This window comes from Brevundimonas variabilis, from assembly GCF_014199945.1.
In the GTDB taxonomy this organism is placed as follows: domain Bacteria; phylum Pseudomonadota; class Alphaproteobacteria; order Caulobacterales; family Caulobacteraceae; genus Brevundimonas; species Brevundimonas variabilis.
In genome coordinates this window covers 1-110,517 of sequence record NZ_JACHOR010000002.1, presented here as the reverse complement: position 1 = coordinate 110,517, position 110,517 = coordinate 1, and the positions used below count along the sequence as shown (strand labels likewise).

Here is a 110,517-nt window from a genome sequence, read left to right as displayed (position 1 = left end):
AGGCGGCGCGCAGCGGCTTCCGCATGGCAATCGCCGTCGTCGAGCCCAGCGGCGAACTGGTCGCCTTCGCCCGGATGGACGACACCCAGTACGGCTCGATCTTCGTGGCCCAGCGCAAGGCCGAATATGCCGCCCGCTATCGCCTGCCGACGGCCGTCGCCGAGGAGCGCGTCCAGGCCGGCCGGGTCGTCAGCCTGGCCAATCCCGAAGCCTTCACCATTGGCGGTGGCATCCCCATCGTGAGAGACGGAAAGATCGTCGGGGCGATCGGCGTGTCCGGCGCAACAGCGGCCCAGGACGCGGCTGTCGCCGAGGTTGCCCTGGCAGGCAACTGACAGAGTCCTACTCCGGCCGCTTGCGCGCCCAGCGTGGCCTGGGGTCCTCGCCCTTGGCCTTGGCCGTGATTTCCTTGAGCTTGCGGCCCTGCATGGTCGACAGCGCCTGACCCGGCGCGCCCTTCTCGGGGTCACCGAAGGCGCGACCGTGGGTCTTGATCCGCTCCTCCACCGAGCCGAGAAACTCGCCCTCCCAGTCGGACAGGGAAACGCCCGCCTTCTCGGCCGAGCGGCGGGCGCGTTTCAGGGCGTTCAGCGCAGCGCGCTGGGCGGCCTTGCGCTGCAGTTCGAACGGCGATGCGGGTGGCTTGCGCTTCACCCGCCGCAGGATGTCAGATTTCGCCCAGCGCCGACAGATACAGGTCCAGGATCGCGTCCTCTTCCTGACGCTTGGCCTTGTCCTGCTTGCGGATGCGAATCACCTTGCGCAGGATCTTGACGTCATAGCCCTCGCCCTTGGCCTCGGCGAATACCTCCTTCATGTCCTCCATCACGGCCGCCTTGTCCTCCTCGAGGCGCTCGATCCGCTCGATGATGGTCCGCAGACGGCCCTGGGCCGCCGAGTTGAGGACGTCGGGCGAAGCGTCGAAGGCGGCGTCGTCGGCCATGGGGAAAAACTCCAGCAGTATCGGGGGAAGCCCAGCGCCGTCATTCAGACGACCGGGCAGACATGTGTATCAGCACGCTAACCATGCTGGCGACTGCGGCTCAACGTCGGGCGCGAAAAAGGCTGCGGACAAAATCCGCAGCCTGTTCACAGTTCCACGCTCGGGTTGCGCACGACATCGCCGCGCGCGACAGCGAAGAGCCTTAGCCCTGCTTCGCCTTGAAGCGCGGGTCGGTCTTGTTGATCACGAAGACCACGCCCTTGCGGCGGACGACCTTGCAGTCGCGGTGACGGGTCTTGAGCGACTTGAGCGAGCTACGGACCTTCATGGTCGGACGTCCTGAGGCAAATCAAAATGAAAAAGCCGCAGGCGAACCGGCGGCGGAGCGGGGCGTATAGAGAAGGCTCGCCGATTGGTCAACACAGACACGTCACTCGCGTGTCCGGTCTGACAGTGAAAGAGGATTGGAGGCCTGGCCTCCGGGTCGAACGGAGGGTCTGCGGGCTTGCTAGCCCGCCGCGTCGCCCCTCCGCCACCAGGCCGCTTCAGGGATGTCGTCATGTAGTCCCTGAACCCTGACGCCGTCCTAAGGGAAAGGGTGAACGCTGCATTTACCACGACTGCAGTAGAAAGGACGACCTCGCGGGGATGTGATTGCGCCCGCGCCACAACGGACTCTAACCTGTCATCATGCGTGCTGCTTACCGTCTTCTTTTGCTTGTCTCCGTCGCGGCCTGCGCTCCGATGCTGCCGGATGCGGTCGCGATCGCGCCGCTGCCCACAACGCCAGGCGTCAGGACGATTGAAGACCCCGCACCCCGTCCGGTGCCAGCGCCCTCGAACGTCTCCACACCCAGCGCAGCCGATTTCGAGAGCTGGAAACAGGCTTTCCTTGACCGGCACGGCGGCGCACGTCGGGCCGACTATGCGCGCGAGCTGGCCGGCCTGACCCCGGATCCCCAGGTGATTCGCCTCGACAGGAACCAGCCCGAGTTCTCTCGCCCGGCCGGCGCCTATGTCACCAGCGCCACAGCCCCCGCCCGCATCGCCGAAGGCAAGCAGCGAATCGACCGCGTGCCCTGGGAGGTCGTCCAGAGATACGGGGTTCCCTCCGAGATCCTGCTGGGCATCTGGGCACAGGAATCCAGCTTTGGCCGGATCCAGGGCGAAAGCGACGTGATCCGTTCGCTGGCTACCCTCGCCTTCGACGGCCGCCGCCGCGACTGGGCCGAAGGTCAGCTCAAGAATGCCCTGGACATCGTTGTCGACGGCAAGCGCCCCCGTGCGGGCCTGAAGGGCAGCTGGGCCGGGGCCATGGGCCAGACACAGTTCATGCCCGACAACTACCTGCGGCTGGCTGTGGACCAGTCGGGGGATGGTTCTGTGGATATCTGGGGCTCGGATGCCGATGCCCTTGCCTCCGCTGCCAATCTGCTGGCCCAGGCCGGCTGGAAGCGCGGCCAGGGTTGGGCCCATGAGGTCGTCCTGCCCGACGGGTTCGACTACAGACTGGCCGAAGCGGATCGGCACCCCTGGTCCTTCTGGAGCGAGCGCGGCGTCCGTCTGGCCGATGGAGCCTTTCTGAATGACGGCGAGCAGGCGGAAGGCGCGACCATCCTGCTGCCACAGGGGGCTCGTGGCCCGGCCTTCCTGGCCCTGCCGAACCACTATGTCATTCGGCGCTATAACAACTCGGTCGCCTACGCCCTGGCCATAGGCCTGATCGCCGACCGAATCAGCGGGAAGCCCGACCTGACCCGGAGCTGGCCCGACGATGCGCCCCTGACGCGGGACCAGCGCATTGGGGCCCAGCAGGCACTAGCGCGGCTCGGCTATGACCCTGGCGGCATCGACGGCGTCGTCGGCTCGGGCACCCGCCGGGCCCTTCGCGATTGGCAGGCCGCGACAGGCCGTCTCGCCGACGGCTATCTGACAGCATCCCTCGCCGACGAGCTGAGCCGACTATAGCGAAAGGCGCCCCGATCCCGGGTCGTCCGGTCTCAATCCTCGTCCGGCCAGTCGGCGCCCCAGCCATGGGCTTCGGATTGCGCCATCCGGATGGTCAGTTCCAGCGCCTGGATCAGGTCTTCACCATAGATGGACCGCCAGTCGTCAAAAGGCGTGATCCGGAAGGCAGCAACCGCTGGCTGTATTCCGGCAGCCTGGCTGGCCGGATCGAACCGGATTTCCATCCGGCATTCCCGCGTCTGGTGACCCTGCCGTCCTGCAACGACCAGCCTGCGCGACAGCAGGATTTCAGGATCTGAATGGGCCACGAGTGCGATCTCCAGCGTCTGAACCGATTGCCGTCGGGGGACTGACCTCAGACCTCGATGCCTCTCCCTTGGGTTGAGGCAGCATACGCGCGCGACGAGTCAGTTCAAGGACCGCCGCTATTCCAACGTGGTTACTGCCCCCAGCTTCGTTCGTGTGGCCTCGGCCTCGGCGAGCAGCGCCTGTCGCCGCTCCGGTCCGAAATTGTCGAGGGTTCGATAGGGCATGGCCAGCCGGACATTGTCCCTCAGGAGGCCGCGATTGCGCTCGAGAAAGCCCCAGTACAGGCGATTGAACGGACAGGCCCCCTCTCCTGCCTTGGCCTTCACATCGTAACGACACCCACCACAGTAGTCGCTCATCCGGTCGATATAGGCCCCGGATGCTGCATAGGGCTTGGACCCGACGATCCCGCCGTCCGCAAACGTGGCCATCCCTCGCGTATTGGGCATCTCGACCCACTCATAGGCGTCGGCATAGACCGTCATGTACCAGTCATCGACCGGATCGGGATGAACCCCCAGCAGCATGGCCAGATTGCCGGTCACCATCAGGCGCTGGATGTGGTGGGCATAGGCATTGGCCCGCGTCGTCTCCACGACATCGGCGACACAGGCCATGTCGGTTTCCCCGGACCAGAAGAACCAGGGCAGCGTTCGATCCGCATCGAGGAAGTTGCGCTCCCGGTACTCCGGCACCTTCAGCCAGTAGATGCCGCGGATATACTCGCGCCACCCCAGGATCTGCCGGATGAACCCCTCGACAGCGTTCAGCGGTGCCTTGCCGGCCCGATAGACCGCCTCTGCCCGCCGGCACACGTCCAGCGGATCGACCAGACCCAGATGCATCGAGGTCGCGATCAGCCCGTGCCACATCCACGGCTCGCCCCGCGCCATCGCATCCTGCCAGTCCCCGAACGCGGGCAGCACATGCTCGAGGAAATCGGCCACCACGGTCTCGGCCTGTTCCGCCGTCGTCGGCCAACCAAAGTCGTCCAGGTCGCCGAAATGATCGGGAAACAGCCGCGCCACATCGGCAATCGCTTCCTGTGCCACCAGATCCGGCGGCGTGCGCAGACGACGCGGCGGCCGAAGGCCCTTTGTCAGTTTTTTCCGGTTCTCTGCATCATAGTTCCACTGCCCGCCCTCGGGCTGTTTCCCGTCCATCAGGATATTCGTTTCGCGCCGCATCTCGCGATAGAAGAACTCCATCCGCAACTGCGACTTGCCCGAGGCCCAGCGCCGGAACTGGTCGTGCGTGCAGATGAACCGGCGGTCCTCGCGGATCTCGACCGGCACCTGCGCCACGCCGGCAAATGCAGCCATGGCCTGGGCCAGCCGCCACTCGCCGCATTCGGTCATCACGACGGCATCGAACGCCCCGGCCTCCAGCGCGCGATGCAGCTCCCCCACGATCGAATGGGCATTGTCGGGATCATCGATCCGGACATAGCGGACCGTGACGCCTCGCTCCTCCAGCCGCAGGGCGAAACTGCGCATGGCTGCAAAGGTCAGGGCGATCTTCTGCTTGTGATGCCGGACATAGGTCGCCTCGTCCCGGACCTCGGCCATCAGGACGACGTCACGCGCTGTATCCAGCCCCTCCAGCGCCGACAGCCGGTCCGACATCTGGTCCCCCAGCACCAGCCGCAGCGTCCCCCTGCCCTCGCCCGTGTGCCTCGTGTTAGATTTGGCCATGACCGACAGTCCCCTGATCTCGACCGACGAACTCGCCGCCCTGCTGAACGATCCCGCGCTCAGGATCGTGGATGGCTCCTGGCATCTGGATGGCCGTGATGCCCGGGCCGATTTCAACGAGGCGCGCCTGCCCGGTGCGGTCTTCTTCGACCTCGACGCAGTGTCTGACCACACGACGGACCTGCCGCACATGCTGCCGACTGCCGCAGCCTTCGCCGAAGCCGTCGGAACGCTGGGGATCTCAGAAACAGACACCATCGTGATCTATGACACCGTCGGCCTGTTCTCGGCGGCGCGGGTCTGGTGGACGTTCCAGACCATGGGTGCGTCCCGGGTCCGGGTGCTGGATGGCGGCCTGCCGAAATGGCGCGTAGAGGGGCGGTCGATCGAGACAGGCGCAGCGCAGTCGCCGAAACCGGCCACCTTTGTGGCAAACCCGGTGCCCGATGCCGTTGCCGATGTCCCCACCGTGATGGCGGCCCTCACAGGCGATGCCCAGGTCCTGGACGCCCGGCCAGCAGCCCGCTTCCTTGGACAAAGCCCCGAACCCCGCCCCGGCCTGCGGTCGGGCCATATGCCGGGGGCCCTGAACCTGCCGATGAAGTCGGTGCTCGACGACCGGGGCCACCTGAAGCGGGGCGATACGCTGGCGACCGTCTTCCGCGAGGCGGGGATCGACCTCGACCGGCCGATCGTGACGACCTGCGGCTCGGGCGTCACAGCGGCCGTCCTGTCGCTGGCCCTGGCCGAGCTTGGCACTGGCAGCCGTCTCTACGACGGATCCTGGGCCCAGTGGGGCAGCGGCACCGAGACGCCGGTCGTCCCGGGCGCCTGACTGGAGGGGTTATCCTCTCCGCGCCCGATCCGATTTCCGCAAGTCTTTAAGCTCACCGCCGGGCGCTCGACCCGACGTCCCCGGCCTGGCTGTGACCGGTCGTATCCTGGCTTTCTTCATCCTCAGGACCGGAGGGTTTGCCCGAGGGGATCGAGACCTTCGAGACGATCAAGACGATCGCGACGGTGTTTTTTTCCTCGCCCCTTCCCGATCAACGGCCCCGGATCAGAGACCCGCTGCGCTGCGCAGCCCGTCGAAATCCTCGGGCAAGGGCGCTTCGACGATCCGCTCCCCGCCCTCGGGATGGGGGAACCGCAGCCGCGCCGCGTGCAGCATCAGCCGGGGCGCCGACCGCCCCGCCAGGGTCAGCGCCCCGCCGTAGCGGACGTCACCGACCAGCGGCCGCCCGATCGACGCCATATGGACCCTGAGCTGATGCATCCGGCCCGTCCGGGGCTCCAGTTCGACCAGCGCCCCCTCCGCCGAGGCCGAGAGCGTCTGGTAGCGGCTTTGCGACGCCTGAGCCCCCGGCGTATCCGGCTCCGCAATTCGCATGTAGCTCTCGCGGCCGACCTCCTGCCGGATCAGCGGCGTGTCGATCGTCCCGGACGAAGGCTCGGGGGCCGCCGCGACCAGGGCGAGATAGGTCTTCTCGAACCGCCGGGCCTGGATAGCCTTGCCGAGGAAGCCCGCCGCCGGCTTGGTCTTCGCCGCCAGGATCACACCGGACGTATCGCGGTCCAGCCGGTGCACCAGCTCCGGACGCTTGCCGTTCGATCGCGCAAAGGCCCATAGCAGGTCGTCCAGCGTATGCGCCTGGATGCGCCCGCCCTGACTGGACAGCCCGCTGGGCTTGGCAAAGGCGATCACGTGCGGGTCCTCGTGGATCACCCACGACCGGACGGCGGCGATCTCTTCGGCGGACAGGGCAACGGGGGTACGGCTCACCCCCCATTCTTAGCGCAGGATGCCCCGCTTCGTCGCCATCTGTGCGTACCAGACGAAGAACAGGCAGATGAACAGGATCACCGTCTGCATGATCCAGATGCTCTCGCCCATGCCCGTGGCCCCGTCGGTCAGGACATACTGATAGACCAGGCTCATCACATAGGCCGCAAGGGAGATCACGAAGACCGGAAATGCCCACTGGGACCGCAGCAGCAGCAGCAGGCTGCCCAGCATGGCCCCCCAGACCCCGATGGCCCAGACAGCGGTCATCCAGGCGGGCATGGCTTCGGTAAAGGCAACCGCTGCATCGGTCATCCCCTGGCTCCGGAGCCAGACTTCGCCCTGCAGAGCGGTCATCGTGTAATCCAGGCAGCCGTAGCTGTTCCAGAGCACGCCCACGAGGCCCACGGCCCAAAGGTGCCAGGGCCGCTTGCTGGCGCGCCCGCCGGTCAGTGTCGTCATCATCCCGTCCCCCAGGTTCAATGAAGTCAGAACCGTACGCCGATCATGGATAACGGCAAGATCGGCGGGCGATCACTCGATCTCGACGACCTCGACACGTGCGCCGTTCAGGACCAGCGCGATCTCGCCCCGCTTCAGCTTCAGGGCGTCCTCGCCGAATAGCTGCCGCCGCCATCCTGTCAGCGCGTCGACCTTGGCATTGTCGTCCACCGCGATCTTCTCGAGGTCGGAGACCGTCGCAATCAGCTTGGAGGCTACGCCGGCATTGTCACTTTTGGCCTTGAGCAGGACCTTCAGCAGTTCCACCACCGATGGCGGGGCGGCATTGTTGTGGGACGGACGGTCCATTTTGGGGGCATGGGCCTCAGGGTCGGCGAGAACCCGCTTCAGCTCCTCGATGAGCTCAAGCCCCAGCCGCGAACCGCCGAACCCCTTGGGCACCGACCGCAGCCGATTGAAGCCGTCGACATCGGTCGGGGCCTGGGTCGCGATCTCGTCGATGGCCTCGTCCTTCAGGATGCGGCCCCGCGGCTGGTCCCGGTCCTGCGCAGCCTGCTCGCGCCAGACCGCCGTGGCCTTGAACGCCGCCAGATACTTGGCTGCGAACTTCTTGGGCTTCAGTCGCTTCCAGGCATTGTCCGGCGTGGTGTCGTACAGGGCCGGATCGACCAGCCCCTGCATCTCCGCCGTCACCCAGTCCAGCCGCCCCTCCCGGGCCAGCCGGTCGCGAAGTTTCGGATAGAGGGCCGCCAGATGGGTCACATCGCCGATGGCATAGGTCAGCTGCGCATCCGACAGCGGCCGCCGCGACCAGTCCGTAAAGCGCGATCCCTTGTCCAGATCGATGCGCAGCATCTGCCGCACCAGGCCGTCGTAGGCCACTTGCTCCCCGAACCCGGCCGCCATGGCCGCGACCTGGGTGTCGAACAGAGGCACAGGCATAGCCCCCAGCTTGACGAAGATCTCCGTGTCCTGCCGCGCCGCATGGAACACCTTCACGATGGCCGGGTCGCGGAGCAGATCCAGGAACGGCGTCAGGTCCAGGCCGTCTGCCAGCGGATCAATGATGGCCTCGTCCGTCGGCGTCGCCGCCTGGATCAGGCACAGTTTCGGCCAGTAGGTCGTTTCCCGCATGAACTCGGTATCGACCGCGATGAAGGGGGCCTTGGCGACCCGCGCGCAATACTCGGCCAGCGCGTCTGTGGTGGTGATTGGCGTCATTCGGATGCTATAGCCCCCGCCACGCCGGTTGTGGCAAGAGCCGCGACACATTTCCGCCCTTGTGATTCAGGCCCGTGACCGATGAGCGACACCTCCAAGCCCGTGGATAGTGGCCTGACCTATGCCGATGCGGGCGTCGACATCGACGCTGGCGACATGCTGGTCGAGCACATCAAGCCCCTGGCAAAGGCCACGCGGCGTCCGGGCTCGGAGCCGTCGCTGGGCGGATTCGGCGCCCTGTTCGACCTCAAGGCTGCCGGCTTCACGGACCCGCTGATCGTCGCCACGACCGACGGCGTCGGGACCAAGCTGAAGATTGCCATCGAAACCGGCCGTCACGACGGCGTCGGCATCGACCTGGTGGCGATGTGCGTCAACGACCTGCTGGCCCAGGGTGCCGAGCCCCTGCTGTTCCTCGACTACTATGCGACCGGCAAGCTGGAGATCGACGCCGCCCGCCGCGTCGTCTCGGGCATCGCCGAGGGCTGCAAACTGGCCGGCTGTGCCCTGGTCGGCGGCGAAACGGCCGAAATGCCCGGGATGTACAGCGGCGGCGACTATGATCTGGCCGGTTTCTCGCTGGGTGCCGTCGAGCGCGGCCACGCGTTGCCTTATCTGGATCGTCAGATGAAGGGTGACCTGATCATTGGACTGGCCTCGTCCGGGCCGCACTCCAATGGTTATTCCCTGATCCGCAAGGTCGTCGACAAGTCCGGCCTCGGCTGGGGCGACGATGCCCCCTTCGCCCGCGATCGTTCCCTGGCCCAGGCCCTGATGGAGCCGACCCGCATCTATGTGAAGTCCGTCCTGCCCTTGATGAAGGCCGGCCTGATCAAGGGCGCGGCCCACATCACGGGCGGCGGGCTGATCGAGAACCCGCCCCGCTGCATTGCCGACGGCCTCTCCGCGTCGTTCGACTGGGACGCATGGCCCCTGCCCCATGTCTTCCAGTGGCTGGCCGAGACCGGCGGCATCAGCGACCATGAGATGCGCCGCACCTTCAACTGCGGCATCGGCTTCATCCTGATCGTCAGCCCCGAGAACTGCGAAGCGGTCCTTGAGGCCCTGCTGACGGCGGGCGAAGCCGCTGTCGTCTGCGGCCAGCTTGTCTGACATGGCTGACCGGACGCGGGTCGCGGTCCTGATTTCGGGCGGCGGGTCCAACATGGCGGCCCTTATCGAGGCGGCCGGGGCACCCGATGCGCCCCACCGGATCGTCCTCGTGCTGTCAAACAACCCGGAGGCCGGGGGCCTGGCACTCGCCCGGGCCAGTGGCATCGAGGCCATCGCCATCGACCACCGTCCCTTCGGCAAGGACCGACAAGCCCACGAGCGCCAGATCCATGCCGCGCTTGAGGCCGCAGGCGTTCAGGTTGTTGCCCTGGCGGGCTATATGCGGGTGCTGACACCCTGGCTTGTGGGCTGCTGGTCCGGCCGGATGCTGAACATCCACCCCAGCCTGCTGCCGAAGTATCCCGGTCTTCACACCCACGCCCGGGCCATCGAGGCTGGCGACAGCGAGGCGGGCTGTACCGTCCACCTGGTCACGGACGGCGTCGATGAAGGCCCGATCCTGGGTCAGGCCCGCGTGCCCGTGCTGTCCGACGATACGCCCGAGGCCCTGGCACAGCGCGTCCTCGTCGCCGAGCACGACCTCTATCCCCGGCTGCTGGCAGACTTCTGCGCACAGCAAAACGGCGTCAGCCGAAGCTGACGCCGCAAAGGCCTGACACTGGACAGGCCGGGGACATGCCCCGGACCCACAGCAACAGTTAGCCGACGATCTGGTCGTCGGTGAAGAACTGGGCGATCTCCAGCTTGGCGTTCTCGTCCGAGTCCGAGCCGTGGACCGAATTCTCGCCGATCGACAGGGCGAACTGCTTGCGGATCGTGCCTTCGGCAGCGTCCTTGGGGTTCGTCGCGCCCATGACTTCGCGGTACTTGGCAACAGCGCCTTCGGCTTCCAGAACCTGGACGACGACGGGTTCGGCCGTCATCTGCTCGACCAGTTCGCCATAGAACGGGCGCTCGGCGTGCACTTCGTAGAATTTCTTGGCCTGGGCCTCGGTCAGGTGCACGCGGCGTTGAGCCACAATGCGCAGGCCGGCACCCTCGATCACGGCGTTGATGGCGCCGGTCAGGTTGCGGCGCGTGGCGTCGGGCTTGAGGATCGAAAAGGTACGGTCGGTCATGGGAAGACTTCTTGTTTGGGAGTTTGACGGTGGGGGCTTATAGACGCGCCCTCCCCGGTTTCCAACTGTCTGTGTTTACCCCTGTCGCCCGGCACGCCCGGCTTGACTATTTCAGGGGCGTTCGCGGCCTCTATCGACGTCAGCTTCCGCCATGCTCCAGATCACAGACCTGACCTTCAACGCCTGGGGCCGCAAATTCCTCGTGGACGCGTCCGTCAGCCTGCCGCCCGGTTCCAAGGTCGGCCTCGTCGGCCGCAACGGCATCGGCAAGTCGACCCTGTTCAAGTTGATCCTCGGTGAACTGGCGGCCGGTGGCGACGAGATCAGCCTGCCCAAGACCGCCCGCATCGGCTCGGTAGATCAGGAGCACCCCGCCACCCCGGTCAGTGTCATCGACACCATTCTCGAGGCCGACGTCGAGCGCCACACCCTGCTCGGTCGGCTGGAAACGGCCGAACCGGAAGAGATGGGCGAGATCTGGTCCCGCCTGATCGAGATCGACGCCGACGCGGCCCCGGCCCGCGCCGCCGAAATCCTGGTCGGCCTCGGCTTTGATCAGGAAAACCAGCAACGCCCGATGTCCGAGTTTTCGGGGGGCTGGCGGATGCGGGTGGCGCTGGCCGCCGCCCTGTTCGCTGAGCCGGACATGCTGCTGCTCGACGAGCCGACCAACTACCTCGACCTCGAAGGGGCGCTATGGCTGGAAGCGCGGCTCAAGAAATATCCCCACACGGCCCTGATCATCTCCCACGACCGGGAAATGCTGAACGAGGTCTGCACCCACATCCTGCACCTCGCGAACCATACTCTGACGCTCTACACGGGCAATTACGACGCCTTCGAAAAGGCCCGTGCCGAAAAGGCGCGGCTGCAGATGTCGGCCAAGGCCAAGCAGGACGCCGAGCGCGCCCACCTCCAGGCATTCGTCGACCGGTTCAAGGCCAAGGCCTCCAAGGCCGCCCAGGCCCAGTCCCGCATGAAGCGACTGGCCAAGATGGAGCCGGTCTCGACCACGATCGAGGAGCGGGTCGCCCCCTTTACCCTGCCTTCGCCACCCCGCCCGCTGGCTCCGCCCCTGATCCGGCTGGAGCGGGCCAATGTCGGCTATGACACCGGCAAGCCCATCCTGAGGAACCTCAACCTCCGCATGGATCTGGACGACCGGATCGGCCTGCTGGGTGTTAACGGCGCGGGCAAGTCGACCTTCGCCAAGATGATCGCCGGGGCGCTCAACGTCTCGGAGGGCGAACTGCATCGCGACAAGAAGATGCGCGTGGGCTGGTTCCACCAGCACCAGATCGAGGCCATGGACCCGACGGACACACCGCTGGAGATCATCCGCCGCGCCATGCCCGACTCGCCGGAGAGCGGACGCCGATCGAAACTGGCGCAGTTCGGCCTCAGCTACGAGAAGCAGGAGACCACCGTCGACAGCCTGTCCGGCGGCGAGCGGGCCCGTCTTCTGCTCAATATGGTCGCGATGGACGCACCGCACGTGCTGATCCTCGACGAACCCACCAACCACCTCGACATCGACAGCCGCCGGGCCCTGCTGGACGCGCTGAACGACTACACCGGGGCCGTGATCCTGATTACCCACGACCGATCGCTGATGGAGATGGTCGCGGACCGGCTCTGGCTGGCTGCCGACGGCACGGTCAAACCCTATGACGGCGACATGGACGACTATGCCAGGTTCGTCCTCGACCGCGCCAAACAGGCCGCCGTCAAACCCAGCCAGCTCAAGGCAGAAGCCGCCGCCATCGCTGAGCCTTCGCCAAACAGGAACAAGAAGAACGACAAGAAATCAGGTCCTTCGCCGTCCACCCTGCGCCACGCTGTGAAAAAGGCCGAGGAGCGGGTCGTCGCCCTGACATCGGAGCTTGCCCGGCTGGACGACGACATCGCCAATGCCTCGATCTCCAACCCAAGAGCGCTGGAAGGCCTGACCCGGTCACGCGGCAAGACCCAGCAGGACCTCGACGCCGCCGAAGCCGCCTGGATGGCAGCGGAAGAGGCTCTTGCCGAGGTTTCCTGATTTGGGAGTGACGATGTCGAAGATTGAATTCTCGAAGGAAGAACGCGCCGTTCTTGTCGCGCATATCCAGGGCTGGTTCCTCGATGAGCTGGACCACGAGATCGGTGTCTTGCCTGCCGAGGCACTGATTGACTTCATCGGCAAGGATATTGGGTCGATGTTCTACAATCGCGGCCTCTATGACGCCCAGGCGCTGGTCGCCAAGAAGGCAGAGGACATGGCCGATGCCCTCTATGGACTGGAGAAAAAATCAGGCTTGGTTCGCTAAAGTAATCTGGGTGGCTGTCGAATCCTGTCCCCCTCGCGCGTCTCCAGTTTGTCCCGCATGATCGGATGGTCCGATCAGCGACATATGGAGACCACCCCATGCAGTACGCGCTTCTGATTTATGAACCCGAGGCCGAAGCCTATCCGGCGGGCGAGGCCGATGAGGCCTGGCACGCCATCCTGACCGCCCACACCGCCTTCGGCGGCGAACTGGCCCAGGCCGGTGCAATGCGCAGCGGCGCGGGACTCAAGTCCGCCCGCACAGCCACTACCGTCAAAGTGACCCCGGAGAGTCGCACCGTCCACGACGGTCCCTTCGCCGAGACCCGCGAACAGCTGGGTGGCCTTTATGTCATCGACGTGCCCGACCTGGACGCTGCCATTGCATGGGCGAAGAAGCTGCCGATCGCCGGGACGGGCTCGATCGAGATCCGCCCCACCCTGGGCATGCCCGAGGACGCGTGAGGGCTCTGCTCGATCGCACGTTCCGGGAGGCGGGCGGGCGTGTCATCGCCGCGCTCGCCGCCTCCTTCCGTGATCTGGACCTGGCCGAAGAGGCGTTTGCCGAGGCTTGCGCGCGGGCGATCGAACGCTGGGGCTCCGCCCCGCCCGTCGACCCTGCAGCCTGGCTCTATGCAGTCGGGCGGCGGTGGGCGCTTGACCGGCTGAGGCGACGCATCACGGCGGCTGGCTACCGGCCCGACGTCCCTGCACCGCCCCCGACGCCCGAGGACCAGGCCATGGCGCTGGACGATCCAATTCCCGACGAGCGGCTGCGCTTGATCTTCGTCTGCTGCCACCCGGCGATGAATGCCGAGGCCCGCGTGGCCCTGACCCTTCGGACCGTCTGCGGTCTGACCACACCACAGATCGCGGCCGCCTTCCTGACACCGGAGCCGACCCTGGCGCAGCGACTGGTGCGCGCAAAACGCAAGATTGCCGAGGCCGGCGTGCCCTTCGAGGTTCCCGGACCAGACCACTGGCCCGAACGGATGGATGCGGTCCTGTCGACCCTCGAGATCGCCTATGCCCAGGCCCATGCAGACGCTGCCGGCCTGGGCCCGAACGCCGACCTTGCTGTCGAGGTGCTTGGCCTGACCGCCTTGCTGGCCCGTCTGGTTTCCGAGGATGCCGAGGTCCAGGCGCTGGCCGCCACGGTGCGCTTCACCGAGGCACGTCGCCCGGCTCGGCTGGCCGTCGACGGAACGATGATTCCCCTGACACTTCAGGACACGACCCTTTGGGACACAGGCCTGATCGCCGAAGCTGACCTCTATCTGGCCAGGTCCGCTGCACTGAGCCAGGCGTCCCGCACCCGCCCGGGTCCCCGCGCCCTGCAGGCAGCCATCCACGGAGCCCATGCCGGCCGGCGCAAAACCGGTGTCACGCCCTGGGCTGCGATCCTGGGGATCTACAATGCCCTGCTGGGGCTGCGCGACGATCCCGTCATACGTACCAATCGCGCGGTCGCCCTTGCTGAAGTCGAGGGGCCAGAGTCGGGCCTGGCCGCCCTGGACCTCACGCCCATACCCGGATGGTTGCCCTGGCATGCCGCACGGGGCGATATGCTGGTCAGGATCGGCCATGATGCCGAAGCCCTGCATGAGTTCGAAGCGGCGCTGGCGCTTGGCCCGTCCGCGGCTGAGCAGCGGTATCTTGCCGCCTGTCGTGACACCAGTCGGTCGAGGCTCAGCCCTTTTTCCGCATAGCGACAAGATAGACCTCGGACGAGCCCTTCCGGCTGGCGGCAGGCTTCACATACTTCACCTCTTCGAAGGCCGCCCGGAGGTTGGCGAGAACCTCGCCCGCGTCGCCGCCCTGGAAATTCTTGGTCACGAAATGGCCGCCGGGCTTGAGCGTGCGAATGGCAAATTCGGCCGCGATCTCGATCAGCGCAATGATTTTCAGGTGATCGGTCTGGCGATGGCCGACCGTGTTGTGGGCCATGTCCGACAGCACGAGGTCCGGCGCCCCGCCCAGTTCGCCGATCAGCTGCTGATCGACGCCCGGCTCGGTGAAATCCGCCTGGATCAGGACAGATCCCGGGATCGGCTCGATCATGAGCAGGTCCACACCGACCACGGCCGCCGCGCCCCTGTTCACGCAGACCTGAACCCATCCGCCCGGTGCCGCACCCAGATCGATGACCCGCGATCCCTTCTTCACCAGATGAAACCGGTCGTCGATCTCACTGAATTTGAAGGCTGCGCGACTGCGCCAGCCCTCGGCGCGTGCCTTTTCGGACCAGGGGTCAGCCAGTTGGCGCTTGATCCACTGCACGCTCGACATCGACTTCTTGTCGGCGGTCTTCATCTGGGTGCCCATCCCGCGACCTGCAGCCGTGCCGCCGGTGGGCTGGCGGACCATCTTGCGGCGAGCGGGTTGGGCGGGAACGGACTCGGGAGGCTTTTCGTCTTCACTCATGCTTCCCACATAGCGCCCGTGGCCCTCAACGGCTATGACCCCCGCCATTATCGAAAAACGGAGTGCCACCCATGGCCGACCAGACCCTGACCCTGACCCTCGACACCGGTGACGTTGTCATCAAGCTGCGTCCCGACCTGGCGCCCAACCACGTGGCCCGCATCACGGAACTGGCGTCGGAAGGCTTCTACGACGGCGTCGTGTTCCACCGCGTCATCGCCGGCTTCATGGCCCAGGGCGGCGACCCGACCGGCACCGGCACTTCCGGCTCCAAGAAGCCGAATCTGAAGGCCGAGTTCACCAAAGAGCATCATGCACGCGGCGTCTGCTCGATGGCCCGCACGAACCAGCCGGACACGGCCAACAGCCAGTTCTTCATCTGCCTCGATGACGCCGGCTTCCTCGACGGCCAGTACACGGTCTGGGGCGAAGTGATCGAGGGCATGGACCATGTGGACGCCCTGCCGAAGGGTGAGCCGCCCCGGAACCCGGGCAAGATCGTCAAGGCAACCGTGAACTGATCACGACGCCCGACTGAAAGATCCAGGGGGAGGTGCGCCGCAGGGCCGCCTCCCTTTTTCTTTGGGTCAGTCGCCGCCGTACCAGCGGAACCGGACATTATCGAATGTCCGCCCACCGGCAATCAGGGTCCCGCTCAGAACTGCGCCGTCGTCGCCGAGGTTGCGGCGCGCGGTCGCGAGCGCGTCCGGATCCAGCCTTGCGTTGAGGCTGACCGCGCCGAGTTTCTCGCTTCTTCCTGTGAATCGGACCGTGCTGTCCGTGACGACATAGGCGGTTGGCAGCACCCGCGCCGTCACGCTGTGTGCCTCACCGAGTTCCGTCGCCACCATCGGACTGGAAACATCGTCGAACTGCAGCATGACCGGCGCAAATGTCTGGCTTGTCTCGCCCTCTTCCCAGGTTTCGAACTCGAAAGGCTGGCCAAGGAAGATGTGGTCAAGCCTGTAGGAGCCAATCACGATGTCGGATGCTGGCAGGTAATAGCCAGACAGGTCGTCTTGCGCCGAACTCATAAAGGCATCTGAAGCCCTCGGACCCGAAGTCGACGCCGAGCCAGCCGCCGCTGGCGGCTTATCCGGAGCGCGCGCGTCCTCGCATCCGACCATGGCAAGGGTGATCGCGATCGCGATCAAACGCGCTCCATGTCCTGCGTTCGGGCTCAGGGCAGGACCGCAAGCACCGGCAACCAGCCTGACGCGTGCGCCATCTCTATTCCTCCGAAAATCGGCACGGCTGCAAGGAAGACCATGCCGTCGCGCAAGGTCGTCAGAAAAAACTGCGGCCTGACCACGAGTTCTTTTTCGTCGCGCCATTTCGAAAAGTCAGGACCGCAACGCGGCGTCCGGGCGAGGTAGTCCAGATAGGGCTGGCCAAAGGCTTCAGTCAGCCAGGCCTCTTCCTTCGCAATCGTGAAATGGAACACCAGAACAGCGATCATCACGAAGATCACGGCAATCACGAAACTGCCCGTTTGTGCCCCGACCCCGAACGCCGCTGCATAGCTGAACACATACAGGGGATTACGGCTGATCGAATAGGGACCAGTTGAAACTATCTCTGCCTTCTTGCGGCCGCCGATGTACAGCGAGCACCAGGCGCGTCCGACAATGGCCAGGACGATGGCCCCCAGACCGAACGCCTCGAGGGCTTGGTGAAAGGCTCCATGCCCCCACAGACTACCCGTGACCATGGCGAGGGCAACGGCAGCCACCAGACAGAGCCCGATGGCCAATTTGCGGATCTTCTGGACCCGCTGGAGATCGAAGGTGGCCGTTGTCATCGATGTTTTCCTCTTAGCGCAACGAAAGACCCTCCGGGACCGGGCGTGCAAGGACTATCTTTGCGGTCGAAACGCGTTAGCGATCCAGCGACCGGTCCAGCGTCCGGAACGCGGCAATCGCGAGCTCTGTGGAAGCCGTGAAGACTTCTGGCGTCACCTTCTCGAAGTCGTCCGTCGGCTTGTGGTAGTCGGGATGGTAGTCCACGCCCAGATACAGGAACGGTACCCCGGCCCGATAGAAGGCCCCGTGGTCTGACGCCTCGACCCAGTTGTTCGCGCCGGTGTCCTGGGGCGTGTCCTTGCCGAAGGCCAGCGAGACCGGTCCCTGCGGCTGGACGGTCTCGAGCAATGGCCGGAACGTCGGGTGCTGATAGGTGCCGGTGACCCAGAGCTTGCCGTCCGTCTCGGCCCGGGCGGTCATGTCGAAATTCATGTTCAGGGCTATGGAGGCCAGGGGTACGGGCGGGGCCTCTACGAAATGCTTTGCGCCGATCAGACCGCGTTCCTCGCCATCGAAGGCCACAAGGATCACGCTGTGCTCGGGAGCGTCTGCCTTCAGACGGCGCGCAAGCTCGAGCATGGTCGCGACGCCGGACGCGTTGTCGTCCGCGCCGTTGTAAATCTGGCCGTCGTTCACGCCGACATGGTCATAGTGGGCGCTGATGACGATGTAGCGGTCTCCGACCCGCGTACCGGGGATCACGCCCAGAATATTGGTGCCGTTGAAAGTTCTGGCACCCTCACGGGTCCGGCCCTGGGTCTGGAAGGGCTGAAGGCGTCCCATCGAGGACGGGGCAACGCCCACGGCTTCCAGCCGCGCCACGATATAGGCCCGCGCACGCTCGCCCCCGGGTGCCCCGGTGTCGCGCCCCTCCATGTCGTCCGCCGACAGGGTCCGGAGGTCCGTGATCAGCTGGCTATCGGCCGCCGCCGGAGCCGTCGCCGAGACCGGAGGGGCGTCAACCGCCGGCATCACGCAGGCCGTTGTCAGCAGGAGTACCGCGAGCGGCAGGGCACGAACGATCATCTGGCGGTCTCCAACGACGGGATCATCAGCCGTAACAGGCAAATCAACGGAAGTCAGATTACAGCCATGTAATCAGGATGGGTGCCAATTCATGACAACGGTGCGGTTGCCGCCGGCCTCTGCTTGCGGCAATTCCCGTGGATGCCCCTGACTTCTGTTCAAGACATGTCCTTCGAGGAAGCCGAGGCCGAACTGGCCCGGCTCTCAGCCGAACTCGCGCACCACGATGCCCTTTATCATCAACAGGATGCGCCGCATATTTCCGACGCGGAATACGATGTCCTGAAGCGCCGGGCTCTGGAAATCGAGGCGCTATTCCCCGAGCTCGTCGCTGGGGATACGCCGTCCCAGCTCGTAGGTGCCGCCGTGTCGACCCAGTTCGCCCCAGTGCGACACGGTGTGCCGATGCTGTCGCTGGACAATGCGTTCGATGGACCGGAAGTCACCGATTTCGTCGCCCGCATTCGGCGGTTTCTGAAGCTTGGCGTCGATGAGCCGGTTGCCTTCGTCGCCGAGCCCAAGATCGATGGCCTGTCGGCCAGCCTGCGATACGAGCACGGGATCCTCGTTCGGGGAGCAACTCGCGGTGACGGTCGCACCGGCGAGGACGTCACAGCCAACCTGCTCACGATTGCAGATATCCCGCAGAGGCTGACGGGCAAGGGCTGGCCGGACATCATCGAGGTCCGCGGAGAGGTCTATGCCCCGAACGACGCGTTTGACGCTTTCAATGCGAACGCGGAAGCTTCAGGGCAGCGCACCTATGCCAACCCTCGCAATTTCGCGGCCGGATCGCTGCGCCAGAAGGACCCGGCAGTCACCGCCCAGCGGCCCTTGCGCTTCTTTGCCTATGCCTGGGGCGAAACGTCCGAGCCCTTTGCTGAAACCCAGGCCGAGGCCCTGACAGCCCTCAAGGACTGGGGGTTCAAGGTAAATCCGCGCTCGACCGCCGTCGAGGATGGGAGTGGGCTGATTCCGCTTTACGACGGCCTGCAGGCCGATCGCGCGACCCTTGGCTATGACATCGACGGCGTCGTCTACAAGGTCGACCGACTGGACTGGCAGGCACGGCTCGGCTTTGTCGCCCGCACACCGCGCTGGGCCATCGCTCACAAATTTCCCGCCCAACAGGCACAGACTGTGCTTGAGGGCATCGATATCCAGGTCGGACGGACCGGCTCACACACCCCCGTCGCCCGCCTGCATCCTGTCACCGTGGGCGGCGTGGTGGTCCGCAATGCGACCCTGCACAATGCCGACGAGATTGAGCGGCTGGATGTCCGGATCGGCGACACCGTTACCCTGCAGCGTGCCGGTGACGTGATCCCCCAGATCCTGAATGTCGTCGATCCGGCCCGGCCGGGTCGCCCGGCCGCCTATGCGTTCCAGTCCGTGTGCGCCTGTCCGCTCAAGACGCCTCTGGTCAAGGAAACGAATGCCTCGGGCGTCGAGTCGGTCGTGCGGCGCTGCACGGGCGAACTGGCCTGCCCCTTCCAGCGCATCGAACATCTGAAGCACTTTGTCAGCCGCCGGGCCTTTGACATTGAAGGCCTTGGTGAAAAGCAGCTCATCTTGTTCCACGAGCGCGGCTGGATCAGCGAGCCGGCCGACATCTTCAGCCTTGCCCGCGACGAGGCCCGCCTCGCCGAACTCCGGGCCGAGGATGGCTATGGGGGGACCAGCGTCCGCAACCTGATTGCCGGCATCGATGCCCGTCGCACGATCGGGCTGGATCGCTTCATCTACGGGCTGGGCGTCCGCGATATCGGGGAACAGACCTCAATCGTCCTGTCGCGGGCGTTCGAGACCTGGCCAGCATTCGAATCCGCCTGCATTGCGGCCTCCGGCGGACTGGCATCGGACGCATGGACACGGCTCGCCGAAAGCCACGCCATATCACCGCGCGCCCTTTCGGTTCTGGCCGAAGCAATGCCCGCTGAGACTGATCCCTGGCCTGAGGCACCGATGGAGCAGAAGGTCGCCCTCGCCTTTCCGGCCCTTGCCGCGCCGGCCCGCCGCAGCCTCGCCCTTCTGGCGAACAACTGGTCTGATCTTCTTGAAATCTCACGCGTCGCTCGCGAGGAGGGCCCGTCCGATTCGCTGGGCCAGATTGCGGGCATCTCCGGCGTTGGCCCGGTCGCGGCACGGGCCCTGGCCCTGTTCTTCCGGGAGCCCCACAACCGCGCCATGGTCGATCGGCTCGTGGCCCAGATGACCCGGATCGAGGATGCAGAACGCCCGAAGATGGACACCGCCGTCGCTGGCAAGACCGTCGTCTTCACGGGCGCACTCGAACGCTTCACCCGGGACGAGGCCAAGGCGCGCGCCGAAAGCCTCGGGGCCAAGGTTTCGGGCTCCGTTTCGAAGAAGACCGACTATCTGGTCGCGGGCCCCGGTGCCGGTTCGAAGATGGCCGACGCCCTGAAGCACGGCGTGACCGTCCTGACCGAAGACGAATGGCTCGCCCTGATCGGCTGATGCGCCGAATTCGGCCCTGCGCTCGCGACGTCGGTCAGCGGTTCAGCGAGGACTGTCCAGCCGTCGCATACCGGTGGCCGGTCGCGGCATCCCTGGGGAAGACCGCCTCGATCGCAGCCAGATCGTCGGGGCTCAGCACCAGATCGGCGGCCGCGGCGTTTTCCTCAAGCGTCCTCACCCGGCGCGTGCCAGGAATCGGGACCAGATGCTCGCCCTGGGCCAGGACCCATGCCAGCGCCAGCTGGGCCGCCGTCACGCCCCTGGCCCTTGCGACCTCGGTGACGGCCGTCACCAGGTCGATGTTCTTCTGGAAATTGTCACCCATGAAGCGCGGATTGGTGCGGCGGAAGTCGCTCTCCTCCAGATCATCAATCGACTTAATCTCTCCCGACAGGAAGCCCCGACCCAGCGGACTGTAGGGCACGAAGCCGATGCCCAGTTCATCGCAGGTGGCGAGGATTTCGTCCTTGGGATCCCGCGACCAAAGCGAGTATTCGGTCTGCAGAGCCGTGATTGGATGGGTAGCATGCGCCTTGCGCAGGGTCGCAGGCGAAGCCTCGGACAGGCCGAGGAACCGCACCTTGCCCTCCGCGACCAATTCGGCCATCGCGCCCACCGTTTCCTCGATCGGCGTATCCGGGTCGACGCGGTGCAGGTAGTAGAGATCGACGTGGTCGACATTCAACCGCTGCAGGCTGCCCTCGATCGCACGCCGGACATTGCCAGGAGAACCGTCGACCTTGAGAGCCGTGCGCTCTGCATTGTAGCCGATGCCGAATTTGGTCGCGATGAAGGCCTTATTGCGCCGCCCTGCCAGCGCCTTGCCCAGCTGGACTTCATTGGTGTGCGGGCCATACATCTCGGCGGTGTCAAACAGGGTCACGCCCAGGTCGAGGGCGCGATGGATGACCTCTTCAGCCTGGGCCTGGCTGGAGGCGGGACCATAGAAGGCCGCCATTCCCATACAGCCGAGGCCGATGGCCGAGACCTCGGGACCGTTCCGTCCAAGCTTGCGGGTCTTCATGGCGCGCTCCTTTTCTGTCGCCGCACTGAGGTCGGACCCAGCAGCGCAATGCGCAAGATGCTCAAGGCCGAAACCATCGCCGTTTGTGTCCGATCAATCAGAGCGGCGCGCACTGCGCGGTCAACCACTCCAGAACTTCACCATCCAGCTGCGGCCCGACCTTGGCCAGTGTCTCTGCATGATAGGCATCGACATAGGCGCGCTCGTCAGGCGTCAACAGATCAACATTGATCAACCGTCGATCCAGGGGTGCAAACGTCAATTGCTCAAACGCGTGCATGGGCCGCTCGCCGCCCTCGATGGCCCTGGGCTCGGTGACGACCTGCAGCGTCTCGATCCGGATGCCCCATTGGCCCTCGCGGTAGTAGCCCGGCTCGTTGGACAGGATCATGCCGGTCAGCAGAGGCTGGGTATTCACCAGCTTGGCGATCCTTTGCGGTCCTTCGTGGACGCCCAGATAGCTGCCGACGCCGTGACCCGTGCCATGGTCATAGTCCAGACCCGCCATCCACATCGGCAGACGGGCCAAGGCGTCGATCTGGTGACCCGTCGTGCCGACCGGGAAACGCACCGTCGCCATGGCGATATGGCCCTTGAGCACGAGGGTGAACATCCGCCGCTGATCGGCCGAAGGCTCACCGACCGCCATGGTGCGCGTCACGTCCGTGGTGCCGTCCAGATACTGGCCACCGCCATCCACCAGCAGCAGGGATCCGGTTTCCATACGGCGGATCTTGTCGCCAACGGGCTTGTAATGAGGAAGGGCCCCGTTCGGCCCGGCCCCGGCAATGGTGTCGAACGACAGGTCCATCAGGCACCCCGTCGCCTCCCGGAACCCCTCAAGAGCCTCGACGACCTCACGCTCACTGGGCAGGGTGTGCTGGGCGACCGTATCCACCCAGTGCAGGAAACGCGCGAGCGCTGCGCCATCACGGATATGGGCCTGACGCGCGCCTTCGATCTCGGTCGCGTTCTTGGTGGCCCGCGGCAGGGCGCAGGGATCCGTAGCCCGCACCACATCCGCTCCAGCCGCTGCCAGCCGGTCGAAATACCAGGCCGAGGACTGCGCCGGATCAATCAGCACCTTCCGGCCTGTCAAACCGTCCAGAGCGGCGTCCAGCGCCTCGGGGGCATCGAGCGCAACATCGTCCCCCAGCCAGCCTGGCAAGGAATTAGTCACCTTGGCAGGGTCAAGAAACAGCCGGGCGGTACCGTCAGCGTTCAGGATTGCCTGGCCCAGAGGAAGCGGCGAACGGATCACGTCCCCGCCCCGCACGTTGAAAAGCCATGCGATCGAGGATGGTGCGGTCAGGACTGCAACCTCGGCGCCGACATCGCTCAATGCCTTCCCGATACGGGCCCGTTTTGAAGCATGGCTCTCGCCCGAGTAACGATCCTCGTGCGGGACCACAGGCGCTGCGGGCTGGGCCGGACGCGCCTCGCCCCAGGCCTGGTCCAGAGGGTTCGGTGTCACGGGCTTCAGCTGGGCTCCGGCCTTCGCCGCCGCCGCTTTCAACGTCGTCAGGGCCTGCGGGCTGTGAAGCCGCGCATCATAGCCGATCACCGCTCCCGACGGTGCCGTCGCCAGCCACTCGGCGACGCCGTCACCTTCCAGAGAGCGGATCTCGAACTGGTCTGCGTCCACCTGGGCCCGGACCTGAACGGTGTAGCGCCCGTCGGCAAACACCGCGGCCCGGTCCGCCAGCACAACGGCGGCCCCTGCCGAACCGGTGAAACCGGTCAGCCAGGCCAGCCGGTCGTTGGCGTCGGGCAGATATTCGTTCTGATGCTCGTCCTCGTGCGGGACCAGCAATCCGTCCAGGCCCTGCTCCCGCATCCGGGTTCGCACGAGCGGCAGATGCCGGGCTCCAAAGGACGGATCGGTGGTTTCGTTGAAGGTCTGGCGCATGGCCATGACCTATGCTCTTCGTCAGCCGCGCTCAAGATGTCCCGTCTGGCCTTCATGTGAGCCGGACAATCCGTGTAAGACACGGCAACACTCCGGAGCCCTGCCATGACCTACAGCCTCGGCGAAGAACTGCCCCGCCCCGTCGCCTCTACCGAACTGTTCGACCGGCTGTCATCCAGACGCTCGGCCTCGGCCCAGACCCTGCAAAGTCCAGGCCCTGCGCCTGCCGTTCTGGATTCCATTCTGGCCCTTGGGGCCCGGACGCCCGATCATGGCAAGCTGTTTCCCTGGCGGTTCGTCGTCATGGGACCGGAAAGCCGCCACCAGATCGCCAAGGCCTTGCGGCCCCTGGCAGACCGCCAGCCTGATCCGAAGAAGGCTGCGGCCGTGCTGGGCAAGCTGACCGCGCCTCCGGTCAGTATCCTCGTGCTCTCGGTGCCGGTTGCCGGTCACCCGGTGCCGGTCTGGGAACAGGAACTGTCGGCGGGGGCCGTCTGCATGAACCTCGAGCATGCCGCGGCTGCCTTCGGCTTTTCCACAAGCTGGATCACCGACTGGTACAGCTATGACACCGAGGCCAAGGCCCTGTTTGGCGTCCGGGAGGGTGAGCGGGTCGCCGGCTTCATCCATATCGGCACGGTGGCAGAGGCTCCGCTGGAACGCGTCAGGCCCGACGTTGCGGCCCTCACGACCCATCTGCCCTAGGCTCAGTCTCCGGTGGGTGGACCCAGGAGACCATCACGATCGAGATGATCATCAGCAGGAACCAGCTTCCCAGCTTGGCCAGTGAAACCATCTCCCATCCGGCCTCCTGACCGGGGTAGACCCAGGCCCGACCCAGGGTGCCCAGGTTCTCGGCAAACCAGATGAACAGGGCGACGAGGAAATAGCCCAGCAACAGGGGCATCGACCTGCGTCGGCGGTCCGCTGTGAAGAAGAACCAGCCTCGGGCGAAAAGCAGCGCCGTCGCGATGAAGAGGGCGATCCGCACGTCCGGAAGCCAGTGATGGGCGAAGAAATTCACATAGATCGCTGCCGCCAGAACCCAAGTGGTCCATAACGGTGGATAGGCGCGCACCCGGATGTGAAAGATGCGCTGGACCCGCGTGATATAGCTGCCAACGGCGGCGTACATGAAGCCCGAGAACAGCGGCACGGCGCCGATCCGAAGGATGGAGTCCTCCGGATAGATCCATGATCCATGGGCTGTCTTGAACAATTCCATGATCGTCCCGGCGACATGGAACAGGAAGATGACCCTGGCCTCATCCCAGCTCTCGAGCTTGAAGGCCAGCATCCCGGCCTGGATGACTAGGGCGCCAACGACCAGGAAATCATAACGACTGACCGGTGCCGGCCCATCTGGCCAGAGGATCGGCCAGACGAGGAAAGTCCCAAGGATCAGCGCCAGCATCAGCCCGCCAAAGAGACAGGCCCATCCCTGTTTCAGTCCGAACCAGAGGAACTCGAAGGCATGGCGCCGCCACCGGGACCGGTCGGCCCACGCCTGCGCATCGGCCAGCAGGCGACGCCCCCAGGTCTCCAGCGGCAGGCGGACGGACGTCATGCGGTTCTGCTCCGGCGAGTGTGTTGCCTGTTCAGGCCTTGCCGTCAGCCCCGCCCGCGATAGGTCGGCACACCCTGGTCCGGCAGCCAGAGCCCCTCGGGGGCTGCTCCGGTCTGCCAGAAGACATCAATCGGTATGCCGCCGCGCGGGTACCAGTAGCCGCCGATACGAAGCCATTTCGGCGCAAGGAGATCCACCAGCTTCAGGCCGATGGCCACGGTGCAGTCTTCGTGGAATGCGCCGTGGTTGCGGAAGGCGGTCATGTAGAGCTTCAGCGACTTGGACTCGACCAGCCACTCGGCCGGCGCATAGTCGATGACGATATGGGCAAAGTCGGGCTGGCCAGTGACCGGGCACAGGCTGGTGAACTCCGGCACGGTGAAGCGCGCAAGGTACAGGGCCTCGGGATGCGGATTTGGCACCCGCTCCAGCATGGCGGTTTCGGGGCTGGATGGCTGGGCCGTCTGGGTGCCGAGCTGGCTCAGGCCGGATGTGTCTGTGGTCATGTCCCGCCCATAATGCCTTCGTGCCCGCGGGGGAAGAACGCGCGGGGCATCGGGCGATCCGTCGCAATGGGGATTGAGCCCTCTGGGACGATGGCCTCTGCCCTTCCTTCGTAATGGCGATCTGCTAAACGCCTGCCACCTGCCCGCCACGCTGCGAAGAGCCTGACATGACCGACGTCCGCATTGAGACCGACACCTTTGGCCCGATCGAGGTCGCCGCCGACCGTTACTGGGGGGCCCAGGCGCAGCGCAGCCTCGGCAATTTCGGGATCGGCTGGGAGAAGCAGCCGCTGCCGATCGTTCGTGCCCTGGGCATCGTCAAGCGGGCCGCCGCCGAGACCAATATGGCGCTCGGCCGTCTGGACCCGGCCATCGGCAATACCATCGTCGCCGCCGCCAACGAGGTCATCGAAGGCAAGCTGGACGATCATTTCCCGCTTGTCGTCTGGCAGACGGGCTCGGGCACCCAGTCCAACATGAACGCCAACGAGGTGATCAGTAACCGCGCCATCCAGATGCTGGGCGGCGAGATGGGCTCCAAGAAGCCGGTCCATCCCAACGACCACGTCAACATGAGCCAGTCATCCAACGACACCTATCCCACGGCCATGCATGTCGCCTGCGCCGAAGAGGTCGTGCACCGCCTGCTCCCGGCCCTGCAGCAGTTGCGCAACGCCCTGAACGACAAGGCCGAAGCCTGGAAGGGCATCATCAAGATCGGCCGCACCCACACCCAGGACGCCACCCCCCTGACCCTCGGCCAGGAATTCTCAGGCTATGTCCAACAGGTGACCAAGGGGATCGAGCGGATCGAATCAACCCTGCCCGACCTGATGCAACTCGCCCAGGGCGGCACGGCCGTCGGAACGGGCCTGAACGCGCCTGTGGGCTTTGCGGAAGGCGTCGCCGACCGGATCGCCGCCATCACCGGCCTGAAGTTCACGACCGCCCCGAACAAGTTCGAGGCTCTCGCGGCCCACGACGCCATGGTCTTCAGCCATGGAGCCATCAACACCGTGGCCGGATCCCTGTTCAAGATTGCCAACGACATCCGCTTCCTCGGCTCCGGCCCTCGCTCGGGCCTTGGCGAGTTGGCCCTGCCGGAAAACGAGCCCGGCTCCTCGATCATGCCGGGCAAGGTCAATCCGACCCAGTGCGAAGCCCTGACCCAGGTGTGCGTTCAGGTGTTCGGCAACCACGCTGCCATCACCTTTGCCGGCTCGCAGGGGCATTTCGAGCTGAACGTGTTCAACCCGGTCATGGCCTACAACTTCCTGCAGTCCGTCCGCCTGATGGCCGATGCCGCCGTCAGCTTCACCGAGAACTGCGTCGTCGGGATCGAACCGCGCGAGGACAACATCGCCCGGGGCCTCAACAACTCGCTGATGCTGGTCACGGCCCTGAACAGCAAGCTCGGCTACGACGCCTGCGCGAAGATCGCCAAGACGGCGCACAAGAACGGCACCACCCTGCGCGAGGAGGCCGTCGGCGGTGGCTATCTGACCGACGACGAGTTCGACGAGGCTGTTCGCCCCGAGAAGATGATCTCGCCGGGCTGACCCTAGCGGCGGAACACGCCGACCAGTTCGACATGGGCGGACCAGAGGAACTGGTCGATCGGTGTCACCGTCTCCAGCCGGAACCCGGCATCGATCAGCATCCGGGCGTCCCGGGCGAAGGTGACGGGATTGCAGGACACCCCGACCACCACGGACGCCTTGGTGTCCGCGATCTGCGCCGTCTGGTCCTGGGCTCCGGCCCGGGGCGGATCGAAGACGATCGCGTCGCAGCCCTTCAGATCATAGGGTGACAGCGGGCGGCGGAACAGGTCGCGGGCCTCGGCCGTGATCTGGCGCAGGCCGGACGTCGAGCCAATCCCGGCCTTCAGGGCCGCGATGCCCGCCGCCGAGGCATCGGCTGCCAGCACCGGTGCGACTTTCGCCAACGGGAAGGTGAAGGTTCCGGATCCGCAGAACAGGTCGGCGATCTTCTTTGCGCCCTTGACGGCCGCCACGGCCCGGGCTGTCATGGCAGCCTCGGCCTCCGGTACCGCCTGCAGGAAGCCTCCGGGCGGCACCGGGACGGTCGCCGTCCCGAAATTGACCCGGGGCTGGCGCTGCATCATCAGCGTGTCCCCCGCCAGACTCAGCCGCGCGAGATCCGCATCCCGCGCCGCCCGGATGGCCTGCATCTGACGATCGGCCGACAAGCCGCCGGACTTGCGCTCCACCCCCGTGACATCGACGTCCAGACCATCCAGCGTCAGAGTCACGTGCAGGGTCGGTGCCGACTTGGGATGCTCCAGAAACGCTGCGGCAACCTTGGCCAGCGCCGGAAAGGCTGCCACCAGGCGCGGATCGGCGACCGGGCATTCTGTCACCTCGACCAGCCTCCAGGATTTGCGGGCTTTAAAGCCCAGGATCACTCTTCCCTGCTCGGTCCGGCGCGCATGCAGGGCCACGCGCCGGCGCGACTGCATCGGCACGGCCACGGTCGGTTCGATGTCCGTCTCGATCGCTTCCCGCGCGAGGGCCAGCCGGACCTGTTCGCCCTTCCAGACCAGATAGGGCTCCATGGCCCAGTGCTGCAGTGAACAGCCCCCACAGTCGCCATACTGCGGCGACACCGGCACGATCCGTTGTGCACTGGCTTCGACGATCTCGATGAGATCTCCACGACCGTCCCGCACATCGGCCCGCACGGTCTCACCCGGCAAGGTCAGGGGAACAAAGACAGGGCCGCCGGGGGTCTCGGCCAGACCATCCCCCTGCCCGGCCATGCGGACGATCTTCAGCAATTCGCTCATGCGCCGTCCTTAGCGCCCCGCGAGGCGCAAAGCGAAACCTGAACGAAGATGAACGACGCACTCAAATCCCGTTCAGTTTCGCCGGTCCATAAGCACAGGCAACAGACGCCCCCCGGAATCTTCCGGAGCCGGTCTGAAACAGGAAACAGGACTGCGATCATGACCGCTCGTTCCGCCAAAAAGGCCACGCTGGCCATCGTTGCCGCCGTTGCATCGGCCGGCGCACTCATGGTTCCAGCCTCGGCCTCGGCCCAGAGCTATGGCTATGTCCCCGGATACGGGTCGCAAAGCTATGGCAGCCAATCGTACGGCTATCGCGACAACTATGATCGTTGCGGCCAGCTGGGCCAGGGTCGCACGGCAGCGGGTGCCACGGTTGGCGCAACCCTCGGTGCCGTCGCCGGCTCGCAACTCGCAGCACGCGGTCGCCGCACCGAGGGAAGCATTCTCGGCGGCGTGGTCGGAGCCCTGATCGGCGGCAGCGTTGGTCGCGCCAGCAACGATGACTGCCGCACGTCCGGCTATGATTACCGGTACGACCAGTCCGGCTATCGGGACGCGCCGGTCTATTCGACCGGCTATCAGCAGCCCGTCTATGACGACCGGTATCGGGACGAACGCTATCAGGACGACCGCTACCGTGACGATCGCCGCTACGACGACCGCCAGTATGGATACCCGTCGTCGGGTTACGGCTACTCGCAGGGTTATGAGCAAACCTGCCGCACGGTCCAGACGACCCGCCGCGATCCCTATGGTCGCGTCATCACCCAGACACGCCAGGTCTGCTGATCCGGCTCACGAGATCGCGTCGCTGATTAAGTTTCAGCCCCCCTGTCGATCAGCGGCGTGACGGAAGCCGTCGGTGGAGCAATCCATCGGCGGCTTTCACCTATTGGGGCATCGGTTCAGGCGCGTTTCCTGGCCCAGAGCAGGAACTCGACATTGCCGTCGCCGCCGACGATCGGGCTCGGGGTCATTGCCTGGACGGACCACCCGGCAGATTCCAGCCATTCGCTGACGGACGTCACGGCGGCACGATGCGCGTCCGGGTCCTTGACCACGCCCTTTTTTCCCGCACCGCTCGGGCCATCGGCCTCGAACTGAGGCTTCACGAGGGTGACGAGATCGGCCCCCGCCTCTGCCAGGGCCAGCGGCACCGGCAACGCCTTGGCCAGACCGATGAAGCTGACATCGCAGACGATCAGGGTCGGCGCTTCGGGAATGAGCGTCTCGTCCAGATGCCTCGCATCGGTCTGTTCCAGACTGACGACACGAGGATCGGCCGCCACCCGGGGGTGGAGCTGGCCGGAACCGACATCCACCGCAAACACTTTCGTGACCCCGCGTTCCAGACAGACCTCGGTGAACCCGCCCGTCGACGCCCCGATGTCGAGGACAACGCGCCCCTCCAGCGGGATGGCCCACAGCGTCAGGGCGTGGTCCAGCTTGACCGCACCGCGCCCCACCCAGCGGTGGGCATCGACCGAGGTCAGTTCGGCCCCGTCATCGACCTGTTGCGAGGCGGATTTCGCGGGCTGGCCGTCCACGGTGACGCCACCGGCCTCGATTGCCGCCCGGGCACGGGCCCGGCTTTCACTCAGGCCGCGTGTCACGAGCAACTGGTCCAGGCGGCTCTTCACGCCATGGCATCCAGTCGAGCCAGAGCCGCGACCAGCCGCGCCTTGCCCTCTTCGGCGGTCACCAGCTTGGCGCGGTTCTCCTCGATCACCGCCTCCGCTGCCTTGGCCACAAAATTGGGGTTGCCCAGCTTCTTCATGACGTGAGCCGCGTCACTCTCGAACACCGCGATCTCCTTGTTCAGGCGCGTGCGTTCTGCGGCCAGGTCGATAATCCCCGCCAGTGATAGCGCTGCCGTCGCGCCGCCGGTCACAAAGGTCACAGCGCCCGCCGGCGCGGCATCGGCGGCTTTGGCCTCCGACACCCGTGCCAGTGTCAGGATCAGGCCCCCGTGCCGGTTCAGCCGCTCCGCCGTCGTCGCATCCGGGGTCACGAACGTCAGCGGCGGTTTGGCGGCTGGCGGGACGTTCATCTCGCCCCGCAGCTGGCGAACCTCGGTCACCAGGTCGACCAGCCAGCCGATCTCGGCCTCGGCCGCAGCATCGATGAAGCTGTCGGGCAGCACCGGCCACTCGGCACCGATGAGCATGGGCTCAGCGCGGCTCGCGCCCTCCCTGCCCAGTTCGGCCCACAGTTCCTCGGTGATGAAGGGCATGACCGGGTGAAGCAGCTTCAGCGTCTGGTCCAGCGTCCAGGCGGTCATGGCGCGGGTCTCGGCCTTGGCGGCCTCGTCGGTGCCCTGGAACACGGGTTTGGCCAGTTCGAGATACCAGTCGCAGAAGACGTTCCAGACGAACCGGTACAGGGCCGAGGCGGCGTCGTCGAAACGCCCCCCCTCAATCGCCTCCGAAACCTGTCGTTCGGCCTTCGTCAGTTCGCCCCGGACCCAGCGATTGACGGTCTGGTCCACGGTCGACGGGTCGAAACCTTCGACCCGGGCGCAGTCGTTCATCTGGCTGAAGCGGGCAGCGTTCCACAGCTTGGTGCCGAAATTGCGATAGCCCTCGATCCGCTGGCGGCTCAGCTTGATGTCGCGCGTGCCCGACAGGATCGCCATGGTGAAGCGCAGGGGATCCGCCCCGAGCTCATCGATGATCACCAGAGGATCGATCACGTTCCCCTTGGATTTGCTCATCTTCTGGCCCTTCTCGTCACGGACGAGCCCATTGATGATGACGCGCCGGAACGGCACCTCGTCCATGAAATGCAGTCCCATCATCATCATCCGGGCGACCCAGAAGAAGATGATGTCAGCCGCAGTGACGAGATCCGAGGTCGGATAGAACCGCTTCAGATCGTCTGTGCCCTCCGGCCAGCCCATGGTCGAGAAGGGCCACAGGGCGGACGAGAACCAGGTGTCGAGGACGTCCTCGTCCTGTGTCAGGGCCTTGCCGCCGGCCAGGGCCAGCGCCTCGGCTTCGGTTTCTGCGACATAGATCTGGCCATCGGCGTCATACCAGGCCGGGATCCTGTGCCCCCACCAGAGCTGGCGGCTGATGCACCAGGGCTCGATGTTGCGCAGCCATTCGAAATAGATCTTTTCGTAGGACTTCGGCTCGAACACGGTCGCGCCCGTCTCGACGGCCTTGATTGCGGGCTGGGCCAGGGTGTGGGCATCGACGTACCACTGGTCCGTCAGCCAGGGCTCGATCACGACGCCCGACCGGTCGCCATGGGGCACAACGTGCTTCGTCTTCTCGATCTCGCGCAGCCAGCCTTCGGCCTCGGCGCGGGCGACGATGGCCTTGCGGGCTGCGAAGCGATCCATGCCGTCGTACTCGGCGGGCACGTCCGGCGTATCGGCGGCCGTGATCCGGGCAAAGGCATCGAGAATGTTCAGGGCCTCGAGCCCTGCCCGCTTTCCGACGCCGAAGTCGTTGAAATCATGTGCCGGGGTGATCTTGACCGCGCCGGATCCCTTGGTCGGGTCGGCATAGTCATCAGCCACGATCGGAATGCGACGGCCCGTGATTGGCAGGGTGACGAACTTTCCGACCAGCCCGGCGTAACGCTCGTCCTCCGGGTGAACCGCGACCCCCGTATCGCCCAGCATCGTCTCGGGCCGGGTCGTAGCGACGACGATGAAGTCGCGGGTCTCCCACTCGACGGGATTGCCCTCCTCGTCGCTGGCGACCGGGTGCTCATAGGTGACACCGTCGGCCAGCGGATAGGCGAAATGCCAGTAGTGGCCCTCGACCTCGCGCTGCTCGACCTCAAGGTCGCTGATGGCCGTCTGGAACTGGGGATCCCAGTTCACCAGCCGCTTGTCGCGATAAATGAGCCCGTCCCTGTGCAGCTGGACGAAGACCTTGCGCACAGCCGCGTTCAGTCCCTCGTCGAGCGTGAACCGCTCGCGTGACCAGTCACAGGAAGCCCCGAGGCGGCGCAGCTGCTGGACAATCGTGCCTCCGCTCTCGGCCTTCCAGTCCCAGACCTTCTGTACGAAGGCCTCGCGGCCCATGTCCCGACGTCCGACATTGCCAGCCGCCGCGAGCTGGCGCTCGACGACCATCTGGGTGGCGATGCCGGCATGGTCGGTCCCGGGCAGCCAGAGCACTGCCTTGCCCTTCATCCGGTGATAGCGCGCCAGGATATCCTGCAGGGTGTTGTTCAGCGCATGGCCGATGTGCAGCGACCCCGTCACGTTTGGCGGTGGAATTACGATCGAATAGGCGTCAGCCGCCCCGTCGGTCGCGGCAGCCGCGCGCGGCGCGAACTGGCCGGACGCCTCCCACAGGCCGTAGAGGCGCGGTTCGGCGAGCGAGGGGTCAAAGGACTTGTCGAGCATGTTTGAAATCAATCGAACAGAAATGCGAAAGGGCGGCCCCACCGGAGCCGCCCTGAAATGATCTAGCCTTGATCGGATCGCAGGTGAAGCTAGCCGGCGCTACGGGCGATGCGTTCGACTTCCTTCTGGACCGCCGTCTGCACGATCCCCGGAAGATTGGCGTCCAGCCAATCCTTCAGCATCGGCCGCAACATCTCGGCGACCATGCCTTCCACCGTCGCGCCACTGGCGAAGTTCAGGTCATGATTGCGTGCTGCAGGTGCTGGCTCGGGGGCCTTGAAGCTGGCGGCCAGGCCCGCGAAGGCAGAGGCTGCGCTCGCGGCCGCACTGTCACCCACCAGCGAGTCATATGCGGATGGCACGGGCGGTGCGGGCTCCGGAGAAGCGAAATCCAAATCGCCTATGCTCTCGGGCGAGGCTTCCTCGTAACGATCCGTCAGTTCCAGCACATCGTCATCAGCAGGTTCGGGCTCGGCGACAAACGGTTCGGGGGCCGGTGCCACATCGACCGGCTCCGGCGCCGGCTCCGCTGCCACAGGCTCGGGCGCAGGCGCTGCGGCTGCGACGGGCTCGGGCTCCGGAGCAGCAGCGGGGGCGTCGTCTTCAGAGATGATCCGGCGAATCGACGCCAGGATCTCTTCCATCGTCGGTTCCGGGGCGGTCGGATCAGTCATTGGTAACCTCGGTCGAGCACGAACGGGATGCGGGATCCGCATTAGATCGAGGTCCGGGCGACCGAACCGCCCCTTCCCCACACGCCTGTCGTCGCATCAACGCCACGCGGAATCAACGGGCGTTTTTCGGGGCCGCCTAATCCGCTGACGGAGCGGTCTGGACGACTTCCGACTTCAGTTGCTGATCGATCGGGGCGTCCGGCGCATCAGCAGCGGGAACGATCGGTGGCGCGGCAAGCCGATCAATCGATTCGATAATCCCGTCCCACGGCAGGGCTCCGCGATTGCGGACGACCTTGTAGTTCGCTTCCGGGTCATACTGTTCGATCCCCGGCACCAGGTCGCCCCCCTCGAGCCGTCCCATGGCCGCGAGGAGCTGTGCCTGCGCGACATATTCGTTGCGACGGGCGCTGATGAGGGTCACCTGGGACGCCCGCAGTTCCAGTTCCTGGTTGAGGACGTCGAGCGTCGTGCGCAGTCCGACCTGGGCTTCCTGACGTACGCCCTCGGCGGCGACCGTGGCTGCCCGCACGGCCTCGTTGCCGGCGGCAACGGTTGCGCGGGCAGAGACAACCTGCGCGAAGGCACTGCTGACATCCTGGAGCACATTTCGGCGCTCGCCCTCGACCCCGATCTGGGCGGCATTCGCACGCTCGAGTGCCTGGGCCACCCGCGACTGGTTCAGCCCGCCGGTGAACAGGGGCACGGAGATCGAGGCCCCTGCCTGGAAGCTCGTCCGCGCGCCGGGATTGAAACCTGAAAGCTCGTCGGACCCGCCGTAGGACGCGGTCAAACGGGCCGATGGCAGATATTCCGACCGAGCGGCAGCCACTTGGGCCTCCGCAGCCTGCAACTGGTACTGCGCAGCCCGGACGTTCGGGTTCTCCACCAGGCCGATATCCATTGCGGCTTCAAAATCAGTCGGAACCCCCGGCAAGGGTGGCGGCACTTCCATGTCGGCCGGCGCCTGGCCGACCACAGCAGAATAGGCTGCCCTCGAGACGGAAAGCTGAGCCTGGGCCGAAGCCAGATCGGCTTCCGACTGGGCAAGGCGCGATTCGGACTGGGCGACGTCTGTGCGTGTGATTTCACCCACTTCGAACCGCGCACTGGACTCCTCGAGTTGCCGGCGCAGGACGGCGATGTTTTCCTGGCGAATGCGGAGGATCTCCATGTCGCGCTGAACGTCGACATAGGTCTGGATCACCGACGCCAGCACCTGCTGCTCGATGGAGCGCAGGTTCTCGCGCCCGGCCAGGACGTTGGCCTCGGCGACATTGATCTGGCGACCGACCCGGCCGGCTGTCCAGACGTTCTGCGCCAGGCCGACAGAGACACCGCCATTGTCTGATTCGGTCACGCCACCAGGGATCGTTTCGGGCACGCCGTCGCCGTCCAGATCACGCGTACCCGCCTCGGAGTCCGTTCGGGTGTAGGACGCGCTGGCGGACAGATCGATGGTCGGCCGCAGCCCGGACCGCGCCTGCGGCACGCTCTCGTCCAGAGCCCGTTGCTGGGCCCGCTGGGCGAGCAGGGTCGGGTTCGTGCGATAGGCCAGCGCGATCGCCTCCTGCAGCGTGTCGGCCCAGACAGGAGCGGCCATCCCCGCAGTCAGGGCGACCAGAGCGACTGTGGCGAGCGCGCGCGAGCGATTCAGCATGAGCAGTTCCCGAGACACGCATCGTTGACGCGCGAGAGTATCACTGAGGATGTAGTGACGACGACACTGGCCGAACGCCAGTTAAGTTTTTTTCACGCGACGGCACGCCACGTCCGTCGCGCCTTCAATCCTAAAGCGCAAAAACCGGCGCCGGGGCCAGATCCGCCAACATCGGCGGAGCCGCATCGAAAAGTTCGCGGCGCGACACGCCTTCGCGGCCCCGGACATAGAGTACAGCCTTGCCACCGTGCCCCGCCCGCTCGACCAGAACCATGCGGCCCCCGTCCTTCAGGGCCGCGATCCATGCGTCGGGTCTGTGCGCCACGGCGGCTTCGCAGATCAGGATATCAAACCCGGATCCGGCGGGTGCATCGAACGGAGCGACCGCCGTTTCGACGCTGGCTTCCGCGAGCCCTGCCTCGACCACGGCCATGACTGACGGATCGGCTTCCTGGACTGTGACCTTGAGGCCCATCTGCGCCAGCACCGCACCGGCATAGGGTGCCGCAATCGCCAGCGCGGTCTCGCCTTCACGCGCCGCCAGCGCCTGCAGAAGTTTGCCCACATCACGCGCCTGCATCAGGCGGCGTGAGCCGGCGATCTCGACCTCGACCTCGGCATAGGCAGCATGGGCGCGATCCGGGGCGCAGTAACGCTCGCGCGGCACCACCAGCATGGCCGCCTGCAAGGCGCGGTCGGTCACGTCATTCACGCGGACCTGTGAGTCCACCATGATCTTGCGCGCAGCGGAAACGTTCATGGTAGGCATCCTGAAAGCCGGGAAAGTCAGAAATCGGACGCGCTTATAGGTCCGCGCGTTGCAGGGGACAATCCGATCTGATAGCGAACGCCCCTCGCGATCGAGGGGTTCTCCGACGGACCCCAATGGCCTGATGGCGGAGTGGTTACGCAGAGGACTGCAAATCCTTGCACCCGGGTTCGATTCCCGGTCAGGCCTCCAATCGCGACTGTCGACAGTCGTCCTCGACGACCTGGCGTGCAACACAGCGCTCCGTTCTTGCGGATGACGACGTTTCCATCGACCGATTGCTCGCGTATCGCGAACATCGAGCAACGCCACCTGCTCAGCACAAGCGTCGTCAGCCTGAAACCTCATTTGAGAGGTTGCGCGTCCTTTTGTCCGCCTCGCTTCTCTATCCCCATTTCAGGTACCGACGGTGTGGACAGCACCGGCGAACACAAACAGACAAGGGACGTCTTGCTGTGTCACCAGACCAGCATCGTCAAGCGTATGCGTCCCAGTATCGAGAGTGATTCAAACGCAGGATTGTTCAGTTCAGACCGTGAACTCGTATAGGTTTTCACGGTTATCTTCTGCGGACTCGGTTTCAGAGTATTCGGTGTTGCGTTCGCGTTGGTGCTGATCACCTGATAGATCACTTTTCGTGTTTTCGCGTTTTTCAAAGAAACATCAGGCGCTCTATTGTCTGCGCGTAAGCATTCTGCGTATTAACCAGCCATATTTACTATTAATTTTCACGGACCAGCGATTGTTTTTCAAAAACTGGCTGATCTTTTAGTAGAAAATCTGTTTTTCGTTTTTTAATAACATCGTTCTATTTGCCGGCACGATAACAGGATGCAAACGATGGCAATTCGGATTTCGGGGGCCCTCCGGCTCTTTGCGGCAGCGTTAATGCTGGCCTTCATGCTGGCGACCGGAATGGCCGTCTTTTCTTTGATGGAACTGCGTGTCGGAGGCCCGCTGTCAGAGCAACGCACGCAGGCCGACATTCTGCTGGCAGATATATTGCCGCCACCGCTCTACCTTGTGGAATCCCTGCTGGTGGCACATCGTGGGGCGACGGAGCCCGCAAAGGCGCAACAGCACGCTGAAACACTGGCGAGCCTGCGCGCTGGCTATGATGCCCGTGACACCTACTGGCGGACCGTGGACTTGGCCCCCGACATTCGCGCCAATCTGGATCGCTCTGACGTCGAGGTGAAGAAGTTCTGGCGAATTGTCGACCAGCAATACCTGCCGGCCCTGAGAGCCGGCGACGTGGCAGGCATGAATGCCTCGATTGTGGTCCTGACCGAAGCCTACAGCGCTCATCGGGCCGTCGTCGACGAACTCGCGGTCCAGGCCACAGCATCCGCTGAAGCCATTGTTACGAAGGCCAACAAAACCAGCCAGATGATCTTCATCCTGCTTGCGGCGGCTTCGGCCGTCATGCTGGCCGTGGTGATCGGTGGGTTGCTACTGCTCCGGGCCAAGGTCGTCACGCCGATCCTGAGCATGACGAATTACATGGGCCAGCTGGCGGACGGAAATTACGAGAAACAGGTCCCTCACCAGGGGCGCCGCGACGAAATCGGCGATATGGCCCGATCCGTCGGCATCTTCCGTGAAGCTGTGCTGGAGCGTCGTGCCGCACGCGAACAACAGCAGGAAGACGACGCCCGTAGCGTCGTCGAGGCCGAGCGGCGCACGGCTGAAATCGCCGCCGAGGCCAAAAGCCGTGACCAGGTTGTCGCCGCGCTCGATGCTGGCCTGAAGGGCCTGGCCTCTGGCGACTTGAGACATCGCATCGACATCACCTTCCCGCCGGAGTTCGAGACGCTGCGGGTCAACTTCAATGACTCCCTTCAGGTGCTGGAGGAGACGATCGCTCAGGTGATCGAAGGAGCCGGCGCGGTCGAGGGCGGTGCGCACGAGATATCCTCGGCTGCAGACGACCTGTCGCGCCGCACGGAACGTCAGGCCGCTGGCCTTGAACAGACTGCAGCGGCACTTGACGAAGTCACCGCTACGATGCGCCAGACAGCGCACAACGCATCCGACACCCAGGTTGCCGTGACCCAAGGCCGGCAAACCGTCGAGAACTCCAGTGTCGTGGCCAGCCAGGCCGTCGAAGCCATGAAGCGGATCGACAACTCGTCTCGCGAGATCGGCCTGATCATCGGTGTGATCGACGAGATCGCCTTCCAGACCAATCTGCTGGCTCTGAACGCTGGCGTCGAGGCCGCGCGGGCCGGTGATGCCGGCCGGGGCTTTGCCGTCGTGGCGCAGGAAGTCCGGGCTCTCGCGCAGCGATCCGCCGAAGCCGCCAAGGAGATCAAGACCCTCGTCGCCGAGTCCTCAAGCAGCGTCCAGAGCGGCGTTGGACTGGTTGCAAAGGTCGGCGAGGCCCTGATCGAGGTCGTGTCACAGTTCTCCCACATCGATGGGCTGGTCCAGGCGATGGCACAGGCCTCGAAGGAACAGGCGACCGGTCTGAGCGAGATCAACACTGCGATCAACGAGATGGATCAGGTTACGCAACAGAATGCGGCCATGGTCGAACAGACAACAGCCGCAAGCCACAACCTCACGCGAGAGTCGCTGAACCTTGGAAATCTGGTGAAGCGCTTCCAGATCAATGGCCAGGCCTCCCCTGCCGTGCGTCACGCCAATCCGGTGCACGCCGCTCAGGACAGCATCGAGCGGCGGGTTAGACCTGGAACGCAGGCCCCTGCCCGTCCAGCCCTGCGTTCGATCGGCAATACGGCACTCAAGGCCGACGAATGGGAGGAGTTCTGATCTGACCCGGCGGGCCGGACCTTTGCCTCTGCGACAAGGTCTGCGCGTCTGATCCCAGGATTGCCGCCGCCCGGTCGACGGCATCAAAGCCAAGTGCGCGTCTGCCAGTTGCGGACAGGGCGACAAGGCTTACGAGCTCAGAAGCTCGAACCGACATTGGGTTGAGCGCGCTGTTGAGTGCTGTTCGGGTTCCGAAACAGCCGCGTTAACCTCGTTACTCATTTTTTAAGAGCATCGTTACACGATCGTCTCCCAGAAATGGGGAGGCGCTCGATGGCAATTCGAATTGCATGGGCACTTAGGCTCTTTGCAGCATCCTTGATGCTGGCTTTCATGCTGGCGACGGGGATGGCGGTCTTCTCTCTCATGGAACTGCGGGTCGGGGGTCCCCTATCCCAGCAGCGGACCGAGGCTGACATGCTCCTCGCGGACATACTGCCTCCACCGCTGTATCTCGTGGAATCGCTGCTCGTTGCCCATCGAGGGGCCGACGAGCCCGTCAATGCAGCCCTGCATGCAGAAACGCTCGACGGCCTCCACACGGCTTACGAGGCCCGCGATACCTTCTGGCGGACGGTCGACCTGCCTGCAGACATTCGTTCCAACCTTGATCGCTCTGATGTCGAGGTGAAAAAGTTCTGGACGATTCTTGACCAGCGATACCTGCCCGCGCTGAAGGCAGGCGACACAGTGGCTATCAACGCTGCGATCCGTTCCCTGACCGAGGCCTATAGCGCGCATCGCGCCATCATCGACGAACTCTCGGTACAGGCGACGGCGTCAGCGGCGGGGTATGTCGAAAAGGCCGACAAGACCAGCCAGGTGATCTTCATCCTGCTCGCCGCAGCATCGGCCCTGATGCTGGCCGTCGTGATCGGTGGCTTGCTGATGCTTCGGGCCAAGGTCGTCACGCCAATCCTGAGCATGACGGCCTATATGGGTCTGCTCGCGGACGGCAATTACGAACAGGACGTCCCCCACCAGGGACGCCGCGACGAGATTGGCGACATGGCCCGGTCCGTCGGGATTTTTCGCGAAGCCGTTCTGGAACGCCGCGCCGCGCGCGAGCGACAGCAAGAGGTCCAGAACCAGTCGGAAAGCGAGCGCCGTGCCGCTGAAATCGCCGCCAGTTCCGAGAGCCGCGATCGGGTTGTCGCTGCGCTCGATGCCGGTCTGAAAGGCCTGGCCTCTGGCGACTTGAGGCATCGCATCGACGTCACTTTCCCGCCGGAGTTCGAAACCCTCCGCATCAACTTCAATGACTCCCTTCAGGTGCTGGAGGAGACAATCTCCCATGTGATCGAGGTCGCCACTGCGGTCGAGGGCGGTGCGCACGAGATATCCTCGGCTGCAGACGACCTGTCGCGCCGCACGGAACGTCAGGCCGCTGGTCTCGAACAGACAGCAGCGGCACTCGACGAAGTGACCGCCACGATGCGCCAGACAGCGCACAACGCTGCAGACACTCAGGTCGCGGTTACACAGGGCCGGCAGACGGTTGATACATCGAGTGTGGTGGCCACCCAGGCCGTCGAAGCCATGAAGCGGATCAACAGCTCGTCTCGCGAGATCGGCCTGATCATCGGTGTGATCGACGAGATCGCCTTCCAGACCAATCTGCTGGCTCTGAACGCTGGCGTCGAAGCCGCACGGGCTGGTGATGCCGGACGGGGCTTTGCCGTCGTGGCGCAGGAAGTCCGGGCTCTCGCCCAGCGATCCGCCGAAGCGGCGAAGGAGATCAAGACCCTCGTCGCGGAATCCTCGGACAGCGTCCAGAGCGGCGTTGGACTGGTCGCCAGGGTGGGCGAGGCACTGACCGAGGTCGTTTCACAGTTCTCCCATATCGACGGGCTGGTCCAGGCGATGGCGCAGGCCTCGAAGGAACAGGCGACCGGTCTGAGCGAGATCAACACTGCGATCAACGAGATGGATCAGGTCACGCAACAGAATGCGGCCATGGTCGAACAGACCACGGCCGCCAGTCAGAATCTCACGCGGGAGTCGCTGACTCTCGGCAATCTGGTCAAGCGCTTCCAGATTGGCGGTCACTCCTGCGAGGCGGCGAACGGTGCCAATCCCGTTCACGCAGCCCATCAAGGCATCGACGAAAATGTCCCAGAGGTACCGACTGCGCCTGCTCGTCAGGCCTTGCGATCAATCGGCAACGCAGCGCTCAAGCTCGACCCGCTGGAAGCGTGCTGATCTCAAGCGGCTGGCCTGACCGTGGGGCCAGCAGCACCTCTGGCCTGGGTTCAGGTGAGATTCGCGCCGCGCTGAAGCAGGCGCGCGCTCATTCAGGTCCCTGTCACCGCAAGAGGCTTTCGAAATTCGAAACAGGTTCCGGATTCGTCGGACTGGACGTGAAGCGTTCCTTCATGGGCGTCGGCGATCAGGGCGCAGATGTACAGCCCGAGACCCAGGCCCCCACCACCCTTGTGCTGCACACCGCGCGTGAAAGGCTTGAACAGGGTGGCCATTGCCTCGGGAGGGATAGGATTGCCGCCGTTGCAGACCGACAAGACAAAACTGCCATCCCGCATCTCGGCACGAACTTCCACGTCCTTGTCGACCGCCCCGTGGAAGATGGCGTTGCCGAGGAAGTTGGACAGGAGTTGACCGATTCGCTGAGGATCGCCTTCGACCCGCCCGTCCAGACAGATGGTCGACAGGATTTTGCGATCGGGATTCGCCTGCCGAAGCTCGTCAATGACCTGCTCGATGACGGGTCGCAGATGCTGATCGCCCCGGACCTTCAAGTGAAGGCCGTCGCCAAGGTGCCCCCGGGCAAAATCCAGCACGTCATCTATGAGGCCCACGATACGGTCTGTCGTGGTCTTCATCTGGCTCACGACCAGCCTGTCCCGGGATGAGAGGTCGGAACGGCTGAGAAGATTTATCCCGGCTTCAACGGCAGCCACGGGGTTTCGCAAATCATGTCCGAGGACCGCAATGAACTGGTCGCGAAGAATGGCCGTCTCACGCTCGCGGGCAAGGCTGGCCTCGCTGTGCTCGGCGCGATCAACCGCATCGACGTGATAGGCGATCAGTTCGGCGAAACGCCGGAACATTTCACGGGTCTCGACCGACGAGACAAAGTTGGGGCGAGTATCCAAGGCACACAGGGTTCCGAACACTTCGCCATTTGAGCGGACGATGGGAAAGGACACGTAGCTCCTGAGACCGAATGCCTTGGGAATAGCGTGATCGGCGAAGACCGGGTCGGTCTCAACGTCGTCGATCAGGATAGGATCGCCTGATCGCGCAGCCACACCGCAAAGTGTCGTTTCGATAGGGAGCGCTGTTCCTGGACTCAGCCCGAAGCCAGCATCGTCCCTGACAACACAGGCGATCCATCGATCGTCCCGGATCGTCGAGACGGCAGCATACCCGATGCCTGTCGACCGACAGATGATGTCAAGTATTCCCTTGACAGCCGTGACGCCCCCAAGTCCGGCCGCAAGCTCGGCAGCCACGTCTGGGCCGTCGGAAGACTTCTCAGTCATCGTCAAAGCCCTGCCCTTCCGCCCATGCTGCGCCTTGGTTCGAAGCTTTCGACCCGGCACACGTTGGCAACATCAAAACACAGTTACGTGAGATTACAAACTATAAACTTTTCAGGTACATGGTTGGCCTACGAGGCCGCCCGCCGGAGCCTGCCTCCAATCGGGGGATCGCGCCTTGTGCAGTGTCGAAATTCTTCGCTCAGAGCCGAAAATCCCGCCCAGATCTCTCCGTTCAGCGCGTTTATCCCCCATTTTGGGCAGCGCCCCCATGGACAGCGCAATCGATCTCAAACAGACACAGACGGTCAAAGCCTGAACAAGCGAACAACATAAATGACTGCCCGTATTCGCGCGGCTCAGATAACCTGGCTTAACGTCAAGTTGTCGCTTGAGTTCATCCAGGCAACCAGAACCTGGATCGAACAGGACCTGATATCCGCACTCTTGGTGGCCGGTGTCCTGAGCGCCAATGTCGAGTACACTCAGCAGCAACCCGAAGAGCTTCGGCGCTTCATGGAACCCGGTGGGATCCCGGATGATGCGCGACGGCCTGTCAATGCGATGAGTGTCGCACTTTCGCTGGGTATACCCCGAGAAACAGCACGTATAAAGCTCGCTGCACTGCTCGAACGGGGCCTGCTTGAGAAGCGGGACGGTGGAGTGATTATTCGAAGCGAGATCATCACCTCGGAACCATTCCTGGGTGGCATGCGAACGTTTCTTCAGGCTATTTCGGAGTTCATCAATGGTCTCGCAGCGCTTGAGGCCTGTGGTGTCCTCAAGGGTGACCAAATGGCGACACCGCCCTGGGCGGTCGGTGGCGTCGCGACCCGACTAGCGACGAGCCATGTCCTGCGGGGTATAGACTATGTCCGCGAGCTGAACCCTCAACTCAGCCTGACGAACCACTACATTCTTCTCGCGCTCTTTCACCTATCGGGTGCGGCCCTGAGAGCGTCGCCGGAGACGCCGGACCTCGGCGGGCGAATTCCCGTCATCAACGCGACCGTGGGGCCCGTGACGGTTGCCGAGTTGTCCAGATTTACCCAACTGCCGGACGAGACCGTTCGGCGTCAGGTGGTTCGGCTCGAGACTTCCGGGATCGTCGTTCGCCATCGAGAGGGGCGCGACATCGCGCTGGAAGATCCTGAGTTGCTCGGTCGATGGAACGATTTCCAGAACCGCACCACCGTCAGCACGCGTCAGCTCGTCTGGAAGCTCTTCTACGCGGGCGTCATCGTGCGCGGCAAAGACCACGGGCTGACACTGAACATGCTGGAACGCTGAGGTCAGCGGTTCGCCGGCTCAGGCCGACCGGGTCAGCTGGTGCAGGGCGATGGCAGCTGTCACGGCGACATTCAACGAATCGAAACCGCCAGACATCGGGATAGCAACGGCACGGCATCGCTTCATGAGGGTTTCCGGCAGGCCCGGACCTTCCGACCCCACGAGGATTGCCCGTCGCCCGCCAGGTTTCAGGCCGGACAGCGGCTCGGTCGCCCCGGGCGTCAGCGCGATAACCTCGAACCCGTTCTTCTCCAGTCGGGTAACGATCGCCTCACCCGTCCCTGACACGGCATGCGGCACCCGGAGCACGGCTCCCACCGATACCCGGATGGCCTTGCGATAGAACGGGTCACAGCAGCGGTCATCGAGCAACAGACCCGCCGCTCCGAAAGCTGCAGCGTTGCGAAAAAGGCCGCCCATGTTGTCGTGATTGCCGATCCCGATGGCTGCCAGGATCACGGCGTCATCTCCTGCATCCGCAAGCAGATCCTCGACCGGACGAGCGACTGGCTTCTGACCCACCGCCAGCAGGCCCCGATGCAGATGAAAGCCCGCAATGGCATCGAGCACCTCCTGATCCGCAACGAACACGGGCAAATCTTCCGGGATCACGGCTTCGAAACGCGACAGCCGTTTCTTTGCCATCAAAAGCGACACGGGACGGCAAAGAGAGGCTGGCGAAAGCAGAGTCCGGAGGACGACCTCGCCTTCCGCCACGAACAGACCCTGCCGCCCGGTCAGGTCCCGTTCCCTGATGTCGCGATAGGCGGCGATGCGGGGATCGGCGGGGTTCTGGATTTCGATCGGTATCATGCGCATTTATCGTTGCACGACGTCGAGCGCCGCTGCTATAGGCGCGCCTCCCGAGTGTCTGTTCCGCGGTAGCTCAGTGGTAGAGCAGCCGACTGTTAATCGGCTGGTCGTAGGTTCGAATCCTACCCGCGGAGCCACTCGGGGATTTCAGCGATCCGATGTAACAAAGTGGCCGTACGATACGTACGACGAGCTACCGATCGCATGAAGACGTCTGTTGCCGACATGATCACCCCGACCACCGTCCTGACGGACCCGTTCGGTCGCGTCATCGATTATGTGCGGGTGTCGGTCACGGACCGATGCGACCTGCGCTGCACCTATTGCATGTCCGAGCGGCAGACCTTCCTGCCGCGCGCTGAACTCCTGACCATCGAGGAACTCGACCGGCTCTGCTCCACATTTGTCGACCTCGGCACACGCCGGCTCCGGTTGACGGGTGGAGAGCCGCTCCTGCGAAAGGGCTTCCTTGACCTGGTCTCAGGCCTGTCCCGTCACCTGCGAAGCGGGCAACTGCAGGAGCTGACCCTGACGACCAACGGGACGCAGCTTTACACCCATGCCGACGCCCTGGTCCGATATGGCGTGACCCGGATAAATGTCTCGATCGATAGCCTTGACCCCGACACCTACAGACGAATCACCCGCGGCGGGGATCTCGGCGCAGTGCTGCAGGGACTGGAAGCGGCGCGCGCGGCGGGACTGAAGATCAAGATCAACACCGTGGCGCTGAAGGATGACAATGCCGACGCCCTGCCCGACATGATTGCCTGGGCCCATGCCCGCAACATGGAGATGACCCTGATCGAGACCATGCCGCTGGGCCAGATCGAGGCGGACAGGACAGATCAGTTCCTGCCCCTTTCGATGGTCAGGACGGATCTGGAAGGACGATGGACCCTCACGCCACAGGCAAGACAGACCGGAGGCCCGGCACGGTATGTCACCGTGCAGGAAACGGGCGGGACGCTGGGCTTCATCACGCCCCTGACCCACAGCTTCTGCGAGACCTGCAACCGCGTTCGGGTGACCTGCACCGGGACCCTGTTCCTCTGCCTCGGACAGGATGACCATGCCGATCTACGCGCCCTGCTGCGCGATCACCCCGAGGATGACGCGCCGATCCGGGAGGCCATCCGCAACGCCATCGCCCGCAAGCCGGGGAGCCATGATTTCACCCTGCCCATCCGGGGCGCTTTACCTGCGGTCCAGCGCCCCATGTCGATGACAGGCGGCTAGGATGGCGCGCGTCCTGATGTTCGGAGTCCTTCAGGATCTGGCTGGCTGGCGAACGCGTGAGATCGACACAACCAGCCTGTCAGCGCTGACAGATCTCCTGATGACGGAGGACGCTGTCCTGGGGGAACGGCTATCCCGGCCCGGCGTGTTTGCCGTGGTGAACCAGACCATGGTCCGGACCGACGTCATCCTGGCTCCGGATGACGAGGTGGCCTTCGTTCCCCCTGTCAGTGGCGGCTGAGCTGTGGTCAGGCTGGAAGACACGCCCATCGACCCCGGCGCACTGCTGGCCGAGTTCGTGCGTAATCGCGGTGATGCCGGTGCTGTCGTGAATTTCACCGGCCTGACCCGCGACGCCACGTCGGGCCAGCCGGTATCGCGACTGACGCTGGATGCCTATCCGGGCTGGACGGAAAAGGTCATGGCGGAACTGGAAGCCGAGACCCGTGCCCGGTTTGACGTGATCGACGTCCTGGCCGTCCATCGCTGGGGCGTGGTCGAGGTCGGGCAGCCGATCGTCTTCGTCGCCGTCGCCGCCGTCCATCGCCGGTCGGCCTTCGAGGCGGCCGATTTCCTGATGGACCAGTTGAAGACCCATGCCCCCTTCTGGAAGAAGGAGGATGGCCCGGACGGCAGCCGCTGGATCGAGGCCCGCCCCGAAGATCACGCCGACGCCGCCCGATGGATACAGCCCGAATGACCGACACCCTGCCCGCCCCCGCCGGAAAGCTGCTCGATCAGCCCATCACCCCGATCCGGATCGCGGTGCTGACGGTCTCCGACACCCGCGACGAGGAGAGCGACACCTCGGGCGCAATCCTGGCCGAACGCATCGCCTCGGCTGGTCACGCCTGTGCCGCACGCGCCATCGTCTCCGATGACATCGAGGCCATCCGCCATCAGGTTCGCCAGTGGATTGCTGCGGGCGAGGCCGATGCCATCGTGACGACCGGCGGCACGGGCCTGACCGGCCGCGACGTGACCCCGGAAGCCCTCGAGCCGCTGTTCGACAAGCGCATCGACGGGTTTTCCGTCATCTTCCATACCGTCAGCTACCAGACGGTCGGCCTGTCGACCCTGCAGTCCCGCGCCACGGCCGGGATCATCGACGGCGTGTTCGTCTTCTGCCTGCCGGGGTCCAATGGCGCGGTCAGGGACGGCTGGGACAAGGTCATCCGCTGGCAGCTCGACAGCCGCCATCGCCCCTGCAACATGGTCGAACTGATGCCCCGGCTGGGCGAAGTCTGATGGCCGGCGAGCGCCTCACCCATGTCGACGAACAGGGCCGCGTCCGTATGGTCGATGTCTCTGAAAAGGCCGTGACGACCCGCGAAGCCACAGCCGCGGGGAGGATCGTCATGGCCCCGGAGACCCTAGCCCTCGCCCTGTCCGGCAAGGGGAAGAAGGGCGACGTCCGCGCCGTTGCCGAGATCGCCGGCGTGATGGCCGCCAAGCGAACCAGCGACCTGATCCCGCTGTGTCACGCGCTGATGCTGACATCGGTCAAGGTGGCGGTCGAGGCCTCGCCAGACGGGTCGGGCCTCCAGGTCACGGCCATGGCGCGGGTCAAAGGCCAGACCGGGGTCGAGATGGAGGCCCTGACGGCAGTTACCGTCGCCCTGCTGACGCTCTACGACATGCTCAAGGCCGTTGATCGCGGCATGACGATCGAGGCGGTCGGGCTGGTCGCCAAGTCGGGTGGAGCCTCCGGCGACTGGACCCGGGCGTGAGCCTGCCGACCGTCGAGGACGCGCTGGCGATCATCCTGGATGCCATCCAGCCCTTGCCGTTCGAGATGGTCGCGATCTCCGAAGCTGACGGCCGCTGGCTGACGGCAGACGTGCTGGCGACCCGCGACCAGCCCCCCTTCGATGCCTCGGCCATGGACGGCTGGGCGATGCAGACGGCTGATGTGGCTCCGGGCGCAGTCCTGACCATCGTCGGCGAGAGTGCGGCCGGGCGGGGCTTCGCTGATTCGGTCGGTCGCGGCCAGACCGTGCGCATTTCGACGGGCGCGCCCCTGCCCTCTGGTGCCGATCACGTCGTGATCCAGGAGGACGCCGAACGTCAGGCTGACAGGCTCTTCCTTCGGGGCTCAGCCACCGCCGGGCACATCCGTCGTCAAGGCTGCGACTTTGTCAAACACGACCGGCTGCTGGCTGCGGGCATCCGGCTTAACCCCTGGCAGCTGGCGCTGGCCGCCTCGGCGGGAGCGGCGACGCTGACCTGCGGGCGAAAGCCTGTCGTCGCCATCCTTGCGACCGGTGACGAACTGGTTGAGCCCGGACAGTCCATCGGCCCGGACCAGATCTTCAATGCCGGAGCACCCGCCCTCGCCGCTTTCACCGCGCGTCATGCTGCGACCCCGATCCGGCTGGCCAGCGCTGCCGACACGGATGATGCGATCATCAAGGCGGTCACGGCTGCGACGTTCGACGTCCTCGTCACGATCGGCGGGGCATCGGTCGGAGACCACGACCGGGTCAAGCCGGCCCTGCGCAGCCTCGGAGCCACGATCCGGGTCGAGGGCGTCGCCATGCGCCCTGGCAAGCCGGTGTGGTTCGCCACCCTGCCCGACTGTCGTCTGGTCCTCGGCCTGCCCGGCAATCCGGCATCGGCGCTGGTCTGTGCAGAGCTGTTTCTGGCTCCGATCCTCGCCAGGCTGCAGGGCGCCACGGTCGAAAGCCGGTTCCAGACGGGTTTCCTGACCGCTCCACTAGCCGCCAATGGCCCGCGCGATCACTACCTTCGCGCCCGCGCCACACCGGGACCCGATGGCCGCCTGCAGGTCACGCCCTTCCCCGATCAGGATTCGTCGCTGGTCACGGTCATGGCGGCCGCCAATGCCCTGATCCGTCGACAACCCCATGCTTCGTCTGCAGAAGCGGGCGCCGCTGTCAGCGTGCTGGGTCCGACGCTTTAGCGGCAACAGGCGTTCTCGAAGGCGACGACGCGGTCTATGCTGACGTCATGAGTTCTGACGACTATGTCTTTGCCGAGCCGGTCGAAACCGCGGCCCCCGCCCGGGACAACAATCCGCCGCTGTCGATCACCGAGCTGTCTTTCGCCCTGAAGCGCACGCTCGAGGATCGATTCGGCCACGTCCGGCTGCGCGGCGAGATCTCCAAGGTGAACCGCCACGCCTCGGGCCATGTCTATCTGACACTGAAGGACGACAAGGCGGCGATCGATGGGGTCGTGTGGAAAGGGCAGGTCCGGGCACTGGGCGTCCAGCCCGAATCCGGGCTCGAGGTCATCGTCACCGGCAAGATCACAAGCTATCCGGCCCGGTCCTCCTACCAGATCGTCATCGAGACCATGGAAGCCGCCGGTGCAGGGGCCTTGCTGGCCCAGCTGGAGCGGCTGAAGGTCCGCCTGTCCGGTGAGGGCCTGTTCGACCCGGCACGCAAACGCCCGATCCCGGCCTTTCCTGCAACCATCGGGGTGATCACCAGCCCGACCGGAGCCGTCATTCGCGATATCCTGCACCGGATCGCAGAACGCTGGCCCTGCCGGGTCATCGTCTGGCCCGTGGTCGTCCAGGGTGACGCAGCGAGTGGGCAGGTAGCGACAGCGATTCGAGGCTTCGACGCCATGGCGCGCGACGGGGCGATCCCCCGGCCGGACCTGTTGATCGTTGCGCGCGGCGGCGGCTCCGTCGAGGACCTGTGGTGCTTCAACGACGAGGGACTGGCCCGGACGGTCGCCGCGGCCACGATACCCGTCATATCGGCCGTAGGCCACGAGACCGATACCACCCTGATCGACTTCGTTTCGGACCGCCGCGCCCCGACCCCGACCGGGGCCGCCGAGATCGCGACGCCGGTGCTGGCTGATCTGCGGCTGATGGTCGGAGATCTCGAACGCCGGCTGGAAAGAGCGGGTGCCCGCTTGCTGGATGACCGCCGAACCCGTCTTCGCGCAGTCGCGCGAGGTCTGCCGGCCCGCCCGGAGGAGCTGGTGGCCCTGGCACAGCAGCGTCTGGATCACGCCTCCAGCCGCCTGGCTTCGGGCCTGAACCGAAACACCGCACTGCACGAGCGACGCCTCCTGGCGGGATCCGGGCGTCTGACGCGCGCCCTGCTGGATCGCGCGATCGAGCGTCGCTCTGACCGGCTGGAGGCTGCTTCGCACCGTCTGGCGGCCGGTCTTCAGGCCAATGCTTCTGCCCACGAGCGTCGTCTGGCGAAAGTATCTGCTCGCCTGACCCTCGAACCCGTCCACCGGCGGATCGACCAGCGTCAGGCCCGCCTTGACGCCGTCGCTGCCCGGCTGGCACGCCCCCTGCCTGCATCATTGGAAAAGGCAGAGATCCGTCTGTCAGCCCTGTCGCGGGCTCTATCGACCCTCAATCCGCGAACGCCCAAACCCGGGTTTGCACGCATCGAAGCCATGGATGGCACCATGATCGCCAGCGCGGCAACCCTGTCTCCGGGACTGGCCGTGCAGATCGTCTTTGCGGATGGCCAGAAGGGTGCTGTCGTGGAAGGGGGCACCGCCCGTCCAGCTGCCCGCAAGGCAGGCGGAACCGATCAGGGCAGCCTGTTCTGAGGCTGACCTTCAGCGACTTAGCAGACGATCGCGCGCGGCGTTCAGCCGGGCTGCCAGACCCTCGGTTCCGCCCTGGTCAGGGTGCGCCCTGCCTATCAGCCTGCGCCAGGCGGCATTGATCGCCTCGGGGGTCGCGTCAGGCCCCACGCCCAGGATCGACCGCGCTTCCGCCTCATCGACAGCCTCGCGACGGACCGGGAGTGAACGGATGCGCGAGGCCACCACGAGATAGAGCCCCACGGCGATCATCCCGCCGCCCGGGATATAGGCACCTCGTGACAGGGCCAGCGCACCGCCACCAAGCAGGGCGGTCGCCAGAAGGGTCGCCGCAATGCGCCACTGCCCTCGACGGGGTCCTTCAGTCTGGCGGCCCAGCCGCACCAGGGCCCAGACGGCGAGCGCCGCCAGAGCCGCGGCGATCAGGAACATGTCAGGCTCAAGCCGCAGCGTTCAGGGGAGCGACGACATCATCCAGACCCAGCGCCTGCATCAGGTTCCGCAGCTCCTGCCGCGCCGCGACATGGGCCAGAGACACCGCTACGGGCCGGATCTCGTTGGACAGGTCCGCGACCGTCAGGCCGAAGGGAAACAGCTCGCGATAGATGACCCGGTCGCGCAGACCCGGCCCAACCCGGAAACCCACCCGCTTGGCCAGCTTGCTCAGCTTCTCGTCGAGACGACGGCGGTTCCGGGCCTCGGCCACAGCGAGACGGTTGGTCATGACGATCCAGTCAATCGCGGCGTGTCGGCCTTCGTTGATTGCCCGGTGCTTGCGTGCCTCCCAGACGCTTTCCGAATAGATCGATGGCTTCAACAGATCGAGTGTGACCGGATCGACCTGACCCAGCAGATCGAAATCCACGAAGCTGTCGTTCATCGGGGTAACAATCTGGTCGGCGCGGGCGTGGGCAGCCCGTGACAGGGTCGTGTCGCCGCCCGGGGTGTCGATGACGATCACATCGGCCACGGTCCGGGCCTCTGCGAAGGCGGCATCGAACCGTTCCATCTGCTCGGCAGGATCGGCCTTGGCCAGTTTCGTCCCGTCGCCCATATCCGGCTCGACCGGCTGCGGCAGGGGAAATCCATTGGCCGCCGTCCAGGCAAGACGGTTGGCGAAAAACTTGGCCATCGACCGCTGGCGCAGGTCCAGATCGATGATCGCAACCCGCTTTCCCGCATGCAGCAGGCCGGTGACGATGTGGATGGCCAGGGTGGATTTACCCGCCCCGCCCTTTTCGTTGCCGATCACGATGACCTGCGGCTGCGTCATGGTCTGAACCCGATGGCTGTGACGCCGCGATTCGCGAAGCGTCCTCTTGTTCGGGCAGAATCGGGCCACGCAGAGCGAACGTCAACAAACGGTTAGCAAACACCTGTGCGAAACGCAGTGATGCCCCGCTGGCCCGCCTTCAAGCCACTGGTGCGCACCAGGGCGCGTCGATCCGGGTCGACTGGCAGATATCTCCGACCCGGTCGACGGGGGCCGAAACCTTCAAACGGACTAGAGCGCGCCCGCTGACCTGGGCCTGTTCATAGCGAGGCTGGAGATCCTCCAGCACATGACTTGCCTCGCCGCTGGAGAAGCCACGCCAGGCTGCGCGGGCTGCGCTCTCACTGGAATAGGCTCCGAGCTGGATCGTACGATGCCTGTTTTCAGGGATCAGAGCAGAACGCAGGCCGTCTGTCCGGCCGGCATCGTCGAACAAGGACGCCCCGGCCCGCTCCGTGACGGCCTTCACCACGATCGGCGCAGCCGTCTCCACGACCGCGGGAGCGGCGCGATTGACGGTCTCTTCAATGAAACCGTCACGGGCATCCCAAAGATCATGGGGGTCGAGCAGTTCGACCCGCACCGCAGGCCTGAGACCCGCTTCGGCGGACGAGCGTTGCAAGGACCCTCGCCCGTCCACCGGGATGTCGGCGATTCCCTGTGCCAGCTTCTCGAATCGATGGGGATCGCCTTCCACCATGGTGCATCCCGTCCCCGACAGGGCGAGGAGGCAAACCAGGGCTGGACGAAGCATTCTGCTGGACGTCATAACCCCGACCCTAGCGACCGGGCTTTGAAACCTGGTGCACAAACAGGCTTAAGCTTCAGAGTTAACGTGGAAACCATGACCGCAACGCCTCCCTCCCTACCCATTGCGCGGACGGTCGAGTCGTTGCGTGCGACCGTCCGCGAATGGCGACGTCAGGGGCTTGGCGTGGCATTTGTGCCGACGATGGGGGCGCTGCACGAGGGACATCTGACACTTGTCGCAGAGGCGAAAGAGCGCGCGGATCGCGTTGTCGCCAGCGTATTCGTCAATCCCACGCAGTTCGCGGCGCACGAGGACCTCGGCACATACCCTCGCGACGAGGCGCGCGACGCGACGCTTCTGACGGAAGCCGGATGCCACCTGTTGTTCGCGCCGACCGTGTCGGAAATCTACCCCGAGGGCTCAAGCACCCGGATCGAGGTTGACGGTCCTTCGCAGGGGCTGGAAACCGACTTCCGCCCCCATTTCTTCGGGGGGGTCGCCCTCGTCGTGGCCAAGCTGCTGAACCAGGTCCAGGCCGACGTCGCCGTGTTTGGCGAGAAGGACTACCAGCAGTTGCTGGTGGTCAGGCGCATGGCCGCAGACCTCGATATCCCGACACGGATCGTGGGCAGCCCGACCCTTCGGGACGGACACGGCCTCGCCCTGTCGTCGCGCAACGCCTATCTCAGTGAGGCCGAACTGGCCGTCGCGCGGCAGCTGAACGGCATCCTCGCCGAGGCCGCAGCCGCTGTGTCTGCCGACACGCCGATCGCGCTCGCAGAGGATACTGCAACGAACGCCCTGCTGGCCGCCGGTTTTCGCCAGGTCGACTATGTTGCCGTCCGGCGAGCCGACGATCTGGCAAGGTTCAAGGGCCCGGTCGATGCCCCGGCTCGCATCCTGGCGGCGGCCTGGCTGGGCAAGACCCGGCTGATCGACAACCTGCCGGTCTAGCCAATCGCCCCCACGCAGCCCTCGGCCTCGCCCGGCGTCAGCTGGGCGTCGGTCAGGGCCAGGGTCCAGCCGTGATGGGTGTTGATCCCCCAACGGCGGGCACCGCCACCGTCGCCCGCGTCGCCGCCGGCCGTCACCACGACACGCCGCCCCTGCGGCAAGGCTGCCGGGTCGATCTTGCCGACAGCCAGCGACGTCGGCACCTCGCCACCGAAACCCTCGAACACCGAAAGGCTTGACCATTCGCGCCTCAGGCCCAGCCACCAGGGGTCGTCCGTGTTGACCGCCAGAACCGCGACGCCGAGTCCCTCGGCCGCGAACCGCAGGGCGGCCTGCGGGTCCCGGACCATGCGAATTGCCGCTGCCATGCCGAACCGCTGGCGGGCCCCGTCGAAGTGACGCGTCGGATCGGTCGGAGCCCAGACGTGAACCTGAAGCTGGCCCTGACGGGCCAATCCCCAGCCAACGATCTCGCGCCACAGACCGCGCACGGCATCGACGTTCTCGGGCTCGGCACCGGACAGCATCCGCGTCATCACCCGCTGCTCACGGTCCGGACGAAGCTTGGTGTGGGGGCCGTGCGGGGCGTCCTTGGCGTGGCCGACGCGTGCGGCAATGGAGAGTCGCTTCTGGAACAGACGCAGCAGCTCATCATCGACGGCATCGATTTCGGCACGCAGGGCGGCGAGGGCCATCTGCTCGGGAGACAGGTCTTCGGTCATTTCAGGCCAGACTCGCTGGAGATTCGCTTGGGACATGGGATGGGCTTTCGATCATTCGGTTTCGATGGGGTGCAGGGGCGCGCCGCCGCTCTGGTCCAGAGCGGTCGCCGGCGAGGCTGTCAGGAGCGAGGAGCGCTCGAGGCCTCAGCCGGCGTATCGAAAGCCGTAAAAACGATAGCCAAAATAAAGGGTAGCCGAGCGCGAGCGGAGCGAAAGAACAGAAGCGTCAGCGCGTAGCGGGGACATGGATGGGTCCAATCATCGGATCGCAGCGATCCGGGCAGCCTTAAGACACGCAACAATCGTGCGGCGTCAACCCTTTGGTGCTCCGATCAGCACAAAACGCGTGCGATTTTCGGGCGAATCCTGAAGGTCGTTGCGCAGAATGGACAGGCCATAGACCTCGGCGGCCCCCATCGGGGCAAGGGCTGCGCGGGTCGGGTCACCAGCCTCGGCGACGGCGCGGGCGGCTCCGGCGGTGTCGAAGACCTCGACCGGTTTTACCCCGAGGGCCCTGATCTGATGCTCGCACTGGCGCAGCGCGACGGGGTGGCTTTCGACCGTCTGGACGTGCCCCAGCGAGGTCGTTTCGATCGCCATCAGGGCCAGCCGGATCGGACGCCAGACCTCGGCGAGGACCTCCAGTCCGGACTCGCGGACGAGGGTTGCCGCCGGTTCGACCACGCCGATCGTCGAGTTCTCGACCGGGATCAGGGCGCTGTCGCAGTCGCCAGAGCGAACGGCCTCGATCGCCTCGGCAAAACTCGTGAAGGGCACATGGACGTCCCAGGGCCGCAGGCCAACACAGCCCTCGTGACTGAAGGATCCGGGAGCCCCCTGATAGGCCACGCGTCCGGCGGTATCGTCATTCTCGGGCTGACCGATCTTTTCCATGTCTCATCCCTTAGACAATCGCGGGATTAGTCCGCAAACTGGATCATGCGACGATGTGGCGTCGAGGTCGCGGCCGATCCAGGGTCGGCAGGCGATGGGAGGGGGGAATCGATGCCTGGTGCGATCCTGAACCATCGACGCGCTGTTCTGGCCGGGCTGGGTGGCTTTCTGGGTCAGGGAGCCCTGTCCGCCTGCACCACATCCGCGAGACCGGGTCTGGCGCCGCGCCCGGCGTTCACGGCCCGCCGGATCGCGCCGATCCTGATGGCACCGGAACGGATCATCCGGATTACCGTCTGCACCCGGCCTTTCCGGGCGCCCGGTCCGAGGCTCGACGTCGAGCGCGTCGGCGAGACGCTCGTGGTTCACAACTATGGCCATGGCGGCAGCGGGTGGTCCCTGTCGTGGGGATCCAGCGGCATTGCGGCCAGAAAAGCCATGGCGCTCAGCGGTGAGAACGGATCGCCCGAGATCGCCGTGATCGGTTGCGGGGCACTGGGCCTGACCTCCGCGCTGCAACTGCAAAGGCTGGGCGCGCGGGTCGTGATCTACGCGAGGGAGCGAACGCCCTTCACCCGCTCCATGCGCGCGACCGGCACCTGGACGCCGGACAGCCGCATCGCCGACGCCGACAAGGTCGACCCGGACTTCCCGGCGTTGTGGGAGCGGATGTCGAGAGAGTCCTTCGCCACCCACCAGACCTATCTGGGGACCCAGGGCGACCCCGTCGTGTTCCAGGACCGCTACATCCTGGCAAGGGCGAACCCGGGACCGCAGGCAGCGCAAAAGGCAGAGGACAAACCGGGGCCGCCGGAAATCCGGTTTGCCGAATACGGAGAGCGCCTGCACGACATCGTGCCCCGCAGCGTCGCGATCCCTGTCGAGCAGACGCCCTTTCCCGGCATCGCCTCAGCCCGGTTCGGGTCGGGCCTGCAGTTCAATATCACCGAACTGGCCCACCGGCTGATGACCGAGTTCCAGATGGGGGGTGGCCGCATCGAGACCCGCGAGTTTCATGCACCCACCGAGATCGCAAGCCTGGATGAGAAGGTCGTCATCAACTGCACCGGCTATGGGGCCAGAGCACTCTGGCACGACCGGACTATGACCCCGGTGCGGGGACAGATCGCCTGGCTAGCCCCTCAGCCCGAGGTCGACTACTCGCTCTTCTACGCGGGCGTGGCCGTCATCCCGAGGCCGGACGGGATCGTCGTCCAGAACACCCGAGGCGGCGACATGGTCGGCTATGGCAGCGAGGACGAGACCCCTGACCGGGCCGAGGCAGAGGCAACGATTTCTCGTGTCGCGCCGCTGTTCCCGTCCGTCAGGCCGCCTCTGCCTGCCTGATCCGGCCCGATTTCAGCCGTTCGGCCACAAGGAAGGCCAGTTCCAGGGCCTGGTCGGCATTCAGGCGAGGGTCACAGTGGGTGTGATAGCGGCTGGACAGGTCGTCCTCGGTGACGGCCTGGGCCCCGCCGAGGCATTCGGTGACGTTCTGGCCGGTCATCTCCAGATGAACGCCGCCGGGATGAACCCCTTCGGACTCAGCGACATCGATGAAGGTCTTCACCTCGCCCAGGATTCGATCGAAGGGCCGCGTCTTGTAGCCATTGCCGGCCTTCAGGGTGTTGCCGTGCATCGGATCGATCGACCAGATGACGCGCTTGCCTGCTGCCTTCACGGCCTTCATCAGGCGCGGCAGACGGTCGCCGACCTTGTCGTGACCAAAGCGGCCGATCAGGGTCAGGCGGCCCGGGATGTTGTCCGGATTCAGGGCGTCGATCAGGGGCAGGAGGTCGTCCGGCTCCATGGTCGGTCCGCATTTCACTCCTATGGGGTTCCGGATCCCGCGCATGAACTCGACGTGGGCCCCGTCCAGCTGACGGGTACGTTCGCCGATCCAGAGCATGTGGGCCGAGGTATCGAACCATTCGCCGGAGCCGCCATCCAGGCGAGTCAGGGCGCTCTCGACGTTCAGCAGCAGGGCCTCGTGCGAGGTGAAGACCTCGACGCGGCTGAGATCCGGATGGGTCTCGGGGGTGACGCCGACCGCTTCCATGAAGGCCAGGGCCTCGGTGATCTTCTCGGCCAGTTCGCGGTACTGGGCCCCTGCCCCGTTATCTGCAAAGCCGAGGGTCCAGCGATGGATGTTGTAAAGGTCGGCATAGCCACCGCCGGCAAAGGCCCGCAGCAGGTTCAGGGTCGAGGCCGACTGGTTGTAGGCCCGCAGCAGGCGCTGGGGATCGGGCACCCGCTCTTCGGTCGTGAAGGCCGAGCCGTTGATGTTGTCGCCACGATAGCTGGGCAGGGTGACGCCGTCGATTTCCTCGATGCCGGAGGACCGGGGCTTGGCAAACTGGCCGGCGATCCGTCCGACCTTCACGACCGGCTTGCGGCCCGCAAAGGTCAGCACCACGGCCATCTGGAGGATCAGGCGGAAGGTGTCGCGGATGTTGTCGGTCGAGAACTCCTTGAAGCTCTCGGCGCAGTCGCCGCCCTGGAGCAGGAAGGCATCGCCGGCCTCGACTTGGGCGAGCTTGGCGGTCAGCCGCCGGGCCTCGCCAGCGAAGACGAGGGGCGGCAGGGCCCGCAATTCATCCTCGACGGCCGCTAGGGCAGCAGGATCCGGATAGTCCGTCGGCATCTGCACAACGGGCTTGTTTCTCCAGCTTTCGGGGGTCCAACGCGTGTTCATTTCAACAGAATAGGCCAGACGCCGCCCCGGAACAACGAAACTGCGAGAATTGCGACGTTTGTCACCCGGATCACACAGCCCCGCTCGACGCCGTCTGTTTCTCTTTCAGCGTCACCAGCTCCTCGGCCATTGTGGGGTGAACGGCGCAGGTCGCATCCCACTGGGCCTTGGTGAGGCCGGCCTTCACGGCGATGGCAGCAAGCTGGATCATCTCCGGCGCCTCTGGCCCGACGATGTGGACGCCGACCACCCGCTGGGTGTCCTGATCGACCACCAGCTTCATCAGCATCCGCTCATCCGAACCTGTGAAGGCGTATTTCATCGGCCGGAACCGGGTCACATAGACGTCGATCCCCTTGGAGCAGGTGCGCCGAGCCTCGCCCTCGGACAGGCCGACGATGCCGACCGGCGGCTGGCTGAAGACCGCCGTGGCCACGGCCTCGTAGTCGAAATGCTGGGGATTGTCGCGATAGACGGTTTCGTGAAAAGCAACCGCCTCCCGGATCGCGACCGGCGTCAGGTTCATCCGGTCGGTCACATCGCCGATGGCCCAGATGTTGTCTGCAGTAGTCTTCGACAGGGTGTCGACCTTGATCGCGCCGTTGTCGTTCAATTCGACCCCGGCGGTTTCCAGCCCGAGCGAGCGGACGTGCGGCACGCGGCCGGTGGCGAACATGACGACGTCCGTCTCGATGTCGTGGCCGCTCTCCAGACGGTTCAGCAGACCGGTTTCGGTCTTCTCGATCGACGTGTGCTGGCAGCCCAGGATGACCTTGATGCCGCGTTTCTCGATTTCGCCCGCCAGATGGGCGCGGACGTCGTCATCAAAGCCGCGCAGGATATTGGGCCCGCGATAGATCAGGGTGGTCTCGACCCCCAGACCGGCGAAGATGCCCGCAAACTCGACCGCGATATAGCCGCCGCCGGCAATCAGGATACGTTTGGGAAGCTCCGGCAGATGAAAGGCTTCCTCTGACGTAATGGCGTGCTCGATCCCCGGCAGGTCTTCTGGCAGCCAGGGGCGACCACCGGTCGCGATCAGGATCCGTTCGGCGGTGATCGTCTGGTCCTTGCCCAGGATCTCGACGGTGTGAGCGTCCTTGAGCACCGCGCGGCCATGGATCAGGTCGACCCCGGCCTTGCCGAGGTTGGCGGCATAGATGCCCGACAGGCGGGCGATCTCGACGTCCTTGCTCTCCATGAATTTCGCCCAGTCGAAGGAGGCCTCGACGGACCAGCCATAGCCTTCGGCGGTCTCGAACTGGTGGGTGAAGTCCGACGCCATCACCATGAATTTCTTGGGCACGCAGCCCCGGATCACGCAGGTGCCGCCGACGCGGTGCTCCTCGGCAATGCCGACCCGCTTGCCCCCCAGGGCGGTCAGCCGGGCCGCCCGCACACCGCCGGAGCCTGCGCCGATGACGAACAGGTCGTAGTCGTAGGCCGTCATGCGGAGCTCCGGTCAGGGACTGCAAAAACACAGTCTCAATCGTCGTGATCGTCTCGATCGTCTCGATCGCGGCGAGTGTCTGGATCGTCTGGATTGTCTGGAATCAGGTCCGGACGTCAGGGCGAGGTCTGCGGGACATTCCCGGATACCGCCCCGATGCCAGCAGTTAGGGAGCCGGCCCGGTTCCGGCAAGGTCAGGGCAGGATCGCCCGCACCCCGTCGTCGGTTCCGATGATGGCCTCGTCCGCGAGGTCGAGGAACAGGCCGTGTTCGACGACGCCCGTGATCAGTTTCAGGTCGTCCGCCAGCCGCACCGGGTCGTGGATCGCCTGGCACAGGGCGTCATAGATGACATTGCCGCCGTCGGTCCGGACCACGCCCCGGTCTGCCTGACGCAGGCGCGCGGGCATGCCGATATCATGGTCCATCAGGACGTCGGCGATGCGATTGGCCGTGGTCTTGTGACCAAAGGCCACGACCTCGATCGGCAGGGCGAAGGCCCCCAGGACCGGCACCACCTTGGCCTCGTCGGCGATGACGATGCAGCGGGCGGAGGCCTCCCAGACCAGTTTCTCGCGCAGCAGGGCCGCGCCGCCGCCCTTGATCAGGGCCAGACCGGGGCCGACCTCGTCGGCACCGTCGACCGTCAGGTCGATGCGTGGCGTGTCATCCAGGGTCGAGAGCGGCAGACCCAGCTCGCGCGCCAGATCCGCCGTCTTCTCCGACGTCGGGACGCAGCGCAGGCCCGCAAGCTTGCGCTCGGCCAGGGCCTTGACGAACCAGGCGGCCGTGGAGCCGGTGCCGAGACCGACGACCATCCCGGCCTCGACGCGCAGGGCGGCCGCTTCACCGGCGAGGCGTTTCTGCAGGTCGCTCATGACTTTTTCTTCGCCCTTGCCTTGGCGCGGAAGGCCGCGCCGGCCTCCGGCTTGTTGACCTGACGGCCGCGTCCGAGCGCCATGGCGTCGGCGGGGACGTCCTCGACGATCACCGAGCCCGACCCGACGATGGCCCCTGCCCCGATGCTGACCGGGGCCACGAGCGCCGAGTTCGAGCCGACGAAGGCGCCGGCCCCGATCTCGGTCCGGGCCTTGTTGTAGCCGTCGTAGTTGCAGAAAATCGTTCCGGCGCCGATGTTTGCGCCCTCGCCCACCGAACCGTCGCCCAGATAGCTGAGGTGATTGGCCTTGGCCCCGGCCGCCATGCTGACGTTCTTGACCTCGACGAAATTGCCGACCTTGACCCCCTCGCCCAGGGTCGCGCCGGGACGCAGCCGGGCATAGGGGCCGACCTCGGCCCCGCTGGCGACGGAAGCCCCCTCGAGATGGCTGAAGCTGCGAATGCGTGCCCCCTCGGCCACACGGGCGCCGGGTCCGAAGACGACGAAAGGCTCGATCACGGTTCCGGCGCCGATTTCGGTGTCCCAGGCGAAATGCACCGTCTCGGGCGCACTCATCGTCACGCCGGCGGCGAGGAAAGCATCGCGCTGGACGGACTGGAACAGGGCCTCGGCCTGGGCGAGTTCGGCCTGGGCATTGACGCCCATGACGGCATCCTCTCCCGCCATGACGGCCCGGGTCGGGGCCCCGCGCTTGCGGGCCAGTTCGACCACGTCGGTCAGATAGTATTCGCCCTTGGCATTGGAATTGGTCACTTCGCCCAGCAGCGAGAACAGCAGGCCTGCCGGCGCGGCCATGACGCCCGAGTTGCAGGTCGTGAGGGCCAGGACCTCGGCCGACGCCTCCTTGGCCTCGGTGATGGCCGACAGGGTGTCGCCCTCCATGACCAACCGTCCGTAGGCGCCGGGATCGCGCGCCTCGAAGCCGATGACCGTCACCCCCTGCCCGCCGAAGACCGGCGCGATGTCTGCGGCCTTGAGCAGGGGCACGTCACCATAGGTGACCACCACCTCGCCCTCGAACCCGGCAAGGGCAGCCTCTGCCGCGCGGACCGCATGGCCGGTGCCCAGCGGCGGGTCCTGAACGGCGATGGCCGCCTCGCCCAGCCGCGCGACCACGTGGTCGCGGACCTGCGGCGCATGGGTGCCGACCACGACCACGATTCGCTCGCAGCCCAGGGCCTCGGCCGCGTCGATGGCATGATCCAGCATGGCCCTGTGCCCGACGGGGTGCAGCACCTTGGGCAGGGGCGACTTCATACGTGTGCCCTGGCCGGCAGCGAGAATGATGGCTGCGCGCGGCGCGGCGTCTGGCGTCATGTCGGATCGGTCCCGGGCGGCTTGTCGTCGCCAGCGATCTAGCCCAAAGGGCGGGCCTTCGCGAGCCTTCGGATGATGCCATGAACGACCTGACCGGCGTGACCATCGCCTTTGACCTCGACGGGACCCTGGTCGACTCGGCCCCGGACCTGATCGGGACGCTGAACCGGATGCTGGCGATCGAGGGATTTGCGCCGGTGCCCCTGTCATCGGCCCGGCATCTGGTGGGCCATGGGGCCCGGGCGTTGCTGCGGCACGGCTTCGCCGAGGCGGGTGCGACCTGGGACGAGGCGGCCCGGCCCGAGCTGTTCGATCACTTCATCGCCGACTATGTGGCCCATATCGACCACCTGACCCGGCCGTTCGAGGGCGTGGTCGAGACGCTGGATGCCCTGTCGGCGCGCGGGGCCATTCTCTGCGTCGCCACCAACAAGCGGACCGACCTGTCGGAGACCCTGATCGGCAAGCTGGATCTCGCCCGCCATTTCGCGGTGGTGGCCGGTCCGGACCGGGTGTCGGCACGCAAGCCCGACGGCGCCCATGTGATCGAGGCTGTGCAACTGGCTGGGGGCGACCCGGCGCGGGCTGTCATGGTCGGGGATGCCTCGACGGACACGGGCACCGCGCGGAATGCGGGCATTCCCTGCGTCGTCTGCAGCTTCGGCTATGGCGATGTCCCGCCGGAGCAACTGGGCGGCGATGTCACGATCGACCGGTTCGCAGACCTGCCTGCCGCTGTCGACGCGCTTTTGCTTCGCCGCTAGGACAGGCGCACCGACACTGACGACATGCCGGAACGCCGGGCAGGCCGGCGGCTTCAGCACCGCGAGACCCTGAGGAACGCAAGATGGATACCACCAAGGACACCGTCCTGATCACCGGTGGCGGCTCCGGGATTGGGCGCGCCTTTGCCGAGGCGCTGCATGCCAAGGGGGCCAAGGTGATCATCGCCGGGCGCCGGCGCGAGGCCCTGGCAGAGGTCGCAGCCGCCCATCCGGGAATGGCGTTCGCGGTGCTGGACGTCGGCGACGCGGCAGCCATCACCGCCTTCGCCGCCCAGGTGATCGCCGACCACCCCGACCTGAACGTCGTGGTCAACAATGCGGGGATCATGAAATCCGAGGATCTGTCCCAGGGGGTCATCGACCTGGCACTGGTCGAGGATATCGTCACGACCAACCTGTTGGGGACGATCCGACTGACCGCGGCGCTACTGCCGCATCTGATGACCCGGCCGTCGGCGACCGTGGTCACCGTGTCTTCGGGACTGGCCTTCGTGCCGCTGGCCGTCACCCCCACCTATTGCGCGACCAAGGCCGCCATCCATTCCTGGAGCCAGTCCTTGCGGCATCAGTTGAAGGACACATCGGTCAGGGTGGTCGAGTGGGCTCCGCCTGCCGTGGCGACGGAAGTGATGCCTGGCCATGCCCAGGATCCCCGGTCCATGCCTCTGGCCGACTTCACATCCGAAAGCGTCGCCCTGTTCGAGGCCGGTCATGACGAGGTTCTGGTGGAGCGGGTGAAGTTTCTCAGCGAGGCAGAGGCGCGCGGCGACTATGATGCCGTGTTCGCTCGCATGAACGCCCCGAATGGCGTCCACAGCCCCGGAGGCGCGCCAGCACCGTCGGGGGCTGACCGGCAGGGCTGAACCGAGCGGACGAGATTTTCTAAACCCCGGGTGCTGAAACCGTCGTCCCCGGAGGCGTTGCGGATTTCTGCCGTCGGTGCGCAAAGACCGGACGCGCCGCCGCCGAAAGCTGCCCCATGCTCCAACGTTTCTTCGCCATTCCCCTGTGGCAGCGCACCGCTGCAGGGTTTGCCCTCGGTATCCTTGCCGGGCTGATCCTGCGCGAGCAGGCCGAGGTCTGGCTGCAGCCGATCGGCGACGTCTATCTGAACCTCATCCGGATGGTGGTTGCGCCCTTGGTGCTGTTCACCATCGCCTCGTCGATCGCCAAACTGGGCGAAGGGGCCGGGGCGGTGCGTCTGGGAGCGCGAACGATCCTGTGGTTCGCGATCACCTCGCTGCTGGCGGTGCTGGTCGGGTTCGCTTTCGGGCATCTGATCAATCCAGGACTGGGCTTGACGAACCTGCCCCTCGGCGAGGTCCGGGAGCGGGAAATTCCCACGCCGCTGGACGTTCTGATCGGCATCGTTCCAACCAATCCCTTCACGGCGTTGAGCGAGGGCAAGGTGCTGCAGATCATCTTCTTCTCGGCCCTGATCGGGGCCGCGCTGGTGGCGCTGGGCGATCGGGCGGCGAATGCGCGGCGGCTCGTCGACGAGGGAGCGGCGATCATCTTCCGCATTACCCGCTGGGTGATCCAGCTGACCCCCATCGGCGTGTTTGGCCTGATCGGATCGGTGGTCGGGGGTTATGGCTGGGAGGCCCTGCTGCCCCTGGGCAGATTCATCATCGCCATCTATGCGGCCTGCCTGTTCCAAATCCTGATCGTCTATTCGGGGCTGCTGAAGCTGCACGGGCTGAAGGCGGCGAGCTTCTTTCGTGGCGCGTTCGCGGCCCAGCAAACGGCATTCGCGACATCGTCATCGCTGGGCACATTGCCGATCACCCTGCGCCAGACGGTAGAGCGCCTCGGCGTGCCCCAGGCCTATGCCGCCTTCGCCGTGCCGCTCGGTGCCAACGTCAAGATGGATGGGTGCGGGGCCATCTATCCCGCCATCGCGGCGATCTTCATCGCCCAGTATTTCGGGATCGAGCTGAGCCTGACGCAGTACGTCCTCATCGGCCTGACAGCCGTTCTGGGGTCGCTGGGAACGGCGGGCGTGCCGGGAACCAGCATCGTGATGCTGACCCTGACCCTGTCGACGGCCGGACTGCCGCTGGAGGGGATCGGCTATATCGTTGCCATAGACCGGATCATCGACATGATGCGCACGGCCACCAATGTCACGGGCCAGATGCTGGTGCCCGTGCTGGTCGCCAGGGAAGAGGGCCTGCTGGACCAGGGCATCTATGACGGTCAGGTCGCCTGGCTGCCGGGCGATCCCGAGCTGGATACGCCCGAGACCGCCCGCGCCGCCGGAATCTGATCAGGAACAGCCCTCGACCAGCTGGATCGAAGGTCCACCGGCGTGGACGGCCTTGACCTTGCCGTCGGTGCCGATCTCGTAGCGGATGCCGCGGGCGTCGGGATCCTGAACATAGGCCGTTGACCCGCCGTTGGACCAGACGAACAGGTCCTCGGCCGGTGCAGCCTCATACTTGTGCGGCTGGGACACGACGGCACCGCCATAGGCGGCCTTGATCTCCGCCGCGGTCGATCCGACGCCGAAGCCGCGCTCGGTCTTCAGGGTCGAGCCCTCGACCAGCGAGATACGGCTCAGGCGTCCGTTCTCGATCATCACCAGAGTGCCGGCCGGCGCGCGTTGTGGCCGGAATTGTTCGCACAAACCCGGTTCGGCACCCCCGACGGTCGCGGGTGTGGCGTCCGGGCCCAAGGCTTCGATGACAAGGGTCTTCGTCATGCCGATGCCCAGCGGCCCCCAGCCCTGGGCAGTGAGGATGAGCGGGGTCGCAGGCGTGGCAGGTGTCCCAGCTGCAGGCGCGGCGGCTGGAGCCGGAGCGGCCGGTTCGCTCGTCTTTTGCGGCTGAAGCTGATCACAGCCAACAAGGGCCGTCGCGAGCATCAGGGTCACCAGACCCGCCGGGCGGACAATACGAACCATCATGAATCTCCTGGAGCCGTAGAACAGACCCCCATAACGCACGAAAACGCCGCGCGAGGCTATCGCGCGGCGTCAACGAATCACGGGTTCAGATTTCGACCGGCGCGCGAAGCGCCGCATCGAACAGAGACCTAGTCTTCCTTGGGCGTCAGAACCTGACGGCCGCGATAGGTGCCCGTCTTCAGGTCGATGTGGTGCGAACGGCGCAGCTCGCCCGTGTCCTTGTCCTCGGTGTACGCATTGGTGCCGAGGGCGTCGTGGGCGCGGCGCATGTTGCGACGCGAGGGTGATACTTTGCGCTTCGGAACAGCCATGTCCGTCTCAATCTCAAAGGTCAGCGCCGAGGGACAGCGCGAAAAACGAATGCGGCGGCCCTTCAAGAGCCGCCAGCGAGCGGCGGCTTATGCATGAAGGCGGCGGCTATTTCAACCCCGTTGCCGCAAGGCCCATTCTGCGCGTGGCAGGGCGTAGTAAAAGCTGTCCTTCCACTCGCCGCCGATGTGCCAGGTCCGCTCCGCAAAGCCGGTGCGGTGGAAGCCGAGCCGCTCCAGCAGCCGAATCGAGGCCGCGTTTTCGGGGTCGACGTCGGCGGTCAGGGTCTCGACCTCGGTGTGAGCGAACACCGCATCGATCGTGGCCCTAACAGCCTCGGTCGCCAGCCCCTGCCCCCAGTGGTCGGGATGCAGGATGTAGCCAATATCCGGCACCCGCCAGCAGCCGGCCTTGCCGATCACGACACCGTCCCGCTCGATGACGAAATCGACGGACCCGCCCGCATTGCCGGCGATCATGCGGTCGAGCCAGCCTTCAGTCTCCGCGCGGGTCTCGTGCGGAAGGGTGGCCCACCATCGCATGGCCAGCGGGTTCGATAGGACGGCATGGAGGTCGTCGAGATCATCCGGCCGGGCGTGCCGGAGCACCAGACGCTCTGTCCGCACGATCATGCAGCATCCACCAGCAGGGCGTCCGCGACCGCCTCGCCGATCGCCATCGAACTGGTCAGGCCGGGGCTCTCGATCCCGAAAAGGGCCATCAGACCGTCGATCTGATGGACGGAGGGGCCGTCCAGCCGGAAGTCGGGCTGGGGCTTGCCCGGTCCGTGCAGCTTGGGCCGGATGCCCGCATAGTCGGGGGTCAGGGCCCCGTCGGGCAGGCCCGGCCAGAAGCGACGGATATAGGCCGCGAATTCGTCTGCCTTGGCCGGGTCGACCGAATAGTCCTCGGTGTCGACGAACGTCAGGTCGGGTCCGAAGACCGCCTGCCCGCCCAGATCGCGTCGGTAGTGAGTCCCCAGCGCGCCCGGGATCGGCGGCGGATAGATCAGCCGCCTGAACGGGGCCCTGCCCGCCAGCCTGAAATAGACGCCCTTGCCGAAATGGCCGGCGGGGATGCCGTCAGCCGGGAAGCCGTCGATGCGGCCCGCCACGGCCTGGGCTCCCAGACCCGGGGCGGTGACGAGCAGCCGGGTCGTCAGGGTCGTGGGCGTTGTGCCATCCGCACTGCCTGCGGTGATCCTGAAGCCGCCGTCCGGCAGGGGCTCGGCACGTTCAAACGGGGTGGAGACGACCACGGCCCCGCCGCCGTCCTCGATCTCGCCCTGCAGCGCCAGCATGTAGCCGTGGCTGTCGAACACCCCGCTCTGTGGCGACAGGATCGCCCCTTCGACTTTCAGTTCGGGCTCGAGCGCCAAGACCTCGTCGCGGGTCAGGCGCTGCATCTCCTCGACATCGTTGGCACGGGCTTGGTCGAGGATGGCATCCAGCCGGTCGAGGTCTTCGGGTACGGAGGCCACCACCAGCTTGCCGCAGCGGTCGAAGTCGATCTTGCGGGTCTCGAGATAGGCATAGAGGGCGCGCCGGCCCTGGACGCAGAACCGGGCCTTCAGCGAGCCGGTCGGATAGTAGAGGCCGCCGTGGATGACCTCGGAATTGCGCGAGGACACCCCCTGCCCGATCGCCGGCTCCTTTTCGAGAACCAGAACCGTCAGGCCCCGCTTCGTCAGCGCCCGCCCGCAGGCAAGCCCGACTGCCCCTGCCCCCACGACCGTCGCATCGAAGTCGAAGGGCGCGGCCATCTCAGGGTTTTCCGTAGCGCCGCGCCGCTTCGGTCTCGAAGCAGCGGATCAGGGATCCGACGGCGCGGTCGAAATTGGCATGCAGCATGCCGTCCAGCAGGCGGGACCGGAAGGCGAAGTCGATCATGAACTCGAGGCGGGTCCCCGCCGGATCGGGAAAGAATTCCCATCGGTTCTTGAGATGCTTGAACGGCCCGCGGATCAGGCCGACCTCGACCATCGGCCGGGTCCGATCGTGCCGGACCCAGGTCGAGAACCGCTCCTTGAGGAACGAGAAGCCCACCTGGGCCTCGGCATCGACCAGATCGACACCCTCGGCCTCTGGCCGCGCGTTCCAGACGCGCATCGACGTGACCCATGGCACGAACCGGGGGTAGGATTCGATGTCCGCGACCAGCGCTGCAAGCTGGTCCGGCGCATAGGGCAGGACGCGGGTGACGCGGTGGACGGCCAAGTCGGGATCAGCGTCCGGTCTGGGCCAGACGGGCCGCCTTCAGCCGCGCGAAATCATCCCCGGCATGGTGCGAACTGCGCGTCAGGGGCGAGGACGATACCATCAGGAAGCCCTTGGCCCGGGCGATGGCCTCATAGGCCTTGAACTCCTCGGGCGTCACGAAGCGATCGATGGCCGCGTGCTTGCGCGTGGGCTGGAGGTACTGGCCGATGGTGATGAAATCGACGCCGGCCGAGCGCATGTCGTCCATCACCTGCATGACCTCTTCCTTGGTCTCGCCAAGGCCGACCATGATACCGGACTTGGTGAACTGGTTGGGGTCGCGCTCCTTGACCTGCTGCAGCAGGCGCAGGGAGTGGAAGTAGCGGGCTCCGGGCCGGATCTTCAGGTACAGCCGCGGCACGGTCTCGAGGTTGTGGTTGAAGACGTCGGGGCGAGCATCGATCATGACCTCGGCAGCACCATCCTTGCGCAGGAAGTCCGGTGTCAGGATTTCGATCGTGGTCCGGGGAGCCTGAAGCCGGATCTGGCGCACGACTTCGGCGAAATGGGCGGCTCCGCCATCAGCGACATCGTCGCGGTCGACCGAGGTGATCACCACATGGTTCAGACCCAGTTGCGACACCGCCAGGCCGACCTTGGCGGGCTCCTCAGGGTCCAGCGGCTGAGGCAGTCCGGTCTTGACGTTACAGAAGGCGCAGGCCCGCGTGCAGGTGTCGCCCATGATCATCAGTGTCGCGTGCTTCTGGCTCCAGCACTCGCCGATGTTCGGGCAGGCCGCCTCCTCGCAGACCGTCACCAGCCCCTTGGACCGCACGATCTCCTTGGTGGCATTGTACTGACCCGATCCAGGAGCCTTGACCCTGAGCCAGTCCGGTTTGCGCAGAACGGCCGTCTCGGGCCGGTTCTGTTTTTCCGGGTGACGCAGCTCGGCTGGCGTCCGGGTGAGGGTGTCGATCAGGGTGACCATTGTGGAAGGCTATGTCGTCTTTCCGCGTGCGGAAGGCAAGGCGGCGGCGGATGACATCCCGTCGCCCCCAGTCGCATCGGGACTTCACGCATCGTAACGCATCTTTTCAATCACCCCCACGGGCACTAGGTTGCCCTTCGCTAAAAACAGGGGGCGCGTGCAATGCCCCGGAGGAGACGACAGTTGCGGCCTGCTCTCGACCCCAAGGCCGGCGAGGAATCTCTCTTCGACGCCCTCGTCAATGCCCGTGACCGCTTCGGTGACAAGGAAATCCTGGAGGACCAGGATCGCAAACCCCTCACCTACACCGGGCTGATCCGGGCTGCGCTGGTGCTGGGCCGCAAGATCGCGGCCATGACCCAGCCCGGCGAACGGGTCGGGATCCTGCTGCCGTCGTCCATGGGCGTCGTGGTCGTCTTCTTCGCCCTGCATGCCTTCGGTCGCGTGCCTGTGATGCTGAATTTCACCTCGGGACAGCTGAACCTGAAGGCCGCGGTCAAGGCGTCAGGCCTCAAGCGCATCCTGTCGGCGAAACGATTCATCGACCAGGCCAAGCTCGACGACCTGATGGATGACCTGGGCACGGTGGCCGAGGTCACCTGGCTGGACGACGTGCGCAAGACGATCGGCGTGTCCGACAAATTGTTCGGCCTGATGGGCGGACTGATGCCGAAACGGTTCCGGACAGCGACGAAGTCCAGCGAGCCCGGCGTCATTCTGTTCACCTCGGGCAGTTTCGGCGCACCGAAGGGTGTGGTCCTAACGCAGAAGAATCTGATCACCAACTGCCGCCAGATCTCGACCCATGTTCCGCTGGACCCGGACTGGGTCATGTTCAATCCCCTGCCGACCTTCCACTGCTTCGGCCTGACGGGAGGAGCCCTGCTGCCCATCCTCTCAGGGCTGAAATCGTTCCAGTATCCCTCGCCGCTCCATGCCAAGCAGATCACGGCCCTGCTGGGAGAGGTGAACACCTCCGTGCTCTTCGCCACTGACACCTTCCTGAACCAGTGGGCCCGCGTAGCCGGTCCTGACGACTTTTCGACGGTCAAATTCGTCGTGGCGGGGGCCGAACGCGTGCGCGACGAGACGCATCACCTGTTCAACACCAAGTTCGGAGGGGTGAAGCTGCTCGAAGGCTATGGTGCGACAGAGGCCGCACCGGTGGTTGCCGTGAACCATCCGGACCGTAACCGTCCCGGCAGCGTGGGGCAGCTGATGCCCGGCATGGAGGCCCGCCTGGATCCCGTGGAAGGCATCGACCGTGGTGGGCGCCTGTTCCTGCGCGGGCCCAATGTCATGGCGGGCTATGTGTCCGCCGATAACCCGCTTGAGGTTCAACCTCTGGAGGGGGGCTGGCATGATACCGGCGACATCGTGGAGATCGACGACGAGGACTACATCACCATCCTGGGCCGCGTGAAACGCTTCGCCAAGATCGGCGGCGAGATGGTCTCCCTGAGCGCGGTCGAGGGTCTGGTGTCCACGGTCTGGCCCGAGCATCGCCATGCCGTCGTGGCTATTGCCGATACCCGCAAGGGAGAAAAGCTGGTTCTCATGACGGACCGGCCCAATGCCGAAAGCAGCGCGCTCAGCGCCTGGGCAAGAGACCATGGCGCACCCGAGCTGGCGGTGCCCAAGAAGATCATGGTGGTCGCCGAACTGCCTGTGCTCGGCACCGGCAAGACAGACTATGTCACGATCCAGACCCTGGCCGAGTCCGACGCCAGGGCTGGCTGACTCAGGGACCAGACGATGGATTTCCTCGCTCCCCATGCGTCCAGGGTGTTGTCGCTGCTGCGGGTCATCGCGGGTCTGATGTTCGTCCAGCATGGCACTCAGAAGATCTTCGGCTTTCCGCAGGCGGCGAATGGCCTCTTCGAGCTGATGAGTCAGATGGGTGTGGGCGGTGTGCTGGAACTGGTCGGCGGCATGCTGATTGTGGTCGGCCTGTTCACTCGCCCTGTGGCCTTCGTGCTGTCCGGGATGATGGCCGTCGCCTATTTCCAGTTCCATGCGGGGTCCAGCCTGTACCCACTGGTCAACGGCGGAGAGCTGGCGGCGCTTTACTGTTTTGTTTTCCTGTACCTGAGCTTTGCGGGCCCCGGTGCCTGGGCGCTGGACACCATGCCCAAAGGCCGGCGTCGGCGCTCGCGCTGATCAGCCGATGCGGACACCGGTCATGGAGATCGAACCGCCGTCTATCACGTCGTTGAAGAAGCTCACGGGCTCGCCTGAATCCGCCTGGGCCGCGACGTAGAGCAGCGGAAGAAAATGTTCGTCCGTCGGCACGCTCATCTGTGCGTCTTCGGCCAGTCCGACCCAGTCAATCAGGGCGTCATGATCGCCCCGGACCAGCGCCGACTTGACGGCCTCGTTGAAGGAATGGGCCCAACCATAGGGGTCGGCACCCCCGTCCCGTTTCCAGGTGCGCAGATTGTGGACGAAGTCGCCACTGCCCGCGATGACATAGCCTTCGTCGCGCAGGGGTCTTAGTCTCCTGGCGCGCTCGTAATGGCCGCGGGCATCAAGGGTACGGTCCAGCGAAAGCTGGACCACTGGCACATCGGCGTCCGGCCAGACATGGGTCAGTACCGACCATGTGCCGTGATCCAGACCCCATTCGCTGGTCGGATGGGCGATATCGGGCGTCATGACCTCGACGGTGCGTGCCGTCAGCGCGGGCGATCCCGGGGCGGGGTAGTCATAGGCATGAAGTTCGGCAGGGAAATTGCCGAAGTCATGGATGGTCGGGGGCCAGGCCTGATCCGTCACGCCCAGCCCCCGGGTCTCCCAGTGCGCCGACACCATCAGAACGCCCCGCGGCTTCCCCAGGCGCTCGCCGACATCGCGCCAGACGACCCCGTAGGGACCTCCCAGGGCGTTCATCGGCGAACCATGCCCGAAGAAGATGGCGGGCTGGCGCATCAGCCGTGCAGTTTCCGGGCAATCTCTGCGATGTGGCGTCCCTGGAAGCGTGCGCCTTCCAGCTCGTTGGCGCTGGGCTGACGCGAGCCGTCACCCTTGGTCAGGGTCGTGGCACCATAGGGGCTGCCGCCCGTGATCTCGTCCATGTTCATCTGGCCCTGGAACGCATAGGGCAGCCCCACGACGATCAGGCCGTGATGCAGCAGGGTCTTGTGGAAGCCGGTCAGGGTCGTTTCCTGCCCACCATGCTGGCTCGCGGACGAGGTGAAGGCCCCGCCCACCTTGCCGATCAGCTTGCCCTGGAACCAGAGACCGCCAGTCGTGTCCCAGAACGCCTGCATCTGGGACGCAAAGGTCCCGAACCGCGTGCCCGCACCGACGATGATGGCGTCATAGTTCGGCAGGTCATCTGCCGTGGCGATCGGGGCGGCCTGATCCAGCTTGTAGCCCGAGGATTTCGCAAGCGCTTCCGGAACGGTTTCGGCAACCCGCTTGATATCGACGGTGACGCCCTCGACGCTGGCAGCCCCCTCTGCGACCGCACCGGCCATTGTCTCGATGTGTCCGTAGGTCGAATGATAAAGCACCAGAACTCTGGCCATGAACGTCTCCTTGTCTGAACCCGAAGCTGAGACCGGCGGCAAAATCCGCAACAGTCCTAGTGCCAGATGGGGAGCAGGCGGTCAGACGTCAAGGGCGAAACGGGAGCCGATCCGCATAGAAACGCGGCCCGGCCGGAACGGCTCCGCCGCGCGACAGGCGAAAGCGATGTTCCACCATCATGGCCTGCTGTTCGATGTTCAGGCAGCTCCAGTCGCAGCCATGATCGATCGGGTAGCGATAGGATGCCGCACTGTCCCCGGCCCTCAGTTTTGCTGCCAGAAGATTGACCCCGGTCTGGGCCTGCCAGACGTGGACCAGTTCGTGAATGAACACCGCCTGGACCGCCAGGGGTGCCACGGCGAAGTCGTCGGGGAGCCCCCTGCCCGGCCAGACGATCCAGTCGCGCCCGAACCACCGCCCCGCCACAAACGCCCGGTCGAAGGGCCACGGACTTTTCACGAACCGCACTGTCTCCAGCCGGACCGCCCGGCCGAACACGCTCACGGCCAGGCCCTGCTCACCAGACGTCAGGCCCCGGATCGCGGCCCACAGACTCATGGCCCGACCCATTCCCAGTGCCACGGCTCGAACACATAGGGCACGAAGCCGAACCGCCCGGCATTGGCCACCAGCCAGCGGTAGGTCGGTCCCTGGGTCATATGGCGTCGGCTGGCGAAGCTTGTGTTGTCAACGCCAAGGCCGGGGGCCTGTCCGACATAGAGGTCGACGGCCGTACCCGTGCGGTGCGGCGAGCACACGGCACGACGCAGGCCATCGCAATTGCCTTGGGCCGCACAGCGGGCTGCATCGGCCTCGGGGCCTCGGAAGCCGGAAAAGATCTGCAGAAGTTCCGGATCGGCGGCCACCGCAGGCACCTCGGCCCGGGCAGCGGCGACCATGCGGCGATAGGCCTCCAGCACATCGCGCCTGAGCAGCCGCGTCAGCCGGTCGGCATGTTCTTCCGGCGCCTCCAGATAGCCCAGATCTCGCAGGGGCGGCGGGTCCGGGCATTCGTCCCTGAGCCGCGCCATCACGAAGGGGCGCCGCTCCTGCCACAGACCGCGAAAAACCTGGAAGGTCGCCTGATCGAACTGTCCCGTCGGAACGAGGGCATGGCGACCCTGAAAAGCAGCAAGGGCCGCGGCGAACTCTACGGTCGTGGGGGAGCAGTCGGTGCCGATCTCCTTCTGGATCAGCGGCAGATAGGTCTCCCAGCCAGCTTCGTTCGCCCCGAACGGTGCCCACTCCAGCGAATAGACCGAAATCGCATTGGCAAAGGCGGGACCGGCCCAGGGGCCGTCCGACGACTGGCAGGCCTGCGCACGGGCTGTGCCGGCTACCAGCGTCAGCGTCAGGCCCAGCATGCCGAGAAGAAGCTTCATCATCCGAGCAAGCCCCATCCGCGCGCCGGGAGCAAGGGTTCAGGTCGCCGCCGGTGCCAGCCGGGAGTCCAGCTGCTCACGCACGTTCGGCCAGTCGGTGTGGAGGATCGAGAACATCACGGTGTCGCGCACCCGGCCGGTATGGGTGATCTTGTGCGCCCGCAGGATGCCCTCTTCCACCGCGCCAAGCCTGGCGATGGCAGCCCGGCTGCGCAGGTTCAGGGCGTCGGTCAGGATTTCGACCCGCACAGCGCCGGCCGCGAAGGCATGGCCCAGCAGCAGACGTTTGCAGGCGGGATTGACCCGGTGACCGCGCGCCTCGGGCCGGTAGAAGGTCGCGCCCAGTTCCAGTCGGCGATGCTTCGGTTGCACCTCGAACAGGGCCGTGGTGCCCACAAGCCGGCCTGTCGCCTGGTCGCGGACCGCATAGCAGACCGCCTGCCCCGCAGCCTGCTGGCCGGTCCAGTTGGTCCACCAGACATCGAAGGCCGGGCCAAAGGCCGAACCGGCCAGCAGGTTCCAGCTGTCGGGATCGACGTTCAGGGCCTCGCGTAGCTCGTTCCGAATAGCATCGGCATAGGGCTCAAGCCGGACGACGTCGTTCTCGAGCGGCGTCGGCTCGATCTTCACGCCGCGCCCTCGGACCTCAGAAAGTCAGTGACCAAAGCCGAATCAACATTGCGGGACACGAAGGCATCGCCGATCCGTCGGGCCAGGATCAGGGTAAGCGCCCCACCCTCGGCCTTCTTGTCACCCGCCATCCGCGCCAGCAGGGCCCCGGCGTCGAAACGACCGGCCTGGTCCAGACGGGTTGGCAGGCCAGCGGCCGCGATCACCCCCTCGACCCGGGCCACATCGGCGGGCGGGCACAGGCCTTGGGATGCCGAGTATCGGAACGCCATGGCACAGCCCAGCGCCACCGCCTCGCCATGGGCCAGGGCGGCCTCCTCGAAGCCGAGCTCCGCCTCGATCGCATGGCCAAAAGTGTGGCCGAGGTTGAGCAGGGCCCGACGCCCGGCCTCCTTTTCGTCCTCCGAGACGATGGCGGACTTGATCTCGACCGAGCGGATGACCGCCCGTTCCAGCGCCGCCGGATCGCCCGACGCACCGGCAGCACCCTCGCCCGCCAGCCAGTCGAAGAAGTCCGGATCGCAGATCAGTCCGTGCTTGAGCACCTCGGCCCAGCCGGATCGCAGCTGGCGCGCTGGCAGGGTCGCCAGCACGTCGATGTCCGCCAGGACGAGGCGCGGCTGGTGAAAGGCGCCGACCAGGTTCTTGCCGCGCGGCGTGTCGATGGCGGTCTTGCCGCCGACCGAGGAGTCGACCTGGGCCAGCAGGGTCGTGGGCACCTGGACGAAGTCGATGCCGCGCATGTAGAGCGCCGCCGCCAGCCCGGCGAGGTCGCCGACGACACCGCCGCCCAAGGCCACGATCACGTCCTTACGGTCCAGTCCCTTGGCCAGCAGCTGGTCCATCAGCCGCTCCAGCTCGGGGAACGACTTGGAGGCCTCGCCGGCCGGCACCGTGGCCATGGCGGTGCGGATGCCGTTCGCCTCCAGCGAAGCGGTCAGCGCGGGGCCGTGGATCGCGGCGACGGTCTCGTCGCTGACGATGACCGTACGACCGCGGGCGAAGGGCGCGATCCGTGAACCCGCCTGCCCCAGCAGACCGCGCCCGACCACCACATCATAGGCCGCGAAACCTTCACCACCGACCGGGACCGTCGTCATGGCGTTTCCTCTGCCTGCCGTGCCCAGAAGGCGCTGAGCCCCGTCATAATGGCCTCGACCGACTGGGCGTGGGCACCGGCACCGACCTCGACCGTCACATCGGCGGTGGCGTAGACGGGGTAGCGCACCTCGGCCATTGCACTGAGCGCCTGAAGCGGGTCCTTGCCGCGCAACAGGGGGCGGGTGTCGCGCCGCTGCACACGGCTGGCCACCACCGCCAGATCGGCCTTGAGCCAGACGGTTGTGGCGCGCGTCCTCAGCAAGGCGCGGGTCTCGGCATTCAGGACGGCCCCGCCGCCCGTGGCCAGCACCATACGCGGGGCTTCGAGCAGGCGACGCATGACCCGGGCCTCTCCGGCCCGGAACTCGGCCTCGCCCAGTTGAGCAAAGATGTCGGACACGCTCATGCCCGCCGCCTCCTCGATCACCTCGTCTCCGTCATGGAAAGGCAGGCCCAGGCGCGCGGCCAGCCGACGGCCCACGGTCGATTTGCCCACACCCATCAGGCCGACCAGCGCTATGGTGCGCTCCGGATAGGGAATCGGCCCGTTGTCGGGTGTCGTGACGGGCAAGGAGTCGAGCGTAGCAGGCATGATCGTCGCAACCTCTACACCAAGCCCTCCGCATGGCCAGAGGCCGATCGCCCGATGAGCCCGCAGGTCGAGGCCTTTCTGGAGATGATGGCGGTCGAGCGCGACGCCTCGCCCCACACGCTCAGTGCCTATGCCCGCGATCTGGCCGATGCCGAGGGGACGCTGGGGCATGGCGGTCTGATGCAGGCTGACGAGGCCGGGATCGAGGCCTGGTATGCCTCCCTGTCCACACGGGGCCTGTCCGCCGCCACCGCTGCGCGACGCCGCTCGGCCGTACGCCAGTTCTACCGGTTCGCCCTGGGCGAGGGCTGGCGGACCGATGATCCGTCGCGCCGGCTGGATGCCCCGAAACAGGGACGGACCCTGCCCCGGACCCTGTCACGCGACGAGGTCGAGCGGCTGCTGACGGCGACGGCGGCGCTGGACGGTCAGGCCGGTGTCCGGCTGATCGCCCTGACCGAACTGGCCTATGCATCGGGCCTGCGGGTGTCGGAACTGCTGGCGCTGAAGGTCGAGGCCGTGCGGCGCGATCCGGCCTGGCTGATCGTGCGCGGCAAGGGCGGCAAGGAGCGTCTGGCCCCGCTGAACACTTCGGCGCGCGATGCCGTCAAGGCCTGGCTGACCGCCCGCGACGCCGCCCGCAAGCCCAGGGCTCCCGACAGTGTCTGGCTGTTTCCGTCCTCTGGCACCACCGGCCATCTGACGCCGCGCCGGTTTGCCCAGCTGCTGGACCAGGCGGCGATCACGGCCGGGATCGACCCGGCACGCGTCAGCCCCCACGTCCTGCGCCACGCCTTTGCCACTCATCTGCTGGAAGGCGGGGCCGACCTGCGCGTCGTCCAGACCCTGCTGGGACATGCCGACATCGCCACCACCCAGATCTACACCCACGTCGCCACCGAGCGCCTGACGGAGGTCGTCCACCGCCACCACCCGCTGGCGCGGGAGGAATAGGACCGGGAGTCGAGATCGGGTCGTTCTGGTTGCCGAGAACAGATGTTCCCAACGACCGACATGGGTGGGAAGCGGACGTTCCCGCCCGTGCTTCCGTTCCCCTTTTTGCGCCTAAGCGCCAATCAACGACACTGCACCGTCTGGTCGAGGGCCGCTCGCTACCTAAGGACCCGTTCCCCCATCACGGACCGTGGTGAGCTCCAGGGAATAGGTGCCGGTTGCCGCGGGTTCCAGGCTGTTGGCCCTCACGAACCAGACCTGACCATCTCCGTTGAACGACAGCGAAGCGTTCGTACCGCCTCCACCATCATCGTCGTTGACGCTGGCCTCGCCGCCGCACTGGAGCGAACCTGCGCTGAGATAGGTGTCGAAGTCTGACGAACGCATCGTGACCTGGTAACTAGATCCGGCCGTGGTCTGGACCCGGTGGCAGTCGTAGAAAATGAAACCGCGTGGCCTCGGCGGCACCGCGCGCTTCGGCCTCGGTCAGGCGCGTCTGCAGCGCCGCGATTTCCTGCTGCCGGACCCGGTCACGGGCATTCGCCTGGCGCTCGACGGCCTCCAGTGTCGCGCTCGATCCCGCCACGGCCGCCGAGATCTCGACCCGGGCGTTCACCTCGGGAGGCGCGTAAGCCATCACGACCGGTGCCAGCACCATCGCGGCAACGAACCCCGCCGGACCCACCCCTGAACGCCAATCCATCCAAAGCCCCTGCCTTTGTGGGAGCAGTTACCGTCAACGAACAACGGGGTGCAACCGACGGAAACCGGCGGTCTTCGTTCGCACTCGGCCGTCAGGATGAACGACCTGAAGTCGGATATGGGTCGGACCACAATATTTGCATCTCGCCCGAAAGCAGACTTTGGCAAGACGCGTGAGGGCAGACCGCCTGCACTGACGCCATGGGAATCGAGAGCAGGTCGCCGATGTCGTGGGTCCAGTTGAGGTGATCTGAACCTCGGCGCGTCGGGGGCAGGTCCGTCAAACGCTGCGGTCTTGCTTGCCACGCTTCGTCAAAGGCCAACCGACGCAGGGTGCCAGGCGACGCTGGCTCTATTCACCCGACTGGGCGGGACGCAGCCAAAGACCCGGCGCGCGCCTCGCCAGCAGTGTCACCGCATGGCTGGGTAGGCCTCAGCCACACGGCTCAACACTGGCCCATGTGATGGCTGGCATCAGCGGGTCCCCGCCATGCGTTGCGCGGTTCCACACGGCCCAGCGATCCGGACCAGGCCCTGAGTCCTCCCAGGATGGAGCGATGAGCGCAAGGATCGCGTCAAAGGCCTTGTCGTCTTTGGGCGCGATGTCGAGCCAGAGGCCGAAATGGTCCGCGAACTTCCAATACGGATAGACCCGGCACTCTCGAACAGGCGCGATGACCATGAGTCGGGCGGTCAGGTCTGAAGCAAGGGCGAACGCCGTCGCGAAGTCCGACGCTTCAATATAGACGCGCAACGCCAGCCTGGACGTCGTTAGCTGAACTGTGGCCATCCGTCGCTCCTGCACCAAAGCCAATCGTTCCCGAGGGGCGGTTCGAACCTCGATTGAAACCAGAAATCTCGCTTCTTTTCAGGCCATTACTTTACCAGCTTTAATGTCATGTCCTGCATCCCGGGCCTATCCATACCTGACCATCCCCATTGTGATAACAGCGGTAGCTGTTAACGCTCTTCGACAGGCTGGATGGGGGGAAGCGACAATGACATCGATCATGAACCGACGCGCCTTGATGTTGGCAGGCAGCGCTGTTGCTCTGGCGGGCCAGGCATCGGCGCAGGTCGTGAATACCCGCCGGTTTCGGGCAGGACGACAGGTGGTGGCTGCCGATGCGGGTCAATTGGCTGGCCTGCCAGATCTGCTGCAGGGCAGCCTGAATACGCCAAGGCTGAGCAGCATGACGGTCCACGTGCCTGCGTTCAGGGTGGAGGTGGCCAAACAGATGCGCAAGAACGCGCGCACACGCGGATTTGGAGCGAGCCAGACCACGACGTTCCTGTTCGAAAATGTCGACGACGCTGCGATGCAGTCGATGACGCAACGCCTGTACGACCAGTTCATGGCCGGTCTTGTGGCGCACGGATACACGGTCGCGACCATCGATCAGACGAGTGCCGATGCCAATCTGGCGCGGCTCTTCAATGATCGCCCCGGCCCGCTGGACGGAAACGTCGATGGAGGCCGGTCGACCTTCTATGCGCCCGAAGGCATGTCCGTGAACATTGTCACCGGCGACACGCGCGTCCCGAGCGGTCTCGCCACCTTCAGTGTCGCCAGCGACATGGGCGCGACGGGGATGGCGGTTGTTCGCTCAGCCATGGCAGGATCGATGGTCGTGATGCCGCGCTTCGCCATCGGCTTCGCCGAGGTCGAGGCGAGCTCCGACCGGTTTCTCGGCGATCTTGGCAACACGGCCTCTGTATCAGGACGCGGCGGCGTGCGCTTGCTTCCGGAAGCCACGCGCGTCGAGGTGTTCGTGCCGAAAGGTGGCAATAGCCAGTTCGGTCAGGACTGGATGGCCTTGTCGTCATCGCTGTTGCTCGCAGGCGCGGATGCCGGACCGATCCATGACGCAACGACGGACGCGCAAAAGCGTGATGCTGCTGTCGGGCAGGTTATCGGAGCTCTTGGCGCGCTGGCGGGCCTGGGGACAGGTGCCGTATCGCAATACAATACGAGTGCTGTCACCGCGGGCCCAAGGCTGACCGAGACCACGGAGCCCTATCTTGCGGCCGTACAGGAGCATTTCCTGGCGGCCCTGAAACCAATGGCGTGATCCTCCTCCTTCGTTGATCGCCGATGACGTCCCAAGGCCTCAAATGTCGCCCGCATGCGTGCTCCGCGACGGCGATCACCTCTGCATGAGCGTCAGCTGTCGGGCGTAAGAGCGGTCAGGCATGGATCGTGCGGGCCTGAAACGCCCCATCCATTCCGTCGGCCTTGCTGCGCTCCCGCTTGCCCCGGCTCGCGAGCGGCACTAGGTTCCGCCGCCTTTGCAGTGCGGTCTTCCCGCCGCCGACACGGACGCCTCATGGCCACGCACTATCTCGATTTCGAAAAGCCGATCGCCGAGCTGGAGGAGAAGATCGAGGAGCTGTCGCTGCTCGCTGCGACTTCCGGCTCGTTCGAGACCGAGATCAACGGCCTGAAGAAGAAGGCCGACCAGCTTCGCAAGAAGACCTATGCCGCCCTCGACCCGTGGCAGAAGACACAGGTCGCCCGTCACCCCCAGCGTCCGCATTTCATCGATTATTTGGGCGGACTCTTCACCGACTACGTCGAGCTGCGGGGCGACCGCCAGTTCGGAGACGACCAGGCAATCCTCGGCGGCCTCGCCCGCTTTCGCGGTCAGTCGGTCGTCGTCATGGGCCATGAAAAGGGCCATGACACTGCAACCCGCCTCACGCACAATTTCGGCATGGCCCGGCCGGAGGGCTACCGCAAGGCCGTGCGCCTGATGGACATGGCCGAGCAGTTCGGCATCCCGGTCCTGTCGTTCGTCGATACCGCCGGAGCCTATCCGGGTCTGGGTGCCGAGGAGCGCGGACAGGCCGAGGCCATTGCACGCTCGACCGAACGCGGCCTGACACTGGGTGTTCCTTTCATCACGACCGTCACCGGCGAAGGGGGCTCGGGCGGAGCGATCGCCATCGCCGCTGCGAACCGCGTGCTGATCCTCGAACACTCCATCTATTCGGTCATTTCGCCTGAAGGGGCCGCCGGCATACTGTGGCGTGACGGGGCCCGGGCCCGCGATGCCGCAATGGCGATGAAGATCACGGGCCCGGACCTGATGGAACTCAAGATCGTCGACCGGGTGATCCCCGAACCGCAGGGCGGCGGGCATTCGGACCGCGAGGCCACAATCGCAGCCGTTGGAGACGCGGTCTGGGAAGAATTGCAGGCCCTGATTCCGCTCTCGCCGGACGCTCTGCGGTCCCAGCGTGCCGAGCGGTTTTATGCGATCGGCCGAGCCGGCTGACATTTACACCCGGCAGGAAGCCTGCCACGCTCTTGAAGATCGACCATGTACAGCGCGCGTAGCTCCTGCGCAGACCCATAGCTGCCGACATGCAAGAGAGCCCGACGGGCGCCCCATGACCAAGCTTTTCTCAATCAGAAGCGTCCGTTGACCTCAGCAGGCGGCGAAACGCTTCGAGCCAGCGCCGTGTTCAATCTGAGCCGGGCCAACACCCTGGTGATAGACGACTCGGCGATATCGCTCAGCCTGACCACAGAGGCTCTTCGCGGTTTCGGTATCGAAGCCCGATACATCTGCAGAAGCGCAGCCGAAGCAATCGCGGTCCTGATGGACCATCCCGTCGACCTGTTGATCGTGGCCTGTGAGATGCCAGGGATGAATGGTCACGAGCTGGTCCGGTGGCTCAGAAACTCGAGACTGGAGCCGAATGCCTATGTGCCGGTCATCATGACGGCCGGGCATGCGCGCGCCTCGACAGTCGAAGAGGTGCGTGCCTGTGGGGCGAACGTCCTGATCCAGAAGCCGTTCAAGGCTGAGGTTCTTCTCCACCACGTGATCCGGGTCGCCCGCGACAATCGGCCGTTCATCGAGACGTCCGACTACTCGGGGCCGGATCGCCGGTTCAATGTGTCCGAGCCTCGTGATCGGGACGAGCGGCGCAGGGACATGATTCGCCTCGCGGCGCTCAGGTCGAGGCGCCTAGACGGTGTACCCCTGCCCCCGAAGAAAGACCCGGAACCCGATACAGTCGTCTGGCAGTCCCGAAGGTCCCGTCTATCGACCCTGATCAACGACCCTGGCGGGCTGAGCGTGGGCACGGCCCTGCTCCAGGCCCGATCAAACCTGCAGGCCCTTCAGTCACAGAGCCAGGAGATCGTCAGTACACGGATTGCCGATCTCGTCCGGCTCCAGGAACCTTCATCTGACCATCCCGATCCGCAGCGGGTCCTGGCCGAGGCCTACCGTCTGTCGAGCGCCGTGATCGATGCTGCCAGTCCTTTCGAGCGTGTCGATCTCTGCACCGCAGCGTCCGGCCTCTGCGATCTGATCGATGCCGCAATGCCGGACACGCCGTTCGACTGGCGTATCGTCACCGTCCATGCCCAGGCCTTGCAACTGATCCAGGGCCTTCCGCCGGAGGCCGACGCGGAGCGCGCGGAGGTCCTCGCCAATCTGCGTCTGGTGCTCGAAAGGCGACGCCCGCTCAATCTGGACGATCTCTAGCCGGACCTGACCTTCAGGCTCCGACCGGCGTCGACCGGGCACCGCGGGTCTGCTTGCGCCACAGGGCAGCATACTCCCCTCCGACACGCGCGACCAGTTCGTGATGGCTGCCCCGCTCCACGATCCGGCCGGCCTTCACCACCAGGATCTGATCGGCATCGGCGATGGTCGACAGGCGGTGAGCGACGACCAGCGTTGTCCGCCCTGCCTGGGCGCGCCGCAGCGTTTTCTGGATCGCGGCTTCGGTCCGGCTGTCCAGAGCGCTGGTCGCCTCGTCGAGGATCAGCAGGCAGGGATCGGCCAGAAGGGCGCGGGCAATCCCGACCCTCTGGCGTTCACCGCCGGACAGCTTGAGTCCCCGTTCGCCGACCTTGGTCTGCATGCCATCGGGAAGCCCGCGGATGAAGTCGCCCAGTTCCGCCGCCTCGACTGCGGCCCAGATGGCCGCTTCGGTCGCTTCGGGGCGGGCGAAGGCGATGTTGACGCGCAGGGTGTCGTTGAACAGCGCCACGTCCTGGGGCACCAGGGCTACCGCACGTCGGAGCGAGGCCTGGGTCACGTCGCGCATGTCGACGCCATCGATCAGGACACGACCGGACTGGGGATCCAGCAGCCGGAGTGCCAGCTTGACCATGGTGGACTTGCCGGCGCCGGACGGACCGACCAGGGCGGTCGTCGTGCCCGGTTCGGCGACAAACGACACGTCCTCCAGCCCGCCCGTGCGGGCATCGTGCCGGAAGGATACGCTTTCGAAGGCAATCGAACCTCCCCGCGAGTCGCTGCAGGGCTGCAGGTCGGGCGCACCATGGGCATCGGCGACCTGGGGCTGCTCGCGCGTGACCTTGAGCATCTCCTCCATGTCGATGAAGGCCTGCCGAATCTCGCGATAGGCAAAGCCCAGAATATTCAGCGGGGCATACAGGGCGATCAGGATCAGGACCGCCGCCGTGACATCGCCCGGGCCCATCCGGCCTGCTGCAGCCTCGAAGCCGGCCAGCACGGCCATGACGCCGAGCCCGATGTTCATGATGAGGACCTGGACCCCGTTCAGCAGGGCCAGGGAGGTGTTCGCCTTCAGCGCCGCCGCATTGTAGACGGCGAGCGCTTCGTCATAGCCGGCGGCAGCCCGCTGCTCGGCCCCGAACGACTTGACGGTTTCGTAGTTGAGCAGGGAATCGACGACCAGACCCGCTGCCGCCGTGTCGGCCGTATTCATCGTGCGGCGGTGCTCGATCCGCCAGTTGCTGATCGAGAAGGTCACGATCGTGTAGATCACGACGACAACAAGGGCGATCGCCCCGAAACGCCAGTCATAGGCACCTGCAAGCACCCCAGCGGCGAGGATCAGTTCCAGGCCTGTCGGGATAAGGTTGAACGCAAGGATACGCAGCAGGAAATCCACGGCCCGCGACCCACGCTCGACCGTGCGCGACAGCGAACCGGAACGTTTGGTCTGGTGGAAGTCCAGCGACAGGTTCAGGGCGTGGGCGAAGGTCTCCGTCGCCGTCGTCCGCTGGGCGGCCTGCCGGATCGGCGCAAACACGACGTCCGATACCTGAGGTGCGATCGACGAGAGGAATCGGATCAGGGCCCAGGCTACGGCGAAACCTGCGAAACCCAGGGCGATGCCAACGCCTGCGGGCTGATCTTCTGCAAGCCGGTTGACGGCTGCACCAAGGGCCAGTGGTGCGGCGACCCCCAGGGCCTTGCCCGCAAGTGTCAGCGCCATCGCCAGGATAAGCCTGGGCCACAGCTGCGGTGCCCGGGATCGCGCAACCAGGCGCGTCAGATCCGCCAACGCGTCCCAGGTCTTGGGTCCGTCGACCTTGACTTCAGGTTCACTTCCCAACGCTCTCACGTCCGGCACCGCGCTTCGTCGTACCGATCGTTCACCGCGTCCTGCCATGAGACGTCATATGGCCCGCCCGGCTCCGGAGCGAAAGACGTCAAGCCAGCCCCGCGATCGCATCAAGAATTTCTTCGACGGCGGCATGGGTCGTGGCCCACGAGCAGACGAAGCGGACGGAGCCGTCATCAAATCGATAGCAGGCCCATCCGGCCGCGTTCAGGCGTTCATGGGCCTCAACCGGCATCCGGACGAACACCGCATTCGCCTCGACCGGATGCGCCAGCGTGAAGGGCGAGCGGGTGACGATGCCCCTGGCCAGTTTCTGGGCCATCTGGTTTGCGTGGGCGGCACCGGTTTCCCACTCGCCACTCTCCAGCAGGCCCAGCAGGGGCGCGGCGACAAATCGGGCCTTCGAGGCCGTCTGTCCGGCCTGTTTCAGGCGGTTGTCCAGCCGACGGCCCAGGGCCTTGTCGAACAGCACAATCGCCTCCACGCAGTTTGCGCCGGCCTTGGCTCCGCCGAAGACCAGGGCGTCGACGCCCAGTCGTGCGATCTGCTTGAGGTCGAACCCGTGCGCCGCAGCATTGGCCAGGCGCGCTCCGTCCATATGGACGCCGTATCCGCAGGCCTTCACCGGCTCGATCAGGTGACGCAGTTCCTCTTCGAGGTAGACCGTGCCGTATTCGGTGGATTGGGTGAGGGACAGCGCCGCTGGTGGCTGCCTGTGACCCACGACAGGCTCCTCGAGCCAGGCCTGCAGAGCCCTGGATTCGATCTTGCCCGAGAAGCCCGGCAAGCCGATCAGGCCGACCCCCTGCCCGAAGAAGCCCGGAGCCCCGGTCTCGTCGGTGCAGATGTGGGCCGCGTGGTGTGCAAGCACCGCCTCGTGCGGATTTGCCAGCATCGACAGAACGATGGAGTTGGCTGCCGTGCCGCTGAAGACGAAGCGAACGTCGGCGTCAGCGTCCAGTCGCTGGCGGATCTGGTCTGCAGCCCGCGCCGTGACGTCGTCTGACCCATAGGCCCGCGCGTAATCCGTATTGGCCTGGATCAGAGCATCCAGAGCGGACGGGGCCATGCCGGCCGTATTGTCGGACCCGAAGTCGTATCGCATGGCTCAGCCCTCGCTGGATTCGGTGTGGGCGTCACCCGGCGAAGGGTTGCTGCTTGGACTGGTCTGGCTCGCGCGCCTCGTGACCACAGGCATCATGTCCTCTGTGCCATAGGGAACAGCGACCTGATGCGGGAACGGAATCTCGATGTTCGCGGCATCGAGGGCCTCCTTTGCCGCCTGGAACACATCGGCCTTGGTCTGCCAGTAGTCCTCGGATTTCGTCCACGCCTGCAGGGTGACCTCGACCGCGCTGTCCAGCAGGTTGGTCACCCCGGCCCACGGCGCAGGGTCCTGAAGCACCTTCTCGTGCGCACTCGCGGCCGTGATCAGGGCATGACGCGCCTCGGTCAGGTCGCTGCTGTAGCCAACGCTCATCTTCAGCTCCATGCGCCGGGTCTGCTGACCCGACAGGTTCAGCATGGTGTCTGAGAAGACCTTGGCATTGGGAATGACGATCTTGACGTTGTTGGCATCCGACATCTGGGTGAAAAACAGGTCCAATCGGGTGACCTTGCCCACGTTGTTGTTGATGTCGACCAGATCCCCGACCCTGTACGGACGCAACACCAGAAGCATGACTCCGGCCGCGACGTTCGACAGCGTGCCCTGCAGCGCCAGGCCGACCGCCAGGGAAGCAGCCCCCAGAACGGCGAGAATCGATGTGGTCTGAACGCCGAGGCGCTGAAGCACGGCAATGAAGCCGATGATGTAGACGACGACACGCACCACCTGGATGGCGAAGCTGAGGACCGTCGGGTCGTGGCGGAAGCCGCGTACGCGGGACAGACCACGCCGGGTAGCCCTCGCCGCCCATTTGGCCGCAAAGACCGTCGCCACCAGGATGATCAGGGCGATCGCAGTGTTGATCGCGAAGTCGCCGGCGAGGTCAGTCAGACGGGCCAGCATGGCGACATCGAAGGCGGCAGCCTTTTCGCCGGCGGTAACCGCTGCGAGTACGGGAGCAATCGGGGTGGACATGGCGGGGGTTTACCGCACCCCGCGCCGATTTGAACCCTTCTGGTGCCTATTCGATGGTCGTCGCGACCCGCCCGCCTCCGGATTCCATACGTTCAAGCAGCCCCAGGACCGACAACAGCGTGTCGGCTTCACGCGCCGGCTTGTCCCAGCGAATGCGGCTGATCCGCGGAAACCGCATGGCAACGCCCGACTTGTGCCGGGGCGAACGCTGCAGGCCCTCGAAGGCGATCTCCAGAACCATGCCAAAGTCGGGCTCGGCCCGGACCGACCGGACCGGCCCGAACCGGTCGATCGTGTTGTCACGGACGAACTTGTCCAGCAGCTTCAGTTCGTCGTCGGTGAAGCCAAAATAGGCCTTGCCCACAGGCGTCAAAGCGCCTTCCTCAGTCCAGACACCGAAGGTGAAGTCCGAATAGAAGCTGGACCGTTTCCCATGCCCACGCTGGGCATACATCATCACTGCGTCGATGGTGTGGGGATCGCGTTTCCACTTGAACCAGGGTCCCTTGGGGCGCCCTCCCACATAGGTCGAGTCCCGGCGCTTCAGCATCAGGCCTTCAGCGGCACCGCCGACGGGAGGATCGGCACGCAGTCGGCCAAGCGTCTCCCAGTCCGGATAGTCGACGATGGGCGACAGATGCAGCCGCTCATTTCCGTGAGACGCGACAACGGCCTCGAGCCGGGCCCTGCGCTGTTCGAATGTCAGATGGCGCAGGTCTTCGCCCCGCTCCGCCAGCAAGTCATACGCCAGGATGGCCGCCGGATAGGCCGCCATGGTCTTCGCATCGACCGTCTTGCGGTTCAGTCGTTGCTGCAGGTCTCCGAACGGGGCGACCACGCCCCCTCCCCCCGGCTCGGCCCGCCAGATCAGCAGCTCGCCATCGATCGCACCCTCGAATGACAGCCCCGCCATCAGGTCGGGGAAGGCCCCGGATATCTCGTCGCCGGTTCGGGAATACAGCCGGGCCACGCCAGCCTCGCGCACGGCCTGGACGCGGATGCCGTCCCATTTCCATTCGGCGGCATAGTCAGCCGGGTCCAGACGGCTGAAGTCCACGGCCTCGTCGATCGCAACCGACAGCATGACCGGGCGGAAACGGCCTGGTGCATCCCCGCTGGGGCGGTTGGCGCGACCTTCGAGCCAGGCGAACAGTTCGGCATAGGGGGGTTCCAGCGCATGCCAGACCTCCTCGATCTCGGACACGTCAACAGGAGCCAGGCGTGGCAGCCCCTCGCCGCCGTCCGAACCCGGCGTGCCGCCTGTGTTTTCCGGACAGATCAGGGCCGTGGCGGTCTTTGCCAGCCGCGCCGACAGGCCGACCCGGAGGCCTCCTGTGACAAGCTTGAGCAGGGCCCAGCGTCCCTTTGGGGCAAGAGCATCCAGCCAGCCCTCGATCAGCCCCTGCACCTCGCCCCGTTTAGCGGAATTCAGCGCATCGACGACCTCGCCCAGTTCAGGCTCGCGGTTGGCCCGACGGTTCGGATCCCCCGGCCAGATCAAGGCCACCGTCTCGGCCAGGTCGCCGACGTAGTCATAGGACCAGCCAAACAGGACCGGATCGACCCGCGCCTCGACGGCCTTGCGGATCATTGCGGGCTTGGCCGCCGTGAAGCTGAGCTCTCCGGTCAGGGCCGCCAGGGCCCAGCCCCGGTCGGGGTCGGGTGCCGCCCGCAGATAGTCCCGCAGAAGGACAAGTTTGGCATTGCGTGAACTGGTCAGCGATAACCGGTCGAGAAGTTCGGCGAAGGCCCGCACTCTAGTCGGCCTTCCGTCCGTCTCCGATGAAGGCTCCAGCGATCCAGCTGACGAGGCCGGTCACGATCGCCGCCCCCATCCCGGGCCAGAGCCCATCGACAACGAAGCCGTCCAGCAGGACGGCGACCAGGCCGATCGTGGCCGCGTTGACGACCAGCAGGAACAGACCGAGCGTCAGCACGGTGATCGGGAAGGTCAGGATCACGAGGATCGGTCGCACCACGGCGTTGACGACGCCCAGCAGGACCGCCGCGATCACGAGCGTGGTCGTATCCGAAAAGCCGACCCCATCAATCACCTGTGACGCCAGCCACAGGCCGAGCGCCGTCACGACGGCCTGGACGATGAAGCGCAGCATGAAGACCCCTCGATTATTGTCAGTGCCATCCCAATGTAGGGCATGGCAGCGTGTTGTGCTCACAAAGCCATCCAGGAACCGCAGGGTTCCTCACGCGCTATGACGGCACGCCTCCCCGGCCAACACATTCTGAAAGGGATATCCCATGACTGATCAACGCATCCAGGGCAAAGCCGAAGTCCTCGGCGGTCGCCTACAAGACGGTATCGGTGGCCTGACCGGTAACGACCGCCTTCAAGCCGAAGGCAAGCTGAACGAAATCAAGGGCAAGGCCCGCGACGCCTACGGCCGTGTCATCGACGGCCTTGACGGCCTCGTGGAAAAGGCCCCGGCCCAGTACCAGGAAACGGCCCGCAAGGGTCTGGACTTCGCCCGCGCCAAGCCACTGCTCACCACAGGTATTGTTGCCGGTCTGGCTTTGATCCTGTCACGCGCCGGTCGCCGCTAGGCTTCGACGCTCTTACGCAAAAGAAAGGCCCGGGCATCACTGCCCGGGCCTTTTTCGTTTCCGGAAAAGGACGCCCTAGACGGCGGCATCCTCGTCGGCGGCTTCCTTCACCGCCTGGCCACTGGCCGGCTTGATGTCGAAGGCGATCTTGCCGTCCTTCAGCTCGACCTTCACGTGACCGCCACGCGTCAGACGCCCGAACAGGATGTCGTCGGCGAGCGGCTTCTTGATGCTCTCCTGGATGACCCGACCCAGCGGGCGCGCGCCATACAGTTCGTCGAAGCCGTTCTTGGCCAGCCAGTCGGCGGCATCGTCCGTCAGCTCGATCGTGATGTTCCGGTCCGCAAGCTGGGCTTCCAGCTGCAGCACGAACTTGGTCACGACCATACGGATGGTCTCGGCCGCCAGAGGCCTGAACGATACGATGGCGTCCAGACGGTTCCGGAACTCCGGAGCGAACAGGCGCTGGATGGCCTTCTCGTCCTCGCCCTCGACCTTGCCACGACCGAAGCCGATGGAGGCGCGGGCATTGTCGGCCGCTCCGGCATTGGTGGTCATGATCAGGACGACGTTCCGGAAATCGACCTTCTTGCCGACGGCGTCGGTCAGTTGGCCGTTGTCCATGACCTGCAGCAGGATGTTGTAGACATCCGGGTGTGCCTTCTCGATCTCGTCAAGCAGCACCACTGCATGCGGGTGCTGGTCGACGGCGTCGGTCAGCAGGCCGCCCTGGTCATGGCCGACATATCCGGGAGGCGCTCCGATCAGCCGGCTCACGGTGTGACGCTCCATATACTCCGACATGTCGAAGCGGAGCATCTCGATACCCAAAGTCGAGGCCAGTTGCTTGGCGACCTCGGTCTTGCCGACGCCGGTCGGGCCGGCAAACAGGAACGAGCCGATCGGCTTCTGCGGATCGCGCAGACCCGCCCGGGCCAGTTTCATGGCCGAGGAGACCTGCTCGATCGCTGCGTCCTGACCGAAGACGGCCCGGTTCAGATCTTTCTGCAGTTCGCGCAGACCTTCGGTGTCGGTCTTGGAGACCGATTTCGGCGGAATGCGCGCCATCTTGGCGATGACGGCCTCCACTTCCTTCTGGCCAATGACCTTCTTCCGCTTCGATTCCGGCAGCAGCATCTGTGATGCCCCTGCCTCGTCGATCACGTCGATCGCCTTGTCCGGCAGTTTGCGGTCGGTCATGTAGCGGGCCGAAAGTTCCACCGCCGAACGGATCGCGGCGTCGGTGTAGCGCAGCTTGTGGTGACCTTCGTAGGCGGTCTTCAGCCCCTTCAGGATTTTCACCGTATCCTCGACCGTCGGCTCGTTGACATCGATCTTCTGGAACCGCCGGACCAGGGCGCGGTCCTTCTCGAAATGCTGGCGATACTCCTTGTAGGTCGTCGACCCCATGCAGCGAAGCGTGCCCGACGCGAGGGCCGGCTTGAGCAGGTTGGACGCATCCATGGCCCCGCCCGAGGTCGCGCCGGCACCGATGACCGTGTGAATCTCGTCGATGAACAGGATGGCGTTCTCGTGGTTCTCGAGTTCCTTGACGACCTGCTTCAGCCGCTCCTCGAAGTCACCGCGATAGCGTGTGCCAGCCAGCAGCGCGCCCATGTCGAGGCTGTAGATGGTCGCGCCTTCCAGCACGGCCGGGACCTCGTGATTGACGATCTTGCGGGCCAGCCCTTCGGCGATTGCGGTCTTGCCGACGCCCGGCTCGCCCACCAGCAGCGGGTTGTTCTTGGTGCGGCGGCACAGGATCTGGATCGAGCGGTCAACTTCGGCCTGACGACCGATGAGCGGGTCGATCTTGCCCTTGCGCGACTTCTCGTTGAGGTCAACGCAATAGGCTTCCAGCGCCTCACCGCCCTGTTTGACGGCGGCGGCGTCATCGGCCTCCTCGGGCGAAGTGCCCTTGGCAGGCCGCGATTCACCGGCACCGGCCTTCTTAGCGATGCCATGGGCGATGAAATTCACGGCGTCGTAGCGCGTCATGTCCTGCTCCTGCAGGAAATAGGCGGCGTGGCTTTCGCGCTCGCTGAAGATGGCGACCAGCACGTTGGCCCCGGTCACTTCCTCGCGACCGGACGACTGAACGTGGATCACGGCGCGCTGGATGACGCGCTGGAAGCCGGCGGTCGGCTTGGCGTCCTCGCCATCGCTGGTCGCCAGGGCGGCCAGATCAGTGTCGACATAGAGCGTCAGCGCGGTCTTCAGCGCGACCAGTTCGACATTGCAGGCCGTCATCACCCCGGTCGCATCCGGGTCATCGATCAGGGCCAGCAGCAGGTGTTCGAGGGTGGCGTACTCGTGGCGGCGCTCATTGGCGTAGGCCACGGCGCGGTGAAGGGTCTCTTCCAGGGGGCGTGAGAACGAGGGCATTGGGGAGATCCTCTCAGTCTTTTTCCATAGTGCATTGCAGCGGATGCTGGTGACGGCGCGCCGTCTCGACCACCTGGGCGACCTTGGTTTCGGCCACCTCATAGGTAAAGACGCCGCACACCCCGACGCCATGCTGGTGCACATGCAGCATGATGCGGGTCGCGTCTTCGCGGCTCTTCTGGAAGAACCGCTCCAGCACATAGATGACGAACTCCATCGGCGTGTAGTCGTCATTCAGGATCAGCACCCGATACAGCGAGGGCTTCTGAAGCTTGGGTTTTGTTTCGGTGATGGTGGCAGAGCCTGAGCCCTGTCCCTGTCGTTCACCTGGCCGGTTGGATGGCATTCTTGTTCCGTATCGGGGGAGTCGAAACCCTAGATAGGAAAGAATGGACGGTTTTGAAGCCGCGTCCAGTCCCGGCTTCGTGACCGGAGCTCAAAGGTCGCAGGCAAATGCCTAGATCCCGCAGATCAGGGCGTCAGGCCGCGCGGGCGATGACCCGGTTTCGACCCGTTGCCTTGGCCTCGTAAACGCCCTCGTCAGCCCGTTTGAGCAGCGCCTCAGGCGTATCGCCCTGTCCAAGCGAGACCGCAACGCCGACCGAGATGGTGATGTTGAGCGTTTCCTTGCCGCCCATCACACGGAAGGGGACGGAACTGACATCGCGCCGGATGCGATCGGCGATCCGGTGGGCATCCTCGATCCGGGTATCCGGCATTACGACGACGAACTCCTCGCCTCCGAATCGACAGGGCAGGTCCACGGCCCGGACATTGGTCGCCAGCCGGACGGCGAACTCCTGAAGCACCTCATCACCGGCATCGTGACCAAAGCCATCGTTGACAGCCTTGAAGTGATCGATGTCCATCACCAGGACGGCAACCGGATCACCGCCATGATTGGCCCGCTGGACGAGAGCCTGAAGCTGGCCGGTCATGTAGCGACGATTGTGCAGTCCCGTGAGCGCGTCGGTGACCGCCATCTCGAGGGAATAGTCCAGCTTTTCGCGCAGGAAGTCGGTGTAGCGCTTGCGCCTTATCTGCGTCCGTGCCCGCGCAGCCAGTTCTTCCGGATCCACAGGGGACATCAGGATGTCGTTCACGCCGAGTTCCAGCGCCTTGATCAATCGGGGCCTGTCGGTCGGCTCGACAACCGCGAGAATGGGCATGTGGCGGGAGGTTTCGGCCGATCGCGCCTGGGCGACCAGCCTGAGACCGTCAAAGCTCTCAGCGGCGACATTGACAATCATCAGGTCGATCAGACCGCGCGAAGCCAGCAGGGCTGCCTTGGGATCGGTCTCGATGACAGGACGATGCTCGCGGGTCAGTTCATCCGCAATCCGTTGGGCCTGGCGCAGATTGTCGTCGACGATCAGGACCCGTCCACCGGAGCCTCGCAGCCGCCCTGCCCCGTCCGCGTTTACGCCGAGCCTGCGCCCGCTTTCCTCACGCTCGCGCAGTTCGTCCATTACGAGCTTGAGGCGGGTCAGCGAACGCACACGCGCAAACAGGACGACATCGTCCAGAGGCTTGGTCAGGAAATCATCGGCTCCGGCATCGAGACCGCGAATCTTGTCATCGCGTCCATCCAGAGCCGTGACCAGGACAACCGGAATATGCCGTGTATTCGTATCCGCCTTGATCTGCCGACAGGTCTCGAACCCGTCCATTCCCGGCATCATGACATCCAGAAGGATGATGTCAGGCTGTTCCTGGGCCGCCAGACGAACCGCCGTTGCCCCGTCCTGACAGGTCATGACGTCATAGTATTCGATCGTCAGCTTGGCTTCGAGAAGCCGGACGTTCGCCTCGACATCGTCGACAACAAGGATACGCGCTGTCATCCGACCCCCACGGGGACGGAAAGGCCCAGATGTTTCTTCACGGTCTCGAGGAAATGCATCACCGAGATGGGCTTGGAAATGTAGGCCTCACAGCCGCCCTGCCGTATCCGCTCCTCGTCACCCTTCATGGCAAAGGCCGTGACGGCGATGATGGGAATATGCGCCAGTTCCTCATCGTCCTTGAGCCATTTGGTGACTTCCAGACCGCTGATCTCGGGCAGCTGGATATCCATCAGGATGAGGTCCGGCATATGCTCACGCGCCATTCCAAGGGCCGACAGACCCTCGCGGGTCTGCAGAACCTGGTAGCCCTGGGAGTCGAGCAGATCATGAAAAAGCTTCATGTTCAGCTCGTTATCCTCGACGATGAGGACTTTCTTGGACATCATTCCCCTTGCGGCCTGAAATCGCGCTGATACGCGAAGGCACTCGTAGTCAGGCGGGTATCTTTCACCCGCAGTCTTAAATTGACGTGAAGCTCCGGCGCGCGGCTGCAAAAGCTCGTTCGGCTGAACGGCTGTGTTGTGGCACAAGAAAGGAACAGTTCGGGATCAGGAGAGTCTTCCGCTTGGCCATCAGCGCCATCTGCCGCCAATGCACCTGGACAGGCACCGACGCGGTAAAACGCTGTCCGACCTGCGGGTCTCCTCGTGTCATTTGCGATGCCGAACTGGAGCAGCTGACAATCGCGCACCTCGACTGCGACGCCTTCTATGCCTCGGTCGAAAAACGCGACCGGCCGGATTTGCGCGACCGTCCGGTGATTATCGGCGGCGGCGTTCGCGGGGTCGTCTCGACCGCCTGCTACATCGCGCGGCAGTCTGGCGTGGGCTCGGCCATGCCCATGTTCAAGGCCCTGAAGGCCTGCCCGGACGCCGTGGTCATCCGCCCCGACTTCCCTCGCTATGTGGCAGAGTCGAAAAGGATTTTCGCCCTGGTGGGTGCCCTGACACCGCTGGTTCAGACGCTGTCGCTGGATGAGGCCTGGATCGATCTGGCTGGCACGGAGCGCCTGAACGGCGGCCCCCCGGCCTTGCAGCTGATCCGGCTGCAGAACAGGATCGAGGCAGAAACCGGCCTGACGGTCTCCATTGGCCTCGCCCCCAACCGCTTCCTGGCCAAGGTCGCTTCGGAAATGGACAAGCCACGCGGCTTCTCGGTGATCGGCAAGGCCGGGGCGAAGGCCCTGCTCGCCCCACGGCCCGTATCGATCCTGCCCGGGGTGGGGCCGGTCTTCACACGGACCCTGAGGAGCGACGGGTTTGCCACGGTCGGCGATCTGGCCGCGGCCGATCCCCGCGACCTGATGAAGCGGTACGGTGAATGGGGCCTGCGGCTGCACGACCTCTCTCACGCCCGTGATGGCCGAACCGTCAATCCCGACCATGACCGCAAGGGGATGAGCGCAGAGGCCACGTTCAACAGCGACCTGGTCACAGCGGAAGCCCTGGAGGCCGAGCTCTGGCCGCTGTGCGAGAAACTGGCGTCCAAGGCCCGGCGCGACGGCGTTGCGTCACGGGTCGTGGTGCTGAAGCTGCGTCGCGACGACTTCCGCATCGTCACCCGCCGGCACAGCCTTCCCGAACCCGTCCAGACGGCCCGGGCCCTGTTCGCCGTCGGCCGCGCCTTGCTGAAGCCCGAACTGGGCCGGCCCTATCGCCTGATCGGCATCGGCATGGCCGAGGTTGTGGATGCCATCGATACCCCGGCCGGCCTTTTTGCCTCGACCGAGTCGCGCGCCCTCAAGACCGAGACCACCATCGACGACCTTCGCGCCCGGTTCGGTGCCGGAGCTGTGGTCGCTGGACGTGCGCTGAAGCCGCCCGCCGCCTGACGCATTCAGCGAGACTTAAGGCCCGTGTGTCAGGGTGCCGCCATGAAGTCTCGTTTCGATCAAATGCGCCGTCGCGCGGCCCGCTACCTCGGCGTTCGGTCCGTCACCCTTGCACCCCCGCGCGGCGTGTTCAGCCTCAGCTTCGACGACATCCCGGTGACCGCATGGACCGAGGCCGGTCCCATCCTTGCCGAGCACGGCATCAAGGCGACCTACTATGTCTGCGGTGGACTGGCGGGCGGCACGAATCTGGGCCTTCCCCAGTTCGAGACCGAGCACCTGCAGGCCCTGCACGTCGCCGGTCATGAGGTGGGGTGCCATACCTATGAGCACGCCAGTGTCATGGACCTGACGGCTGCGGAGCTGGCGGCAAGTCTTGACCGGAATGCCCGATGGGTCGGCGAGAGACTCGACGGCCACGTCATGACCAGCTTTGCCTATCCATTCGGAGACTGCGGGCTGGGGGCCAAGGCCGTCGTGGCCGGGCGGTTCGAGTTTGCGCGCGGCGTCATCAACGGCATCAACCAGGCTCGCAGCGACCGGCCGTTGTTGAAGGCGATCGGCCTGGAGTCCCGACGGCTGCCGGGTTACGACCTCGAGGCTCTGATGCAGCAGACTGCCGCTTCGCGCGGATGGCTGATCGCCTACGGTCATGACGTCATGGACAGCCCGACAGCCTATGGGTGTACCCCCGACGATCTGGACCGGGTGATCCGGTTGGCGAAGGCCGCCGGTCTGGACATTCTGCCGGTCGAGGCCGGCTGGCGGGCCTGCCGCGTCTGACCGACTGCACCGCATTGTTTGGCGCGGTTGGGTAACCTTTCATCCGAATCAGCCATAGGTTCTTCATGGCCCTTGCCCGAACCGACACGCTGGAAGCCGCCCTCGCCCAGCTCTTCGAGGATCGCGACACCGCGGCCAGCTGGTTCGCCCTGACCGGCGGAGAGCGGCTGTTTCAGGCCGGGGACGCCGCCGACACCCTGTATCTCGTCCGCTCGGGCCGTCTGGGTGTGTTCCGCCATGAGGAGGGCCTCCCGCCGCAGTTCCTTGGCGTCGTGAAGCCGGGCGAACCGGTCGGCGAGATGGCCATGATCGCTGGCCTCGCGCATTCCGCCAATGTCGTTGCCCTGCGGGACTCCGAGATCCTGGCCTTGCCGCGCGAGGCCTTCCTCGATGCCGTGCGGACCCGACCCGACGTGATGATCGAGCTGTCGCGACTGATGCTGCGTCGCGCCCGCGAGACCACGACCGGTGCGGCAGAGCCCAGCGTGTTCGGCTTCACTTCAGCGCGGACCCGGCCTATCCGCCCCTTCGTCGACCGGATCGCCGCCGCTGTCCGCGCGCTCGGGTTCACCTGTCAGGTGGTGGATCACACGGCGCTGACCTCGTTGTCGGAGTGGTTCTCGCGCGTCGAGGACTCGCACGATTTCGTTCTCTACATCGCCGAGCAGGACCAGCCCTCGTGGGCTGCACTCTGCGCTCGACAGGTGGACCGGCTGTTCATTGTCGGCGACAGCCTGACAGTCCCGCCCCCGGTCGCGCCGGGCCGCAGGGGCCTGCCCGATGTCCACCAGTTCACGGATCTGATCCTCCTGCGCGATGCGCGGATGACGCGGCCCGCAAATACGTCCATCTGGCTGGACACGCTGGATCCCGGACGCTGGTTCCATGCCATCGATGGCAATGCAGACGATGCCGCACGGATCGCGCGGGTGCTGACAGGGACGGCGGTCGGCCTGGTTTTGTCAGGCGGTGGAGCCAGGGCCTATGCCCACATCGGGGCCATCCGCGCGCTGCGTGAGGCGGGCGTGACCTTCGATTTTCTCGGCGGCGCCTCGATGGGTGCCGTGATCGCCGCTGGCCCGGCTCTTGGCTGGAGCGATGAGGACCTCGAGGCCCGTATTCGCAAGGCCTTTGTGACGTCGGATCCGCTGTCCGACATCGCCGTCCCGATCATCGCCATGACCCGGGCCGGCAAGGTCGCTCGACTGCTCGAGCAGGCCTATGGCGACGTGGATATCGCCGACCTGCCCCTGCCCTTCTTTGCCGTGTCATCGAACCTGACGACCGGGCGGATAGAAATCCACCGCCGGGGCCTGCTGCGACGTGCCATCCGGGCCTCGATCTCCATTCCCGGCGTGATGCCGCCGGTCGTCATGGACGGTGCCGTGCTGGTGGATGGTGCGGTGATCAAGAATTTCCCGACCGATGTCATGCGGATGCAGAATGCGGGTCCCACGATCGGGGTCGACATGTCGCAGTCGCGCGGCGTCGATGCTCGTGCGCTGGAAAATCCACCGTCATGGTGGCGCTGGATCCTGTCCGGAGCCTGGAGAGGCGGCCCTCCCATCGTCTCGATCCTGATGCGGTCGGCCACGATCACCTCGGACGCGGAACTGACACGGTCGCGAGCGGACACCGACCTGCTGATCCGTCCGGAGCCCACTGGGGCCGATATCCGGGACTGGAAGATCTACGACCCCGTCGTCGCGGCGGGTTACAAGGCGACCGTCCAGATGTTGGCGAAGCTGGAAGGACCGATCGGCATGCTGAGGAAACGACGTGCGGCGGCGATGGCCGCGGGTGGCACAATGGCCGTCGCGGAAGATGGTACCGCCTCTCAGGCTTGAACTGAGGACCTCCGGTTCCACAAACCGGCGCTCTAACCAACTGAGCTAAGGCGGCGCGCTCTTCGCGAGGGGCGGTCTTTAGCGGGCCTGTTCGTCGCGATCAAGCAGACACTGCGCAAGACGCAAAAGGAAACGCCCCGAGGTTTCCCTCGGGGCGCTGGTCTTCGTCTAGGAGCTTCTCAAGTTACTCAGGCACCGGGAAGCGGATCGTCACGTTGAACGACGCATCTCGGGCTGCACCATCCACCGTTGCCGGGGAGAGCTGGCCACGCTGCGCGACCCGTACGGCTGCTCGACCGAACCCTTGACCAGCAGGCTCTTCAGCCGTGACCTGACAGTTTGCCGGACGCCCGTTGGCCTGGGCTGTACAGCGCACGGTAGCCGAACCCCCAATGCCGCGCTCAAGAGCTCGGGCCGGGAAGTCGTCGCCGGTAACGGACGGGCGGCGTGACCACTGGACGTTCGTGATCACCGACGGCCGGACCGGTGCCGGAGGAGCTGGCGGCGGAGGCGGACCGGGAACGATCACGGGGGGGCCCGTGTATTCGACGCGGTCTTCCTTCTTCGTCGGCTCGATCGGAAGGGTCACCGGTGGCGGAGGTGCCAGGGTATTGATGACCGGCGGGCGCACCTGCAGCTTGGGCGGCGGGGGCGTGTCCGGCGGAGGCGGCGGCGGAGGCGGAGGCGGCGGAGGCGGCGGTGCCGGCTCGATCAGCTCCACATCGACCGATTCATCAACGTAGTTGAACTCGTTCAGTTTAAACTTGGTCTGCTGCACGTAGAAGATCAGGATCCCGAACAGGATCGTGACGACCAGGAGCGCGCCAGCCCAGATGGCCGGGGAGACCCCCATGAAGCCCTTCTTGCGAGGGGCATCATAGCGACTGCGATGGTACTCAACAGGTGTGTCTGTCATGGATTACCCGTCTCTACTGCTTTGACGTGTCTTCGCCGACGAGAGCAACGCTGTAGAAGCCGTTGTCCTGCAGGGCGTTCATGACTTGCATGAAGGTGCCGTAGCGGGTGGTCTGGTCGGCCCGGATGAAGATACGCTCTTCATCCGGATTGCGACCGCCAATCAGGCGTCTCAGGTCGTCTCCCAGCATGTCGACACTGGACCGGCCGTCCCCGATGAACACGTCACCATCGTTCTGGATGGAGATGAACACCGGCTTGGGCGGGTTGGTCTGGGGCGGGGCCACGGCGCGGGGCAGTTTGATCACAACCGACACGGTGGCCAGAGGCGCGGCCACCATGAAGATGATGAGCAGGACAAGCATGATGTCCACGAACGGCGTGACGTTGATCTCGCTGTTCTGCTCGACGTGGTACTTGCCGCCCCCGCCACCACCGAGTTTGGCTGCCATCGCGCTTAAGCTCCCTTGTCGAGCTGACGCGAGATGGCGTTCATCAGTTCAGCGTTGAAGCCGTCCGAGCGGGTGCCATAGGCGGCGATACGGGTGTTGAAGTAGTTGTAGAAGATAACGGCCGGGATAGCGGCGAACAGGCCGATACCGGTGGCGAGCAGGGCCTCGGCGATACCCGGAGCAACGACGGCCAGGTTGGTCGTGTTGGACTCGGCGATCCCGATGAAGGAGTTCATGATCCCGTAAACGGTACCGAACAGACCCACGAACGGGCCGATCGAACCGGTCGAGGCCAGGAACATCTGACCAGCCGACAGGCGACCTGCAAGACCCGACTGCACCGCGGACACGGCAGTCTGGGCGCGGAAGAGCGCCGAGTCACGGTGCTCGCCGACAACGTTCAGGCCGGCCTGACGCGACAGTTCGACTTCCTCAGTTGCCGCGGCGGCCATGTCGGCCAGCGGGTTACCGTCGAACTCGTCCGACGCCGCCACCTTGCGCATGTCTGCGATGGTGCGGGCCTGACGGAAGTTCTCGAGGAAGGTGTCGGTCTTCTTGTTCAGCGAACCGAACTCGATCAGCTTGATGATCAGCAGGGTCCACGAGAAAATGGAGGCCAGGATCAGGCCGATCATCACGACCTTAACGATCAGGCCTGAGTCCATGAACATCGAGATCGGGGTGATGCCGCCCGAATGGCCGCCGGCGTCTTCGCCAGCGACGTCTTCGACGGGGGCAGCTTCGGCAGCGACCGGTGCGGTCGTCGTCGGAGCCGCTGTCTCTGCGGCCGGAGCTGTGGCTGCGGCCGGAGCGGCAGCGTCCTGTGCCAGGGCAGGAGCGCCGGCCATCAGCACGGCGGCACCAGCGAGGGCCAGAATGAAGTTCTTGTTACGGTCGAGCATTGTGCGCCAGTTCCTGCTTTTCTTGGGCTGACTATGGAACCCTAGAGACTGGCCGCAACATGCGACCGCCCCTCCATGAAAATCGGTTTGTCCCGTCGTCCGAGCCATCTGGCTCAAACTCCGGAACGTCTCAGTATCGCATCCGGTTGCCCGAAGGTCACCCTGACGATCGACGTGTCGAAGAACAGAGTTCCGCGACACGCCAGACGCTAACTAAAGATGAAAGCGGTCAAGCTCCTTTGGCGAAGCGATCCCGGAGCGTCAAGTCAGAAGGGCGTCTTTTCGCAGCTTCTGCGGTCACAGATCGAAAAAGCCCGCTGCAACACGCTAAAGCGACATTTTCATGATGCCTTGACGGCGGATTATGCCGAGATTGCCTGGCAAGGCGATGGGCCGCCGAAGGCAAACGACCAGGGATTTATCGGGAATGGTGCCTGGGGGCGGATTCGAACCACCGACACGCGGATTTTCAATCCGCTGCTCTACCAACTGAGCTACCCAGGCGCAGGCGTCGTAACGCGAGAGCGGGGTCTATAAGCGAGCCAATCCGGGGTGTCCATCCCGGATTGTGTGACTTTGTTACTCGTCCATCGGCTCATCGTCCGTCGGCTCATCCGCCCGCACCGGGATGGCATAGCTCCCCGTGAACCAGCGGTTCAGGTCGACATCCGCACACCGCCGGGAACAGAAGGGACGATAGGCTTCGACAGCCGGCTTGCGCTCGCAGATGGGACAGAGTGCCATGGATCAGCCTTCCTGGATGGAGCCTTCACCGGCCCTCAGAGCGGGATCGACCACAACGCCAACGCGCGGCCCGAGCTGATCGAGCCAGGCTTTTGCAAAAGCAGCCTCAGCCGTTCCACAGGTTACCCGGTACCGAGGCACGGTTGTGTTCGATAGGAGCGTCGCCCTCGCCTCGCGCACCAGGGCGATGGCCGAGGTCTCTGCTCCGCTGGCAGTATCGTCTGGCAAAAGCGACGAAGATACCGGACGTTCACGCCAGGGCATCGCCAGTTGCATGACGCCAAACCGGTTCAGGGGCCCGTAGACGATCTGCGGATCGGCGCCAAACGCCCCGCGTGCCGCTGCACCGATCGTCTTTGCATCATGGACCGATCCGACCAGATCGATCGCCACCAGACCTCCCCAGCTTTTCAGCCGGATGAGCCGCGCGGCTTGCCGGAGACCTTCGAGATTTGCTCGGTCCCGGCCTTTTCGACCTGCAGTGCCGTCATGATCAATGTCGACTGTGATCATGGCCCGAGTGCGCTCAACCGAAAGATCCAGCCCCAGGTCGCTCAGCAGGAACCGGCTGGACAGGGCCTCTTCCGCTGCTTCCATACCGGCACGGATCGCAGCGAGGCCGGTTTGCAGGCCGGCATCAGGTGCGAGCGCTGCAAGCTGGGTCGCGACGTCAGGGCCGGGCTGCAAAAGTCGCGGCTCTCCCTGCCCCTCGCCCAGCAAGCGCAACGTCGCCCCCTTGGTGCCCCGCGGTTCGGACACGACGATGACGTCAAGCTTCTGGCCGACGGCCAGTTGCTGGCCTTTTGGCAGCGGGAGGAATGCAGGCGACCCCGCCCCAAGGTCAAGGAAGGCCGCCCCTAGTCCGGGATTGATTTCGACGACCCGCCCCACAGACCGGCTGCCGAGCCGAACCGCGATCGGCTCGCGGTCACGCTGAATCAGCAATCGCTCGAACCGGCCGTTTCGTACCATCACGCCCCGCGTCTCACCGGGCGTGTCGTCCAGAAAGACCTCGAGGTCGCTCACGGGTTTCGCCAGCCGACCCCGGCGAGGAGGTTCGTCGTCTCGAACAGAGGCAGGCCCATCACCGCCGGATGGCTGCCCACGATCCTGACGACGAAAGCACCCGCCGGTCCCTGGATTCCATATCCGCCTGCCTTGCCGCGCCAGTCTTGCGTCGCGACGTAGTCTCGTATCTCGGCGGGAGACAGGACCTTGAAGGAGACACGCGTATCGACCACCCGGCTGAGCACATGTCCATGGGCGGCCACCGCTACCGCCGTGAAGACACGGTGATTGCGACCTGACAGGAGGTTCAGGAAGGCTGTGGCCTCAGCCGCATCACGCGGTTTCTCCAGCAGCCGGCGACCGACCGCGACCACGGTGTCTGCGGCGAGGATCACGCAACCCGAAGATCGCCCGGCCACCACTGCGGCCTTGGTTCGGGCCAGCCGGACCGCCAGACGCGATGGCGTCTCGTCCCTGAGCGGGGTCTCGTCAATGTCGGCGGGGTCGATACGATCGGGCACGATGCCCAGTTGCGCCAGCAATTCGATGCGGCGCGGGCTGGCCGAAGCCAGCACCAGATCAGGACGGCTCATGACGAGCCCGTCCTTACTTGAAGCGATAGGTGATGCGACCCTTGGTCAGGTCATAGGGCGTCATTTCGACCAGCACCTTGTCCCCGGCCAGCACGCGAATGCGGTTCTTGCGCATCTTGCCGGCCGTGTGGGCGATGATCTCGTGGTCGTTCCCCTCGAGCAGCACGCGGAACGTGGCATTGGGCAGCAATTCGCTGACCACGCCGGGAAACTCGAGCAGTTCTTCCTTAGCCATGCGGCCTCTCACGCCCCGTGAAGACAAGTCCGGGCGCACGCCGGGCACAGCGTGCGCTTTTCAAGAAGGCGGGCTCATGCACCAAATTGAGCCGCTAGTCGAGTTCTCGTCCCTCTGGCGACACGATGGGGACGAAACGCACATCACCCCCGCCGGTACAGCGCGCAGACCAGGGTGAACAGGCGCCGGGCGGTCTCGTGATCAATGGCGACCTTGCCCTCGAGCCGGGCCGTGAGCAGTTCGGCCCCCTCGTTGTGCAGCCCACGCCGGCCCATGTCGACTGCCTCGATCTGGGTCGCCGAAGAGCCGCGCAGCGCCTCGTAGTAGCTATCGCAGATCAGCAGATAGTCCTTCAGCACCGTCTTCATCGGCGTCAGGGACAGGGCATAGGTCCGGGCGTAGTCTGCGCCGGTCACATCGAACGCCAGACGATTGTCCTGCAGCGACAGCTTCAGCCGGTAAGGGCCCGTGATCGCCTCTGCGGGCTGGAAGCTGTTCTTTTCGACAAGGTCAAAAATGGCGACCCGGCGTTCGTGCTCGATCTCGGCGGTCGCCGACGGCAGTGTCGCCGCATCCAGATCGACGGCTTCAAGCCTGTGCTCGGTCATCGGATGCCTTCTTCGGGAGTGGGCTCGTGAAGATGGGTAGGCGCAACGCGCGCTTCCCAGCGTTCCGAAAGGTCAGCGACCACGACATCCAGGCATTCGACGTCGACCCGCAGGTCTCCCCCGCCCGCGAACATCAGGATCGCCTTGCCGCCCGGCGCTTCCTCGTCGATGAAATGGATGGCCAGCAACTCCAGCGCCGCATCGGGAAGGCGAGGCAAACCCCGGCTCTTGACGGCTGACACGTCACCAAACTGCAGCGCGGCCCGCACCCTTGTCCCGCCGCACTCCCAGCAGAACCGGCTCAGCTGGATTGTCAGGGTCCGAGCCCGTCGTTCCCAGACGATATCGGCAGGACGCAGGATCGAGTCCTGCAGGGCTGCTGAAATGATCGCCAGGTCCTCGCCGTCCTCGGCCAGGAGGCGAAGAGGTGTATTCCCCGCCTTCACAGCCTCGTCGACGGCAGACGCCACATCGGCGTCGGACAGGACGTCAGTGCTCGTCATGATACCCGTGCTGCCTTTCGATCTGCGCGCCGCAGGCCGAGAGCTTTTCCTCCAGCCGTTCGAACCCGCGATCCAGGTGATACACGCGTCCGACCGAGGTTTCACCCTCGGCGACGAGTCCGGCAATCACGAGGCTGACCGAAGCCCTGAGGTCGGTGGCCATGACCGGGGCCCCGTGCAGGAACTCTACGCCATTCACCCGCGCCTCGCCCGCATGAACGGCGATGTCGGCCCCCAGCCGTGCCAGTTCGGGAGCATGCATGAAGCGGTTCTCGAAAATGTTCTCGTGAATGATGCTGGTGCCGTCGGCCGTGGTCATCAGGGCCATGAACTGGGCCTGCAGATCGGTCGCAAAGCCGGGATAGATCTCGGTCGCGATATCGGTCGCCTTCAACCGAACCCCGGGATCGCGTCTGACAATGACGCCGTCATCGGTCGGGGTCACTTCGACGCCGGCTTCGACCATACGGTCGGTCAGCGCTGCAATCAGATCGGCCCTCCCCCGGGTCAGGCGCACCTCGCCGCCCGCCATGGCAGCGGCAACGGCATAGGATCCCATCTCGATCCGGTCGGGGATCACGGACCACTCACCGCCGGTCAGCGAGGTGACACCTTCGATCACGAGCGTGTCGGTATCGATACCCTCGATCCGGGCTCCCATCATGACCAGACAACGGGCAAGGTCGCCGATCTCGGGCTCGCGCGCGGCACGTTTCAGCACCGTGGTGCCCTGGGCAAGGGTCGCCGCCATCAGGGTATGCTCGGTCGCACCGACCGAAACGAAAGGAAACTCGATCTCCGCGCCGCGCAGGCCCTTGGGTGCTGTCGCGGAGACATAGCCCTCGTCCAGCTCGATCAGGGCTCCCAGCCGGGTCAAGGCATCCAGATGCAGGTCAACCGGTCGCGCGCCGATCGTGCAGCCGCCGGGCAGCGAAACCTTGGCATGCCCTGTTCGCGCCAGGAGCGGCCCCAGCACATTGAACGACGCCCGCATCTGCCGCACGAGGTCATAGGGAGCGAAGGTCGAGGTGATCTCCCGCGCATCGAACAGGGTCTCCTGATCGACGCCCTGCCCGGTCTCGGTCACCGTCACGCCGAACTGGCGGAGCAACTGTCCAAGAAACTTCGTGTCGGCGAGACGCGGCATGTTCGTCAGCCGCAAGGGCTGGTCGGTCAGAATCGAGGCAGCCATCAGCTTGATGGCCGAATTCTTGGCCCCGCTGACCGGGATTTCCCCATGCAGCTTATGGCCACCGGTGACGACGATTCTGTCCATGATATCCTTCAGGCACCGGGCGGAGGCCCGGCGGTCGGCTATCTAGCGCGGCACAGGGTCCCCGCGAAAGTCCCCGCCCGCTTCCGGGCCCATGACATTCAGTTGCGCGGCTTGACCCGGACGGGTGCTGCCACCTTGCGCCGTCGCAGATTGTCCCGAAGCGCCGTGGCCAGCCGCAACGCCCGGTCCGCCTTGGCCACCTGCTCCGGCGTCCGGGCCGGAATGGCGGGGATATCGGGCGGGATATCGGGGGTCTGGGTCATGAATACACTCAGCCCCGAGAAAGTTTTCGGATCAAGCCGCTGTTTTGGCTTTCCCCCAGCAATCGCTTTGGCTATACGCCCGGTTCCTCAGATTTCGCCGCCGTAGCTCAGTGGTAGAGCGCATCCTTGGTAAGGCTGAGGTCGTGGGTTCGATTCCCCCCGGCGGCACCATCTGACGAGAAGGCCCGGTCGCGAGACCGGGCCTTTTTCGTTTCCGCATCGAGATCGAGAAAAGCGTTGCTTCAGTCAGCGACGATCAGGGGTGCGCGATCGGCATCACCGTCACGGCGGCTGGACGGCTGCTCCGTCCGGGTCAGGGGTGGAGATCCCAGCGGCCGGCCGGGATAAACGACGCCTGGTGCAAACACCGGAGCGCCATAGCCAAGGCCAAAACCCCGCCCCGTCGATCCGAACCCACCCGGGCCGAACCCACCCGGGCCATAGCCGTAGCCATAACCATAGGGACCGCCATAGCCGTAGCCATAATCGTTCTTCGACTGGCTGTAGCTGAGGTTCAGCCGGCCGGTTTCCCCGATCGGCAGAGACACCGATGCGGAATAGGCACTGAAGTCGCCGGTCCCAATGGCGGCACTGACCTCGCCATGAACCTTGCGGTCGTCGCGTTCCAGCCACGAGCCCTCCCCATCTTCCCCATAGGCTTCGCTGGCCTCGCTCCGCTGGGCGATCCACCGATCGATCTGTTCTGCGGTGGAAAGACCGTGCGGCGTGATTTCCTGGCCACTGACAGCCGGGACTTCCGGGGCAACCGGAGCCTCGGCGCCGACAAGAACGGCTCCTGTACTGCCGACGGGGGCCGTCGTGACGATGCCTTCGGGATCGGACACCGCCAGCGCCGCCATGGCGACGAGAAGACTGTTCAGCATACGCCCTACTCCCTGATTGCCGTCAGCTTTAGCGCATATTGCGTCAAAGATCAGGCCGTTCCGTCGCCTCGCAAAAGTGGATCGGGGAGACGCTCCCCTTCCGGCACAAACGTCAGGGCAATGGAATTGATGCAGTAACGCAAGCGCGTGGGAGCGGGCCCGTCCGGAAAGACATGCCCCTGATGGCTGTCGCAGCGGGCACAGCGGGTTTCGACACGCACCATTCCATAGGCGCGATCTTCGACCGCCCGGACGTGAGCTTCGTCGACGGGCTGGGTGAAGCTGGGCCAGCCGGTGCCGCTTTCGAACTTCGTCGCTGTCCGGAACAACGGCAGCCCGCACTCACGGCAGCAGAACACTCCGGCCCGCTTTTCGTCCAGCAGTGTCCCGCAGAACGGAGCTTCAGTCCCGTGAGCCAGAAGCACGCGCTTCTCCTCAGGGGAAAGGTCCGCCTCGAGTGCCACCCGCTGCGATTCGCTGGGCGGCGTGAGATCAAAGCCTGAAGCGGAGCGAAGGGGTTCAGGATAGGTCGTGGTTGTCATGCAGGAGACATAGGAAGACGACGCGCAGGTGCCAACCCGGCCACTCGCCAAAGGGGCGCGTGACCGGGTCGCAGGCTAACGTCGCGGCCTACTGGAACAGGCCACCGACCCAGGCCCGCACGGCCGCCTCGTCCGTCGGGTTGCCGGTGTAGGCAAGGCCCTGGCCCGGGACATAGGGCTGGTTGGCCCGCGCACGGGTCGTCCAGGCCTTGTGACCATAGCTGAGGTCCGCATAGTTCGATGGCAGGCGCAGTACGGTCGGCTCGATGTAGATCGAGTCCGTCGCTGTGGTCGACCCCGCGATGCGGACGTTCGGCAAGCGGCTCAGCAGGTCCAGAGTGTCTAGGCATCCACCGGCACAGCCCGCATCGACCAGTACGACGATCGGTCCGGCCACTGGATTGGCCGCACCGGTGTCGGCGACAGCCGGTCGGCCCGGCATGGTGAAGGACGTCTGGCCGGCTGCGATCGCCGTGTCGAAGGCTGCGACGATGGCAGCCGTCTGTTCGATCACCGGGCCGCTCTCCTGAACGAAGCGGGGATCCGCCTGCATCCGGCCCAAGGTATCAGCAAACCATTGGCGGTTGGCGGGCGTCGCGCGATAGGTCAGCGTTCCGGCGTCCGGCTGGCGGCTGACCGTGAACTCGGGCGTCCAAATGCGATTGGCGAGGCCGTAACCACGCGCCGTCGCGTTGACCGAAGCGCCATTAGCCCCGCGAAGGTCAATAACGGCTCCCTGAGGACCGCGAATGGCGGCAATCTGACCCTCGACCTGACCGAAGAACGCATCCCAGCCGGCATCATCGGCCAGCGAATGCATGTGGATCCACGGGCGTCCGTTGACCTGCTCGACAGCGAGATCGGTCGTCGGAACATAGATCGTTGCGCGATAGGCCGCCTCCATGCCCGCAGCATCGCCGACCTGATTGGTCAGGCGGAAATCGCGGTCCCTCCGGTTGACCGTGAACTTGCAGCTGGCGGGCGTGCCGCCGCCGAACGGATTGTTGCGGTTCCAGGTGAGATATGGGGCCGACAGAACGCGACCGGCCTCGGTTGTGAGGTCTCCCTCCCAGCCCGCCAGACGCCGGGTGACCATGTCTGCAACGGGAATGGTATCGCACTCCTTCAGCACCGCTCCCAGCGGGGGCAGACCGCGCACGCCAGGCTCGACGTAGGAAACGACGTACTGGCCGTCCTTCCAGGCGGTCGTAAACCCGGCCCAGCCGATGCCGAACCAGGCGGGCTGTGGCTGATAGGTCGGCCGGATGGTGATGTTGGCGTCACGGAAACCCCGTGCATAGTAACGCATCAGATAGGCATGGCTGTCGCCGCTGTTGACGCGGGCTGCCTTCTCGCGGGCGTCCGCCAGTCCGGCATCCAGCCAGGCCCGGAATGCCTCGCTGGCCGGCCCGGGCACCACGGCAGCCGGGTGATTGTCGCGCAGGGCCGCATGGGCAGCGGTCAGATCCTGCTCGGCCAGTTGCCGGAAATTCTGGGCCGAAGCCGTCCCTGAAAGACCCAGAAGCAGGGCGGCGGCGGAAACAGCGGTCAGAAGGCGCGTCATCTGGGGAGCTCCGGACGTCAAAAGGGGAGAGGCCGGTGTTAAAGCCGATCCGCACCCTGATTGCCAACCCAGAACGACAGGATCGTGAACCCGGTTTACTCCACTGTCTGCCTTCCCTAATCCGGAGCGAAACTAGGACCCGGGTTCGCATGTTCTCCAAGATTCTGATCGCCAACCGTGGCGAGATCGCCGTCCGCATCATCAAGACGGCCCGGCGCATGGGAATTCGGACCGCACTGGTCCATTCCGATGCCGACACGGGATCGCTGGCTTACGAGATGGCCGACGAGACCATCCACATCGGCCCCGCACCCGCAGCCCAGTCCTATCTGATCCAGGACAGGATCGTGGACGCGGTCCGCCGGTCGGGCGCGGAGGCCGTGCACCCCGGCTTCGGCTTCCTGTCGGAGAACCCTGTCTTCGCACGCCGCCTCGAAGCCGAAGGCATCACCTTCATCGGACCCAATCCACACGCCATCGAGGCCATGGGCGACAAGATCACGTCCAAGAAGTTTGCCGCGGAAGCCGGGGTCTCCACAGTGCCGGGCCACATGGGGCTGATCGAATCCAATGCCCATGCCATCCAGATCGCCAACGAAATCGGTTATCCCGTGATGATCAAGGCCTCCGCCGGCGGCGGCGGCAAAGGCATTCGCGTTGCCCATTCGGACGCCGACATGGCGGAAGGCTTCGACGCGGTGAAGGCTGAGGCCCTGACAGCCTTTGGCGATGACCGCGTCTTCCTCGAGAAATTCATCATCGACCCGCGCCACATCGAAATTCAGGTGCTGGGTGACAAGCATGGCAACATCGTCAGCCTGTTCGACCGTGAGTGCTCGATCCAGCGCCGTAACCAGAAGGTCATCGAGGAGGCCCCCTCCCCCCTGCTGGACGACGTTACGCGCAAGGCGATGTCGGATCAGGCCATCGCCCTGGCGCGCGCCGTGAACTACGACTCTGCGGGCACCGTGGAATTTGTTGCCGGTCAGGACCGCAGCTTCTTCTTTCTGGAGATGAACACGCGCCTGCAGGTCGAACATCCGGTTACGGAATTGATCACCGGCGTCGATCTCGTCGAACAGATGATCCGCTCTGCCGCAGGCGAGTCCCTGCCTTTCACCCAGGACCAGCTGGCCATCAATGGCTGGGCGATCGAGAGCCGCATCTATGCCGAGGATCCCTATCGCGGCTTCCTGCCGTCCATCGGCCGCCTCGTCCGCTACGATCAGCCCGAGGAAGGTCAGCAGGACGGCTATGTGGTCCGCAACGACTCCGGTGTCCGCGAGGGCGACGAGATCTCGATGTTCTACGATCCCATGATCGCCAAGCTGAACACCTGGGCTCCAACCCGCATTGCCGCCATCGACGGCATGAAACGGGCGCTGGAAGATACCCATCTGCAGGGGGTTGGCCACAATGTGCCGTTCCTCGCTGCCGTGATGGACCAGGACCGGTTCCGGTCGGGACACCTGTCCACCAGCTATATCAAGGATGAATTCCCTGACGGCTTCCAGGGTGCAGAGCCGAATCGTCGTCAGCTCGACATCCTGATTGCTACGGCCGCGGCGATGAACGAGATCCTGACCGAGCAGTCCGGCGACCCTTCCGACCGCACGGACTGGATCGTTCTGGTCGATCGCCAGGCACACGGCGTGTCCCTGGGATATGATGACGACGAGGCCCTGACGCTGGATCTCGCGGGCGAGGACCGGGCGCTGCGGCTATCCGAGATCGACTGGCGGCCGGGTCTGGCCCAGTTTCGCGGCATGCTCGACGACTCCCCCTTCACCGCCGAGGTCGCCCGCATCGCCGATGGGTTCGCCATCCGCACGGGAGCCGCAAAGGCCCGTGTGCGCGTCCTGACGCCCCGCATGGCCGAGCTTTTCGCCCGCCTGCCCGAAAAGGCGGCCGCCGATACATCCAAACTGATCCAGTCGCCCATGCCGGGCCTCGTCGTATCGATCGCGGTCGAAGTGGGCCAGGAGGTCAAGGCCGGGGAAACAGTCGCCGTCATCGAGGCCATGAAGATGCAGAACATTCTCCGCGCCGACCGTGACGGAGTGGTCAAGACCGTTGGTGCCAAGGCTGGCGACCCGGTCGCGGCTGACGACGTTCTGGTCGAGTTCGCCTGATTGCGAGGGCATCGCGGATCACATGGAACGAGGCCTAGAGCGTTCGGGATCTAGACCACGGTCCCGAACACCCGTCCAATGCCAGCGGTCAAGGCCATGGCCAGAGCACCCCAGAAGGTGACGCGCAGCACCGCCCGGACGACGCCCGCTCCGCCCGCCTTCGCACCCAGTCCGCCCAGCAGGGCGAGGCCGACGAGAGCGGAGCCTGACACGAGCCAGACCAGAATCGATGCTGGCGCAAGGGCTACGACGACCAGCGGGATCACCGCTCCCAGGGCAAAGGTCACTGCCGAGGTCAGGGCCGCCTGCACCGGACGCGCCGTCGTGTGCTCCGAGATTCCAAGTTCATCGCGCGCATGGGCCCCGAGAGCGTCGTGGACCATCAACTGCCGCGCGACCTCGAGAGATGTCTCCGGGCTGACACCCCGGCTGCGATAAATGCTCGCCAGCTCGCGTGTCTCCGCCTCCGGATCATCCAGCAGTTCGGCACGCTCGCGGTCCAGATCCGCTGTCTCGGTGTCTGACTGCGAGCTGACAGAGACATACTCCCCCGCCGCCATGGACATCGCACCCGCAACCAGACCGGCGACACCGGCCACCAGGATACCGGTCTTGCCCGTTCCGGCCGCGGCAACACCGACGACCAGGCTGGCTGTCGACACAAGTCCGTCATTCGCCCCCAGAACGGCAGCCCTCAGCCACCCGATCCTCGCTACCAGATGCCGCTCCGGATGACGCTCTAGTCGGCTCATGGTCGATCCTTCCTGCCGCAACGGGCAACCCGTCATGGTCCTCTCCCACGGCAGCACAGCGACCGCCACCTCAAGCGGGATTCAGGGCGAACTACAGAGCATTAAGACCGGTGTCGGGGCCGTGTCCCGAAATGCCGCGCCATCGGGCCCAAACAAAAAGGCCCCCCGGTCTGCACCGGGGGGCCTTCCTTGTTTCGGTCGATCGCTGGAGGTTAGGCCAGGATCTTGGCCACGACGCCGGCGCCGACGGTGCGGCCGCCTTCACGGATGGCGAAGCGCAGCTTCTCTTCCATGGCGATCGGGGTGATCAGCTCGACGTTCAGCTCGGCATTGTCGCCGGGCATGATCATCTC

General features: G+C 65.3%; 115 protein-coding genes and 6 tRNA genes (1 of these 121 only partly in view). 43 read left to right on the top strand and 78 right to left on the bottom strand.

What is annotated here, in order from left to right; translation table 11 throughout:
* Positions 1-335 carry the 3' portion of a GlcG/HbpS family heme-binding protein gene (locus GGR13_RS05185; RefSeq protein WP_343060298.1) on the top strand. The gene continues 175 nt to the left of window position 1, outside the view, so only the last 335 of its 510 coding nucleotides appear in the window; its start codon lies off the left edge, out of view; its stop codon occupies positions 333-335.
* A 7-nt stretch (positions 336-342) separates the two neighbouring features.
* Here the strand turns inward: GGR13_RS05185 and GGR13_RS05180 are convergent, their stop codons facing one another.
* The 4 genes from GGR13_RS05180 to GGR13_RS05165 all read right to left on the bottom strand — a co-directional run bounded on the left by GGR13_RS05180 (position 343) and on the right by GGR13_RS05165 (position 1,485).
* A complete protein-coding gene (locus tag GGR13_RS05180; protein WP_183212449.1) occupies positions 343-654 on the bottom strand; it encodes a hypothetical protein in 312 nt (103 codons plus the stop codon).
* A gap of 13 nt (positions 655-667) precedes the next feature.
* On the bottom strand, positions 668-943 hold the full coding sequence (gene gapR / locus GGR13_RS05175; protein WP_183212448.1) for a nucleoid-associated protein GapR: 276 nt from the start codon (positions 941-943) through the stop codon (positions 668-670).
* A gap of 202 nt (positions 944-1,145) precedes the next feature.
* Positions 1,146-1,271, bottom strand: coding sequence for a type B 50S ribosomal protein L36 (gene ykgO, locus GGR13_RS05170; RefSeq protein WP_008263184.1), 126 nt, complete (start codon positions 1,269-1,271; stop codon positions 1,146-1,148).
* 137 nt (positions 1,272-1,408) lie between these two features.
* Positions 1,409-1,485: transfer RNA gene (locus tag GGR13_RS05165), tRNA-Ala, on the bottom strand.
* A 148-nt stretch (positions 1,486-1,633) separates the two neighbouring features.
* Between GGR13_RS05165 and GGR13_RS05160 the strand changes: the two genes are divergently transcribed.
* Complete coding sequence (locus GGR13_RS05160; protein WP_183212447.1) at positions 1,634-2,911, top strand: lytic murein transglycosylase; 1,278 nt, start codon at positions 1,634-1,636, stop codon at positions 2,909-2,911.
* Positions 2,912-2,943: 32 nt separating this feature from the next.
* Here the strand turns inward: GGR13_RS05160 and GGR13_RS05155 are convergent, their stop codons facing one another.
* Positions 2,944-3,219 (bottom strand): hypothetical protein, encoded by a 276-nt coding sequence (locus tag GGR13_RS05155; RefSeq protein ID WP_183212446.1) that lies wholly within the window; start codon positions 3,217-3,219, stop codon positions 2,944-2,946.
* Between the two features lie 117 nt (positions 3,220-3,336).
* The gene (locus GGR13_RS05150) at positions 3,337-4,914 is read right to left on the bottom strand and encodes a cryptochrome/photolyase family protein (protein WP_183212445.1); all 1,578 of its coding nucleotides are present in this window, start codon (positions 4,912-4,914) and stop codon (positions 3,337-3,339) included.
* On the opposite strand from GGR13_RS05150, the gene sseA reads away from it, so the two are divergent.
* On the top strand, positions 4,913-5,749 hold the full coding sequence (gene sseA, locus GGR13_RS05145; protein ID WP_183212444.1) for a 3-mercaptopyruvate sulfurtransferase: 837 nt from the start codon (positions 4,913-4,915) through the stop codon (positions 5,747-5,749). The two genes, GGR13_RS05150 and sseA, sit on opposite strands and share 2 nt — an antisense overlap.
* A gap of 225 nt (positions 5,750-5,974) precedes the next feature.
* Here sseA and GGR13_RS05140 read toward each other — a convergent pair whose 3' ends face one another.
* From GGR13_RS05140 to rnd, 3 genes are all read right to left on the bottom strand, one after another.
* The gene (locus tag GGR13_RS05140; RefSeq protein ID WP_183212443.1) at positions 5,975-6,697 is read right to left on the bottom strand and encodes a pseudouridine synthase; all 723 of its coding nucleotides are present in this window, start codon (positions 6,695-6,697) and stop codon (positions 5,975-5,977) included.
* A gap of 9 nt (positions 6,698-6,706) precedes the next feature.
* Positions 6,707-7,162 (bottom strand): hypothetical protein, encoded by a 456-nt coding sequence (locus GGR13_RS05135; protein ID WP_246347707.1) that lies wholly within the window; start codon positions 7,160-7,162, stop codon positions 6,707-6,709.
* Between the two features lie 69 nt (positions 7,163-7,231).
* The gene (gene rnd / locus GGR13_RS05130) at positions 7,232-8,380 is read right to left on the bottom strand and encodes a ribonuclease D (RefSeq protein WP_183212442.1); all 1,149 of its coding nucleotides are present in this window, start codon (positions 8,378-8,380) and stop codon (positions 7,232-7,234) included.
* A gap of 81 nt (positions 8,381-8,461) precedes the next feature.
* Between rnd and purM the strand changes: the two genes are divergently transcribed.
* Positions 8,462-9,493, top strand: a complete 1,032-nt coding sequence (purM, locus tag GGR13_RS05125) for a phosphoribosylformylglycinamidine cyclo-ligase (protein WP_183212441.1) — start codon at positions 8,462-8,464, stop codon at positions 9,491-9,493.
* Position 9,494: 1 nt separating this feature from the next.
* Positions 9,495-10,094: a phosphoribosylglycinamide formyltransferase gene (gene purN / locus GGR13_RS05120; RefSeq protein ID WP_183212440.1), complete on the top strand. Its 600-nt coding sequence runs from the start codon at positions 9,495-9,497 to the stop codon at positions 10,092-10,094.
* Between the two features lie 58 nt (positions 10,095-10,152).
* Here the strand turns inward: purN and ndk are convergent, their stop codons facing one another.
* Positions 10,153-10,572: a nucleoside-diphosphate kinase gene (ndk, locus tag GGR13_RS05115; RefSeq protein ID WP_183212439.1), complete on the bottom strand. Its 420-nt coding sequence runs from the start codon at positions 10,570-10,572 to the stop codon at positions 10,153-10,155.
* 151 nt (positions 10,573-10,723) lie between these two features.
* Between ndk and GGR13_RS05110 the strand changes: the two genes are divergently transcribed.
* From GGR13_RS05110 to GGR13_RS05095, 4 genes are all read left to right on the top strand, one after another.
* Positions 10,724-12,610, top strand: a complete 1,887-nt coding sequence (locus tag GGR13_RS05110; protein WP_183212438.1) for an ABC-F family ATP-binding cassette domain-containing protein — start codon at positions 10,724-10,726, stop codon at positions 12,608-12,610.
* Positions 12,611-12,623: 13 nt separating this feature from the next.
* Positions 12,624-12,878, top strand: a complete 255-nt coding sequence (locus GGR13_RS05105) for a DUF2164 domain-containing protein (RefSeq protein ID WP_183212437.1) — start codon at positions 12,624-12,626, stop codon at positions 12,876-12,878.
* A gap of 98 nt (positions 12,879-12,976) precedes the next feature.
* Positions 12,977-13,342, top strand: coding sequence for a YciI family protein (locus GGR13_RS05100; protein ID WP_183212436.1), 366 nt, complete (start codon positions 12,977-12,979; stop codon positions 13,340-13,342).
* Entirely contained in the window at positions 13,339-14,586 is a 1,248-nt protein-coding gene (locus GGR13_RS05095) for an RNA polymerase sigma factor (protein ID WP_343060297.1), read from the top strand. The genes GGR13_RS05100 and GGR13_RS05095 overlap by 4 nt, the downstream gene beginning before the upstream one ends.
* On the opposite strand, the gene GGR13_RS05090 is transcribed toward GGR13_RS05095, so the two are convergent.
* Positions 14,567-15,301: an RlmE family RNA methyltransferase gene (locus GGR13_RS05090; RefSeq protein WP_183212434.1), complete on the bottom strand. Its 735-nt coding sequence runs from the start codon at positions 15,299-15,301 to the stop codon at positions 14,567-14,569. The two genes, GGR13_RS05095 and GGR13_RS05090, sit on opposite strands and share 20 nt — an antisense overlap.
* A 71-nt stretch (positions 15,302-15,372) precedes the next feature.
* Between GGR13_RS05090 and GGR13_RS05085 the strand changes: the two genes are divergently transcribed.
* Positions 15,373-15,822: a peptidylprolyl isomerase gene (locus GGR13_RS05085; protein WP_183212433.1), complete on the top strand. Its 450-nt coding sequence runs from the start codon at positions 15,373-15,375 to the stop codon at positions 15,820-15,822.
* Positions 15,823-15,888: 66 nt separating this feature from the next.
* Here the strand turns inward: GGR13_RS05085 and GGR13_RS05080 are convergent, their stop codons facing one another.
* The 3 genes from GGR13_RS05080 to GGR13_RS05070 all read right to left on the bottom strand — a co-directional run bounded on the left by GGR13_RS05080 (position 15,889) and on the right by GGR13_RS05070 (position 18,129).
* Positions 15,889-16,335, bottom strand: coding sequence for a hypothetical protein (locus GGR13_RS05080; protein ID WP_246347706.1), 447 nt, complete (start codon positions 16,333-16,335; stop codon positions 15,889-15,891).
* A gap of 146 nt (positions 16,336-16,481) precedes the next feature.
* Positions 16,482-17,102, bottom strand: coding sequence for a methyltransferase family protein (locus tag GGR13_RS05075; RefSeq protein ID WP_183212432.1), 621 nt, complete (start codon positions 17,100-17,102; stop codon positions 16,482-16,484).
* A gap of 76 nt (positions 17,103-17,178) precedes the next feature.
* Positions 17,179-18,129 (bottom strand): M20/M25/M40 family metallo-hydrolase, encoded by a 951-nt coding sequence (locus tag GGR13_RS05070; RefSeq protein ID WP_183212431.1) that lies wholly within the window; start codon positions 18,127-18,129, stop codon positions 17,179-17,181.
* 141 nt (positions 18,130-18,270) lie between these two features.
* Here GGR13_RS05070 and ligA point away from each other — a divergent pair, with 141 nt between their 5' ends.
* The gene (gene ligA, locus GGR13_RS05065; protein ID WP_183212430.1) at positions 18,271-20,607 is read left to right on the top strand and encodes an NAD-dependent DNA ligase LigA; all 2,337 of its coding nucleotides are present in this window, start codon (positions 18,271-18,273) and stop codon (positions 20,605-20,607) included.
* Between the two features lie 34 nt (positions 20,608-20,641).
* Here ligA and GGR13_RS05060 read toward each other — a convergent pair whose 3' ends face one another.
* Both GGR13_RS05060 and GGR13_RS05055 read right to left on the bottom strand, forming a co-directional pair.
* A complete protein-coding gene (locus GGR13_RS05060) occupies positions 20,642-21,631 on the bottom strand; it encodes an aldo/keto reductase (RefSeq protein ID WP_183212429.1) in 990 nt (329 codons plus the stop codon).
* A 97-nt stretch (positions 21,632-21,728) separates the two neighbouring features.
* A complete protein-coding gene (locus GGR13_RS05055; RefSeq protein WP_183212428.1) occupies positions 21,729-23,540 on the bottom strand; it encodes an aminopeptidase P family protein in 1,812 nt (603 codons plus the stop codon).
* Positions 23,541-23,645: 105 nt separating this feature from the next.
* On the opposite strand from GGR13_RS05055, the gene GGR13_RS05050 reads away from it, so the two are divergent.
* Positions 23,646-24,245 (top strand): nitroreductase family protein, encoded by a 600-nt coding sequence (locus tag GGR13_RS05050; protein WP_183212427.1) that lies wholly within the window; start codon positions 23,646-23,648, stop codon positions 24,243-24,245.
* Here the strand turns inward: GGR13_RS05050 and GGR13_RS05045 are convergent.
* Positions 24,226-25,107, bottom strand: a complete 882-nt coding sequence (locus GGR13_RS05045; protein ID WP_183212426.1) for a DUF817 domain-containing protein — start codon at positions 25,105-25,107, stop codon at positions 24,226-24,228. The two genes, GGR13_RS05050 and GGR13_RS05045, sit on opposite strands and share 20 nt — an antisense overlap.
* 44 nt (positions 25,108-25,151) lie before the next feature.
* The gene (gene queF, locus GGR13_RS05040) at positions 25,152-25,613 is read right to left on the bottom strand and encodes a preQ(1) synthase (protein ID WP_183212425.1); all 462 of its coding nucleotides are present in this window, start codon (positions 25,611-25,613) and stop codon (positions 25,152-25,154) included.
* A 167-nt stretch (positions 25,614-25,780) separates the two neighbouring features.
* Here queF and fumC point away from each other — a divergent pair, with 167 nt between their 5' ends.
* A complete protein-coding gene (fumC, locus tag GGR13_RS05035) occupies positions 25,781-27,172 on the top strand; it encodes a class II fumarate hydratase (protein WP_183212424.1) in 1,392 nt (463 codons plus the stop codon).
* Between the two features lie 2 nt (positions 27,173-27,174).
* On the opposite strand, the gene GGR13_RS05030 is transcribed toward fumC, so the two are convergent.
* A complete protein-coding gene (locus GGR13_RS05030; protein WP_183212423.1) occupies positions 27,175-28,419 on the bottom strand; it encodes a class I SAM-dependent RNA methyltransferase in 1,245 nt (414 codons plus the stop codon).
* A gap of 159 nt (positions 28,420-28,578) precedes the next feature.
* Here GGR13_RS05030 and GGR13_RS05025 point away from each other — a divergent pair, with 159 nt between their 5' ends.
* Entirely contained in the window at positions 28,579-29,211 is a 633-nt protein-coding gene (locus GGR13_RS05025; RefSeq protein ID WP_183212422.1) for a glycine zipper 2TM domain-containing protein, read from the top strand.
* Between the two features lie 116 nt (positions 29,212-29,327).
* On the opposite strand, the gene GGR13_RS05020 is transcribed toward GGR13_RS05025, so the two are convergent.
* From GGR13_RS05020 to GGR13_RS05000, 5 genes are all read right to left on the bottom strand, one after another.
* Positions 29,328-30,062: a TlyA family rRNA (cytidine-2'-O)-methyltransferase gene (locus tag GGR13_RS05020; RefSeq protein WP_183212421.1), complete on the bottom strand. Its 735-nt coding sequence runs from the start codon at positions 30,060-30,062 to the stop codon at positions 29,328-29,330.
* Positions 30,059-32,788, bottom strand: coding sequence for a valine--tRNA ligase (locus GGR13_RS05015; protein ID WP_183212420.1), 2,730 nt, complete (start codon positions 32,786-32,788; stop codon positions 30,059-30,061). The genes GGR13_RS05020 and GGR13_RS05015 overlap by 4 nt, the downstream gene beginning before the upstream one ends.
* An 89-nt stretch (positions 32,789-32,877) precedes the next feature.
* Positions 32,878-33,462, bottom strand: coding sequence for a DUF2497 domain-containing protein (locus GGR13_RS05010; RefSeq protein ID WP_183212419.1), 585 nt, complete (start codon positions 33,460-33,462; stop codon positions 32,878-32,880).
* Between the two features lie 136 nt (positions 33,463-33,598).
* Complete coding sequence (locus tag GGR13_RS05005) at positions 33,599-35,122, bottom strand: TolC family outer membrane protein (protein WP_183212418.1); 1,524 nt, start codon at positions 35,120-35,122, stop codon at positions 33,599-33,601.
* A gap of 130 nt (positions 35,123-35,252) precedes the next feature.
* A complete protein-coding gene (locus GGR13_RS05000) occupies positions 35,253-35,882 on the bottom strand; it encodes a protein-L-isoaspartate O-methyltransferase family protein (protein ID WP_183212417.1) in 630 nt (209 codons plus the stop codon).
* A gap of 127 nt (positions 35,883-36,009) precedes the next feature.
* Between GGR13_RS05000 and GGR13_RS04995 the strand changes: the two genes are divergently transcribed.
* The 3 genes from GGR13_RS04995 (at position 36,010) to GGR13_RS04985 (ending at position 40,868) form a co-directional block, all read left to right on the top strand.
* A tRNA-Cys gene (locus GGR13_RS04995) sits at positions 36,010-36,083 on the top strand.
* Between the two features lie 648 nt (positions 36,084-36,731).
* Entirely contained in the window at positions 36,732-38,666 is a 1,935-nt protein-coding gene (locus GGR13_RS04990) for a methyl-accepting chemotaxis protein (RefSeq protein WP_183212416.1), read from the top strand.
* 321 nt (positions 38,667-38,987) lie between these two features.
* Positions 38,988-40,868 (top strand): methyl-accepting chemotaxis protein, encoded by a 1,881-nt coding sequence (locus tag GGR13_RS04985; protein WP_246347705.1) that lies wholly within the window; start codon positions 38,988-38,990, stop codon positions 40,866-40,868.
* Between the two features lie 92 nt (positions 40,869-40,960).
* On the opposite strand, the gene GGR13_RS04980 is transcribed toward GGR13_RS04985, so the two are convergent.
* The gene (locus GGR13_RS04980) at positions 40,961-42,169 is read right to left on the bottom strand and encodes a GAF domain-containing sensor histidine kinase (protein ID WP_183212415.1); all 1,209 of its coding nucleotides are present in this window, start codon (positions 42,167-42,169) and stop codon (positions 40,961-40,963) included.
* Positions 42,170-42,502: 333 nt separating this feature from the next.
* Between GGR13_RS04980 and GGR13_RS04975 the strand changes: the two genes are divergently transcribed.
* A complete protein-coding gene (locus GGR13_RS04975) occupies positions 42,503-43,456 on the top strand; it encodes a hypothetical protein (protein WP_183212414.1) in 954 nt (317 codons plus the stop codon).
* An 18-nt stretch (positions 43,457-43,474) separates the two neighbouring features.
* Here the strand turns inward: GGR13_RS04975 and GGR13_RS04970 are convergent, their stop codons facing one another.
* Positions 43,475-44,269 carry a TrmH family RNA methyltransferase gene (locus GGR13_RS04970; protein WP_183212413.1) on the bottom strand — a complete coding sequence of 265 codons (795 nt, stop codon included), beginning with the start codon at positions 44,267-44,269 and terminating at the stop codon, positions 43,475-43,477.
* A gap of 62 nt (positions 44,270-44,331) precedes the next feature.
* On the opposite strand from GGR13_RS04970, the gene GGR13_RS04965 reads away from it, so the two are divergent.
* The 8 genes from GGR13_RS04965 to xseA all read left to right on the top strand — a co-directional run bounded on the left by GGR13_RS04965 (position 44,332) and on the right by xseA (position 50,059).
* Positions 44,332-44,406 (top strand) — tRNA-Asn (locus tag GGR13_RS04965).
* A gap of 67 nt (positions 44,407-44,473) precedes the next feature.
* The gene (gene moaA, locus GGR13_RS04960) at positions 44,474-45,508 is read left to right on the top strand and encodes a GTP 3',8-cyclase MoaA (protein WP_183212412.1); all 1,035 of its coding nucleotides are present in this window, start codon (positions 44,474-44,476) and stop codon (positions 45,506-45,508) included.
* A gap of 1 nt (position 45,509) precedes the next feature.
* Positions 45,510-45,749, top strand: a complete 240-nt coding sequence (locus tag GGR13_RS04955; RefSeq protein WP_183212411.1) for a MoaD/ThiS family protein — start codon at positions 45,510-45,512, stop codon at positions 45,747-45,749.
* Positions 45,750-45,752: 3 nt separating this feature from the next.
* The gene (locus GGR13_RS04950; RefSeq protein ID WP_183212410.1) at positions 45,753-46,208 is read left to right on the top strand and encodes a molybdenum cofactor biosynthesis protein MoaE; all 456 of its coding nucleotides are present in this window, start codon (positions 45,753-45,755) and stop codon (positions 46,206-46,208) included.
* A complete protein-coding gene (gene moaB / locus GGR13_RS04945) occupies positions 46,205-46,756 on the top strand; it encodes a molybdenum cofactor biosynthesis protein B (protein WP_183212409.1) in 552 nt (183 codons plus the stop codon). Before GGR13_RS04950 ends, moaB begins: the two co-directional genes overlap by 4 nt.
* On the top strand, positions 46,756-47,238 hold the full coding sequence (moaC, locus tag GGR13_RS04940) for a cyclic pyranopterin monophosphate synthase MoaC (protein WP_183212408.1): 483 nt from the start codon (positions 46,756-46,758) through the stop codon (positions 47,236-47,238). Before moaB ends, moaC begins: the two co-directional genes overlap by 1 nt.
* Entirely contained in the window at positions 47,235-48,431 is a 1,197-nt protein-coding gene (locus tag GGR13_RS04935) for a molybdopterin-binding protein (protein WP_183212407.1), read from the top strand. The genes moaC and GGR13_RS04935 overlap by 4 nt, the downstream gene beginning before the upstream one ends.
* A gap of 47 nt (positions 48,432-48,478) precedes the next feature.
* Entirely contained in the window at positions 48,479-50,059 is a 1,581-nt protein-coding gene (gene xseA, locus GGR13_RS04930) for an exodeoxyribonuclease VII large subunit (RefSeq protein WP_183212406.1), read from the top strand.
* A gap of 9 nt (positions 50,060-50,068) precedes the next feature.
* On the opposite strand, the gene GGR13_RS04925 is transcribed toward xseA, so the two are convergent.
* From GGR13_RS04925 to GGR13_RS04915, 3 genes are all read right to left on the bottom strand, one after another.
* Positions 50,069-50,488, bottom strand: coding sequence for a J domain-containing protein (locus tag GGR13_RS04925; RefSeq protein WP_183212405.1), 420 nt, complete (start codon positions 50,486-50,488; stop codon positions 50,069-50,071).
* A gap of 7 nt (positions 50,489-50,495) precedes the next feature.
* Positions 50,496-51,329: a division plane positioning ATPase MipZ gene (locus GGR13_RS04920; protein ID WP_183212404.1), complete on the bottom strand. Its 834-nt coding sequence runs from the start codon at positions 51,327-51,329 to the stop codon at positions 50,496-50,498.
* A gap of 139 nt (positions 51,330-51,468) precedes the next feature.
* Positions 51,469-52,083 (bottom strand): hypothetical protein, encoded by a 615-nt coding sequence (locus GGR13_RS04915; protein ID WP_183212403.1) that lies wholly within the window; start codon positions 52,081-52,083, stop codon positions 51,469-51,471.
* A 90-nt stretch (positions 52,084-52,173) separates the two neighbouring features.
* Here GGR13_RS04915 and panC point away from each other — a divergent pair, with 90 nt between their 5' ends.
* Positions 52,174-53,034, top strand: a complete 861-nt coding sequence (gene panC, locus GGR13_RS04910) for a pantoate--beta-alanine ligase (protein ID WP_183212402.1) — start codon at positions 52,174-52,176, stop codon at positions 53,032-53,034.
* Here panC and GGR13_RS04905 read toward each other — a convergent pair.
* Positions 53,031-53,792, bottom strand: coding sequence for a chorismate mutase (locus GGR13_RS04905; protein WP_183212401.1), 762 nt, complete (start codon positions 53,790-53,792; stop codon positions 53,031-53,033). The two genes, panC and GGR13_RS04905, sit on opposite strands and share 4 nt — an antisense overlap.
* Before the next feature lie 276 nt (positions 53,793-54,068).
* Complete coding sequence (locus tag GGR13_RS04900) at positions 54,069-54,650, bottom strand: prephenate dehydratase domain-containing protein (protein ID WP_183212400.1); 582 nt, start codon at positions 54,648-54,650, stop codon at positions 54,069-54,071.
* Positions 54,651-54,761: 111 nt separating this feature from the next.
* Here GGR13_RS04900 and GGR13_RS04895 point away from each other — a divergent pair, with 111 nt between their 5' ends.
* Positions 54,762-55,997 (top strand): FAD-dependent oxidoreductase, encoded by a 1,236-nt coding sequence (locus tag GGR13_RS04895; protein ID WP_183212399.1) that lies wholly within the window; start codon positions 54,762-54,764, stop codon positions 55,995-55,997.
* On the opposite strand, the gene GGR13_RS04890 is transcribed toward GGR13_RS04895, so the two are convergent.
* From GGR13_RS04890 to glmU, 4 genes are all read right to left on the bottom strand, one after another.
* Positions 55,975-57,345: a class II 3-deoxy-7-phosphoheptulonate synthase gene (locus GGR13_RS04890; protein ID WP_183212398.1), complete on the bottom strand. Its 1,371-nt coding sequence runs from the start codon at positions 57,343-57,345 to the stop codon at positions 55,975-55,977. The genes GGR13_RS04895 and GGR13_RS04890 overlap by 23 nt on opposite strands.
* Positions 57,346-57,415: 70 nt before the next feature.
* Positions 57,416-58,795: a glutathione-disulfide reductase gene (gene gor / locus GGR13_RS04885; RefSeq protein ID WP_183212397.1), complete on the bottom strand. Its 1,380-nt coding sequence runs from the start codon at positions 58,793-58,795 to the stop codon at positions 57,416-57,418.
* 194 nt (positions 58,796-58,989) lie between these two features.
* Positions 58,990-59,673 (bottom strand): ribose-5-phosphate isomerase RpiA, encoded by a 684-nt coding sequence (gene rpiA, locus GGR13_RS04880; protein ID WP_183212396.1) that lies wholly within the window; start codon positions 59,671-59,673, stop codon positions 58,990-58,992.
* Positions 59,670-61,013, bottom strand: a complete 1,344-nt coding sequence (gene glmU / locus GGR13_RS04875) for a bifunctional UDP-N-acetylglucosamine diphosphorylase/glucosamine-1-phosphate N-acetyltransferase GlmU (protein ID WP_183212395.1) — start codon at positions 61,011-61,013, stop codon at positions 59,670-59,672. Before glmU ends, rpiA begins: the two co-directional genes overlap by 4 nt.
* Positions 61,014-61,093: 80 nt before the next feature.
* On the opposite strand from glmU, the gene GGR13_RS04870 reads away from it, so the two are divergent.
* The 3 genes from GGR13_RS04870 to GGR13_RS04860 all read left to right on the top strand — a co-directional run bounded on the left by GGR13_RS04870 (position 61,094) and on the right by GGR13_RS04860 (position 64,067).
* A complete protein-coding gene (locus GGR13_RS04870) occupies positions 61,094-61,777 on the top strand; it encodes an HAD-IA family hydrolase (protein ID WP_183212394.1) in 684 nt (227 codons plus the stop codon).
* 83 nt (positions 61,778-61,860) lie between these two features.
* Entirely contained in the window at positions 61,861-62,661 is an 801-nt protein-coding gene (locus GGR13_RS04865) for an SDR family oxidoreductase (RefSeq protein WP_183212393.1), read from the top strand.
* Positions 62,662-62,777: 116 nt separating this feature from the next.
* Positions 62,778-64,067, top strand: a complete 1,290-nt coding sequence (locus GGR13_RS04860; protein WP_183212392.1) for a dicarboxylate/amino acid:cation symporter — start codon at positions 62,778-62,780, stop codon at positions 64,065-64,067.
* Here GGR13_RS04860 and GGR13_RS04855 read toward each other — a convergent pair whose 3' ends face one another.
* The 6 genes from GGR13_RS04855 to lipA form a co-directional block, all read right to left on the bottom strand.
* The gene (locus GGR13_RS04855) at positions 64,068-64,706 is read right to left on the bottom strand and encodes a hypothetical protein (protein ID WP_183212391.1); all 639 of its coding nucleotides are present in this window, start codon (positions 64,704-64,706) and stop codon (positions 64,068-64,070) included. It abuts the gene before it with no gap.
* A gap of 128 nt (positions 64,707-64,834) precedes the next feature.
* Positions 64,835-65,017, bottom strand: coding sequence for a 50S ribosomal protein L32 (gene rpmF, locus GGR13_RS04850; RefSeq protein ID WP_168048533.1), 183 nt, complete (start codon positions 65,015-65,017; stop codon positions 64,835-64,837).
* A 111-nt stretch (positions 65,018-65,128) separates the two neighbouring features.
* Positions 65,129-65,647, bottom strand: coding sequence for a GNAT family N-acetyltransferase (locus tag GGR13_RS04845; RefSeq protein ID WP_183212390.1), 519 nt, complete (start codon positions 65,645-65,647; stop codon positions 65,129-65,131).
* Positions 65,644-66,777, bottom strand: a complete 1,134-nt coding sequence (locus tag GGR13_RS04840; protein WP_183212389.1) for an NAD(P)/FAD-dependent oxidoreductase — start codon at positions 66,775-66,777, stop codon at positions 65,644-65,646. Before GGR13_RS04840 ends, GGR13_RS04845 begins: the two co-directional genes overlap by 4 nt.
* A 1-nt stretch (position 66,778) precedes the next feature.
* A complete protein-coding gene (locus tag GGR13_RS04835) occupies positions 66,779-67,231 on the bottom strand; it encodes a type II toxin-antitoxin system RatA family toxin (RefSeq protein WP_183212388.1) in 453 nt (150 codons plus the stop codon).
* A 7-nt stretch (positions 67,232-67,238) separates the two neighbouring features.
* The gene (lipA, locus tag GGR13_RS04830) at positions 67,239-68,201 is read right to left on the bottom strand and encodes a lipoyl synthase (protein WP_183212387.1); all 963 of its coding nucleotides are present in this window, start codon (positions 68,199-68,201) and stop codon (positions 67,239-67,241) included.
* Positions 68,202-68,384: 183 nt separating this feature from the next.
* On the opposite strand from lipA, the gene GGR13_RS04825 reads away from it, so the two are divergent.
* Entirely contained in the window at positions 68,385-69,941 is a 1,557-nt protein-coding gene (locus GGR13_RS04825; RefSeq protein WP_246347704.1) for an AMP-binding protein, read from the top strand.
* Between the two features lie 15 nt (positions 69,942-69,956).
* Positions 69,957-70,361, top strand: coding sequence for a DoxX family protein (locus GGR13_RS04820; RefSeq protein WP_183212385.1), 405 nt, complete (start codon positions 69,957-69,959; stop codon positions 70,359-70,361).
* Here GGR13_RS04820 and ygiD read toward each other — a convergent pair whose 3' ends face one another.
* From ygiD to GGR13_RS04785, 7 genes are all read right to left on the bottom strand, one after another.
* Positions 70,362-71,129: a 4,5-DOPA-extradiol-dioxygenase gene (gene ygiD / locus GGR13_RS04815; protein WP_183212384.1), complete on the bottom strand. Its 768-nt coding sequence runs from the start codon at positions 71,127-71,129 to the stop codon at positions 70,362-70,364.
* Positions 71,129-71,731, bottom strand: coding sequence for an NAD(P)H:quinone oxidoreductase (wrbA, locus tag GGR13_RS04810; RefSeq protein WP_183212383.1), 603 nt, complete (start codon positions 71,729-71,731; stop codon positions 71,129-71,131). The genes ygiD and wrbA overlap by 1 nt, the downstream gene beginning before the upstream one ends.
* An 88-nt stretch (positions 71,732-71,819) precedes the next feature.
* On the bottom strand, positions 71,820-72,290 hold the full coding sequence (locus GGR13_RS04805) for a hypothetical protein (protein WP_183212382.1): 471 nt from the start codon (positions 72,288-72,290) through the stop codon (positions 71,820-71,822).
* The gene (locus tag GGR13_RS04800) at positions 72,287-73,117 is read right to left on the bottom strand and encodes a D-alanyl-D-alanine carboxypeptidase family protein (protein ID WP_183212381.1); all 831 of its coding nucleotides are present in this window, start codon (positions 73,115-73,117) and stop codon (positions 72,287-72,289) included. Before GGR13_RS04800 ends, GGR13_RS04805 begins: the two co-directional genes overlap by 4 nt.
* 36 nt (positions 73,118-73,153) lie before the next feature.
* Positions 73,154-73,744: a GNAT family N-acetyltransferase gene (locus tag GGR13_RS04795; RefSeq protein WP_183212380.1), complete on the bottom strand. Its 591-nt coding sequence runs from the start codon at positions 73,742-73,744 to the stop codon at positions 73,154-73,156.
* Entirely contained in the window at positions 73,741-74,844 is a 1,104-nt protein-coding gene (gene aroB / locus GGR13_RS04790; protein WP_183212379.1) for a 3-dehydroquinate synthase, read from the bottom strand. Before aroB ends, GGR13_RS04795 begins: the two co-directional genes overlap by 4 nt.
* Positions 74,841-75,437 (bottom strand): shikimate kinase, encoded by a 597-nt coding sequence (locus GGR13_RS04785; protein WP_183212378.1) that lies wholly within the window; start codon positions 75,435-75,437, stop codon positions 74,841-74,843. Before GGR13_RS04785 ends, aroB begins: the two co-directional genes overlap by 4 nt.
* A gap of 54 nt (positions 75,438-75,491) precedes the next feature.
* Between GGR13_RS04785 and GGR13_RS04780 the strand changes: the two genes are divergently transcribed.
* Positions 75,492-76,391 carry a tyrosine recombinase gene (locus GGR13_RS04780; protein ID WP_183212377.1) on the top strand — a complete coding sequence of 300 codons (900 nt, stop codon included), beginning with the start codon at positions 75,492-75,494 and terminating at the stop codon, positions 76,389-76,391.
* Positions 76,392-76,553: 162 nt separating this feature from the next.
* On the opposite strand, the gene GGR13_RS04775 is transcribed toward GGR13_RS04780, so the two are convergent.
* The 3 genes from GGR13_RS04775 to GGR13_RS04765 form a co-directional block, all read right to left on the bottom strand.
* A complete protein-coding gene (locus tag GGR13_RS04775; protein ID WP_183212376.1) occupies positions 76,554-76,778 on the bottom strand; it encodes a hypothetical protein in 225 nt (74 codons plus the stop codon).
* A gap of 13 nt (positions 76,779-76,791) precedes the next feature.
* On the bottom strand, positions 76,792-77,094 hold the full coding sequence (locus GGR13_RS04770; RefSeq protein WP_183212375.1) for a hypothetical protein: 303 nt from the start codon (positions 77,092-77,094) through the stop codon (positions 76,792-76,794).
* A gap of 432 nt (positions 77,095-77,526) precedes the next feature.
* The gene (locus GGR13_RS04765) at positions 77,527-77,883 is read right to left on the bottom strand and encodes a hypothetical protein (protein ID WP_183212374.1); all 357 of its coding nucleotides are present in this window, start codon (positions 77,881-77,883) and stop codon (positions 77,527-77,529) included.
* On the opposite strand from GGR13_RS04765, the gene GGR13_RS04760 reads away from it, so the two are divergent.
* The 3 genes from GGR13_RS04760 (at position 77,876) to GGR13_RS16580 (ending at position 81,595) form a co-directional block, all read left to right on the top strand.
* Entirely contained in the window at positions 77,876-79,165 is a 1,290-nt protein-coding gene (locus GGR13_RS04760) for a hypothetical protein (RefSeq protein ID WP_183212373.1), read from the top strand. The two genes, GGR13_RS04765 and GGR13_RS04760, sit on opposite strands and share 8 nt — an antisense overlap.
* A 255-nt stretch (positions 79,166-79,420) precedes the next feature.
* The gene (locus GGR13_RS04755) at positions 79,421-80,371 is read left to right on the top strand and encodes an acetyl-CoA carboxylase carboxyltransferase subunit alpha (RefSeq protein WP_183212372.1); all 951 of its coding nucleotides are present in this window, start codon (positions 79,421-79,423) and stop codon (positions 80,369-80,371) included.
* A 147-nt stretch (positions 80,372-80,518) separates the two neighbouring features.
* On the top strand, positions 80,519-81,595 hold the full coding sequence (locus GGR13_RS16580) for a response regulator (RefSeq protein ID WP_246347703.1): 1,077 nt from the start codon (positions 80,519-80,521) through the stop codon (positions 81,593-81,595).
* A 13-nt stretch (positions 81,596-81,608) separates the two neighbouring features.
* Here the strand turns inward: GGR13_RS16580 and GGR13_RS04740 are convergent, their stop codons facing one another.
* The 5 genes from GGR13_RS04740 to GGR13_RS04720 are packed head-to-tail and all read right to left on the bottom strand — an operon-like array spanning position 81,609 to position 87,650.
* Entirely contained in the window at positions 81,609-83,501 is a 1,893-nt protein-coding gene (locus tag GGR13_RS04740) for an ABCB family ABC transporter ATP-binding protein/permease (RefSeq protein WP_183212371.1), read from the bottom strand.
* A gap of 40 nt (positions 83,502-83,541) precedes the next feature.
* A complete protein-coding gene (locus GGR13_RS04735) occupies positions 83,542-84,558 on the bottom strand; it encodes a threonine aldolase family protein (protein ID WP_183212369.1) in 1,017 nt (338 codons plus the stop codon).
* A gap of 3 nt (positions 84,559-84,561) precedes the next feature.
* Complete coding sequence (locus tag GGR13_RS04730) at positions 84,562-85,536, bottom strand: mechanosensitive ion channel family protein (RefSeq protein ID WP_183212367.1); 975 nt, start codon at positions 85,534-85,536, stop codon at positions 84,562-84,564.
* 46 nt (positions 85,537-85,582) lie between these two features.
* The gene (locus GGR13_RS04725) at positions 85,583-87,292 is read right to left on the bottom strand and encodes a cisplatin damage response ATP-dependent DNA ligase (RefSeq protein ID WP_183212365.1); all 1,710 of its coding nucleotides are present in this window, start codon (positions 87,290-87,292) and stop codon (positions 85,583-85,585) included.
* Position 87,293: 1 nt separating this feature from the next.
* On the bottom strand, positions 87,294-87,650 hold the full coding sequence (locus GGR13_RS04720; RefSeq protein ID WP_183212364.1) for a phage holin family protein: 357 nt from the start codon (positions 87,648-87,650) through the stop codon (positions 87,294-87,296).
* A gap of 145 nt (positions 87,651-87,795) precedes the next feature.
* Between GGR13_RS04720 and GGR13_RS04715 the strand changes: the two genes are divergently transcribed.
* Positions 87,796-88,098 carry a CsbD family protein gene (locus GGR13_RS04715; RefSeq protein WP_183212362.1) on the top strand — a complete coding sequence of 101 codons (303 nt, stop codon included), beginning with the start codon at positions 87,796-87,798 and terminating at the stop codon, positions 88,096-88,098.
* A gap of 75 nt (positions 88,099-88,173) precedes the next feature.
* Here GGR13_RS04715 and clpA read toward each other — a convergent pair whose 3' ends face one another.
* The 4 genes from clpA to GGR13_RS04695 form a co-directional block, all read right to left on the bottom strand.
* Positions 88,174-90,483 (bottom strand): ATP-dependent Clp protease ATP-binding subunit ClpA, encoded by a 2,310-nt coding sequence (gene clpA / locus GGR13_RS04710; protein ID WP_183212361.1) that lies wholly within the window; start codon positions 90,481-90,483, stop codon positions 88,174-88,176.
* Positions 90,484-90,496: 13 nt separating this feature from the next.
* Positions 90,497-90,829, bottom strand: coding sequence for an ATP-dependent Clp protease adapter ClpS (gene clpS, locus GGR13_RS04705; protein ID WP_183212359.1), 333 nt, complete (start codon positions 90,827-90,829; stop codon positions 90,497-90,499).
* A gap of 133 nt (positions 90,830-90,962) precedes the next feature.
* Positions 90,963-92,327, bottom strand: coding sequence for a PleD family two-component system response regulator (locus tag GGR13_RS04700; protein WP_183212358.1), 1,365 nt, complete (start codon positions 92,325-92,327; stop codon positions 90,963-90,965).
* On the bottom strand, positions 92,324-92,713 hold the full coding sequence (locus GGR13_RS04695) for a response regulator (RefSeq protein ID WP_183213085.1): 390 nt from the start codon (positions 92,711-92,713) through the stop codon (positions 92,324-92,326). Before GGR13_RS04695 ends, GGR13_RS04700 begins: the two co-directional genes overlap by 4 nt.
* A gap of 182 nt (positions 92,714-92,895) precedes the next feature.
* Here GGR13_RS04695 and GGR13_RS04690 point away from each other — a divergent pair, with 182 nt between their 5' ends.
* The 3 genes from GGR13_RS04690 to GGR13_RS04680 all read left to right on the top strand — a co-directional run bounded on the left by GGR13_RS04690 (position 92,896) and on the right by GGR13_RS04680 (position 96,791).
* The gene (locus GGR13_RS04690) at positions 92,896-94,161 is read left to right on the top strand and encodes a DNA polymerase IV (RefSeq protein ID WP_183212356.1); all 1,266 of its coding nucleotides are present in this window, start codon (positions 92,896-92,898) and stop codon (positions 94,159-94,161) included.
* A 42-nt stretch (positions 94,162-94,203) separates the two neighbouring features.
* Complete coding sequence (locus GGR13_RS04685) at positions 94,204-94,944, top strand: polysaccharide deacetylase family protein (RefSeq protein ID WP_183212355.1); 741 nt, start codon at positions 94,204-94,206, stop codon at positions 94,942-94,944.
* A gap of 65 nt (positions 94,945-95,009) precedes the next feature.
* A complete protein-coding gene (locus GGR13_RS04680; protein ID WP_183212353.1) occupies positions 95,010-96,791 on the top strand; it encodes a patatin-like phospholipase family protein in 1,782 nt (593 codons plus the stop codon).
* Here GGR13_RS04680 and GGR13_RS04675 read toward each other — a convergent pair.
* The 13 genes from GGR13_RS04675 to GGR13_RS04615 form a co-directional block, all read right to left on the bottom strand.
* Positions 96,770-96,846: transfer RNA gene (locus GGR13_RS04675), tRNA-His, on the bottom strand. The genes GGR13_RS04680 and GGR13_RS04675 overlap by 22 nt on opposite strands.
* 129 nt (positions 96,847-96,975) lie before the next feature.
* The gene (locus tag GGR13_RS04670; protein ID WP_183212352.1) at positions 96,976-97,707 is read right to left on the bottom strand and encodes an energy transducer TonB; all 732 of its coding nucleotides are present in this window, start codon (positions 97,705-97,707) and stop codon (positions 96,976-96,978) included.
* A 13-nt stretch (positions 97,708-97,720) separates the two neighbouring features.
* On the bottom strand, positions 97,721-98,158 hold the full coding sequence (locus GGR13_RS04665) for a biopolymer transporter ExbD (RefSeq protein ID WP_183212350.1): 438 nt from the start codon (positions 98,156-98,158) through the stop codon (positions 97,721-97,723).
* Between the two features lie 5 nt (positions 98,159-98,163).
* Positions 98,164-99,060, bottom strand: coding sequence for a MotA/TolQ/ExbB proton channel family protein (locus tag GGR13_RS04660; protein WP_183212348.1), 897 nt, complete (start codon positions 99,058-99,060; stop codon positions 98,164-98,166).
* Positions 99,061-99,488: 428 nt separating this feature from the next.
* Positions 99,489-99,564, bottom strand: a tRNA-Phe gene (locus GGR13_RS04655).
* 75 nt (positions 99,565-99,639) lie between these two features.
* On the bottom strand, positions 99,640-99,804 hold the full coding sequence (gene yacG, locus GGR13_RS04650) for a DNA gyrase inhibitor YacG (RefSeq protein WP_183212346.1): 165 nt from the start codon (positions 99,802-99,804) through the stop codon (positions 99,640-99,642).
* Positions 99,805-99,807: 3 nt separating this feature from the next.
* A complete protein-coding gene (locus tag GGR13_RS04645; RefSeq protein WP_183212345.1) occupies positions 99,808-100,830 on the bottom strand; it encodes a ribonuclease E/G in 1,023 nt (340 codons plus the stop codon).
* Positions 100,827-101,405: a Maf family protein gene (locus GGR13_RS04640; RefSeq protein ID WP_183212344.1), complete on the bottom strand. Its 579-nt coding sequence runs from the start codon at positions 101,403-101,405 to the stop codon at positions 100,827-100,829. The genes GGR13_RS04645 and GGR13_RS04640 overlap by 4 nt, the downstream gene beginning before the upstream one ends.
* A gap of 13 nt (positions 101,406-101,418) precedes the next feature.
* Positions 101,419-101,640, bottom strand: a complete 222-nt coding sequence (gene infA, locus GGR13_RS04635; RefSeq protein ID WP_013269122.1) for a translation initiation factor IF-1 — start codon at positions 101,638-101,640, stop codon at positions 101,419-101,421.
* A 143-nt stretch (positions 101,641-101,783) separates the two neighbouring features.
* Entirely contained in the window at positions 101,784-102,248 is a 465-nt protein-coding gene (locus GGR13_RS04630; protein ID WP_183212342.1) for a UPF0262 family protein, read from the bottom strand.
* Positions 102,245-102,751 carry a DUF2948 family protein gene (locus tag GGR13_RS04625; protein WP_183212341.1) on the bottom strand — a complete coding sequence of 169 codons (507 nt, stop codon included), beginning with the start codon at positions 102,749-102,751 and terminating at the stop codon, positions 102,245-102,247. Before GGR13_RS04625 ends, GGR13_RS04630 begins: the two co-directional genes overlap by 4 nt.
* A complete protein-coding gene (gene murA, locus GGR13_RS04620) occupies positions 102,738-104,027 on the bottom strand; it encodes a UDP-N-acetylglucosamine 1-carboxyvinyltransferase (protein ID WP_183212339.1) in 1,290 nt (429 codons plus the stop codon). The genes GGR13_RS04625 and murA overlap by 14 nt, the downstream gene beginning before the upstream one ends.
* A 98-nt stretch (positions 104,028-104,125) precedes the next feature.
* Entirely contained in the window at positions 104,126-104,290 is a 165-nt protein-coding gene (locus tag GGR13_RS04615) for a hypothetical protein (RefSeq protein WP_183212337.1), read from the bottom strand.
* A gap of 96 nt (positions 104,291-104,386) precedes the next feature.
* On the opposite strand from GGR13_RS04615, the gene GGR13_RS04610 reads away from it, so the two are divergent.
* Positions 104,387-104,461 (top strand) — tRNA-Thr (locus GGR13_RS04610).
* 71 nt (positions 104,462-104,532) lie between these two features.
* Here the strand turns inward: GGR13_RS04610 and GGR13_RS04605 are convergent.
* From GGR13_RS04605 to GGR13_RS04595, 3 genes are all read right to left on the bottom strand, one after another.
* Positions 104,533-105,174: a hypothetical protein gene (locus GGR13_RS04605; protein WP_183212335.1), complete on the bottom strand. Its 642-nt coding sequence runs from the start codon at positions 105,172-105,174 to the stop codon at positions 104,533-104,535.
* Positions 105,175-105,224: 50 nt separating this feature from the next.
* Positions 105,225-105,716 (bottom strand): peptide-methionine (R)-S-oxide reductase MsrB, encoded by a 492-nt coding sequence (gene msrB, locus GGR13_RS04600; RefSeq protein WP_183212334.1) that lies wholly within the window; start codon positions 105,714-105,716, stop codon positions 105,225-105,227.
* 88 nt (positions 105,717-105,804) lie between these two features.
* Positions 105,805-107,280, bottom strand: coding sequence for a hypothetical protein (locus GGR13_RS04595; RefSeq protein ID WP_183212333.1), 1,476 nt, complete (start codon positions 107,278-107,280; stop codon positions 105,805-105,807).
* Positions 107,281-107,429: 149 nt separating this feature from the next.
* Between GGR13_RS04595 and GGR13_RS04590 the strand changes: the two genes are divergently transcribed.
* Complete coding sequence (locus GGR13_RS04590) at positions 107,430-109,412, top strand: acetyl-CoA carboxylase biotin carboxylase subunit (protein WP_183212331.1); 1,983 nt, start codon at positions 107,430-107,432, stop codon at positions 109,410-109,412.
* A gap of 50 nt (positions 109,413-109,462) precedes the next feature.
* Here the strand turns inward: GGR13_RS04590 and GGR13_RS04585 are convergent, their stop codons facing one another.
* Both GGR13_RS04585 and GGR13_RS04580 read right to left on the bottom strand, forming a co-directional pair.
* Positions 109,463-110,164, bottom strand: a complete 702-nt coding sequence (locus GGR13_RS04585; RefSeq protein ID WP_183212329.1) for a VIT1/CCC1 transporter family protein — start codon at positions 110,162-110,164, stop codon at positions 109,463-109,465.
* Between the two features lie 212 nt (positions 110,165-110,376).
* The coding region (locus tag GGR13_RS04580) for an EF-Tu C-terminal domain-related protein (RefSeq protein WP_484478986.1) at positions 110,377-110,517 on the bottom strand (141 nt) is incomplete at its 5' end.

Coding starts and splice junctions, on each gene's coding strand:
- gapR (WP_183212448.1), bottom strand. CDS start 943: ATGGCCGACGACGCCGCCTTCGACGCTTCGCCCGACGTCCTCAACTCG.
- ykgO (WP_008263184.1), bottom strand. CDS start 1,271: ATGAAGGTCCGTAGCTCGCTCAAGTCGCTCAAGACCCGTCACCGCGAC.
- GGR13_RS05160 (WP_183212447.1), top strand. CDS start 1,634: ATGCGTGCTGCTTACCGTCTTCTTTTGCTTGTCTCCGTCGCGGCCTGC.
- sseA (WP_183212444.1), top strand. CDS start 4,913: ATGACCGACAGTCCCCTGATCTCGACCGACGAACTCGCCGCCCTGCTG.
- GGR13_RS05150 (WP_183212445.1), bottom strand. CDS start 4,914: ATGGCCAAATCTAACACGAGGCACACGGGCGAGGGCAGGGGGACGCTG.
- GGR13_RS05135 (WP_246347707.1), bottom strand. CDS start 7,162: ATGATGACGACACTGACCGGCGGGCGCGCCAGCAAGCGGCCCTGGCAC.
- rnd (WP_183212442.1), bottom strand. CDS start 8,380: ATGACGCCAATCACCACCACAGACGCGCTGGCCGAGTATTGCGCGCGG.
- purM (WP_183212441.1), top strand. CDS start 8,462: ATGAGCGACACCTCCAAGCCCGTGGATAGTGGCCTGACCTATGCCGAT.
- purN (WP_183212440.1), top strand. CDS start 9,495: ATGGCTGACCGGACGCGGGTCGCGGTCCTGATTTCGGGCGGCGGGTCC.
- ndk (WP_183212439.1), bottom strand. CDS start 10,572: ATGACCGACCGTACCTTTTCGATCCTCAAGCCCGACGCCACGCGCCGC.
- GGR13_RS05110 (WP_183212438.1), top strand. CDS start 10,724: ATGCTCCAGATCACAGACCTGACCTTCAACGCCTGGGGCCGCAAATTC.
- GGR13_RS05105 (WP_183212437.1), top strand. CDS start 12,624: ATGTCGAAGATTGAATTCTCGAAGGAAGAACGCGCCGTTCTTGTCGCG.
- GGR13_RS05100 (WP_183212436.1), top strand. CDS start 12,977: ATGCAGTACGCGCTTCTGATTTATGAACCCGAGGCCGAAGCCTATCCG.
- GGR13_RS05090 (WP_183212434.1), bottom strand. CDS start 15,301: ATGAGTGAAGACGAAAAGCCTCCCGAGTCCGTTCCCGCCCAACCCGCT.
- GGR13_RS05085 (WP_183212433.1), top strand. CDS start 15,373: ATGGCCGACCAGACCCTGACCCTGACCCTCGACACCGGTGACGTTGTC.
- GGR13_RS05080 (WP_246347706.1), bottom strand. CDS start 16,335: ATGAGTTCGGCGCAAGACGACCTGTCTGGCTATTACCTGCCAGCATCC.
- GGR13_RS05075 (WP_183212432.1), bottom strand. CDS start 17,102: ATGACAACGGCCACCTTCGATCTCCAGCGGGTCCAGAAGATCCGCAAA.
- GGR13_RS05070 (WP_183212431.1), bottom strand. CDS start 18,129: ATGATCGTTCGTGCCCTGCCGCTCGCGGTACTCCTGCTGACAACGGCC.
- ligA (WP_183212430.1), top strand. CDS start 18,271: ATGCCCCTGACTTCTGTTCAAGACATGTCCTTCGAGGAAGCCGAGGCC.
- GGR13_RS05060 (WP_183212429.1), bottom strand. CDS start 21,631: ATGAAGACCCGCAAGCTTGGACGGAACGGTCCCGAGGTCTCGGCCATC.
- GGR13_RS05055 (WP_183212428.1), bottom strand. CDS start 23,540: ATGCGCCAGACCTTCAACGAAACCACCGATCCGTCCTTTGGAGCCCGG.
- GGR13_RS05050 (WP_183212427.1), top strand. CDS start 23,646: ATGACCTACAGCCTCGGCGAAGAACTGCCCCGCCCCGTCGCCTCTACC.
- GGR13_RS05045 (WP_183212426.1), bottom strand. CDS start 25,107: ATGACGTCCGTCCGCCTGCCGCTGGAGACCTGGGGGCGTCGCCTGCTG.
- queF (WP_183212425.1), bottom strand. CDS start 25,613: ATGACCACAGACACATCCGGCCTGAGCCAGCTCGGCACCCAGACGGCC.
- fumC (WP_183212424.1), top strand. CDS start 25,781: ATGACCGACGTCCGCATTGAGACCGACACCTTTGGCCCGATCGAGGTC.
- GGR13_RS05030 (WP_183212423.1), bottom strand. CDS start 28,419: ATGAGCGAATTGCTGAAGATCGTCCGCATGGCCGGGCAGGGGGATGGT.
- GGR13_RS05025 (WP_183212422.1), top strand. CDS start 28,579: ATGACCGCTCGTTCCGCCAAAAAGGCCACGCTGGCCATCGTTGCCGCC.
- GGR13_RS05015 (WP_183212420.1), bottom strand. CDS start 32,788: ATGCTCGACAAGTCCTTTGACCCCTCGCTCGCCGAACCGCGCCTCTAC.
- GGR13_RS05010 (WP_183212419.1), bottom strand. CDS start 33,462: ATGACTGATCCGACCGCCCCGGAACCGACGATGGAAGAGATCCTGGCG.
- GGR13_RS05005 (WP_183212418.1), bottom strand. CDS start 35,122: ATGCTGAATCGCTCGCGCGCGCTCGCCACAGTCGCTCTGGTCGCCCTG.
- GGR13_RS05000 (WP_183212417.1), bottom strand. CDS start 35,882: ATGAACGTTTCCGCTGCGCGCAAGATCATGGTGGACTCACAGGTCCGC.
- GGR13_RS04990 (WP_183212416.1), top strand. CDS start 36,732: ATGGCAATTCGGATTTCGGGGGCCCTCCGGCTCTTTGCGGCAGCGTTA.
- GGR13_RS04985 (WP_246347705.1), top strand. CDS start 38,988: ATGCTGGCTTTCATGCTGGCGACGGGGATGGCGGTCTTCTCTCTCATG.
- GGR13_RS04980 (WP_183212415.1), bottom strand. CDS start 42,169: ATGACTGAGAAGTCTTCCGACGGCCCAGACGTGGCTGCCGAGCTTGCG.
- GGR13_RS04975 (WP_183212414.1), top strand. CDS start 42,503: ATGACTGCCCGTATTCGCGCGGCTCAGATAACCTGGCTTAACGTCAAG.
- GGR13_RS04970 (WP_183212413.1), bottom strand. CDS start 44,269: ATGATACCGATCGAAATCCAGAACCCCGCCGATCCCCGCATCGCCGCC.
- moaA (WP_183212412.1), top strand. CDS start 44,474: ATGAAGACGTCTGTTGCCGACATGATCACCCCGACCACCGTCCTGACG.
- GGR13_RS04955 (WP_183212411.1), top strand. CDS start 45,510: ATGGCGCGCGTCCTGATGTTCGGAGTCCTTCAGGATCTGGCTGGCTGG.
- moaB (WP_183212409.1), top strand. CDS start 46,205: ATGACCGACACCCTGCCCGCCCCCGCCGGAAAGCTGCTCGATCAGCCC.
- moaC (WP_183212408.1), top strand. CDS start 46,756: ATGGCCGGCGAGCGCCTCACCCATGTCGACGAACAGGGCCGCGTCCGT.
- xseA (WP_183212406.1), top strand. CDS start 48,479: ATGAGTTCTGACGACTATGTCTTTGCCGAGCCGGTCGAAACCGCGGCC.
- GGR13_RS04925 (WP_183212405.1), bottom strand. CDS start 50,488: ATGTTCCTGATCGCCGCGGCTCTGGCGGCGCTCGCCGTCTGGGCCCTG.
- GGR13_RS04920 (WP_183212404.1), bottom strand. CDS start 51,329: ATGACGCAGCCGCAGGTCATCGTGATCGGCAACGAAAAGGGCGGGGCG.
- GGR13_RS04915 (WP_183212403.1), bottom strand. CDS start 52,083: ATGCTTCGTCCAGCCCTGGTTTGCCTCCTCGCCCTGTCGGGGACGGGA.
- panC (WP_183212402.1), top strand. CDS start 52,174: ATGACCGCAACGCCTCCCTCCCTACCCATTGCGCGGACGGTCGAGTCG.
- GGR13_RS04905 (WP_183212401.1), bottom strand. CDS start 53,792: ATGTCCCAAGCGAATCTCCAGCGAGTCTGGCCTGAAATGACCGAAGAC.
- GGR13_RS04900 (WP_183212400.1), bottom strand. CDS start 54,650: ATGGAAAAGATCGGTCAGCCCGAGAATGACGATACCGCCGGACGCGTG.
- GGR13_RS04895 (WP_183212399.1), top strand. CDS start 54,762: ATGCCTGGTGCGATCCTGAACCATCGACGCGCTGTTCTGGCCGGGCTG.
- GGR13_RS04890 (WP_183212398.1), bottom strand. CDS start 57,345: ATGAACACGCGTTGGACCCCCGAAAGCTGGAGAAACAAGCCCGTTGTG.
- gor (WP_183212397.1), bottom strand. CDS start 58,795: ATGACGGCCTACGACTACGACCTGTTCGTCATCGGCGCAGGCTCCGGC.
- rpiA (WP_183212396.1), bottom strand. CDS start 59,673: ATGAGCGACCTGCAGAAACGCCTCGCCGGTGAAGCGGCCGCCCTGCGC.
- glmU (WP_183212395.1), bottom strand. CDS start 61,013: ATGACGCCAGACGCCGCGCCGCGCGCAGCCATCATTCTCGCTGCCGGC.
- GGR13_RS04870 (WP_183212394.1), top strand. CDS start 61,094: ATGAACGACCTGACCGGCGTGACCATCGCCTTTGACCTCGACGGGACC.
- GGR13_RS04865 (WP_183212393.1), top strand. CDS start 61,861: ATGGATACCACCAAGGACACCGTCCTGATCACCGGTGGCGGCTCCGGG.
- GGR13_RS04860 (WP_183212392.1), top strand. CDS start 62,778: ATGCTCCAACGTTTCTTCGCCATTCCCCTGTGGCAGCGCACCGCTGCA.
- GGR13_RS04855 (WP_183212391.1), bottom strand. CDS start 64,706: ATGATGGTTCGTATTGTCCGCCCGGCGGGTCTGGTGACCCTGATGCTC.
- rpmF (WP_168048533.1), bottom strand. CDS start 65,017: ATGGCTGTTCCGAAGCGCAAAGTATCACCCTCGCGTCGCAACATGCGC.
- GGR13_RS04845 (WP_183212390.1), bottom strand. CDS start 65,647: ATGATCGTGCGGACAGAGCGTCTGGTGCTCCGGCACGCCCGGCCGGAT.
- GGR13_RS04840 (WP_183212389.1), bottom strand. CDS start 66,777: ATGGCCGCGCCCTTCGACTTCGATGCGACGGTCGTGGGGGCAGGGGCA.
- lipA (WP_183212387.1), bottom strand. CDS start 68,201: ATGGTCACCCTGATCGACACCCTCACCCGGACGCCAGCCGAGCTGCGT.
- GGR13_RS04820 (WP_183212385.1), top strand. CDS start 69,957: ATGGATTTCCTCGCTCCCCATGCGTCCAGGGTGTTGTCGCTGCTGCGG.
- ygiD (WP_183212384.1), bottom strand. CDS start 71,129: ATGCGCCAGCCCGCCATCTTCTTCGGGCATGGTTCGCCGATGAACGCC.
- wrbA (WP_183212383.1), bottom strand. CDS start 71,731: ATGGCCAGAGTTCTGGTGCTTTATCATTCGACCTACGGACACATCGAG.
- GGR13_RS04805 (WP_183212382.1), bottom strand. CDS start 72,290: ATGAGTCTGTGGGCCGCGATCCGGGGCCTGACGTCTGGTGAGCAGGGC.
- GGR13_RS04800 (WP_183212381.1), bottom strand. CDS start 73,117: ATGATGAAGCTTCTTCTCGGCATGCTGGGCCTGACGCTGACGCTGGTA.
- aroB (WP_183212379.1), bottom strand. CDS start 74,844: ATGACGACGGTCCCGGTCGGTGGTGAAGGTTTCGCGGCCTATGATGTG.
- GGR13_RS04785 (WP_183212378.1), bottom strand. CDS start 75,437: ATGCCTGCTACGCTCGACTCCTTGCCCGTCACGACACCCGACAACGGG.
- GGR13_RS04780 (WP_183212377.1), top strand. CDS start 75,492: ATGAGCCCGCAGGTCGAGGCCTTTCTGGAGATGATGGCGGTCGAGCGC.
- GGR13_RS04775 (WP_183212376.1), bottom strand. CDS start 76,778: ATGCGTTCGTCAGACTTCGACACCTATCTCAGCGCAGGTTCGCTCCAG.
- GGR13_RS04770 (WP_183212375.1), bottom strand. CDS start 77,094: ATGGATTGGCGTTCAGGGGTGGGTCCGGCGGGGTTCGTTGCCGCGATG.
- GGR13_RS04765 (WP_183212374.1), bottom strand. CDS start 77,883: ATGGCCACAGTTCAGCTAACGACGTCCAGGCTGGCGTTGCGCGTCTAT.
- GGR13_RS04755 (WP_183212372.1), top strand. CDS start 79,421: ATGGCCACGCACTATCTCGATTTCGAAAAGCCGATCGCCGAGCTGGAG.
- GGR13_RS04740 (WP_183212371.1), bottom strand. CDS start 83,501: ATGGCAGGACGCGGTGAACGATCGGTACGACGAAGCGCGGTGCCGGAC.
- GGR13_RS04735 (WP_183212369.1), bottom strand. CDS start 84,558: ATGCGATACGACTTCGGGTCCGACAATACGGCCGGCATGGCCCCGTCC.
- GGR13_RS04730 (WP_183212367.1), bottom strand. CDS start 85,536: ATGTCCACCCCGATTGCTCCCGTACTCGCAGCGGTTACCGCCGGCGAA.
- GGR13_RS04720 (WP_183212364.1), bottom strand. CDS start 87,650: ATGCTGCGCTTCATCGTCCAGGCCGTCGTGACGGCGCTCGGCCTGTGG.
- GGR13_RS04715 (WP_183212362.1), top strand. CDS start 87,796: ATGACTGATCAACGCATCCAGGGCAAAGCCGAAGTCCTCGGCGGTCGC.
- clpA (WP_183212361.1), bottom strand. CDS start 90,483: ATGCCCTCGTTCTCACGCCCCCTGGAAGAGACCCTTCACCGCGCCGTG.
- clpS (WP_183212359.1), bottom strand. CDS start 90,829: ATGCCATCCAACCGGCCAGGTGAACGACAGGGACAGGGCTCAGGCTCT.
- GGR13_RS04700 (WP_183212358.1), bottom strand. CDS start 92,327: ATGACAGCGCGTATCCTTGTTGTCGACGATGTCGAGGCGAACGTCCGG.
- GGR13_RS04695 (WP_183213085.1), bottom strand. CDS start 92,713: ATGTCCAAGAAAGTCCTCATCGTCGAGGATAACGAGCTGAACATGAAG.
- GGR13_RS04685 (WP_183212355.1), top strand. CDS start 94,204: ATGAAGTCTCGTTTCGATCAAATGCGCCGTCGCGCGGCCCGCTACCTC.
- GGR13_RS04680 (WP_183212353.1), top strand. CDS start 95,010: ATGGCCCTTGCCCGAACCGACACGCTGGAAGCCGCCCTCGCCCAGCTC.
- GGR13_RS04670 (WP_183212352.1), bottom strand. CDS start 97,707: ATGACAGACACACCTGTTGAGTACCATCGCAGTCGCTATGATGCCCCT.
- GGR13_RS04665 (WP_183212350.1), bottom strand. CDS start 98,158: ATGGCAGCCAAACTCGGTGGTGGCGGGGGCGGCAAGTACCACGTCGAG.
- GGR13_RS04660 (WP_183212348.1), bottom strand. CDS start 99,060: ATGCTCGACCGTAACAAGAACTTCATTCTGGCCCTCGCTGGTGCCGCC.
- yacG (WP_183212346.1), bottom strand. CDS start 99,804: ATGGCACTCTGTCCCATCTGCGAGCGCAAGCCGGCTGTCGAAGCCTAT.
- GGR13_RS04640 (WP_183212344.1), bottom strand. CDS start 101,405: ATGAGCCGTCCTGATCTGGTGCTGGCTTCGGCCAGCCCGCGCCGCATC.
- infA (WP_013269122.1), bottom strand. CDS start 101,640: ATGGCTAAGGAAGAACTGCTCGAGTTTCCCGGCGTGGTCAGCGAATTG.
- GGR13_RS04630 (WP_183212342.1), bottom strand. CDS start 102,248: ATGACCGAGCACAGGCTTGAAGCCGTCGATCTGGATGCGGCGACACTG.
- GGR13_RS04625 (WP_183212341.1), bottom strand. CDS start 102,751: ATGACGAGCACTGACGTCCTGTCCGACGCCGATGTGGCGTCTGCCGTC.
- murA (WP_183212339.1), bottom strand. CDS start 104,027: ATGGACAGAATCGTCGTCACCGGTGGCCATAAGCTGCATGGGGAAATC.
- GGR13_RS04615 (WP_183212337.1), bottom strand. CDS start 104,290: ATGACCCAGACCCCCGATATCCCGCCCGATATCCCCGCCATTCCGGCC.
- GGR13_RS04605 (WP_183212335.1), bottom strand. CDS start 105,174: ATGCTGAACAGTCTTCTCGTCGCCATGGCGGCGCTGGCGGTGTCCGAT.
- msrB (WP_183212334.1), bottom strand. CDS start 105,716: ATGACAACCACGACCTATCCTGAACCCCTTCGCTCCGCTTCAGGCTTT.
- GGR13_RS04595 (WP_183212333.1), bottom strand. CDS start 107,280: ATGACGCGCCTTCTGACCGCTGTTTCCGCCGCCGCCCTGCTTCTGGGT.
- GGR13_RS04590 (WP_183212331.1), top strand. CDS start 107,430: ATGTTCTCCAAGATTCTGATCGCCAACCGTGGCGAGATCGCCGTCCGC.
- GGR13_RS04585 (WP_183212329.1), bottom strand. CDS start 110,164: ATGAGCCGACTAGAGCGTCATCCGGAGCGGCATCTGGTAGCGAGGATC.